This is a genomic window from Streptomyces sp. NPDC023541 (assembly GCF_055559995.1).
In genome coordinates this window covers 562123-674059 of record NZ_JBVHJO010000001.1, presented here as the reverse complement: position 1 = coordinate 674059, position 111937 = coordinate 562123, and the positions used below count along the sequence as shown (strand labels likewise).

Genomic DNA, 111937 nt, shown 5'->3' with positions numbered 1-111937 from the left:
AAGGCCGGGCCGTGGTGGGCGAACTCGGTCCACATCATCAAACCGGTGAAGGCGACCCAGATGGTGCCCATGGTGGCGAGGATCGCGTAGCCCTGGCGCGTGTTGCCGACCATGCGGCCGAAGGTGCGGGTCATCGCGAAGGGGATGAGCAGGATGAGGAAGATCTCGAAGAGGTTCGAGAAGGGCGTGGGGTTCTCGAAGGGGTGGGCTGAGTTGGCGTTGAAGTAGCCGCCTCCGTTGGTGCCCAGCTCCTTGATGACTTCCTGCGAGGCCACCGCGCCGCCGTTCCACTGCTGCGTGCCGCCCATGCCGTGCTGGTTCGAGAACTGGCCGACGCCATGGATGCCGGCGAAGTTCTGGATGGCTCCGCAGGAGACCAGGACGAGCGCGCCGATCACGGACATGGGCAGCAGGATGCGCACGGTGCCGCGGACCAGGTCGGCCCAGAAGTTGCCGAGCTCACCCGTACGCGAACGGGCGAAGCCCCTGACAAGGGCGGCCGCGACGGCCATGCCGACGGCGGCCGAGACGAAGTTCTGCACCGCCAGGCCTCCGGTCTGTACGACGTGGCCCATGGCCTGCTCGCCGTAGTACGACTGCCAGTTGGTGTTGGCCACGAACGATGCGGCGGTGTTGAAGGCCTGGTCCGGGTCGATCGCCACGAAGCCGAGCGAGCCGGGCAGGACGCCTTGCAGACGCTGCATCAGGTACAGGAAGAGGACGCTCACGGCGGAGAAGGCGAGGACGGCGCGCAGGTAGGCGGGCCAGCGCATCTGGGCCGACGGGTCGGCGCCGATGGCCCTGTAGATCCACTTCTCCGGCTTGTAGTGCCTCTCGGAGGAGTAGACGCGGGCCATGTGGTCGCCCAGCGGACGGTACGCCAGAGCCAGCGCGGCTATCAGCGCGAGCAGTTGGAGCACACCAGCGGTTACGGGGCTCATGTCAGTGCTCAGAACCTCTCCGGGTACACGAGGGCGAGGACGAGGTATCCGAGGAGGGAAACGGCTACGACGAGGCCGACGACGTTCTCGACGGTCACAGCTTGGTCACCCCCCGGGCGATGAGAGCCACCAGCGCGAACACCGCGACCGTGGTGACGACGAAGGCCAGATCGGCCATCGCGAGCTCCTGAGTGAAGTGGGAAGAGATGTATCAGCCAGTTGGCCGATGACGAGACAACCGTGTCTTCACCCGGGTGTTAAGCCGCTTTGACGGGCTCCATACGAGGGCAGGAGAACCCTTAACGCCACCCTGACGGTGCAGGCGTGCCAGCCGCCTGCACGGCATCAGCCCTGGTGAAGCAGGCTGCCGGAGTGCAGGGGAAGAGCGGTCGAGCCCGCCCTTCAGCAGGGGTGGCGATCGCTCCGGGCGCGCGGACGGACACGTACGGGTCGGCCCACGACGACCTGATTGCGAGCGCGGATGGCTTCAGCCGCATCGCAGAGGAGACTCACCCGTGGCCCTGGCCGACGAGATCGAGCACGATGCGCATCCCGAGAGCGGTTCGCCATCGACTACTGGCCGTCGGGTGCGTTCGGTTCCTCCCCCGCGTACATCCCCGTGAGTTCGGCGGCGATCTGGGCCAGCCACTGTCGTACCTCCGGCGGCTCCAGTACCTCGACCCGGGCTCCCAGCCCGGCCAGATGTCCTGCCAGGGTCTTGGCGGCCGGGCCGTCGACCCATACCTCGGTCCAGCCGTCGGGCAGCGGACCGCCGACGCGCACGCGGCCGCCGAGGCGGTGACGGCGTTGCGGGACCAGTCCGTGGTGTCGACGACGCCCGCCCGGGTCGCGGCGTGGGCCTGGCCCCGCAGGGTCGGCGGCAGGGCCCGGACCAGCTTGCGCAGGGTGGTGCGCAGTTCGGGGGTGCCCGGGTGGCGAGTGCGGCGAGGGCGGCGAGCGCGGCGAGTGCGGTGAGGCGTTCGGCGCCACCGTCCGGTCTGTCGCGTCGCGCGCCTCAGGCCTTCCGCTTGGCGTCGATCTCGGCGATCAGGCCCTCGATGAGGCCCTTGATCTCGTCGCGGATGGGGCGGACGGCCTCGACGCCCTGGCCGGCCGGGTCTTCGAGCTGCCAGTCGAGGTAGGTCTTGCCGGGGAAGTAGGGGCAGGCGTCGCCGCATCCCATGGTGATGATGTAGTCCGACGCCTGGGCGGCTTCGGGGGTGAGGACCTTCGGCTTCTGGTCGGAGATGTCGATGCCCAGCTCTGCCATGGCGGCGACGGCGGACGGGTTGATCTGCTCGCCGGGCACGGAGCCGGCGGAGCGGACCTCGACGCGGTCACCGGCGAGGTGCCGCAGGAAACCCGCCGCCATCTGGGAGCGGCCCGCGTTGTGGACGCAGACGAACAGGACGGAGGCGGCGGGAGCGGTGGACATCTGTTCTTCCTTGGGGTGAGGCGATTGCGACCGAAGGAGTCAATCAGGTCAGTGCGGGCTGGTGTCAGCTCCAGCTGATGTGAGAGTATCAGTCCATGATGACGTCAGTCGACACTGATCTGATCCGGGTTCTGGCCGACCCGCTCAGGCTCCGGATCGTGACCCTGCTCGCCCGTGAAACGCTCTGCACCACCCACCTGGTGGAGGAGACGGGTGCCAAGCAGACGAACCTCTCCAACCACATGAAGGTGCTGCGCGAGGCCGGGGTCGTGGAGACGGAGCCGTGCGGGAGGTACATCTACTACCGCCTGCGCCCGGAAGTCATCGAAGCGCTCGCCGGTCAGTTCGCCGACCTCGCCGCGATCGCGCGAGCCACCGCCGAAGCGAACCTCAAGCGGTCCTGCCCGTAGGTCGTGTCGTCAAATTCCCGCCCGCCCGGCCGGCGGGCGTTGACGACGCTCCCCAGCCCTCCGCGCTTTGCCTCACCTGCCCGAGGAGAACCAGCCTTGACCGCCACCACGCCCGTCGGCACCCCGAAAGCCGCCGACGTGCCCCAGCCGGCACCCGGCGCGACCCCGCCCCGCACCCCGCTCATCGCCCGCGCCGCCGCCGAACTGGTCGGCACCGCGGCCCTCGTGGCGGTCGTCGTCGGCTCGGGCATCCAGGCCACGAAGCTCACCCAGGACATGGCCCTGCAGCTGCTGGCCAACTCCACCGCCACGGTCTTCGGACTCGGTGTCCTCATCGCGCTCCTCGGCCCTGTGTCCGGTGCCCACTTCAATCCGGTCGTGACGGCGGCCGAGTGGTGGACCGCCCGCCGCGGCGGCTCCGGCGTGACCGCCCCCGAGGTCGCCGTCTACGTGCCCTCGCAGATCGCCGGCGCGATCGCGGGGGCGGTCCTGGCGGACGCCATGTTCGGCGAGCCGCTGGTCAAGTGGTCCACCCACGACCGCTCCGCCGGGAACCTGCTGCTGGGCGAGGTCGTGGCGACCGCGGGCCTGATCCTGCTGATCTTCGGCCTGGCCCGCACCGACCGCCTCCGCTTCGCCCCCGCCGCGGTGGCGTCGTACATCGGCGCCGCCTACTGGTTCACCTCCTCCACCTCCTTCGCCAACCCGGCGGTCACCATCGGCCGCGCCTTCACCGACACCTTCGCGGGCATCGCGCCGGCCTCGGTGCCCGGCTTCATCGGCATGCAGCTGATCGGTACGGCGGTGGGCCTGGCCCTGGTGGCGGTCATCTTCATGCGCGGCAGGACCGAACAGGACCGGTCCGACGCCTGATGCAGCGCACCGACGTGGTGGTGACCGGCGGCGGCCAGGCAGGGCTCGCCGCCGGATACCACCTGCGCCGCCCCGGCGGCGCCCGGCAGCACACCTGGGGCTCCCTGCGCCTGTTCTCCCCGGCCCAGTACTCCTCCCTGCCCGGGCGGCTCACGCCCTCCCAGCCGGGCCGGCTCCAAGCTCGCCGAGCGCCCCGCCCGGTGGCGGGCCCTCGCCGCACGGGCCACCAGCCGTGAAGAGATCACCGACGGAATGCGCCCGGCCTTCCCGAGCACCCCGGCGCTGGCCGGCGACCTCGCCACCCCGGCGGCGGCCGAGCAGCACTGCTGCGCGTTCTTCGACTTCACCCTGAGCCTGCCCCCCCCGCCCGCCCGACGCTGACGGTGCGCGCGCCCGAAGCCGCGGGCTCCCTGCTCACCGACCTGTTCGGGGCCACCGTATGAACCCGGGGACGAAGCCCTTCGCCACATCCCTCCTCGCCGGGCCGGGAGTGCTCTGCGCCGCCCGCTGACGGACACGCCCGCTGACGGACACGCCCGCTTGGCACAATGAGCCGGGCCCCGCCCAGGGCCGGCACACGATCAGCACGGACGTACAGCAAGGAGTCCCCAGGGTGCCGCAGGAGCCGCAGGGCCTGGTCGAGCGCATGGAGCACCACCAGATCCCGATCTACCTCGGCGCCATGGCCCTGGGCGCCCTCCTCGGCGGGGCGGTGCCCGCGGCCGGGCCGGGACCGGAACACGCCATCAACCCCGTCCTGGGGGCACTGCTCTTCGTGACCTTCCTCCAGGTTCCGGCCGGCGGTCTGCTCCGCTCCCTGCGCGACGGCCGGTTCCTGTCCGCGGCCCTGGTCGTGAACTTCGTGGTCGTCCCCCTGGTCGTCGCCGCGATGTTCACCTTCCTCCCCGCCGACCAGGCCGTACGCATCGGCGTTCTGCTGGTCCTGCTGTGCCCGTGCGTGGACTACGTGATCGTTTTCAGCGGCCTGGCCGGCGGCTCCAGCAGGCGCCTGCTGGCCGCCACGCCCCTCCTGCTCATCGCGCAGATGCTGCTGCTGCCGGGCCTCCTCCACCTGTTCATGGGCGCTGACCTGGCGGACATCGTCGAGGTCGGTCCGTTCGTCGAAGCGTTCCTGGTGCTCATCGTGATTCCGCTCGCGCTGGCCTGGGCGCTTCAGGCGTGGGCGGTGCGCAAGCCGGCCGGCCGGAGGATCTCGGACGCGGCCACGACGACGATGGTGCCGCTGATGGCCGCGACGCTCGTCACCGTGGTCGCCTCCCAGGTCCCCGAGCTCGGCGGCAGCCTCGCGGACGCAGCCGCGGTCATCCCCTTCTACGCGGCCTTCCTCGTCGTCATGGCCTTCGCCGGGCGGACGATCGCGCGCCTCTTCGGGCTGGACGTTCCCGCTTCCCGGGCGGTGGTCTTCACCGGTGCGACGCGCAACTCCCTCGTCGTGCTGCCGCTGGCCCTGGCCCTGCCCGACGACCTGGCGCTCGCCCCGGTCGTGGTGGTCACGCAGACCCTGGTCGAGGTCATCGGCATGGTCGCCTACGTACGCCTGGTCCCGCGCCTGGTCCCGGAGCCGGCCACGGTCGCGTGAGGACGGTGCAGAGCAGGATGACGCCGGTCGGCTCCCCGCCTCCGGCCCGTGCTCGCGGAAGCCGCCGGTCGTACGGGCGGGCGGGCGGCAGCCCGCATGCCGATGTGCGGGACACGCGCTGCCGAGATCGGACGGCAGCCGAGAGCTCGGACCGGCGGTTGCTGACGCGGTGACCGTCCGCCCGCATCGTCGCCGCGGCCGGTGCCTGCCGTGATCGCGTCCACGCCGGCGTGGTCGAACACCCTCTGCATGTCTCCAGTGACGACTGGAGCCCCGGGTCCCGGGGTAGCCGCCTGACCGGGGCTGCTTCCACGACCGCCACGACCGCCCGAGACGTGCGGGAGGAGGGGCCATGACCGGCGCGGAAAAACTGGCGAAACATCACAGGCGGCGGGACTTCGCGAAGACGGCAGAGCCGCAGGCGGGAGGTACGGGCGCAAGTGCGCCCTCCTACGTCGTTCAGATCCACGATGCGCGCAGCATGCACTTCGACTTCCGTCTCGAAGCCGACGGCGTACTGAAATCCTTCGCCGTGCCCGAGGGGCCTTCCCGCTCCGTCGCCCGCAGGATGCTGCCCCACCTGCGCGGACGCCCCTTGCGGCTGGAACGCCGCCCGGCCGGGACGCAAGGCCCCGAGGGGGTCCACCGAGCCGAACTGCCCCAGCCGACGGCACCGTCGTTCACACCGTCTGCGATGACACCGCGACGCTGTTCCACATCGCCCCGCCGCCGAGGTCCTGGCGGCCCGCGACCGCGACCGGCTCACCACCGATCCGCGCAAGACGGCCCGGCGGCGCCGCCGGCCCGGGACGGAGGGATGACGCCGTGACGCAGCGCACCACGGTCCAGGACCTGCTGGACGAGCATGGACGGACCCATGCCGAGCAAGCGGGCATCCGGTTGCGGAACACACCCGCCCCGCTCTACCAACTCCTGTGCCTGTGCGTGCTCTTCTCGGTGCGCATCAAGGCCGACATCGCCGTCGACGCGGCGCGCGAGCTCTTCGCGGCCGGGATGCGCACGCCCCGGGCGATGGCCGCGGCGTCCTGGCAGGACCGGGTGGACGCCCTCGGGCGCGCCCACTACCGCCGTTACGACGAAGGCACCGCCACCGCACTGGGCGAGGGCGCCGAGCTGCTCCTGGATCGCTACCACGGTGACCTGCGACGGCTGCGTGACACCGCCGACGGTGATCCCGGTCGGATCCGCGAGCTCCTCCAGGAGGTTCCGCGGATCGGACCGGTCGGATCCGACATCTTCTGCCGCGAGGTCCAAGGGGTGTGGCCCGAGCTGCGCCCCGCTTTCGACCGCCGGGCCCGTGACGCCGCCGCCGCGCTCGGGCTTCCGAAGACGGCGGCGGGCCTCGCCCGTCTCGTCACCGCGGACGACCTGCCGCGGCTGGCGGCCGCCCTGGTCCGGGCCGGGCTCTCCTGAGCAACCGGAGCGCTGCAGGAGTGCTCACCGGGCAGGGGAGTGCCGGGGGGGGGGCATCAGGAAGCGGGTTCGTGGTCGAACCAGTAGTCGCCGGCCGCGAGGTAGCGGAACGAGTGGCCGCTGTTCGTGGGGAGGGAGGCCTCGGCCGCGCGGGTGCCGTCGCCCCCGGGTTCCAGGGGGTGCGCGGCGGGGTTCCACTGGGTGCAGTCTCCGACCACGCTCACTGATCCCTGCGGGCTGTCCTCCGGCAGGACGAAGGTGACCTTGTTGCGGCCCTTGATTCGCTGGCGTTCGAGCATGCTGGCCTCCGGGGGTGATGGGGTCGGCGGCGCGCTGGTGCATCCTCGCCCGCGTCCGGGCCGGCCGTGGCGGGACGGACCGCGTGCCGCGGGGCGGGTATCCGGCCGGCGGCGTGCATGGGGCGGAAGGGGGCTGACGGGCGCGTCGCGGGCGAGGGGTCGAGGAACATCCCGGCATCCGTTGCGGGACCCGGCCGGGTGGCTTCGTCGACCGGCCGGGCCCCGCGTGCATGGACCTCTCGTCGCCCTGCCACCGTGCCACGCGCGAGGCCGCACCGCGCGCCGGAGGACGGGCGGTGTAGGCCGGACGGGGGACGTCAGGGCGCGGTCCGGGTCGCAGGCGGATCGTCGGCGAAGAGGGCGAGCAGCCCGGCGATGTCGCGGCCCGCTTCGGCGGGGTGGCGGAACTTCGCCCCCGGGCTGATGCGGTAGTGGTTGCGTCGTCCTTCGCGTACCCGGCTGAGGTACCCCTCCTGCTCCAGGTCCGCGACGATCGACTGGACGGTCCGCTCGGTGAGCACGCAGGTCTCGGCCACCTCCCGCAGGCGCACCCCGGGGTCGCGGGCGAGGGCGAGCAGGACGCGGGCGTGGCTGGTCAGGAACGTCCACGACCCGTGGGGAAGGCCTGCATCACCCATGCCTCAAGCTTGCGCCGATATTCACATATACGTCCTGTTTTTCACGTATTTATTGACGTAGGTCGTTCGGATGCCGACGATGCTGTTGGGAAGCAGAAGCGGCCCCAGAGCGTGTGGGGGAGGCATCCATGACCGCCAGCCTGTCCGAACACCGCCCCTGCGCCCCGGGAGTGCCGGGCATGGAGGTCGGTGTCGTCCCCGGCCCGCAGCCCGGGACGGTGCAGGTCGTGGTGAGGGGTGAGATCGACTTCGACAACGCCACGTTCCTGCGCGAGGTTCTCCTGGCCGCCCTCGTCTCTCACCGGGCCACCCTCCTCGTGGACTTGCAGCGGGTGACCTTCTGTGACTGCGCCGGCCTCAACACCCTCCTGGCCGCCCACCGCGCGGCCCTGCGGGCCGGACGCGGCCTGCGCATCACGGCGGCGGGCCGCCGGGTCGAGCGGCTCCTGAACCTCACCGGCACCCGCCCACTCCTCTCCTGAACGCGTGCGCGAGGAGCAGGTGTCCCATGACCGCGTCCGCACCGGGGGCTGACCACCTGGGCCTCGCCGCCGGGAGTCCCGAACGGACGCGGGAGCCGGCGGAATGAGAGTGCCGGGGCCGGGAAGGCGCAGCACAGGTACCGAGATCGCACACCGACCGAGGAGGGTTGTCATGCCCCGTGGTTCCAGCCCCAAGCGGGAACGGCAGTACGAGCACATCAAGGAGAGCGCCGAGCAGCGCGGCGAGAGCACGGAGCGCGCCGAGGAGATCGCCGCCCGCACCGTGAACAAGGAACGCGCCCGCTCCGGCGAGTCGAAGACCGCCTCCCGGTCCTCGATCCAGGACATGTCGTCCTCCAAGCGCGGCGGTCAGCGCTCCCACAGCGGTGCGCAGGGCCCCACCAAGGAACAGCTGTACAACGAGGCCAAGCAGAAGGGCATCGAGGGCCGTTCGAAGATGGACAAGGAAGAGCTGAAGCGGGCGCTGGGCCACTGAACGGCCGGTTCGGCACGTACGACGGCCGGCTGCACGTGCAGCGGGGTCACCGGCCCTGGCGGGTTGGCTCCGCCAGGGCCGGGGTGCGTGCCGGGGCGACCCTCTGCCGACGTACAGCGGCGCGGTGATACTGAAGGTATGCAGACTGCTCAACGCCTGGTCCTCGATCACTCTGGGTAGTCGCTGCGGTAATGCCCGCGGTGCGGTCCGTTCGGCAGGTCGAGCAGGTCGAAGGGTGGCGGCGATGGACGCACTGGCGCCGGGATCGGGCGAGGTGCCCGAGGACCCGTTCGCGCTGCACAACTCCGCCTCGGCGGTTCTGGACGACCACGGCAGGGTCGTCGGCTGGAGCGAGCGCGCACAGGAGCACCTCGGCTACCAGCCCGACGAGGTGCTGGGCCGCATGGCTTTCGAGTTCCTGTCCGACGCCCGTGACCGTGAGGCGGTCCGGGCCGCGGCTGCCGCGTGCGTGCGCGACCGGGGCTGGTCCGGCGTCCTGCCCGTCCTGCACCGCAGCGGCCGACGGGTGGAGCTGGGTTTCCGAGCCCGCGCCGTCATCCGCGCCGACTCGGCCCGCGAGTGGTTCCTCGTCGTCGCCCCCGCGGAGGAGGTGCTCCAGTGGGAGACGGACAGGTCGGTCCTTGACGGCCTGTTCCGGCGCTCCCCGATCGGCCTGTCCGTCCACGCCCCCGATCTGAGCATCCTGCGGATCAACCGGGCGCTGGCCCGGTTCACGCAACTCCCCGCGGCGGAGATCCGCAGTCGACGCATCGGCGACTTCCTCATCGGTCCGGACGTGGAGACCATCGAATCCCGGCTGCGACGGGTGCTGGAGACGGGCGCGCCCCTCATCTTCACCGAGCAGCCCTGCCGCCTGAGGAGCGACCCCGACCACGAGCGCGTGGTGTCGGTGTCGGCGTTTCGGATGCAGCGCCCTTCCGGCGGGATCCTCGGAGTCACCCAACTGGTGGAAGACGTCACCGACCGCTACCGGGCCCGGCGGCGGCTCGCCCTGCTCAACCGGGCGAGCGCCCGCATCGGAACCACGCTGGATCTCGGCCAGACCACGCAGGAGCTGGCCGACGCCGCCGTCCCGGACCTCGCGGACGCCGTCTCGGTGGACCTGCTGGAGTCGGTCGCCCGGGGCGACGACACCGCCGAGGAGTCGAGCGGACCGGTCCGCAGAATGGCCGTCCACTCGGTCGTGGCAGAGGCGCTGCGGGTGATGTACTCCGCCGGGGAGGTCTTTCACTTCGACCCCCGCACGCCCCAGGCCCGGTGCCTCGCCGAGCAGCGGCCCATCCTCGAACCGGTGCTGCGGAGCAGCCTCGGCTGGTACTTCCAGGACCCGGAGCGCACGCAGCGCGCCCTCGACCTGGACGCTCACTCACTGATCGTCGTACCGCTGACGGCCCGCGGTCTGCTCCTCGGCCTGCTCAGCCTGTGGCGGGCCGGGCGGCCCGAGCCGTTCGAGGAGGACGACCTCACACTCGCGGAGGAATTCGCCGCACGGGCCGCCGTGTGCATCGACAACGCCCGCCGCTACACCCAGCAGCACCAAGCCGCCTTGACCTTGCAGCGCAGCCTGCTTCCGCAGGAGTTGCCCGAGTACAGCGCTGTCGAGGTCGCGCACCTGTACCTGCCCGCCGATCCCGCCACCGGTGTCGGCGGCGACTGGTTCGACGTCATCCCGCTGTCCGGAGCACGCGTCGCCCTCGTCGTCGGCGACGTCGTCGGCCACGGGCTGCACGCCGCAGCCACCATGGGCCGCCTGCGCACCGCCGTGCACACCCTGGCGGGTCTGGACTACGCACCGGACGAGGTCCTCTCCCACCTGGACGACCTGGTCAACCGCCTGGCGGCTGAGCAGGAGACTGTCGACGGACGCTCGCGGGGCCAACAGATCGTCGGCGCGACGTGCCTCTACGCGGTCTACGACCCCACCTCCCGGCGCTGCACCATGGCCCGGGCGGGCCACCTGCCCCCCGCCGTGGTGACCGCCGACGGCACGGTGAGCCTGCCCGACCTTCCCGAGGGGCCGCCGCTGGGTCTGGGTGGACTCCCGTTCGAGTCCGCGGAGTTGGAACTCGCCGAGGGAAGTCTGCTGGCGCTGTACACGGACGGCCTGGTCGAGGCCCGTGGCCTCGACCTCGACGAGGGACTGGAGCGGCTGAGAGGAGCCCTGTCCCGGCCCGGCAGCCCGCTGGCGGAGACCTGTGCGGCAGTGCAGGACGCCCTGCTGCCGGACCACCCGCCGGATGACGTCGCGCTCCTCCTCGCCCGCACCCGGGTGTTGGCGCCGGAGCAGATCGCCTCCTGGGAACTGCCCGCGGAGCCGACCGCCGCAGCCCGGGCGCGGCACCTGGCGCAGGCCACACTGGCCGGGTGGGGCCTGGAGGACCTGGCCTTCACCGCCGAACTGGTCGTCAGTGAACTGGTCACCAACGCCTACCGGTACGGCGGCGGCACGCCGGTGACCCTGCGGCTCATCCGCGACCGCAGCCTGATCTGCGAGGTCTCCGACGGCAGCAGCACCGCCCCGCACCTACGACGGGCGCGCACCACCGACGAGGGCGGGCGCGGCCTCTTCCTGGTGGCCCAGCTCACCGAACGATGGGGTACCCGTTACACCCGGGACGGCAAGACCGTCTGGACGGAGTTCCCCCTCGCCGCAGCAGCGGAGGGGCACTTCGCGGCTGCGGCGAGCCTCGCCCTCGACTGGTGACACGGTTCGGATCGAATGCCGGGGGATCACCAAGGGACCTGCTGGTAGTCCTTCAGGAGGACGCCGTGTACGGGGGCGCCGGCCTCCCCCTGCACGATGGGGTGGTAGATCCGCGCGGCACCGTCCACGACGTCCAGCGGCGGGCGCCAGCCGGTCGCGGCGTGCCGCTCCCGGGCGGGGAGCGGTTTCTCGTCGGTGACCCAGCCGGTGTCGACACTGCAGGTGTGGATGCCCCGGGCGGCCAGGTCGGCGGCGCTCGTGCGGGTGAGCATGTTCAGGGCGGCTTTGGCCATGTTGGTGTGCGGATGGTCGCTGGTCTTGTTGCGCACGGCGAACTGCCCCTCGACCGCCGAGACGTTGATGAGGTAGCGGCGGGGGTGCGGGGAAGCATCCAGAAGGGGCAGCAGGTGGTCGGCGAGCAGGAACGGCGCGACGGCGTTGACCAGCTGGACCTCCAGCAGCTCGGTCGGGTCGATCTGTCCCAGGCGCAGGGTCCAGGAGTTGGTCGCGGCCGTCTCGGGCAGCAGGCCCGCCTCGTCGACGTCCTCCTGCGGCAGCGGTACGGCCACCGAGGCCGCATGGGCCGTACCGGTCAGGGCGTCGGGCAACCGGAACCGTGGGGCGAGCTCCGCCGCCCATGGCAGGGGCGCGGTGCGCGGGCCGGGTACGGAGAATCCTGGAGCGGTCCAGATCCGTGGCGCGGTCAGGGACGAGGGGGACGGCAAGGATTCGCCGGCGGACAGCGCGGCGTACGCCTGAGGAGAGCGGCGCAGGGTCTGGGCCGCATTGTTGATCAGGATGTCCAGGGGGAGCCCCTGGGAGAGCATGTGGTCCGTGAAGGCGAGGACCTGCCGGGGATCGCGCAGGTCCAGGGCGGCGATCCGCAGCCGTTGCCACCAGTCCGCGGCGCCGGGGACCGCCGCGAAGCGGCGCACCGTGTCCTGGGGGAAGCGGCTGGTCACCGTGAGCTCGGCTCCGTCCCGGAGGAGCATCAGCGCGACCTGGAAGCCGATCTTGACACGCCCGCCGGTCAGCAGCGCGCGCCGGCCGGTGAGGTCGGTGCGGGTCGTGCGGCGGGCGAGGTTCTCGCCGGCGCATTCGGGACACAGCAGGTGGTAGAAGTCATGGACGCGCCGGTAGTGGTTCTTGCAGATGTAGCAGCGTTGGGGGCGGTTCAGCAGTCGTGACGGCCCGTCACTGTCCGCTGTACGGACCGGCGGTCGGCGCTCCCCGTTCGGCTTGGGCCCAAGACGCACGTACTCGCTGACGGTCAGGCCTCGTTCCGGCGCGGCCGGTGCGGGCAGAGCGGCGTCCATGACGCGGTCACCGGCGCCCATCGCGGTGGCGGCGAGCAGCTTCGCGTCGGCCGCGGCCCGTGCCGCGCGTGCCTCGGCACGGCGCCGAAGGCGACCGTCGCGCACGAGTTGGCCGGCGGCCCGTTCCAACAGGCGGCGCTGGGCATCGTCCACGGGTAGCTGCCGAGCCTGGTGGATCAGGTCCAGGCAGATCTGTATGTGCTCACTGTCCATGGGGTGCCTTAGGTGTGATGGATCGTTCTCGGCTCTCCCTCTCCACCGGGCGGCGTCCATCGGACGTGGACGACCGGGCGACGCGCAGTGGAGGGCAGCGGGGCGCCGGTGGGATGACGGAAGGCGTGCTCGTGGACGCGTACCTGGGGCGCCGCGTCCGGAGGCGGTGATCAGGATAGGCCGTAGGCCGAGAAGCCGGGCGTCTTTTCCGGCCCGGACCCGGCGCCCCGGCCCGGAGACCCGGCGTACCGGCGTCCCGGCGACCGGCCGACACGGGGTCGGTCGTGAATGCCGTCGACATCGCCCAGGCGCCGGCTGCCCTCGACCCGTCACCCATCTGCGAACCGGGCCGGCGCGGATCACCGCGCGCGGACTTTAGCGGAAGTTGCTCAACAAACGCCCGGGGCGAGCCGGCGCCGCTATCGTCCACATCTCCGTGCGCGCACCGCCCGGCGCTCGCCGCTGACGCAACCTCGGAGGCTGCCTGCCCATGCGCCCAGTACCGCGTCCCGCCCGGACTTCGCTGACCGTACTGGCGCTGCTCGCCGCCGTATGCGCCCTGCTCGTCGCAGGGGCGGGCTCGGCCTTCGCGCACGCGGGCCTCACCGGCTCGGACCCCGCCGACAGCAGCGTCCTGAAGGAGGCACCGCGGCAGGTCACGCTCACCTTCACCGAGTCGGTGACGTTCTCCGAGGAGTCGGTGAGAGTGCTGTCGCCGGAGAACCAGCGGGTGAACCCCGCCCCGGCGCAGTACGTGGACGGCAGGGGCAACACCGCGCGGGTGCAGCTGTCGGACGCGCTGCCCCAGGGCACGTACACGGTGGCCTGGCGGGTGGTATCCGCCGATGGCCACCCCATCTCCGGCGCATTCGTCTTCTCCATCGGCAAGCCGTCCGAGACCGCAGCCGTGGTGCCGGACGGTTCGTTGGACGACTCGGTGGTCGGCCGTCTCTACGCGTTCTTCCGCTACCTCGCCTACGGCGGGCTCGCGCTCCTCGTCGGCGCCGCCGCGTTCGTCGTCGTGTGCCTGCCCGGCGCCGCTGGGGCCCGGCCGGTGCGACGGCTACTGGCAGCAGGATGGGCGGTGTTGGCGGTGTCCACCGTGGCGCTCCTGTCGCTGCGCGGCGCCTACGAGACGGGCGGCCGCCTGGCCTCGGTGTTCGACCTGTCCCAGCTCGGTCGAACCGTCGGCGGACGGCCCGGGGCGGCGCTCGTGGTCCGCCTCGTGCTGCTGGCCGCTGCCGCTGTGTTGCTCAAGCGGTGCGCCGTACGGCTTCGCGGCCGGGACGCCGGAGCCGAGCCGCAGGACCTCGGCAGGGGTGTCCGCCGGGCCGGAGTGGCGCTCGCCCTGGGTTTGGCGTTCACCTGGGCAGCCGCCGAGCACGCCTCTGCCGGCATCCAGGTGCCGCTCGCCGTTCCCGTCGCGGTGCTGCACCTGGTGGCCATGGGGGCCTGGCTGGGTGGCCTGGTCACCCTTGTGACCGTCCTTCGGAGCCACGGCTCCGAAGGACGCACGCTCCCGGCGGGCGCGGTCAGCCGCTTCTCCACGATGGCCTCCGCCGCCGTCGCCGTGCTGGTCGGCACCGGGGTGTACCAGTCCTGGCGGCAGGTCGGCTCCTGGGAAGCGCTGACCAGCACGTCGTACGGGAAGACCCTCCTCGTGAAGGTCGCCGTCGTGGTCGTCCTCCTGTGGGTGGCGTCGTTCTCACGCCGCTGGACCGCCCGCCTCCTCCATCAGGCCGCCCCGGCCGCCGAGGCCCGGACGGTGCCCCAGCCCGAGCGGGTGAAGGCGACGGTCGGTGCACCGGCCGTGCCCGCAGCCACGGACGCGGGCGGCGCGCCGGATGTGCCCGGTGGGGGAGAGCTGCGCGGCGCAGCCGGGCCGCCGCCGCCCGAGGCAGATGTACAACAGCACGTGGAACAGCACGCACAACAGCGCGTACACCAGCGCGGACTGCGCCGGACAGTCGCCGTCGAGGCGGCACTCGGCGTCGTGGTCCTTGCGGCATCCACCCTGCTCACCGGCACCCAGCCCAGCCGTGCCGCGGGCGAGAGCGCGGCGGCCGCGGCAGCGGCTGCGCAGGAGCCGCAGGCCAAGGTGGCCACAGTGCCCTTCGACATGGGAAAGGCCGGCCACCAGGGCTCCGTACAGATCACCCTGGCCCCGGGACGCGTCGGGGAGAACACGGTCGAGGCCGTCGTGTTCAGCGCGGACGGTGGTCTCGCCACCGTTCCCGAACTCCGCCTGACCCTGACTCAGGAGTCTCTGGGAATCGGCCCGATCGACGCCAGACTCAAGAATCAGAAGGGGTTCTGGGCCGTCTACGACCTCCAGCTGCCCATGCCCGGTGAGTGGACCCTCGACATCACGGTGCGTACGAGCGAGATCGACCAGGTGACCGTGCGCGGGAGCGTCCACATCGCACCGTTGCCGAGGCGACCGGCGGCGTAGCCCACCGGCGGACCGGTGCTGCCCGTGGGAGAGGGCCGGGGCGGGTGCACGGGGCATCCCGTACACCCGCCCCGCCCGTTCGGTTCAGGTCTGCCGGCTGCGGCGCGTCCACCGGACGGCGCCCGCGCCGCCGAGCACGACGAAGGCTGCGACCACGGCCACGATGACGCCGTTGCCGCTCCCCGGATCCGCTGCACTCGCCGCCTCCGCGTCCGGGGACGCGGTCGACGCCGACGGAGCCGGGGACGACGGTTGGGCGGTCGGAGCGCTCGGATCCGGTGGGGGAGACGGGCTCGCGGCGATCGGCTTCGCGCCGGGCGCAGCGGGTTGCAACGTCAGGAGCGGGGCAGGGTTGTCGACCTTCCGGCCGTCCGCCGGTACTTCGATCCACCGGGAGACCTTGCCGTCGCCGTACGTCTCCAAGGTCTTGAACGCCAGGGACCTCGCGTCGGGCAGTTGGCGCACCGTGATGCTGTACTCGGCGTCGGTGCCGGTCGCCAGCGCCGCACCGCCGAGGCTGTAGCCGTCGGGGGTGGCGGTCAGCTTCCAGTCCTGGGGGGCCTCCTTGAGGGTCACGGCGTCCGGGGTGATGCCCTGGGGGAGGACGACGCGCAGCTCGGTGATGCCCGCGGTGTCCGATTCCGCCTCGGAGGTGAAGGACAGGGTGACGTTCTCGGCCAGGGCGCGCGGGTCGGAGGCGGAGACCTCGGCATGGGCGGCTGCCGGTCCGACCGCGATGCCCAGGAGCACCGCCGAGCCGACGGCGGCGAGGCCGAGGCGGCGGAACGGGAGGTGATCGTGCGAGGTGCGCATGGCGAAAGAACCCCTCGGTACGTGGAGCGGATGGCCGCCGTTCGCCGCCGGGACACCTGGTCTCCCGAGGCCGCGGACACGAGCGCATCCCTGCACGGGCGTCGTTCATGTCCGGCTCATCATCGCCCGGCCCCGCTCCGCATGCTTCCCGACTGTCAAGGGAGGAGCAGTTTTTCCGGCCGGGAACCAGGCTCACCCCGCCGGCGACGGTTTCGAGTCCGGCCACCGGGTCCTGGCGCCCGCGACCAGCGTGCAGTCGCTGGACTCGCTCAGCGGCGAGCGCGCGTAGTTCGTGAGGGCGACGAGCCGGGCCCCGGCTCTGCGCGCGCCCCGGGCGGCGGACGGCCGTGCGTGAACGCGGTGTCGGGGTGCCTCGGCCGGCTGCTCTCAGGCCTTCGGCACGGTGTTGACGTAGGTGGTGCCCGCGGCGTAGAAGCCGTCCACCGTCTTCTGGACGTCCGCCTGGGAAACGGCCTCGTCCGCCTTGTAGTAGACCCAGTTGACCTTCATGTCCCATGTGCGCGGACCGCCGGGGGCGGGGGTGTCGATGAACCAGTTGCTGAAGTGGATGTCCATCTTCTCGCGCGGGACGTACTTGCCGGAGCTGGTGAACAGCTCCTTGCCGTCGAGGGAGTAGGTGACCTTTCCGTTCATCGCGGTGACCATCAGGACGTGCCAGCCCTCGGTGCGCTGCTTGAGCGTGTGGCTGACCCGGTCCGGCGGGTCGGCCTTGTGCCAGCTGACGGTGTCGAGTCGAGGACCAGCCGTGCCCCAGCCGCCGTTCGGCAGGTACTCGAAGTCGAGCTCGCTGTAGTTCGCCGAGTCGTCCGAAGGGGAGATCGGGAAGAAGGTCTGGACGACGTGGTCGCCGTTGCGGCCGCTCGTGGGCTTGCCGCTGAAGTGGACGCGGGCGGCGAAGGTCCCCGTGAAGAGGTTCTTGCCGGTGCCCTGTACCTCCACCTGCTTGGTGCCCTGCTTGGTGCCGTCCGTGGAGGACTGCAGTTGCATCACCCTGCCGCCCTGGGCGGTCGTGTCGGCGGGGAAGCCGGCGCCGGCCGTGGACCAGGTGTCCTTGATCCCGGGGCCGCCTCCGCCGGTACGCACCTCCCAGCCGTGGGCGGCGAGCGACGGGTCGTCGGGGCCGCTGTACTGGAAGGTGTCGAACAGGGTGCCCGGCGGACCGGACGGGGTCGGCGAGGTGCTGGGGGCGGGCGCGGCGGCGTCGTCGCCGGGGCCACCGGAACACGCGGCGAGTACGCACAAGAGGGCGGGCAGCGTGAGCGCCGCCCACACGCGGCGACGAGGGGTGCGGCGGGGCTGGCTCACACGGGCTCCTTGGGGCGTAGAGGCGGTACCTGGACACGCCCTCTGCATGGGTGATCGTCACCGGCCGAACCGATGAGGGCGTCATCCTAAGGTGCTCATCGGCCGTGCGGGTGACCGCCCGTGTGGACCGTCCGCGTGACCGCCCGGATGGCAGCGGGGGCTGTCCTGGGCGGTCCGTACGCGCGCCATCGGTACCGGCGGCGGGGGTGCGTGCCTACTAACCGGTACAGCGAATTCCGTTTCGATCTGATCACGGCCCTCGGATGGATCGGCTCATATGCCGACATCGGGCCCAAGTCGCTTCGGGCCGGTGCACTAGCGTTCGCCCTGCGATCCCGCGGTCTACGTACCCTGCAATGAAAGGCCTCGCACGGTGCGCCCAGCCATGACGTCCGTCCAGCGCGGATCGGAACACCAGACACATCCTGGAATGTCCGAGTCGGCCTTCGAGGAACCCGCCCCCGCACCGGTGTTCGTCGACCAGTCGGGTCTGCGTGGCCGTCTGCTGAGGGGTTTCGGCTGGCCGGTCTCCGTGGTCGGCGCGATCCTGGCGGTCGCCATGGCAAGCAGCCTGATCGGTGTGCAGGCGGACGCCCCCGCGATGGGCATACCCGTGCAGCCCTCGCGCTCACCCGTGCCGTCGCCGTCGCCGACCGGGTCGTCCCCGTCGACCTCGTCGTCCTCACCTCGGGCGGTTGCGGGGTCCGCTGCTCCCGGGGCGAAGGCGACCCCGACCGCCAAGACCACGGCGAACCCGTCGAAGCCCGCGGCCGCCCCGTCGAAGGCGGCCGCCACCCCGCCGAAACCCGCGACCACCGCGCAGCGCGGGGCGAAGCCTTCGGGCCGGCCGGCCAAGCAACCCTGATCACCGGCACCACCATCTCCAGGAGCGTCATTGTCCCGCCACCAGCGCCGCCGGCAGTCTTTGCTCAGGCCGCGCCGACTGGCCGCGCCACCGCTGCGCTTCTTCATGCCGCTGTCCCTGCTGGCATGCCTGCTCGCCCTGCTCGTGCTCCGCGGCCTCGCCACCAACGAGGCGTTCCACGACTCCCGCATCGCGATCTCGGTCGACAAGACGACCGTGCCGGCCAACCTGCTCAAGGGCGGCCCGGTCATCGACGCGCGCGGCGCCAAGAACGAGCACCCCGTGAGCTACCACATCCCCGACCGCACCGCGGTTCTGAGCTTTGACGACGGTCCCTCGCCGGAGTGGACTCCGAAGATCCTGGAGCTGCTGGCGGCCCGTGACGTCCGTGCGGACTTCTTCGTCACCGGCGCCATGACCACGCGCCACCCGGAGCTGATCCGGCAGATCGTCGCGGGCGGACACGAACTCGGCGTGCACACCTTCACCCACTCCGACATGGCGTACCAGTCCCGCGCCCGGATCGGCTGGGAGCTGGCGCAGACACAGCTGGCGCTGGCCGGCGTCGCGGGCGTCCACAGCGCAGTGTTCCGCCCGCCGTACTCCTCCGACGCCTCGGCGCTGGACGACTGGAACTACCCGGTGATCAAGTACGTGGGTGCGCGCGGCTACCTCACCGCGTTCATCGACCGCGACACCGAGGACTGGAAGCGTCCCGGAGTCGAGCAGATCGTCAAGGCGGCGATGCCGTCCAAGCCCGGCGCGGGCGCGCTGATCCTGATGCACGACGCGGGGGGTGACCGCACCCAGACCATCACCGCGCTCGGGCAGATCATCGACAAGCTGAAGGCCCAGGGCTACCGCTTCACCACCATCTCCGAGGCTCTCGGCGCCTCCAGCGCGACCGTGCCGGTGCACGGATACCAGCTGTGGGCGGGCAAGGGATTCGTATGGGCCACCCAGTTCGCCGTGCACACCCTGCCGGTGCTGGTCGGGCTGCTGGCCCTCGTCGGCTTCCTCAACTTCGGCCGGTTCGGGCTGATGCTCGTCCTCGCGCCGGTCCACGCCCGCCGCTCCAAACGGCGGGACGCCTGGGGACCGCCGGTCACCGAGCCGGTCACCGTGCTCGTCCCGGCCTACAACGAACGCGAGTGCATAGCCAACACCCTCCACTCCCTGGCCGCCAGTGACCATCCCATCGAGGTGATCGTCATCGACGACGGCTCCTCGGACGGCACCGCTGACATCGTCGAGGAGCTGGACCTGCCGTTCGTCCGGTTGATCCGCCAGGCCAACGGCGGCAAGTCCAGCGCGCTCAACACCGGCATCGCGGCCGCCTCGTACGACGTCATCGTGATGATGGACGGGGACACCGTCTTCGAGCCGTCCACCGTTCGCGAGCTGGTCCAGCCCTTCGGCGATCCGGCGATCGGCGCGGTCGCGGGCAACGCCAAGGTCGGCAACCGCGAGAGCCTGATCGGTGCCTGGCAGCACATCGAGTACGTCCTCGGCCACAACCTGGACCGCCGGATGTACGACATGCTGGGCGTCATCGCGACCATCCCCGGCGCCGTCGGCGCGTTCCGCAAGGAGGCCCTGCGGAGGGTCGGCGGGATGAGCGACGACACCCTGGCCGAGGACACCGACATCACCATCGCCGTGCTCTGCGACGGCTGGCGGATCGTCTACGCCGAGCACGCCCGCGCCTGGACCGAGGCGCCCGCCAGCCTGCAGCAGCTCTGGTCCCAGCGGTACCGCTGGAGCTACGGCAGCATGCAGGCGATGTGGAAGCACCGCGGCGCGGTGACCGCCCGCGGCCCGGCCGGGCGCTTCGGCCGTGTGGGGCTGCCGCTCATCGTGCTGTTCGGCGTGGTCGCGCCGCTGCTGGCGCCGCTGGTCGACCTGTTCCTGCTGTACGGCGTGCTGTTCGGGGACGCCCCGATCACCCTCACCAGCTGGGGCGGCTTCATCCTGCTCCAAGCCGCGCTGTCCTGGTACGCCTTCCGGCTCGACCGCGAGAAGCCCTGGCACCTGATCAGCCTGCCGATCCAGCAACTGGTCTACCGGCAGCTGATGTACATCGTCCTGCTGCAGTCCGCGATCACGGCGATGACCGGTGGCCGACTGCGCTGGCAGAAGCTCCGGCGCACCGGCGAGGTCGCCGTACCGGTGGAGGCCTCACCGTGACCGCATCCTTCGACCTCGGCCGCTCCCGGGACACCATGCAGTTGAGGATCCCGGCAGCACTGCGGGCCGAGCCGGCGCGGGAGCCGGAGCCGATGCCCGCACCGGAGCCTCAGGCGCAGTCGTCGGCCGAACGCAGGGGCGGCCGGGACCGCTATTTCGACCTGCTGCGCGCGCTGGCGCTGGGCCGCGTGCTGCTCTACCACAACTTCGGCTGGTTCTGGCTGCCGCTCGTCTTCCCGTCGATGGGCGTGATGTTCGCCTTGGCCGGCTCCCTGATGGCCCGCTCGCTCAGCCGTCCCGCCCTCGGCGTGATACGCGGCCGACTCCGCCGCCTGCTGCCGCCGATGTGGCTGTTCGGCGCCGTCCTGATCGCCCTGCAGATCCTCGACGGCTGGGGCCCCCAATCCGAGGGCCACCCCACCTGGTGGTGGTCCAAGCTGGCTTTCTGGATCCTGCCGCTGAGCACCCCGCCGTACGCGGAGGAGCTGACCGGCTTCCAGTACGTGGAACCGAGCTGGGCCACGCAGATCATCGTCCCGCTCTGGTACCTCCGTGCCTACCTCTGGTACGTCCTGCTCTCGCCGCTGCTGCTCCGGGCACTGCGACGCTTTCCGGTGGTGACGCTGTCCGCTCCGCTGGCGATGGTCATCGTCATGAACACGTTCTTCGTGGACCAGGAGTTCGTCTACAGCCGGGTCTGGGAGAACGCCAACGACTTCGCCACCTTCGGCGCCTGCTGGATCCTCGGCATGGCCCACCAGGAGGGCCTGCTCAGGAAGATCCCGCAGTACGTGCTGCCGTCCGTCGCGCCGCTGATCATGGTGGCCGGCTTCTGGTACCTGCAGACCCGTCCGGTCGATCCGACCGTGGTGACCGACATCGAGGCCTGGCCGATCGCCCAGGCCCTGTGGTCCTTCGGTTTCGTCGCCATCCTGCTCCACGTCAGCCCGTCCTGGGATCGGTGGCCCAGGCCGCTGGAACGCTGGAACGGCCTGGTCGGCCTGCTCAACGCACGCGCCGTCAGCGTCTACCTCTGGCACCAGGTCGCCCTGGTGGCCGCCGTCCCGCTGATCGACCCGCTCTGGAGCGTCCCCTTCGTCTACGCGAACTTCAAGTGGCTGCTGGCCAGCCAGTGGTTCACGCTGCTGGTGGCGATCCCGCTGCTCGGGCTGCTGGTGCTGACCTTCGGCTGGGTCGAGGACCTGGCCGCCAAACGCCGGCCGCGCCTCTTCCCGTACCCCCGCCGCCGGGGCCGCCGCCGAGCCGCCGACTGACCCGGGCCGCACCGGGCCGATCCGGTGGGGCCGCCTACCGGGGGTACCTCGTGCGGACCGTGCTGAGGATCTCTCCCGCCTGGGCGGAGCGGAGGGGGCCCGGGCAGGAGTGGCCGCCCCAGTCCCGGCCGCCCATGCGGTGGATGCCCAGCCCCCGGCCCTGCGGTGTGGAGGCGGGGGCGAGCGGCCAGCCGTGCTGGGCCATGCCCCAGGCGTAGATGCGGGCGACGGAGTCCACCTGCTGCGCGGTGAGCGGCCGGCTCGCGAACCCCGAGGTCTCCACCGAGAGCCACGACGGGTTGCCGGTGCCCTGCGCCCAGGCCCGGTCGTGCGCGGAGACGTACTGTTCGATCTCGCCGGACTGCGAGACCCAGAAGTGGGCGGAGGACTGCACCGCAGGGTCGCTGAAGTGGTCGTGGAGCGAGTTCTCGCCCTCCTGCACGTGCAGGATCAGACCCCGCATCTCCCGGAGCCCGCCGGGAGTGAAGTTCACGGACAGGGGCTTGCGGGTGGCGTCCGGCATCCACGCCTGCCTCCCTGGTTCGGGAGCCGCCTCGGCAGGCGGTGGCGCTGCCCCGCCCGCGTCCTGCGTCCCGGTTCTGACGGGCCCGGGGCCCCCGCCGCCGGGGTCGAGCACGACGCCGAAGGCGGTGGCCACAAGTCCGCTGCTGGTGCAGAGCATTGCGGTGCGGCGCGACACGAGCCGTGGCTTCGGTTTGCGGTGGGTCACGCGAGCGGCGCCCTGGCTACGGCTCGTCGGGAACGGAGCATCGGAGGGGTCCCTTGCTGGACTGGCGTTCTCCAGCGGAATGCTTCCCGACCATTAGTGTCGGAATGGGACCGGATGATGACCGTTTCGTGACGGCCGAGCGGGCGCGGGCCCGCCCGAGGTCACGCCGAGGTCAGGGCCGCCGCGCCGAAGGAGACGTCGAAGCGGTCGCACCAGATGGTGACGCTGCTGTACTCGGCCAGGTTCACGGCGGCCGGGATCTCGTAGTTCTGGTCGCCCTTGTTGCCCTTGAGCTTGCCCAGGCTCACGTACTTGCCGTCGTCGAAGACGCGCCAGCCGGCGACGCCCTCCTTCACCGGGGCGTCGGTCAGCCAGACGCGCAGGTCCGGGCCGTTGCTGGTGTCGAGGCCTTCCAGGCGGAGGGTGTGGGACCCGTCGGCCAGTCGGATCAGTTTCGCCGTGCCCGTGGTGGCGTGCTCGTGGCTGAGCAGGGTGCCCTGGGCGAGGGTCTGCGGGCCCGAGGGGCCGGCCGAGCCGGAGGAGCCCGAGGAGCCGGACGAGCCCGAGGAGTCGGACGAGCCGGTGGGGCGCTGTGGCGCGGCCGCGGTCGGCAGTGCCTCGCTGACGGTCTCGTCCCGCCACAGCTTCCACGGCTGGAACCAGTACGAGCCGACGCCCAGCACCACCGTCACCGCGACCAGCGCTCCGGCCCACACCCGACCGCGCCGCTTCATATCCACCACTGCCTGCCCCACTTCGTCACCGGTCCGCTCAACGGCCCGTTCACCGCCATTCAAGTCCAGAACGCCGGCCCCGACCACCCGCTCGTCTGCCGGATCGCGCTCGTGGCCGGAGCGACCCGCGGGGCCGGCCGCGCGCAGGCCGTCGAACTCGGCCGGGCCGGTGCGACCGTCTACGTCACCGGCCGCGCCACCCGGACCGCGCCTGCGAGGTCGGCCGGACGACCGGAACCATCGAGGAGACCGGCGAGTTCGTCACCGCGGCCGGCGGCGCCGGCATAGCGGTGCCCACCGGCCACCTCGACGAGGACCAGGTACGCGCCCTCGCCCCCGGCGGATCGACCGGGAACACGGGCGGCTCGACGTACTCGTCACCGACGTGTGGGGCGGCGAGCACCTCCTGGCCGGCTCCGTCTTCGGCAAGAAGAGCTGGGAGACCCCCCTCGCCGACGGCCTGCGCCTCCTGGAACGCGGCGTCCGCTCGCCGTGGTCCTCACCTCCCACACCGACGGAAGCGCTCACCGCCGGCACCTCACCGCCCTGCACGCGCACCCCGCCGCACGGGAGGCCCGGAGGTGCTTCCGGGCATGAGCGGGAGCAGACGACGGCCGAGCCCGGTCGGCGGGTGCGCCCCGAGGCCGCCCCCCGATGTACCCCCTGGCTCCGCGGATCAGCCGGGCTCCGCGGGCGTGTTGACGACTCCGAACGGCACGTGGACGCTGGGGGTGGCGGGGGCGGTGCCGTTCAGGTGCGAGACCTGGTCGTCGAAGAAGATGTGCGGATCGAGGACGCTCATCACGGCCGCCTTGTCGATGCCGCCGAGGAAGAACGCGTCGTTGACCCGCAGCCCCCACCGCTTGAGGCTCCGCACGGCACGTTCGTGCGCGGGCGCGTCCCGGGCAGTGACCAGGGACACCCGCAGCCGCAGTTGGTACCCGGGGTCCTCACGACGCTTCTCCTCCTCGCGGCGCTGGATGCGGTTGATGCCCGCGAGGAACTCGCTCAAGGGGCCCGGGTCGTGCGGGGTGGTCGCGTTGAGGACCTCGTGCGCGCGGAAGCCGTCGATGCCGACGTCCTGGAAGATCCGCTCGGAGGAGTCGCCCGCCAGCACGCCGTCGAAGTCGAAGGCGATACGGAGCTCCTGGTCATCCTCGTCGTCGACCCGGGCCGTCTGCAGCACGTGCCCCGCGGGCAGGCCCTCCGCCACCGCCTGACGGACGTCGGAGCCGTCGGCCGACAGGAACAAGGACATGTTCAGAGCGCGCATGAACCGGTGTGCCGACCGGCCCTGCCGGAATACGGCCCGGCTGATGGGCAGACCGTGCGCGGCGATCGAGCGCATGACACGCAGACCGCTGTCCGGGTCGTTGCGCGAGAGGATGATGACCTCGACCAGCGGATCGGACGGGTCCGCGAGGTCGTTCAGCGACAGCAGGCGCCGGACGAAGGGGAAGGCCACGCCCTTGGCCAGGACGTCGTCCGCATGGGCCTCCTGATGGGCCCGGTACGCGTCCTCGCCCTGTTCCCGGAACACCGCGTCGCAGTCGGCCAGGTCGAACAGGGCGCTGGAGGCGATCCCGATCACCAGGCGGTCGGACAGGTCGTACTTCATGGCGCCCCCTGCTGGCACGTGTGCGACATCGGGATGATCATCACCCGTTCGTACATGCCGAAAATACATGCCCGTCCCCGCCCCGGGCCCGTACCCGTGCCCGTCCCCGTGCCCCGGCGGGCCGCCCGCTCGTGGACGGGCGCCGGCGGTCGTACGGTGGTCATGGCGACCGGAACGGCAAGCAGGGCCAGGACGCCGCGTCGGGCTCTTCGCCGTCCGGTCGGGCGACCGCACACCGAGAGCAGGTGCATCCCCTTGCGCACATCGACCCGTATCGCCAGTGTCCTCGCCGGAGCGGCCCTCGCCCTCGGCGGCACGGCTGTGACCGCCCCCGCCGCCCATGCCGACGTGACGGCCTGTATCGACCAGGTCGAGCGCGAGATCCAGGGCGGGGAGGCCCCGGACCCGGTCCGGATGGCCTGCTACGTCGGTCTCACCGGCGACCACGAACAGTGCGTGGTCGGCTTGACCGGGAGCGGCGTCACGAACGGCACCGCGGTCGCCGCCTGCCGGGTGGCCCCCAACTAGGCCGTTTCCTTCGGAGCACCTCGCCGGAAGGAATCGGCCCGGTGCTCCGGGCACGGCGCCGGCCTCCAGCGGGAGTTGCAGGGCCTGGAGGCCGGCGCCGCGGCTTCGGTGCGGCTACTTGTTGAGGAAGCCGTCCCGCAGGCGCATCTCGTTGAAGCCGTTCTGGTCGTAGTCGTCCGAGTACGTCAGCGAGAGGCGGCCGGTGGGGGCCAGCGCCACCGCCGCGCCGGACTGGTGGCCTCCGGTCACCACGTTCATCCGGGTCACCGGCAGACGCCCGGCCGTCGTGCCGTCGGCGTTGAAGCCGGCGGCCCACACGTCGCCGAAGCCGTCCACGAACGCCTCCCGCCACGCCACGACGAACGAGCCGTCGGCAGCGGCGGCCACGTCCGGCTCGGACTGCGCACCCACCGGGCGGTTGGGGTCGACCGGTGCGCTCGCCGTCCCGCTCTCGGAAACCGTCCGTGTCTCGACGCCCGCCGGTACACCGGTTGCGGAGAAGAAGCGGTGCTGGATCCGCTCGGGCCGCACGACCGTCCCGGCGCCGTTGGTGTACTCGTCGCCCCAGGCGAGGACCATCCGGCCGTCGGGGGTCTGGGCCACCGCGGGCTTGGACTGCTGTCCGTCGGTGAGGGTGTTGGCGACCCGGCGGGTCACGGCGAACCCGCCCGTCGTGTTCAGCTTGGCCAGGCCGATGTTGATGCCGCCGTTGCCGTCGGCGTCCTCCTCCCAGACGATCGCCGTGTTGCCGGACGCGTCCATCGCGGCGTCGGGGCGGCGGTTGGAGCCGGCCGCACCCGCGGTGATGGTGCTGACCTTGACGTCCTGGTAGCGCAGGGTCCCTGCGCCGTCCCAGCTGCTCGCGAGGACCTGGTTGAGCGTGGACCCGTCGGCGGTGTCCTCCCACGCGACCGCATACGCGCCGGTGCCGCTCACGGCGACGGTCGGGCGGAGCTGGTCACCGTCGCCCGAGGCGTGCGGACGGGGCAGGCTGGTGACCGTACCGTCCGGGGTGACCTTGCGTACGGCGATGTCCGCGTACTTGTTGCCGTCCGGGTCGGCCGCCCACACGACGACCGCGTTGCCGTCGTCGTCGATGCCCACGTCGGGCTTCTGGTTGGACCAGGTGGCATTGGTGCCGCTGGTGCTCAGCTTCTTCTCGTCCCAGAGGGGGACGCCGTCCCTGTACATGCGGATGTACACGTCCGTACCGAGCTCGGTGTCCGCCGCGTCGTGCCGGTCGCCGCTCTCGTAGACGACAGCCGTGTACGCGGTCGTTCCCGAACCGCTCGACGCCATCGCGCTGTAGTGCTGGTCGCCGGCCGCCGCCACGTTCACCCGCGAGTAGTGCTCGGGGGAACTGCCGTACTTGGCGGCGTCGATGTCGACCGCGGCCGTGCGGACCTTGTCGAAGTTGTCGACGAAGGCCTGGTAGACACCCGGGTCGTCGATCCGCAGGAGGGTCTCGTCGTTCTTCTTGAGCGCCCCCGCGGTCCAGTTGTGCGAACCGGTGTAGACGTGGCGGACCTGCTTGCCGGCCGCGTCCTTCCACTCGGTCAACAGGTACTTCGAGTGCACGGTGGCGCGATTGCACGAGTACCCGCCGACCTTGTAGCGGCAGCCGCCGGCGCGCAGCCCGTACGCGTTGACGTCCAGCGCCGTGAGTTCGTTGACGCCCTTGTTGCCGCCACCGCTGCTGTAGTCGCGTACGACGGCGTCCACCGCGCATCCGGCCCTGCGCTTGCGCTCCAGCGCCTCGTAGACGGCGGGCCGGGTCGACCTCTGGTCGAGTTCGGCAGCCGCGATGCGGATGCGGCCCGCGCTGCCGGGCGTGCAGACCACCTGGTCGATGAAGGAGGCGAGGATGTCGGCGTTGCCGTAGTGGGCCGCGTCCGAGGCGGTGTCGCGCGGGAAGAAGATCGCCTCCACCGGGGCCGTCGGGTCGTCGTACGTGTGGTCGTACGTCGTGTGCAGCGAGTCCGCGGCGTGCTGCACCTGCCGGTTGAAGGCTGCCCGGTAGCGCGTGGCCAGCGTCGCGTTCCCCGTCACGGTGACGGCGTTGTTGATCTCGCCGTCCTGGCCGCCCGCCATGTTCTGGGAGGACTGCCAGACGACGTTCTTGGCCCCGTTGCTCAGCGAATCGAACACGACGTACTTGTTGTGCGAGATGGCGGCTTCGTCGCCGGCGCCGTTGCCGAGGCAGCTGTTCCGGCACAGAGTGAGGGAGCTGCCGCCCGTGAGGTTCGCGGCGAAGGCGTCGAGCGAACCGCTGGCGGCCTGCTCGACGGCGATCTTCAGTGTGACGCCGCGCGCCTGTGCGGCGAGCAACCTGTCCTGGATTCCCGTGGAGTTGTTGAGCAGGAACATGCTCATGTAGAGCGTGCCGGAGTCGGCGAGGTCGATCAGCCGGTTCAGGTCGCTGGAGATGGAGAAGTCGTACGTGCCGTTCACGGTCGGGTAGTTGAAGACCGACGCGTAGGGTCCGGACGGAACGGTCTCCGCTCGGGCGGCTGAGGGGGCCAGCAGTGAGAGAGCCACTGCGGCAGGGGCAACTACCGCAAAGGCGCGGCGTATTCCTGGGTGCATGCTGTTCCTCAGTGGTGCTGCAAAAAACGGAATGGCGCACTCTAGCCCATGCCGCGGCCGCGTGGACCACGGGGTCGCGGCGCGCGCGGCTCGCCTCCACGGGGCGGCGAGCGCAAGGGAAGACCGGGGCGGCCCGGGCCGGACGGCCGTGTTACCCGGCGGCCCGCCATCCGGGCTCCAGGCGGTCGAGCAGCATGTGGAAGGCCGCCGTCGCCCGGTCCCAGTCGCCGTCGGCGAGCGGCGCGTGGAGCAGTCCCAACGTGGCATCGACCACGAGCACCGCCTCGGCGGCCGCCCTCTCGACCGGCAAGCCGAGGCCGGCGAACGCGGAGGTCAGCCGGCGCCTCCATTCGCCGAGCGTGTTACGCATGACCGGTCCGTACCGGCCGGGGTTGATGACGCTGGCCGTCATCACCTCGAAGGTCACGGGCAGGATGTCCCGGCGTCCGGGGGCCGTGAACCGGCCCCACAGCTCCTCCAGCACACGCCGCATTCCTGCGGCGTCCGTGGGGGCTCCTGCGACGTCGAGCGCCTGCCGCAGGAGCATCAGCGGCCGCCCCTCGTCCTGTGCGAGGGCTTCGGCGACCAGTCGGTCCTTGGTGCCGAAGTAGTAGAGGAGCATGCGGTCGCTGGTGCCCAGTGCCCTGGCGAGCGGGCGCAGGGACAGGTCCGCCAGTCCGTTGCGGACCACGTACTCCCTGACCCGGCGCAGCAGATCGGCCCGTTTCCCCAGGTCAGCCGCCCGTCCCATGCTGGTCACCCCACCCTCGCAACCCTGTGCCCGGAATGTTCTTATATGAGACATATTTACTGTAGCAATCATTACGTGTATATTTAAGGTGTAGCGACTGCTACAGATCAGGGCGAGTGATTGGAGTGATCAGCATGGCCGCCCGGGACGCCGGCCTTCACGCAGCGCACGGTGGGCAGTACGTGGACCCTCACCCGCGCACCTCCTGGACCGCACGGCAGACGGCACTGTGGGCGCGGGCTCTCGCCCCCCACCGGACACCTGGCGTCTGCATCGGCGCGAGGGACACCTCCTGGGCCGTGGCTCGCGAACCGTCCTCGGTGGGTCGCGCACGGCGCGCCCTCACGGCCCAGCTGTCGTCCTGGGGCCTCCACGAGGTCACCGACACCTCCCGACTCCTGGTCAGCGAACTGATCACGAATTCCCTGCGCCATGCCCACGGACCTGTACGGGTCAACCTGCGCGTACGCGGCGCCCTCTTGCGCTGCGAGGTGGAGGACGCGAGTCCGGCCGGCCCCGTCCCCGGCACCCCCGGCCCCGACGCCGAAAGCGGACGCGGCATGGAGCTCGTCGACGCCCTGGCCCAGGACTGGGGCAGCGACCGCACGAGGACCGGCAAGACGACGTGGTTCGAACTGGTCATCCCCGACCCCAACCCCGACCGTGACCCCCACCCCCGCCCCCGCCCCGACCCCGGGCGCGCCCGGGCGTCCGCGCGGACGCGCGCGCGGCACCTTCAGTGCGCTTCCACCCATCCGTGCCGGACGGCGTGACCGCCGAGCTGCATCCGGGTGCGTACTCCGGCCAGGTCCATGAGATGGCGCAGGCGTCGGTGCAACGTACGCGGCGACAGGCCGAGTTGTGCCGCGGCCGTCTGGTCGGTCAAGCCGGCCAGGAGCAGGGCGAGGATCCTGCGGTCCAGGTCGGTCGGGCCTTCCTCCGCGCGCTCGACAGCGGATTCGGTTCCGCCGCCGGTGCCGGACAGTTCGAGCGGGTGGGCGCCGTGCCATACCGTCTCGAAGAGCGCGTCCAGGGCGTCCAACAGGCCGCTGCGGTGCAGCAGCACGGCGCCGGGCTCCCCGTCCGGTGTGACCGCGAGCGGGACGAGGCCGAGGTCGGCGTCGGCCAGTACGAGTTTCATCGGCACGTGGTCGGCGACCCGCAGTTGCACGCCGTTGTGCAGCGAGTCGATCGCGTCGGCGACGATGCCCGGCTCGGCCAGCACGGCCCGGTCCAGGACCACCCGGAACCGCACGCCCCGGCCGATGGCCACGGGTTCGGCCGTGTTCTCGTCGGGCGGCACGGCGACGAAGGGTGCGGTGATGAAGGTGCGGACCTGGCTGCGCGCCGCCTGCTGGACCTGTAGGAAGCGATGACGGATGGCGTCGACGCCGGTGACGACCTCGATCAGATCGCTGATGCTGCTCCCGGTCATCGCCGCACGGTGTTCCTCGGCGAAGGCCACCAGCGCCTGCTCGGCCCTGCGCAGGCCGTCCCGGTGCTGGCTGATGAGAGCGCCGAGCGCCATGGCCGGCGGCGCCGCGGTGAACCGCTCGTCCGCCGACCTCGTCACGAGTCCCCACTCGACCAGACGGGACAGGGCCCTGTCCACGTCGGAGCGCGGTACGACGAGCAGGTCGCAGAGCAGCGCCGCGGCGGAATGCGGCTGTCCCAGGAGCGCGCGGTAGACGCGCTCGTCGTGGGGTTCGAGACCCAGAACATCCAGCATCGGCGACCGACTCTCTTCCGCTTCCCGCAGCGGGGAGAGTATCCGCCATGGCGGCAGACCCTGAATAGTCCCTGCTGGGAGCTGGTACGAGGGGAAGGGTCCCGGGGAGTCGCCTCCCCGGGACCCGCCGGTGGGGCTCATCGCAGGCCGTACGCCCGGATGATCTCGTTCTTGACGCTGAAGCCGCTGTCCGTCTCGGCGGCCGCGCGGACCGAGAGGAAGCCGCCCGGCTTCTTCGCCGTCTTGAGCGATCCCGTCCAGTAGCCGTCGGCGCCCTTCTGCAGCGTCACCTTCTGCCAGGTGGCGCCGTCGTCGTAAGAGACGTCCAGCTTCACCGAGGTGACGGTGCCCGGCACGGCGGCGAGGTCCATCGACACGGGCTTGAGCGCGATCTGCCGGGTCGTTCCGGCCGGGACGTCGCCGTGCAGATCCGTTTCCATCCTGTAGTTCAGGTTCAGCACCGAGAACCGCTCGAAGAACTCCGAGTCGACGGTGTCGGACATGAACGTCCACTCGGTGTGGGTGCGCGTCGACAGCCGGAAGACCTCGCCGGGCCGCTCGGCGTCGAGGACGGCGCGGTAGGGCAGCCTGCCCGCCGGCACCTCGATCCACTGCATGTCCGTGCCGTTCGGATTGTCGTGGATCAGTTTGTCGCCCTGGAAGACCCGCAGACGGGTCGGTGTCTCACCCCACGGCAGGAAGCCGCCCAGCCGCATGTTGTCGCTGGCGGAGGCCCATGCCTGCACGTTCCAGGTCATGTGGTCGCCCCAGCGGGAGTTGTACACCCCGAAGGACTCCCCCTGACCGGGCCGGGTCGCCGGAGCGAACCAGTCCAGGCGGGTGGTGCTGCCCTTGGCGTACGTGTTGTCACCCGAGACCATCACCCACGGCATGCCCTCGACGCCCTGCGCGTGGAACTCCCGCCAGACCTGGCCGGGAGTCACCCATTCGGTGCGGGTGCCCGGGTGCCACTCTCGCTCGGGGAGATTGAAGGACGGGCTGAGGGTGAAGTCGGAACGGTAGCCTTCCGCCACCCCGCCGTCCGTGGCCGAGTGGTAGCGGGCGTCGATCCGGGCGAGCTCGGCCTTCGTCGGCTTGTAGACCAGCGCCCGGTCAGGCACGTGGCCGGAGTAGTTCCGGGTCAGGTCGTAGACGAACGGCGTGTACGCGGTCTGCTTGAGGGTCAGTTGGAAGATTCCCGCCTTGGCCGTGGCGATGAGGGACGTGCCCGCCTCGCGGTGCACGGTGGCGACCGGGATGGCCGACTCACCCACGTACTCCATCAGCCCGCCGACGCCGTCGTTGACCACGATCAGCGCCTTCGCACCTGCCGCTGTCGCGGCCTCGGTGCGCTCCTGCGGCGTGACCTCGTCGCTGCGCTCGACGACGACGACCCTGCCCTTCGCGCGGACCTCGGCGTATTCGGCGGCCGCACCGGTGCCCGCGTAGGCCGCGCTCACCCGGTCCGTGGCCGTGCCCAGGGCGCTGCCCGCCTGCACCAGCGCGTCGAAGCGCAGCCGATCGCCCATCGCGCTCAGGGCGAGCCGCGGCTCGCCCTTGCGCCAGCGGGTGGTCAGCGTGAACTCGCCCTGCTCCATCGGCTCGGTCGGCGTGACGTAGACGTCGTCGTACGTCGGCGGCAGAACGTAGGTGCTGCGGTGGTCGAAGAAGGGGTCGAAGCCCGTGTGGTGGACGTTGAAGTCGACCTTGCTCTGACGGTCCTCGGTGCGCTCAGGTGCCTCGGTCTCCAGCAGGCGCGCCTTGCGGGCGTCCAGCACCACGTCCGCGGAGCGGTCCTTGAGCACGGTCTCCGGGTCGACCATCACGGCCAGACCCGAGCGGTCCGCCTTCTCGCCGGCCACGTCGAGGTACGACGTCACGGTGTACCGGCCGGAGGCCATGCGCATGGTGGTCGAGCCGTCGACGTAGAGGTTCCACGGCCAGGAGTCGCCGGCCTGGTTGACCGTGACCCAGCCTGCGGCGGGCTTGCCGTCCCGGCCGACCAGCCTGATGTTCAGGTCGTAGCGCTCCTCCTCCTTGAGCAGCGCCACCGAGGTACGGGTCACCGGCTTCCCGGTGGCCGCGTCGGTGCCCGTCACGTAGCCGACGTGCCGGCCGGCCGCGGCGGCCCGCGGATCACCGGTCACCGGGACGACGGCGGTGCCGCCCGCGGGGACGCTCACCGTGGTGGCTCCCAGCCTGAACGGCCCACCGGCGTCGGCCTGCGCGAGGTTCAGGCTGACAGCGGTGGACCCGGAGTTGGTGAAGGTCAGGTCCTTGGTGACGGCGACGTCGCTCGGCTCGTGCGGCCATGTGTAGTTGCCGAAGAAGAGCGACCCGGTGCCGTGGACGGCGGTGCGCACGGCGGCGGCCACGTCGAGCCGGCCGGCGCCGACCTCGTACGGGGAGTACTGCTCGTCCAGCCCCTTCGCGGTGCTCATCAGGTGTTCCTTGAGCCGGGCGCCGGTCCAGTCGGGGTGCTGCTGCGCCAGGACGGCCGCCGCACCGGCCACGTGCGGGGTGGCCATCGACGTGCCGCTGAGGGTGCGGTAAGGGCCTTCGCCGCCGCCGCTCATCTCCTGCGAGCGGGCCGCGGTGATGTCCACTCCGGGCGCCGCGATGTCCGGCTTCATGCCGCCGGAGTAGGCCAGCGGTCCGGTGCTGGAGAAGGACGCGAGCCGGTCCTGCTTGTCCGTGGCGGCCACGGTCAGCGCCGAGGAGGCCGCGCCGGGGGAGGAGATGGTTTCCGGACCCGCGTTGCCCGCGGCGATGACGAACAGGGTGCCGTACTGCGCTGTCAGCGCGTCGACCGCCAGCGACATCGGGTCGCTCCCGTCCGTCGGGTAGGAGTCGCCGAGGCTCATGTTGACGACGTCCGCACCGGACTCGGCGGCCCACTGCATGCCGGCCATGACCCAGGAGTCCTGGCCGGAGCCCTCCGCGCCGCCGAGCACCTTGCCGACCATGAGGTCGGCGCCCGGCGCCACACCCTTGTGGGCACCGCCGGAGGCGGCGCCGGAGCCCACGATCGTGCCGGCCACATGGGTTCCGTGCCCGTTCACGTCGGTGACGGCCTCACCCGGTACGAAGCTGGCCGTACCGTCGATCAGGCCTGCCAGATCCGGGTGGTTGACGTCTATGCCGGTGTCGAGCACGGCGACCTTGACGCCCTTGCCGGTGTAGCCGGCCGCCCAGGCCTCGGGCGCGCCGATCAGCGGAACGCTCTCCTTCAGGGCGGCCTTCACGCGCCCGTCGAGCCACAGCTTCGCCACACCCGCGCCCAACGTGGCGCTGCCCTGCGGGGCGACGTCGGCCCAGAAGGTACGGGCCTGCGCCTTCTCGGTGGCCAGCGCGGCGCCGCCGATGCCCTAGAGGTCGCGGGTCAGCCTGCTGCCCCGGGGAGCCGTCGGCCCGCCGGCCGAGCGGGACTTCGACCGGTCGTACGTCGCGATCAGCGGCACCGCCGCCGACTTCGCGTCGTCGTAGCCCATCTCGATCAGGTCGGTGACGTTGAACAGACGCCGGTCCAGCTTGTCCGCGCCCAGCAGCGGCACGGCCTCGTCAGGGATCACGAACAGGTCGCCCTTGATCTGCTGGACCTTCACGCCGCCGAAGGCACTGGGCGGCCGCTCGACGTCTGCGGTCTGTTTGCCGTCCGCCATCGTGGTGACCGTGACGACGTCACCGGTGACCAGGGTGACCTTGTGGGTGGCCGAAGGCCTAGCGGGAGCAGGGGGTTTGCTCGGAGCGGCTTGAGCCGGGGCGTGCAGGGCCGCGAGGCCCGACACCAGCAGCGGGACCACGGCGGTGACCGAGACCAGCTGCCGGCGCCGGCGCACGCGTCGGGAGGCGGAAGCCTGGGAGGGGGAGGACATGACAAGGGTCTATCCGCCCGGGAACACCGGCGTGAAGGCCCCGGCGCGGCAGGTCCTCGCCATGGCAAGGACTTGTCAGCCGTGGACCGCGCGATTCGGTTAGTGGAGCTGGCGGCGGACCAGGGTGTGGAAGAGGCCGGCGGGGTCGGCGAGGAGCTCGGCCGGGGGGCCCTGCTGGACGATCCGGCCGTCCGCCATGGCGATCACGCGGTCGGCGTCCATGACCGTGGAGAGGCGGTGGGCTATCACCAGGCGGGTGGTCCGCAGGGCGCGGGTGGATTCGATGACCACGCGCTGGGCTTCGTTGTCGAGGGCGCTGGTGGCCTCGTCGAGGAACAGGATGCGCGGCTTGCGGATGAGGGCCTGGGCGATCATCAGCCGTTGGCGCTGGCCGCCCGAGACGGTGCCCCCGCCGTCGGACAGGATGGTGTGCATGCCCATCGGCATGGCCTTGATGTCCTCCGCCAGGCCCGCCAGCGCGGCGGCCTCCCACGCCTCTTCGAGCGTGAACGTCCCGGCGCCGCGGATGCAGTCGAGGATGGACCCGGAGAGGGGCTGGGCGTTCTGCAGGACGACCCCGCACTGGCGGCGTACGGCCGCCCGGTCGAGGGCCGCAAGGTCCTGGCCGTCGTAGAGCACGCTGCCCGAGGCGGGCTCGTCGAAGCCGATCAGCAGCCGCAACAGCGTCGACTTGCCGCAGCCGCTGGCTCCGACGATCGCGACGAACTCGCCCTGTCCGACGCGCAGGCTGACGTCGTCGAGGACGAGCGGGCCGTCGTCGGCATAGCGGTAGGACAGGTTCTTGGCTTCGAGGGCGCCGGTCAGCTCCCCCGGCGCGGTACTGGAGCGGGCCACCTCGGGGGTCTCCCGCAGGACCGGTGCGATCTGCTCGAACATCGGCAGCACCGAGGCGGCCGAGACGAGCGCCCCGGTCAGCTGCGTCACCGACGACACGAGCATGGTCAGCGCGGTGCTGAAGGTGAGGAACTCGCTCGCGGACAGGGCGCCGCGGGCCGGTCCGGCCAGCAGCACGAACATCACCAGCGTGCACAGCGGCAGGTGGACGGCCCCGAGGACCGTGCTGACGTTCTGTATCCGGCCGATGCGCTGGTGCAGGTCGCGCGTACGGGCGAATTCCCGTGCCCAGGACGCGTACGCGAAGCTCTCGGCCGCGGCGACGCGGAGCTTGGGCAGGCCGCGCAGCGTCTGGAAGGCCTGGTTGGCCAGCCGGTGGCCGAGCGTGTTCAACCGGCGCTCGTAGCGCAGCTGCCACAGCCCCAGGACCAGGAAGACCCCTGCGATGACGACCAGCACGGCCAGCGCCGCCATCGCCAGCGGCACGCTGTAGACCAGCAGCAGCACCAGGTTCACCACGCCGACGGTGCACGCCTGTACGCATACCGGGCCGATGCCGGACAGGACGCGGCGGACGGCGCTGACCCCCATCGCCGCGCCGGCCAGTTCGCCGGTGGAGCGGCCCGCGAAGAACGTCGCCGGCAGGCGCAGCAGCCGGTCCCACACCGCCGGTTGCAAGGTCGCCTCGATGCGGCCCTCCATGCGCAGCAGGGAGGTGTTCTGCAGCAGCATGAAGACGGCCGAGACGATGCCGGCCGCGACCAGCGCCAGCCCTGTCTGCACGATGAGGCCGTTCTCGGCCTGCGGGACGTACCGGCCGAGGACCTGGCCCGTGCCGATCGGCACCAGCGCGGCCAGGACCACCGAAACCAGCCCGCCCAGCAGCAGACTGCGCAGCTCGGGGAGGGTGCCGCGGACGCTGAAGCGGAGCAGCGCCGGCAGGCCCACCCGCCCGTCGGGCAGGGGGCGGTACAGCATGACGGCGCGCGGTTCGAAGGTGGTCGCGTCGCTCTTCCCGACGCGCTCGCGCGTGCCGTTGGCGGGGTCGAACGCCTCGTAGCCGCCGCGCCGCCACAGCAGGGCGACGGGCGTGCCGTCCTTCTCGCGCCGGCCCACCAGCGGGCCGCTGTTCTCCCGCCACCAGCGCCCGCCGAGCCGGACCGGGCGGGTGCGGATCCGTGAGGCCAGCGCGATGCGTTCGACGGGGTCCAGCTGCTCGGACGCGGAACCGGCCCCGGCCGGCGGGGTGAGGGTGATGCCGGCCGCGTCGGCGACGACGCGGCACGCCGCGAAGGTCGCGTCGACGCTCGCGCCCCGGTGGGTGTCCCGGCGCGAACGGGCGATGGACGCCAGCAGCGTCCGGTCCGCCTCGGTGCGGGCGGCGCGGCCCGCCTCGATCCCGGCGGCCGTGCGGTCCTCGTGCGCGCGCTCCAGCTGTTCGATCCAGCCGTCCAGGGCGTACAGCAGCCGGTGCTGCTGGTCGACCATGCCCTGCCACACCGCCGGGTCGACGAGGAGGGTGCCCACCGCCTCCGCCGCGTACACGGCGCCGTACTGCACGCTGCCGGGAGGGATCCGCATCCACAGGATGTCGTCGTCGGCCCCGCCGTGGCCGGCGCCGGCGACACCGTCCAGCGGTGCCTCGTAGAGCACGCGCAGACCGCGGCCGATGCCGCGCGCGAAGGCGTCCTCCAGCGGGCTCGGCCGTCCCGCGGGGGAGGGGCCGTACCCCCCGTACTCCCCGTACTGCGGATACTCCCCGTACTGCTGGTGGTCGGAGTACTGCGGATACTCCGCGCGGTACAGCTCCCGCAGCTCGATCCGGCGCAGCCGGCATCCCTGGAGCGGCCGGCCGGACAGGGTGTGCCCGGGGCCCTCCGCCGGACCGAGCAGCAGCGTGCCCGGCTCCAGCCGGCCCAGGAAGTGCCAGTGCCCGGCCTGCGCGGCGTCCACGGCGAACAGGTCCAGCTCGCCCTCCACGACCAGCCACAGGACGAGCGGGCCCTCCAGGGACAGGCTGCGCACGCCCGCGCAGTCGACGGGCGCACCCAGCGCGCCCAGGGCGGCGACGACCGGGTCGGCCGCCGCGGCGGCGGTGGCGGCGGTGTGGTGCGGGTACGTCACCTCAGTGCTCCTTGACCAGTGAGGCGTACGCGCCCCCCGCGGCGGCCAGTTGCTCGTGCCGCCCGCGTTCCACGACCGTGCCCCGGTCGAGCACGACGATCTCGTCGCTGTCGCGCACCGTGCTCAGCCGGTGGGCGATGACCACGCAGGCACAGCCGCGGCGGCGCAGGTTGTCGATGATGACCTGCTCGGTCACCGCGTCCAGGGCGCTGGTCACCTCGTCGAGCACCATCACGCTGGGGCGGCGCACCAGCGCCCGCGCGATCTCCAGGCGCTGGCGCTGCCCGCCGGAGAAGTTGCGGCCGTCCTGCTCGACACGGCTGTGGATGCCGCCGGGGCGGCGGGCCACCACCTCGTACACGGCGGCGTCCTCCAGCGCGGCGACGACGGCCTCGTCCGCGATGGTGGGGTCCCACAGCGTGACGTTGTCGCGGACGGTGCCCTCGAAGAGGAAGACGTCCTGGTCGACGAAGGACACGGACGCGGCGAGCGCGCCGCGCGGGATGTCCTCCAGCCGCATCCCGTCGATGCGGATGGCGCCCGCCCAGGGGGTGTGCAGGCCGGAGATCAGCCGGGAGACGGTGGACTTGCCGCTGCCCGAGCCGCCGACGAGCGCGACCTGCTGCCCCGGTCCGACCAAGAGCGAGAAGCCCTCGAACAGCGGGGCGTCCAGCGGGCTGTAGCCGAAGGTGATGCCGTCCAGCTCCACGTGCCCCTTGAGGCGACGGGTGGAGGCGGCTGGCTCGCGCCGTGCGTATACGGGGTCGACGGGGAAGTTCTCGACGTCCCCCAGGCGGGCGACGTCGGCCGCGAAGTCCTGGATCCGGCCGGCGACGCCGCCCAGCCGGGAGATCGGCGCGGTGAAACTGGTCACCAGGGCCTGGAAGGCGACGAGCAGGCCGACGGTGAGGTGGCCCTCCACCGCCCGCAGGCCGCCGATCGTCAGGATCAGCGCGCTGTTGAACGCCGCCAGCGTGGGTGCGACGATCGCCAGCCACGCGCCGGGCACGCCGAGCCGCTGCTGGACGTCGAGGGTGACCGCGTGCTGGCCGGCCCAGCGGCGGAAGAAACCGTTCTCGCCGCCCGTCGCCTTCATCGTCTCGATGAGCTGGAGGCCGCTGTACGAGGTGTTGGTCAGCCGGGCGCTCTCGGCGCGCAGCTTGCGGGTACCGGTGGCCCTCACCCGGATCGCGATCCGCAGGGCGACCACGTTGAGCAGCGCCACGGCCACGCCGACGAGCGTGAGCTGCGGGTCGTACGTCCACAGCAGCACCGCGTAGAGCACGATCACCACCGCGTCCACCGCCGCGGCGGACAGGTCACGGGCGAGGGTCTCGGCAACCGCGTCGTTGGACTGGAGGCGCTGGACCAGATCGGCCGGGTTGCGCTGGGAGTAGAAGGTGACCGGAAGTCTGAGCAGGTGCCGGAAGAAGCGGGCGCTGCCCAGGGTCGAGGAGATGACGCGTCCGCGCAGCAGGTTGGCCTGGAGCAGCGCGGTGAGGGTCGCGGTGAGTACGAGGGTGACGGCCATCGAGGCGAACAACACGCCCAGCAGGGACGTCTGCTGCCCGATGAGGAACATGTCGATGTACGTGCGGCTCAGGGCCGGCACCGACGCGCCGACCGCCACCAGGAGGAGGCTGCAGAGCACGGCGGCCGCCATGGTGCCCGAAGTGCCCCGCAGGCGGGCGGGGATGCTGCCCAGGACCCCCGGCCTGCGGCCGCCTCGGCGGAAGCCGTCACCGGGCTCGAAGGTGAGGACGACACCGGTGAAGCTCGTGTCGAACTCGTCCATGGGGACGAACCTGCGGCCCTTGCCGGGGTCGTTGACGTACACGCCCCGGCGCCCGAACCGCCGGGCCGTGCCCTCGTAGACGACGTAGTGGTTGAACTCCCAGAACAGGACGGCCGGGCCGCGCACCTCGGCGAGCGCGGACAGGTCCATCTGCATGCCCTTGGCCTTCAGCCCGTACCCGCGGGCCGCCTTGAGGAGGTTGCTGGCGCGGGAGCCGTCCCGGGAGACCCCGCAGGCGACGCGCAGTTCTTCGAGCGGGACGAAGCGGCCGTGGTGGCCGAGCACCATGGCCAGGGCGGCGGCGCCGCACTCCACGGCCTCCATCTGCAGCACGGTGGGGGTGCGCACGGGGCGGGGCGTACGGCCCCTGGGGGTGGGCGCGGGTGTGCGTGCCGGTCCGCGGCGAGCGCCGCGCTTCGGCTCCGGGCGGTGGCGCCGGCGTCCGGCGGGCGGGAGGTGGGGCGCCCGCGGGCGTGCTCCGGCCTGTGGCGCGGTCATGGCAGCAGCCAGTCGACGGGGCGCTGCGCGGCGAGGTGGACGGCGCCGGTGACGGGCGTCCGCGAGTCGACGGGGTACGGGGGCCCGTCCGCGGCGGACCACCGGTAGCCGGACGGGGTGGAGGAGGAGCGTTCGAGCCGTACCGCCACGGCCACCGGGCTGCCGTGGCGGGAGAACTGCTCGGCGAGCCCGCCGTCGCCGAGGAAGCCGGCGATCTGTGCCTGCGTGAGGGGTGCGCGGCCGACCGCGGTGACGCGTCCGCGCAGCACGCCGAACCGCTGCTGCGGGACGGACTGGAGGCTCAGGTCGACGGGGGCGCCCACGGGGATCGACGAGCCGCTGCCGCCCGGCACGTACAGCACGGCCACCAGCGGGTCCTCGGGGTCCTTCACACGTTCCACGGTGGCGACGTCCGCACCCGTGGCGACGACCGAACCCACCTTGGCCACCAGCGTCGTCAGCCGTCCTCCGGTCACCACGCGCACGGGCCGTTCCCCCTGCTCCGTACGGACGTTGAGCAGGGGCGCGCCGGCGGCCAGCATCTGGCCCTCCTCGGCGAGGACGCCCGTCACCTGTCCGGCGACCGGCGTCTGCAGGACGTAACTGCCCTCGGCCTGGGTGAGGATGCCGGGTGCGCTCAGCCGGGACGACACGCTGCCCGTGCAGGCCCAGTAGCCCGCGGCGGCCATGACGATGACCGTCACGGCCAGGACGAGGCGCCCCTGCGGGCGTGCGAAGCGAACGGGCAGGTCGAGTTCTTCGGGCGATTGCAGCTTGGAAAGAGCCTTTTGGCGAAACTGCACGGACTGTTCCTTCGGCTGCATTCGTATCGGTGGGGCAGGGGGACAGCGGTGAACCCCGGAGCCGTGGGGGATGCTCCGGGGTTCACCGGGATATCCCGATCAGAGACCGGCGCGACCGGCGTTCACCGAAACGCCGGTGATGCCCGTGACGAGGCCGGGGGCGTGGGAGACGATGCCCGTCGCGGCCTGGACCGTGTGGAGGGAGCCCGCGACGCCCACGATGTCGTTGACATCGCTGGTCACGGCGCCGGCCAGGCCGCCGGACACGCTGATGATGCCGCCGGACACGGCGTCCAGCTCGGTGTCGTCGATCTCACGGGTCTCGATGTCGTTACGCATGGAGCGCACCTTTCAATGGGGGGAGGAATTCATCGCCGCTGCCGGTTTCCGGTGCTGCGATGCGCAAGATGAAAGCACGCGAACGGGCTACTCACCCAATCCCGTTGACTGTCCATCACGGGAGAAAGGGTGCCGGTGACAACGGACGTGCAGCTTGATTCACGCAATGGTGGCGACTTCTTCACGAGATCGAGTAACAGATAGGGACCGCGCCGTGCTTACGTGGAACGAAACGGCGTAAATCGGACCCAAATGGAGGGGTCCTGCCGGTCGGAAGGAGGGCTCGGGGAGGCTGCCTGTCGAGATCGCGGACACGATGTGCAGGTTTGTGCAGGGCACAGGGCGTGACGGGGCCACCGCAACCGGTGTGCGTACGGCGAAGGGCCGGGCCGTCGGCTGACGACCCGGCCCCTCGGCCGGCTGCGGTCGGACCTGGCGGACTACTGCCAGTCCTCGTCCCAGGGCGGCGGCTCCATCCCCTCCGGGTCGAAGGGCGGCTCGTCGGGGTCCGGACCGGAGGGGGCCGCGGTGTCGGAGCGGGCAGGGAGCGCGGACGCCGCCGCGGGCCCGGCCGGAGCGGCGGGAGCGGCGGCGCCGCACTCCGCCAGCGTCTTGAGGACGCCTTCGGCGTACTTGGCGAGCTTGGCCTCGCCGACACCGCCGATGGTGGCCAGCTCCTCCACCGTGGCCGGCAGCCGCGTCGCGATCTCCCGCAGCGTCGCGTCGTGGAAGACGACGTACGCCGGTACGCCCTGCTCCTTCGCCGTCTCGGCCCGCCAGGCGCGCAGGGCCAGGAAGACCGGCTCGGCCTCGGCCGGCAGGTCGGCCGGTACGCGGTTGCCCTTGCCCGAACGCGACCCGGGCTCCTTGCGGGAAGGGGCGGCGGGCGCCTTCTCCTTCCGCATCGGGACGCTGCGGCGTCCCCCCAGCACCTCGCCGCTGTCCTCCGTCAGCACGAGCGTTCCGTAGTCGCCCTCCACCGCCAGCAGCCGCTGCGCCAGCAGCTGGCGCACGACACCCCGCCACTCCGCGGTGCCCAGGTCCGCCCCGACGCCGAACACCGACAGCGCGTCGTGGTCGAACTGGATGACCTTGGCCGTCTTCTTGCCCTGGAGGATGTCGATGATCTGGCCGGCGCCGAACTTCTGCCGCCGCTCCTTCGCCAGCCGCCACACCGTCGACAGCAGCTTCTGCGCGGCGACCGTCCCGTCCCAGGACTCGGCCGGCGTCAGGCACGTGTCGCAGTTGCCGCAGGGCGTGCCCTTCTGGCCGAAGTACGCCAGCAGCCGCACCCGGCGGCACTCGACCGTCTCGCACAGCGCCAGCATCGCGTCCAGGTGCATGCCCAGGGAGCGGCGGTGCGCCTCGTCCCCCTCGGAACCGTCGATGAGCTTGCGCTGCTGGACCACGTCCTGCAGGCCGTACGCCAGCCATGCCGTGGCGGGCTCGCCGTCGCGGCCGGCGCGGCCCGTCTCCTGGTAGTAGCCCTCGACCGACTTCGGGAGGTCCAGGTGCGCCACGAAACGCACGTCCGGCTTGTCGATGCCCATGCCGAAGGCGATCGTGGCGACCACCACGACCCCGTCCTCCCGCAGGAAGCGCGCCTGGTTCGCCGCGCGCGTCCGGGCGTCCATTCCGGCGTGGTACGCCACGGCGTCGATGCCCTGCTCCACCAGCGAGGCCGCGGTCTTCTCCACCGAAGCCCGGGACAGGCAGTACACGACACCGGCGTCCCCGGCGTGCTCGGTCCGGATCAGGTCCAGCAGCTGCTTGAGCGGGTTGTTCTTCGCGACGATGCGGTACTGGATGTTCGGCCGGTCGAAGCTGGCGACGAAGTGCCGGGCGTCCTCCAGGCCGAGCCGCGCCACGATCTCGGCGTGGGTGGCCTCCGTGGCCGTCGCCGTCAGCGCGATCCGCGGCACCTTGGGCCAGCGCTCGTGCAGCAGGGACAGAGCGAGGTAGTCGGGACGGAAGTCGTGCCCCCACTGGGCGACGCAGTGCGCTTCGTCGATCGCGAAGACCGACACCTTGCCCCGGTCGAGGAGCCGCTGGGCGCTCTCGGTGCGGAGCCGCTCGGGGGCAAGGTAGAGCAGGTCGAGCTCGTCCGCGAGGAAGGCCTGCTCTACGGCCTGCCGCTCGTAGGGGTCCTGCGTGGAGTTGAGGAATCCGGCCCGCACCCCGAGCGCGTTCAGCGCGTTCACCTGGTCCTGCATGAGCGCGATGAGCGGCGAGACCACGACGCCCGTGCCTTCCCTGACCAGCGCCGGGATCTGGTAGCAGAGCGACTTGCCGCCGCCGGTCGGCATCAGCACGAGCGCGTCGCCGCCGCTGACCACCTGCTCGATGATCTCCTGCTGCTCGCCGCGGAAGGTGTCGTATCCGAACACGCGGTGCAGTACCTGCAGAGCGTCGGAGGTATCGGGGGAAGTGTCCGGAAGGGCCATCCGAGAAGCCTAACGGCACCCGCCGACACGCCGGGTCCGTCCACGGGAACCGGCGGCCGTCGGGAGCGCGGGGGCCGAGGCACCGGATCATCAGGGCATCAGGGCATCAGGGCTCAAGGTGTCGCCGTCCGGGCGTCACGGGAGGCGCCGAGGCCGCATCGAATGGGCGACGCCCTGCAGCGCCGTACGCGGCAGCCCGCCGAGGGCGCCGTCGTCGTCGCCGTCCGGCCGGTACGGCTCCTGCCCCAGGCCCTCCCGTACCGGCCGACCTGCGTGGCAGGCTGCGGCAGGTGCGGTCCGCCGCCGACGGCGACCAGCGGCCGCGCGGGTTGCCGGCCGCCCCCGCGCTGAGCAGCGTCGGGCGGGGTTCTCCTCCCACGCGGAGCGCTTCCGCAGGGTCGGTGCCATGGCGGGAGACGGCCGGCCGGTACCCCCGCCATGACACCCCATGGCCCCGAACAGCCTGCTCGGGCGGTCAGTTCACGCGCTCGACGCGGGCCCGTCGGATCAGGTTCTTGCCGGGTTCGCGCACCTTGTCGAAGGCGGCGTTGTTGAGCAGGACGCAGCTGCCGGAGGGGCCGTTCACGGTGACGGTCGTGGCCTGGCCGTTGTCGAGGTTCGTCACCTTCAGCTTCGTCCCGACGGGGAACGTCCCGCTGGTCGCCGCCGGCGGACCCGCTTCACCCGACAGCGTCACCGTCGACCCGGGACACACGACGTCGGGGGCGGCGGCATTACCGGTCGCCACCGTGACGACGACCCCTCCCGTGACCAGCGCTGCCGTGGTGGCAGAGAGCACGATCTTCTTCGTAAGACTCATCGTCCGTTTCCGGGACATTGACACTCCTCGATCCGATGGGCACGGCCTCCCCTACGTCCTGCATACGCCCGCCGTCACAAGCGAGTTCGGTTCTTGTCGCCGTGTTACAAATCCGGTGGTGGCGCAGCCCGCGGGTGCTGCGCGCGGCCTGACACGGCGGCCCGGGACACCCGCGCCGCATACGAACGCGCAGGTGGCGGCCCTGCCACTGATTCCGGTCGACGTCTGCGGCGCTCGCGGCGACCGGCCGGACCGCCAGGCGGACGGCGGCTCGGCCCTGATCCTTAAGGTTCAGTTGACCCCGCCTTAACCCTCCAGGAGGCGTCAGGCGCGCGTCGCCCGGATGATCCAGACCGCCGACGCGTAGCGCACCCCGTCGTCGGTCTCATGGGCGGTGAGGGTGGCCCTCAGATCGTCGATCGCACGACGGCGGCCCCCGTCGTCGAGACCGTCGAGCATCCAGCCGTGCAGGCCCAGCGTGAACCGCTCCGCGTCGGCCGCGTCCTCACCGAACCACATCGCCTCACGGTGCGGCTCCAGCCGGACGTCCGTGAAGCCGGCGGCGCCGAGAACGGCCCGTACGCGCGCGGGATCGGCCAGCGAGAACGGCCCGGGAGCGTCGGGGGCGGGCCCGGCCGTCGGGCGTCCTGCGGCCAGGGCCCGCGTGAAGGCGAGGAACCACTCGTTGCCCGCCGGCTCCTGCCAGACCAACTGCACGAAGCGTCCGCCGGGGCGCAGCGCACCGCCGATGTTGCGGAACGCGGCGACCGGGTCGGCGAAGAACATCGATCCGGTGCGGCTGACGGCCACGTCGAACGACGCCGCGGGAAAGGCGTGGACCTGGGCGTCCGCCTGCACGAACTCGGCGTTGTGCACGCCCTCGGCGACCGCCCGCCGCCGTGCCACGCTCAGCATCGCCGCCGACAGGTCCACGCCCAGCGCCCGGCCGGCGCTCGCCCGCCGTGCGGCGGCACGGGTGGTCTCGCCGGTGCCGCAGCCGACGTCCAGCACCCGGTCGGCGGGGGACACGTCCGCCGCCGCGAGGAAGTGCGTCCGGTAGGGGCGGATCGCGCGGTCGAACCGGTCGGCGTGCTCCGCCCAGTACGCGCCCTCCCGTCCGTCCCAGGCGCGCGCCTGCTCGGCGTTGGCGGGATCGACCCGAGGAGTGCTGCTCACGGCCACCACCTCCTGTGGTTCCGTACCCGGACCGCCGGCCGGCGCGGATCCGTCAGACGAGGGGCAGGTTCTGTTCGGACCAGACGGTCTTGCCTCCCATGGTGTAGCGGCTGCCCCAGCGGTGCGACAGCTGGGCGACGATGTACAGGCCGCGCCCGCCTTCCTCGGAGTTCCTCGCGCGCCGCATCCTCGGCTGCGTGTTGCTGGAGTCGGAGACCTCGCACGTCAGGGTGTCCGCCCGGATCAGGCGGAGCCGGACGGGGCCGCCGGCGTGGCGGATGGCGTTGGTGACCAGCTCGCTGACGATGAGCTCCGTGCTGAACGACAGCTCGTCGAGGTCCCAGGCCGTCAGCTGGGCCAGGACGAGATGACGCGCTTCGGCGACGACCGCCGGGTCGGCTTCCAGCAGCCACGTCGCGACGGAGCCGGTGTCCACCACCCGGGTACGGGCCAGCAGCAGCGTGACGTCGTCCCTCAGCCTGCCCGGCGGCAGCCCCTCCACGATGTCGTGCCGGGCCTGGCGCAGCGGCTTGCCGAGTACGCCCGAGCGCAGCAGCCGCTCCGCCAGGTCGCGCATGCCCTCGTCGACGTCCCCCTCCCCGCGCTCGATCAGGCCGTCGGTGTACAGGGCCAGGACGCTCCCCGGCGGCAGGACGAGCTCGACCGGCTCGAAGGGCCAGCCGCCGACCCCCAGGGGCGGGCCGGGGCTCAGCTCGACGTACTCCACCGTTCCGTCCGGGCCGACCACGGCCGGCGGGGGGTGTCCGGCGCTCGCCATGACGCAAGAACGGGTGACCGGGTCGTACACGGCGTACAGGCAGGTGGCCCCGGCCGGCCCGCCGGGCAGTGGAATGCCCGCGCCGCCGTCGTCCGCGTCGTCGCTCTCGGCCTCGGACGCCACCTGCACCACCATGTCGTCCACGTGCGCCAGCAGTTCCTCCGGTTCCAGTTCCAGGTCCGCCATCGCGCGTACGGCGCTGCGCAGGCGCCCCATCATGGCCGTGGCGTGCAGCCCGTGACCGGCGACGTCACCGACCACCAGGGCGACACGGGCCGACGACAGGGGGATGACGTCGAACCAGTCGCCGCCCACTCCGCTGTCCGCGTCGGCGGGCAGGTACAGACCGGCGGCTTCCACCGCGGGCTTCTCCGAGGTGGCCGGCGGCAGGAGGCTGCGCTGCAGCCCCAGGGCGGTGCGGCGTTCCTTGGTGTACCGACGGGCGTTGTCGACGGCGACGGCCGCTCGGGCGGCGATCTCCTCCAGCAGCGCCAGGTCGTCCTCGTCCAGCGGAGCGGAGTCACCGGTGCGCCAGAGCGTGAGCCGTCCGAACCTGATGCCCCGGGCGCACAGCGGGGCCGTCATCGCCGAATGGGCACCCGGGACGGTCGAAGCCCACTCCGGGACCGCGTCGTTCCCGGGATCCGCGGGCCGGCCGCCCGGCCCGGTGACCAGCTCTCCCCGGCACGCCCGCTCCGCGGACGCCGAGGGCGGCGCCGCGAACCGGGCCGTCGTCCCCGTACGCAGTACCTGCGGTTCCGTCCCGGCGACGGCCATCCGGATCAGGGGCAGGGGGAGGTGGTCGTCGGCGGCCGGTTCTCCGCCGGTGAGCACGGTCTCCGCGAGGTCCACCGCGGCGCAGTCGCCGAACGTGGGCGCCAGGACCTTCACCAGGTCCTCCACGGTGCGCAGGACCGACAGCGACCCCCCCAGCGCTCCGGTCGCGCGGTAGAGGAGGTCCAGCCGCCCGCGTGAGCGTTCGTGGTCGGTGACGTCGGTGAACACCGCCGCCACACCCATCGGCCGGTCGTCGGGCTCCTGGAGCCGGAACGCCTGGATGGTCACGATCCGGCCGCCCCGCGGATCGTCCAGGGTGCGCACGGTCGTGCTGAAGCCGGTCAGGGGCGTCCCGCTGTCCAGGACCTCCTGCAGCCGGGCCTCGACGGTGCGCGCATCCTCGGCCCACAGGAAGTCGGCCAGGCGCCGGCCGTACAGTTCGACGGGCACCCCGGTGTACGGCAGCAGGTGCGTGTTCGTCCGCAGCAGGCGCAGGTCCCTGTCGAAGACGGCCAGGCCGACCCTGCCCTGGAGGAACAGCTCCTTGGTGAAGGCGTGGTCCTGGCGCCATCGGGAGACCAGCTCCAGGGGTGCGCCGAGTACCAGGAACCGGCCCGCCTTCTGCGACGTGCCGTCGTTGAGCGGGACGACGCGGAAGCCGATCTCCAGCTCGCCGCCCGCGCCGTGCCGCAGCGTGGCCCGGCCCTCCCAGCCCTCCCAGCCCTCCCCGCCCGCGCAGCCGCTCCGCCCGCTGTGGGCCGGCACCGCCTCCCAGCCGCCCGAGTCCACATCCGCGAGGAGGTCCCGTGCCGGTCGGCCGCACACGTCCGCGGACCGGCGCTGCAGGAGGGCCTCGGCCGCCGGGGTCCAGGCGAGGACCGTCCCGGCGCCGTCCAGCAGGGCCGCGGCCGTGTTCGTCACGGCGAAGGGATAGTCCTGGTTGCTCTCACTGGCGTGCATCCGTGCCCATCTCGTCCGCCGGCCCCGCTGTCCCCATGCTGGTCGATGTCCGGGGCGGGAGCCAGAGGCGTTGCGCCGTCCGGTACCGCTCCGGGCGTCATTCCCAGTGTCTCGCGAGCAGGCTCCGGGCACGGCGCGGGGCGCGCTCGACGGGACCGCTTCGCGGGTACGGGACCCCGGCCCTGCGGGCCTGGGGTGGACAAGAAGCCCCTGGGCCGTCTCTTTCGGATCTTGTGCCCGCGTCGTCCGGTGCGTGCCGCGCCGCACCGTAGCGTCGGGGCTCCCGAGTACGTCCAGTACACGGCGGGCTCCTCCGCGCTGCCTTGGGACACCGCTCGTGACGGGCCACAGCCTCCGGCGCCGCCACGAGCGGGGCCCCTGGCGGCTCGCTGGACGGACCGCCCGGAGACGGCGGTTCCACCCGGCCGCCGTACGACGGAGCCGGCGGCCAGACCGGTCGGGAAACGGCCGGACCCCGCCGAACGGGTCCGCCGCCTCGGGAGCCGTTCTACGCGCGTCGGACCGGTCGGCGGTCGTCGGAAGCCACAACCGGGCGGACCCCGGCCTGGATCTTCGGCCACACCTGCTCCGCGAGCGGAATCAATCACTCCACCTCAGGAGATGATTCCGGCCACCGGGCCGCAGGGCACCCCTGGCAGGGTGCGTCACCGTGCGCGGCAACATCGAAGCGACATCAGGGGAATACGCTCGTGCGACGAAGAATCTCCGGGCCGGCCGCCACCGCGCTCGTACTCGGCCTCCTGCCGCAACTGTCCGGATGCGGTGTCCCTGGCGGCGGCGCGGGTGACGGCGGAACGCTCCGCCTGGTTGCCGCCGAGTACGGCGACACCCCGGCCACCAGCTCCAAGGCCTACTGGGAGAAGGTGACCGGCGCGTTCACCGACGCCAACCCCGGCATCAAGGTCGAGGTCCGGCTGCTGCCGTGGGCGGATATCGACCGCGAGGTCTCCCGCATGGTCGAGGCGGGCGAGGCCCCCGACGTGGCGCTCATGGGCTCCTACTCGGACTTCGCCGCGCAGGGGAAGCTGTACTCCGCGGAAGAACTCCTGTCGGTCGGCGCCGAGGCGAACTTCCTCCAGCCGCTCGCCGACGCGGGGACCTTCGACAATCGCCTCTACGGCCTGCCCTTCGTGGCGAGCAGCCGTCTGCTGTTCTACAACAAGGCGCTCTTCACCAGGGCCGGCGTCGCCGCGCCGCCCAAGACATGGTCCCAGCTCAAGGCCGCCGCCAAGGCGCTCAAGGACAAGGGCGTGAAGTACCCGTACGCCCTGCCCCTGGGCCCGGAGGAAGCACATGCCGAGGCGCTGATCTGGGAGCTCAGCAACGGCGGCGGCTACGCCGACGGGCGGGGCAGCTACAGCCTGGACTCCGAGGAGAACGTCCGCACCTGGCAGTGGGTCAGGGACAACCTGGTCACGCCCGGCCTGGTCGGGCCCACAGCGCCGTCCGAGACGAACCGTGCGGACGCCTTCGCCGCGTTCCTGCGGGGCGAGGTCGGCATGCTCAACGGCTACCCGTCGCTCGCCCACGAGGCGGCCGCGAAGGGGATCGACGTCGGCACCGTCGCCATGCCCGTCTCGGACTCGCTGGACAGCGGCGAAAGCCCGCCGACCGTGGGCGTGGCCGACTGGATGGTGGCCTTCAGGCAGAACGGCAAGCGGGCCGAGACAGGCAAGTTCCTGGAGTTCGTCTACCAGGACAAGAACCTGGCGGACTTCGTGGACCGCTACCACCTGCTGCCGGCCACCACCTCCGCCGCGCGGACCCCGGCCGGCGGCGGCCTCAGCCAGACCGACGAAGACTTCCTGAGCGCGCTGCGGACGGCCCGCCTCTACCCGGTGAACGACCCGTCATGGGTGGCGGTCAGCGACGCGATCAAGCGCAACATCGGCCGCGCCGTCGCCCCGGGCGGCGACCCCAAGGCCGTCCTGGAGGACATTGCGCACAAGGCGGAGCAGGCCGCCGCCGACAGAACCTGACCGCGCCCCGGGCCCGGTCGGGCGCACGGCACGCGGGAACCTCACGGTCCCGGCGGCCGTGCGCCCGGCGGCCGTGCTCCGACCTGTCGGAGCAGGCCTCGGCGAACGGCACGCCGATCCACGAGATCGCGGGGGAGACCGCCGGATCCGAAGGACGCGCCCTACCGGGCGTCGAGGAGGGTGACGGCCTCGGCGAAGTCGGCGTAGGCGGGTTCGAAGGTTCGCGCGGCGACGAGGAACATCGAGCGGTCCGTCAAGGCCCGGGCGAGGCGCACGGGGTCGTCGGGCAAGCGGCGGGCGAGCGCCACGCCTTCGTCGAAGTACGGTGTGAGGCGATCCCCGAACTGGTAGGGACGGTTGCCCTCGCGGACGGCCGCGCGGATGGTGATCCTGCGCTGGACGTCAACCACTTCGGGCATGCGGCCGGCCTCGCGCAGTTCCGCCGCCTCCGCTTCGAGCCGCGGCAGAGTGCCGAGGAAGGCATCGCGCGGGGCGCTCACGCAATCGAGGGTGCCGAACGCCGGCATGGGCGACTCGGTGCTCGCAGCCGGTTCGCCGCCCCGCCCCGACAGCGCGAACAGGGTGACCCACCACCCGAGGATGCAGCTCCAGTTCTTCGGCTCGCCCGTCGTCGCCAACTCCTCCAGGACGGTCAGGGCTTCCTGCCGGGTGGCTGCGGCATCCGCCCCGTCCCCGGCGGCCTCACGCATCCGGGAGAGGTGTACCAATTCCCAGGTGAGTATGGCCAGCGCCGACCTCTGCTCGGCGGCCTTGCGCCGGGTGTCGTCGAGAAGTTCCCGGAAGACGGCCGATGCCTCGTCGTGCAGGCCTGCGCCCTCCAGGTTCGCGGCCCACTCGACCATGGTCCAGAAAGAGATCTCGGGTGTGCCGTTCCGGGCCGCCTTCTCGTTGAGTTCGGCGGCTTCCCGGAAGCGTCCCTCCTCGGCCAGGGCCGTCGCCAGCCGCCCGTTGCTCCCGGCCGCGGCCATTTCCTCGCAGGCCGCGCGTCCCTCCGCTCGGCGTCCGAGGGCGAACAGGGCCCTCTGGTGGGCGTCCAGGGCCCTGCGCAGCCGTTCTGCTCGGGTCGGCAGGCCGGCCTCGATCCTCCGGGCGGCCTCGACCGCCTCGGTGGTCAGCGCCAGTTCCACCTCCGGGTTCCGGGTGCGGTAGCTCATCAAGAGGAGCGCGTCCACGAGCTTCGGCAGATACGCCTTCGGGCTGACCTCAGCCAGAACCCGGTACGCGTCGACCCGTTCGAGCACACTCAGCCGGCCGGAACCCAGCAGCAGTACGCGGGCACGCAGAACGGCGTCGTGATTGATCATCCCCATGTTCCCCCAGTCTCCGGGTGATGCACGAAGGAGATTCTGGGAGTCGGGGAGCGGACCGGACAAGCCTCGCGAACTGTGCGTTCCGTCCTACGAAAAAGGCCGCTGACCTGTCATGATGTACATGCCCTTGCATCAATTCCCTGACCCCGTCCCCCTCAGGACCGGCCACCGGAGCTTGCCCTGCGGGGCTGTGGGGCGCGCGCCGTTCCCGCCCGGCGGAGCGCGGAGCGGCCCGCGAAGCGCGCCGAGGCACCCAGCTCCTCTTCGATCCGGATGAGCTGGTTGTACTTTGCCGTGCGGTCGGAGCGGGAGAGCGAGCCGGTCTTGATCTGGCCGCAGCCGGTCGCCACCGCCAGATCCGCGATGGTCGTGTCCTCCGTCTCGCCCGAGCGGTGCGACATGACGGCCGTCCAGCCCGCTTCGTGGGCGGTGGCCACCGCTGCCAGCGCCTCGGTCAGGGTGCCGATCTGGTTGACCTTGACCAGGACCGAGTTGCCGACGCCCGTACGGATGCCCTCGCGCAGCAGCGCCTCATTGGTGCAGAACACGTCGTCGCCGGTGAGCTGGCAGCGGTCGCCGACGCGGGCGGTCAGCTCGCGCCAGCCCTCCAGGTCGTTCTCCGCCATCGGGTCCTCGATGGAGAGGACCGGGTAGGCGTCGATGAGCTTGGCCAAGTGGTCGGCGTGCTCGGACGGCGTCCGGCGCACGCCCTCGCCGGCGTAGTCGTACACCCCGTCGCGGAAGAACTCCGACGACGCCGGGTCCATGACCAGGCCGACGTCCGTGCCGAGCCGGTAGCCGCTGCGCTCGATGGCGGCCACCACGAAGTCGAGCGCCTCCTCGGCGGTACGCAGCGCGGGCGCGAAGCCGCCCTCGTCACCGACCCCGGTGGAGTGCCCGGCGGCCAGCAGGTCGCGGCGCAGGGTGTGGAAGACCTCGCTGCCCATGCGGACGGCTTCGGCGAAGGTGTCCGCGCCCACGGGCGCGATCATGAACTCCTGGAAGTCGAGCGGATTGTCGGCGTGCGCCCCGCCGTTGACGATGTTCATCATCGGCAGCGGCAGGAGGTGGGCGTCGGCGCCGCCGAGGTAGCGGTAGAGGGGCTGGCGGTGGGCCGCCGCGGCGGCCTTGGCGGCGGCGAGGGAGACGCCGAGAATGGCGTTCGCGCCGAGCCGGGACTTCGTGTCGGTGCCGTCGAGCGCGACCAGCGCGGCGTCGAGCCCCGCCTGGTCCGCCGCGTCCCGGCCGCGCACGGCGGCCGCGATCTCCCCGTTGACGTGGGCCACGGCGCGGTCGACGCCCTTGCCGTGCCAGCGCGTGGAGTCGCCGTCGCGCAGCTCCACGGCCTCCCGGGCGCCGGTGGAGGCACCCGAGGGGACGGCCGCGCGCCCCAGGGAGCCGTCCGTCAGGACGACGTCGACCTCGACCGTGGGATTGCCCCGGCTGTCGATGATCCGGCGGGCGATGACGGTCGCGATACGGGCGCCGACGGTTTCGACTGCCTTGGCGGACATGGTGGTTCCTCCCCGTTGGTCGTGTGCCGCGGCCCGGGCTGCGACGACGCCGGCGCTGGGCCCGACGAGAGAAACAATACAGCAATGCTGTTCAGTTTTGCTGAACAGCATGACTGTGCAGATCGGCTGCGCAGCATTGCTGTACAGGTCAGGTGCACAGCTTTGCTGGTCAACGGGATAAAGTGCCCTATGCCCTCCTCGGAAGCCGCAGTCATCGCCGCCGAACTGCGCATCGCGATGGGCAGGCTCATCCGGCGCGTCAAGGACGAGGACCGCATCCCGCTCGGCCAGGCCGCCGTACTCGGCGCGCTCGACCGCAACGGCCCCATGACCACCAGCGACCTCGCCGCCGATCAGCGCGTACGCCCCCAGTCGATGGCCCGGGCCGTGGGGCTGCTCATGGATCAGGACCTGGTCACGCGCCGGCCGCACCCCACGGACGGCCGCAAGTCGCTGGTCGAGCTGTCGGACGCGGGCCGGACCGCCCTCGAAGCGGAGCGCGGCCGCAGGGCCGGTTGGCTGGCCCAGGCCATCGAGGCCGAACTCACCGATGGGGAGCGGGCGTTGCTGGCACGGAGTACCGCCCTGCTGGAGCGGCTCGCCGCGCGCTAGGGCCTCCTAGGCGCCGATGTCCCGGCTTCGGAAGTCGTCCAGCGTCTCGCGCCTGACCAGGAGCCGGGCCGCGCCCCCGTGGACCGCGACGACCGCGGGACGGCCCACCAGGTTGTAGCCCGAGGCCATGGACAGCTGGTAGGCACCGGCCACCGGTACGGCGAGCAGATCGCCTGGGTGGACGTCGCCGGGCAGTGCCACACCGGCGGCCAGGACATCGCCCGCCTCGCAGTGCCGGCCGACGACCCGGTGGCCCTCGGGGCCGACGGCGGCCGCGATGCGGGCGATCTCCGACGGACCGTCGATGACGATCCGCCCGACGCCGAGGCGCAGCGCCGCCTCCAGGTCGCGGGGCGACTTGGCGTTGCCGTGCAGCACGATCCGTTCGGGCGGGAAGCCCGCGGTGACGGCCAGTTCCAGCTCCCCGGCCGAGCACACGTCCAGGCCCAGGCCCTCCTCACGTACCCAGCGCACCATGGCCCGCGACGTCGGCCGTCCGGGCCGGCACCGGGGTGACAGCGGGAGCGGTGAAGGTCGGGTCGATCGTCAGAGGGCCCCGGCCGAGCGGTGCGGCGAACGCGCGGAGCGCGGACTCGGACAGCCGGATCCACGGGTGGCCCGCGCCGAGCGCCGCCGCCAGCAGATCGGGGCGGGTGAATCCGACGGCGGTGCGCTCGCCCAGAGGGGTGCGGAACATCCGGAGCACCACCTGCGCGGTACCCGGCCGGACGGGCACGTAGAGGGGTCCGGCCGGGACCCGTTCCTCGGGCTCGGGGTCGTCGTCGTACCGGAACAAACACATGGGGCCCTCCCAGGGGAACCACGAGTGGCAGGTGGGGCCCCGGATGCGGGGAGGCGGTCCGGGGCGCGACGACGAAGCTATCCCCGTCCCCCCGCCGCAGGCCGCTCCGTAACGAGCCCCTTACGCCGACGCCCCGAGTCCATACGGATCGCTGACGCCCCCGTCCCGGGCGGCGCCGGGAAGCCGTCATGGCCGGCGCTCCAGGCGCCGGGTCCACGGGCGGGGGCTAGACTGGCCGCATCAAAGATATGACACTCGAAGTGCAATTACTTTTGTGAGTGTGTGTAACCGTTCTTCACTTTGCGTCATGAAAGGTGAGACATGTCCAGCTACAGCGCCCGAGCGTGTGCCGGGCAGACTCCTGTCCGGGACGGGCGCTCCGGCTCCGGCTCCGGTTCCGCTCGCATGCTCGCCGCCTATGCCGCAGCGGGCGCGGCCGTGGGTGCGGTGTGGTTTCTCGGCGGGGGCGCGCCCGCCTGGGAGCACGCGCTGCGCCTCCTCGTGGTGGTGCTGTGCGTCAGTGTGACCGGGCGCTTCGCCGGGCGCCGTCTCGCCCGCGCCGGGAGGGCCACGCTCGACCGGAAGCTGTTCTTCGGTCTGGTGGCGGCGAAAGTGCTCCTGGTGGGCGTGGCACTGCTCGTCGACTGGCTCGCAGGCCTGTGGTTCGCCGAGCCGGCATTGATCACCGCGGGGTTCCTGTTCGTGGCGGTTGCCGCCGGCGGTCCCGCGCTTCACGGCCGGATGTCCCACGGCACCGGTGCGATCGGCCGCCACGGATCGCAGACGCCGGCGCCGGAGCACCTGCCGTGATCTCTGCGTCCTGCACACTGGCCGGACACCGGACCGAGGCAGGAGCAGCACCTTGACCACCACTGCGCACCGCTGGCACCTGCGGGGATCCGCCGGTCACACCTACTCCGGTGAGGAAGCCCGGCAGCTGCTTCGGCACCGGTGGGACTGGGGGAGTCAGGAGACGTGGTTCGAGAGCGATACGGGGCGGCTCTTGACCGTGGTCACCAACGGCGACCGCGCGATGGTCGTCCTGCGGGACGGGGAAGGCGACGTGGGTGAGCACCTCGTCGATCGGCGTGCCGAGGGCTCTTCCGGCGGCTACGCGCTCGCCGACGGCCAAGTCGACAGCTACGCCGACCGGGACACCGTCGCCTTCGACGTGGCAGGCCGTGCCGTGGCGTACGTCATCGAGCACGGCACCTGGCCGGCCTCCGCCCCTCGTGACAGGGATGCGTTCCCCGGGGGCGGATAGCCTGCCCCCATGGGTGAGGCAACTGAGGCCATGGACAAGGGACATGACGGCGAGGGCTGGGGAGCCACGCGCTCCTGGGTGGAGAAGGGGCTGGTCGAGGGGGAGCGCATCGCGCAGGTCGTGCGGCTGCGCGGCGGCTGGACGTCTCAGATGCGCCGCCTGGACATCGCCGGACCGGGCGGTCGGCGCTCGCTCGTCCTGAGGTCCTTCGTCAAACCCTTCTACGTCCGGCACGCAGAAGGGCTGTTGACCCGGGAGGCGGCCGTCCTGCGCCGACTCGACGGCACGGACGTACCCGCGGCCACCCTCGCGGCCGTGGACGCGACCGCGCAGCACTGCGATCACCCGTCCCTGCTGATGACCCTGCTGCCGGGGACCGTACGCCTCGGCGATCAGGATGCCGACGACCGCGCAGAACTGCTGGCCCGCCAACTCGTTTCCATCCATCGGCTGCCGGTGACCGCGGCGCAACGCCCTCGGCCCTATCAGGCGTGGACCTCGCCCGAGCGGGTGACCCCGCCCGCTGCCACCGAGCGGCCCGAGCTCTGGCGGCGGGCGGTCGACGTCATCCGCCGGGAGCCCCCGGCCCATCAGGGCTGCTTCCTGCACCGGGACTTCCATCCCGGCAACGTCCTCTTCACGGGCAGCGGCGGTGGCCTCCGCATCAGCGGGGTCGTCGACTGGGTGGAGACCTCCTGGGGGCCGGCCGACCTGGACGTGGCCCACTGCTCGACGGCCCTCGCCCTCCTGCACGGGGTCCCCGCCGGCATGCGCTTCACCGACCGGTACGTCGACGCCGGCGGCACCCTGGCCGAGGGCAGCGCCCATCTCTACTGGCGGCTGCTGGACGCGCTGGGCTTCGCCCCGGACGCGGAGAAGGTCGCCGTTCCCTGGCGGGAACTGGGCCGCGTCGACCTGACACCCGATGTCCTGACCGGCAGGCTGGAGGGCTACATCGAGGCGCTGTTCGAGCGCTGTGCCTGAAGCAGCGGCGGCCGGGCGCGGGCGACCTGAGCGCCGCCCGCTCCCACGCCAAGCGCCTCAGGGGGGTTGAACCCCCGAGCGCGCTCCGGACCCGCTGCCGACGTCAGGCGCGGCAGCGCAGCATCTCCAGCGGCGGGTTGGCGTGGAAGTCCGCCCAGAACTCCGCGTCGAACTCGCGCTTGCCCGCCTCCGACACCGTCAGCGGCACCCAGGCCAACTCGCTGAATCCGGCCGCCGGCAGGCACTTCTCGTACACCTCCCGGCGCGGGAGGTAGGCGACGAACGAGACCGGCGGGTCGAGCAGCGCCGTCGTCCGCACCTGCGGCCCGGTCTCGACCTGCGCGCCGGTGAGTTCGCTGCGGAAGCCGTACCTCTCCGGGGTGGGCCCGTCGAAGCGGAAGTCGGGCGACTGGTTGAGCAGGAAGAGCTCACCACCGGGCTTCAGGCTGCGGTGCAGGGCGCGGCACATCCGCTCCGTGGTGGCGACATCCTCGGCGTAGTTGAGGAGTTGGACCGCCAAGGCGACGTCGAAGCGCTGCGCGATGGGCCGCAGGTCGGCGACATCGCCGACCTCGTAGCGCACGCCCAGCGGATCGCGTTCCTCCAACTGCTGTGCCACGGCGACCATTTCACCGGAGATGTCGATGCCGAGCACCTCCGCGGCGCCGCGGCGCCTGAACTCCCGACTGTAGAAGCCGGTTCCCGACGCCAGGTCGATGACCGACTTCCCGCGCACGTCCCCGACCAGGGCCAGGAAGCTGGGTACCACCACGTACTGCTCCAGGGGCAGGGCCTTGAACCCCTCGTAGGCCTCGCCGATTTCGTTGTACTGCTGCTGCGCGCTCATGGTGATGTCCTCCCCGTTTCGCTGTTCTCCGGCCACGGCCCCCTCCCGGGGGTGCGTCACGGCTCCTGCCTGGAAGTCTCTACGGGGCCGGGCGGCCTCCCGTACTGGCAGAACCGACAAAGATCCCGGCATCGTCCCGGCATCGTCTACGGCGGGCCAGGGCGTAGCCGGCACCGCTCGGCGCTACCGGCTACCGGCTACCGGCCAGCGGCCAGCGGCTCGGCGGACGGAGCGTGCGGAAAGGTCGTCACCGCTTCCGGTTCGGGGGCCCGGCCGCGGTCCTGTTCGAACGTCCGGAGCAGGTCCGCCGCCACGCTCACGGCGATCGCGGCGGGCTCCTTCCCGGTGATTCCCGAGATCCCGATCGGCGTCTTGATCCGGTCGATCGCGGCGGGGGCGTGGCCGCCCTCGGTCGCCAGGCGCCGGCGGAACCGCGACCACTTCGCCGACGAGCCGATCAGGCCGATCGAGCCCAGCCCGGCGGTGCGCAGGGCGGCGTCGCACAGCGCGGCGTCCTCCGCGTGGTCGTGGGTCATGATCAGGACGTGGGCGCCGGGTGGCAGCTCCGCGAGCACCTCCTCCGGAAGCAGCAGGGCGCGGTGCACGTGGACCTGTGCCACGGCGTCCGCGAGCACACCGAGCCGTTCCTCTGCGAGCATCTCCGGGCGGGTGTCGATCAGGTGCAGGTCGAGGTCCTGGCGGGCCAGGATGCGTGCCAGCTCCAGGCCGACGTGCCCGACGCCGAAGACCGCCACGGCCTCGACCACCGGCAGCGGTTCGAGCAGCACCGTGACGGCGCCGCCGCAGCACTGCAGGCCGTGCGGGCCGGTGACCTTGTCGTTGAGGGCGAACTCCATCAGTTCCGGCTCCGTATCGGCCGCGCCGGTCAGCTCGCGCGCCCGGTCGACGGCCACGGCCTCGATGTTCCCGCCGCCGATCGACCCCCACGTCTCGGTGCGCCCCACGACGAGCTTGGCACCGGCCCGTCGGGGCGCGTGTCCGCGTACGGTCGCGACGGTCACGAGCACGCCGGGTTCCCGGCGCGCCCGCAACCGCGCGACCGCGGCCACCCAGCTCATGTCAGGCATGGCTCAGGGCGCTTGCTTCGGCGGGGACCCCGCTGCCGTCGGGCGCGTGCCCGCCGGGCCGCGTGCCGCCGCTGCGGGCCTTCTCCACCGCCCAGTACACCGCCTCGGGCGTCGCCGGGGAGGCGAGTTCCACGCTGATCCCGCCGGGCCCGAACGCCGCGGCGGCCTGCCGCAGCGCCTCCCGTACGCAGAAGGCCAGCATCAGCGGGGGCTCGCCCACCGCCTTGGACCCGTAGACCGCACCCTCCTCCGTGGCGTTCTCCAGCAGCCTGACGTTGAACTCCTCCGGCATCTCCGAGAAGCTCGGCAGCTTGTAGGTGCTCGCAGCCTGCGTCAGCAGCCGGCCGCGGTTCGGGCCGTCGCCGGCGTCCCACCGCAGGTCCTCCAGCGTCAGCCAGCCCGCGCCCTGCACGAAGCCGCCCTCGACCTGACCGATGTCGATCATGGGGGAGAGGCTGTCGCCGACGTCGTGCACGATGTCCACCCGCCGGATCCGGTACGCGCCGGTGAAACCGTCCACCTCCACCTCGGCCGCGGCAGCGCCGTAGGAGAAGTACTTGAACGGCGAACCCCGGAACACCTTCGCGTCCCAGTGCAGGCCCTCGGTCCGGTAGAAGCCGGCCGCCGACAGCTGGACCCGCTGGAAGTACGCGGTGCGCACCAGGTCGTCCCAGGCCAGCTGCGCGTCGCTGCCGAGGACCCGCGCGACGCCGTCGACGATGCGCACGTCCGAGGCGTTGGCACCCAGCTGGGTGCCGGCGACCTGGAGCAGCCGCTCACGGATCTGCTCGCAGGCGTTCTTCACCGCGGCGCCGTTGAGGTCTGCCCCGGCGCTGGCGGCGGTGGCGGAGGTGTTGGGAACCTTGTCCGTACGGGTGGGTGCCAGCCGCACCTTGTGCAGCGGAATGCCCAGCGTGGTCGCGGCGACCTGGAGCATCTTGGTGTGCAGGCCCTGCCCCATCTCGGTGCCGCCGTGGTTGATCAGGACCGAGCCGTCCTTGTAGACCAGCACCAGCGCGCCGGCCTGGTTGAAGGCGGTGAGGTTGAACGAGATCCCGAACTTGATCCCGGTGATCGCGAGAGCCCGCTTGGTGTGCGGGTGCGCGGCGTTGAAGGCCGCGATCGAGGCCTTGCGGTCGGCGATGCCGGCGTCGTCGTGGACCTGGCGCCAGACGGCGGAGATCCGCTCGGGGTGCAGGACCCGCTGCCCGTACGGCGTCGAGTGGCCCTGCCGGTAGAAGTTGCGTTCGCGCAACTCCACGGGATCCAGGCCGAGGAGCGGTGCGCACCGGCCCATGATGTCCTCGATCACCAGCATGCCCTGCGGTCCGCCGAAGCCGCGGAAGGCCGTGTTGGAGACCTTGTTGGTCCTGGCGATGCGGCCGGTGACGCGCGCGTTGGGAATCCAGTAGGTGTTGTCGATGTGGCAGAGCGCCCGTGCCACCACGGGCTCGGACAGGTCCAGGCTCCAGCCGCCGTCCGCGGTCAGGGTGGCGTCCAGGGCCTGGATGCGTCCCTCGGTGTCGAAGCCGATCTTCCACGTGGCGTGGAAGCCGTGGCGCTTGCCGGACATGGTCAGGTCCTGGGTGCGGTTGAGCCGTACACGGACCGGCCGGCCCGTCAGCCTGGCGCCGAGGGCGGCGACTGCCGCGAACCCGTGGGGCTGCATCTCCTTGCCGCCGAAGCCGCCGCCCATCCGCAGGCACTGCACGGTCACCTCGTGGCTGTGCAGGCCGAGCACGTGCGCGACGATCTCCTGCGTCTCCGAGGGGTGCTGGGTGCTGCTCTGGACGAACATCTGCCCGTTCTCGTCGACGTGGGCCAGTGCCGCGTGCGTCTCGAGATAGAAGTGTTCCTGATCGGAGAAGTGGAACTCGCCGGTGAACACGTGCGCGGAGTCGTCGAAGCCGGCGTCGACGTCGCCGGTCACCATCACGGGCCGGGCGCCGTGGAAGCTCCCGGCCGCGATCGCCTCCCGCAACGTGATCACGGAGGGCTTCTCGTCGAGTTCCACCTCGACGGCCGCCGCACCGAGCCGGGCCGCCTCCAGGGTCTCGCCGAGCACCCAGGCGACGGCGTGGCCGTGGAACATGACGGTGTCGGGGAACAGCGGTTCGTCGTGCTTCATCCCGGCGTCGTTGACGCCGGGCACGTCGGCGCCGGTCAGTACGCGGACCACGCCGGGCACGGCGAGCGCGGGCCCGGTGCGCAGCGCGGTGATCGTGCCGTGGGCCTTCATGACCTGGACCGGGTAGGCGTGCAGTACGTCCTTGGTGCGGTGGACCAGGTCGTCGGTGTACAGGGCGGCGCCGGTGACGTGCAGGCCGGCGCTCTCGTGCGGCAGCGGAAGGCCGACGACGGGCTTCTCGGGGCGTTCGGACAGATGGCTCATGACGACACCGCCTCGGTGGTTCGCGCGTACAGCTTCATCAGGCTCTGGCCGAGCATCGCGGAGCGGTATCCGGCGCTGGCGCGGTGATCGTCCATCGGCGTGCCCTCGGTCCGCAGCACCCGGGCCGCGGCCTCGGCGGTCCCCGCGGTCCAGGGCCGGCCCTCCAGTGCGGCCTCGGTGGCGAGGGCGCGGATCGGGGTGGCGGCCACGCCGCCCAGGCCGATGCGCGCCTTGCGGACGGTCCCGTCCTCGATGTCGAGCGCGAACGCCACCGCGACGCTGGAGATGTCGTCGAAACGACGCTTGGCGATCTTGTGGAAGGCCGCGACCGGTGACAGCGGCAGCGGGACGCGCACCGCGCGGATCAGTTCGCCGGGGCGGCGCACGCTCTGTCGGTAGCCGGTGAAGTAGTCGCGGAGGGGTACCTCGCGCTCGCCGTCGGCGTCGGCGAGCACCAGGGACGCCTCCAGTGCGAGCAGTACCGGCGGGCTGTCGCCGATGGGAGAGCAGGTACCCAGGTTGCCGCCGAGGGTCGCGCTGTTGCGGATCAGCCGGGACGCGAACTGCGGGAACAGCTCCGCCAGCAGCGGGACGCTGCCGCCGAGGCGGCGTTCGATCTCCGTGAGGGTCTGCGCCGCCCCGATCTCGATGTGGTCGGATCCGACGCGCAGTTCCCGCAGTTCGGGCAGCCGGTCGACCGCGATCACACAACCGGCGCGACGGGAACGGATGTTGACCTCGACGCCCCAGTCGGTGCTGCCGGCGACGACCACCGCTTCGGGCCGCTCGCGCAGCAGCCGCAGCGCGTCGGCGAGGGTGCCCGGCCGCAGGAACGCGCTGTCGTCCCGTGTGTACCGGGTGGCGACCGGTTCGGGCGGGGACTGCTCGCGGCGCCGCGCCAGGGGGTCGTCCTCGGCGGGCATGCCGACGGCGAACGCGGCGTCGCGGATCGGGCGGTAGCCGGTGCAGCGGCACAGGTTTCCGCTCAGCGCGTGCAGATCGAAGCCGTTCGGACCGTGCTCGGAGCCGTCGGAGCCGTCGGCCCGGCCGGCATGCGCGCAGCGGTCGGGCCGGTAGTACTCGGAGGCCATGCTGCAGACGAACCCCGGTGTGCAGTAACCGCATTGGGAGCCGCCGCGGACGGCCATCTCCTCCTGCACGGGGTGCAGCACGGCCGGCGTACCGGATGCGTCGGCGGCGGCGAGGCCCTCGGAGGTGACGACCTCCTGCCCGTCGAGCGCCGCGACCGGGACCAGGCAGGCGTTGACCGCCACCCAGTCGGTGGGCTTGTTCACGCCGGGACGGGCCACCAGGACCGAACAGGCGCCGCATTCACCCTCGGCGCAGCCTTCCTTGGTACCGGTCAGGCCCCGCTCGCGGAGGAAATCGAGCACCGTGGTGTGGGGCGGCGCCGGGGAAATCGGTGCTTCTTTCCCATTGACCGTGATCCGCGCCGCTACCACGGCACGTCCTCATTTCGGCGCGCGGTCGATCGGACTGTCCAAGTCGCCATTTCAGAGCTTTCTCTTCCGGTGGTCGCGGCCCGGGAACGCGCAGCGCGACGCCTCGGCACGCGACGGCATGCCGTAAGTGGTGACATAGATGAGAAGGTGCCGGGGCCGCAATCGGGCACGCCGACGAGGGGGCTGCTCAGCAGCCGTGGGCTACACGACCCGGAGCCCAGGCGATCTGGTGTGCGAGGCGAATCAGGCCGGAGATGGTCGACATCCGGTTTCGCCTCCTTCCAGCAGCTCACGAGCGGGTGCGGTCGAAGTTACGTTGCCGCAGCTTCATCGGTCAAGCACTTGTCGGCGCATTGCACGAAAGCCGGCCACCGCGACCGGCCGGTATTCCTACGTGGAACCAGCGGAGCCCGCATTCCCTTCGGCGGCGGCGTCACGGTACGGCGGCGGGGTGCGGGCACCCCGGCAGCGACGGCCGGTCCTTGGTCCGTACGGCGGGGAGCCACGCCGTGGACTGCGCGGAGCCGGCGGGGAGACGGACGCGGTACCAGCGGGTGGAATGCCGGTCCTCCTCGTCGATGATGGGCCGGCCGTCGGCCAGCTCGCACTCGGCGGCGAGGACGTCGCCGTGCCACACCCGGGTCGCCACGACGTTCTGCGCGGCGTACGGCTTCCGGGGATCGATCGCCAGGCCCAGGCTGCACTGCTGGTCCCGGTCGGACCGCTCCTGGCAGCCCCGCTCCGCGTTGAACACCCGGACCGTGCCGGTCACCGCGCCCGTACGGCCGGGCGGAGCGTACGAGCCCGCGCGTACCCCGTCCGCGCACAGAGCCGCCCCGGCGATGCCGCAGAGCGCGGTGGCCAGTACGGCGGTGCGGGCCCGGCCGCCCTGCCGCCTTCCCACCCCCGGTGCCGTTTCCGTCCCCGGCATCCCCTGCCGGGCGGCGGAGATACGGGCGAGCAGGCTGTCGGCGGTGTGCGGGGCGCGCGCCGCGTGTGTCGGGGCGAGGCAATCGGCGGCCAGGTCGCGCCAGAACGGCGGCAGGGCGTGGTCCAGGCGCAGCGGGGCACGGCCCGCGCCGTACTCCTGGACCGCCGCGCCCCGTGCCACGGGGGTGGCACCGGCGAACGGAGAGCCTCCGGACGTGAACACCTCATGGATGACGATGCCCAGCGCCCAGATGTCGGCGGTCGGCCGGACCAGTACGCCGAGTTCCCCCAGGGGCGCCCGCCAGCGCTCGGGCGGGAGGTAGTCCAGGGTGCCCATGGGCGGCGCGTAACCGTGCGTCCCCGTCAGCTCGGTGGCGAGGCCGAAGTCCGAGAGTTTCACGGAGCGGTCCGCGCCGAGCAGGACGTTCTCCGGCTTGAGATCGGCGTGGACCCAGCCCGAACGGTGGAGATGGGAGAGCCCCTCGCAGATCTGCGCGATCAGCCGGCCCCGTTCGGCCTCGGGCACCCCGGCGTCGACCAGCTCCCGCAGACTGGCCGCGGCCCTCTCCATGACCAGCACGATCGCCCCGTCCAGGGCGGGCCGGTCCGGTGCGCGGAGCACGAAGGTCTCCAGGAAGCCGATCAGGCGTGGATGCCCCAGCCGGCGCCCGAGTTCGACCTCGCGGCGGGCGGACTCCACGATCCTGCGCGCCTGGCGCGGCGCGAGAGCGGCGGTCGGCATGATCTTGAGCGCCACCTCGGCGGGGCCGGGACGGCCGCCGGCGGGAGCGCGGGCAGGGAGTACGTCGGCCGGCCGCGCCGCGTAGACCGTGGACCAGCCTCCGGACCCGATCAGCTCGGTGACCACCCAGCTCCCCACCCGGCAGCCGGGCGGGAGCAGGTCCGCGCGGTCGCACTCGGTCGTACCGCCCAGGCCGAGCCGTGCAGTCATCGCCCGGCCTGCCGCTCCCGCCCGCGAGCCCCCGTCAGGGGCGGCAACAGCGCGAGGTGTTCCTCCCGTACGAGCCCGAACCGCAGCCCGAGCCCGACGATCTCCTCCCGCTTGCCGTTGCGGCGTTCGCCCCTGCCGTGCTCGGCGGGGTGGTCCAGGACCCCGATGCGGAGCTTCTCGTCGGCGAGGTAGTCGATGTGCGAGCTGACCGCCCGTGCGGTGAGAGCGCCGCAGGCGGGGTGCGGCCTGAGCCGCTCGACGATCTGCGGGGTGGTGGGTACCGCCACGCGGGACTGGTCGCGCAGGCGCGGTTCGCAGAGCGCGACGAGGACGAGGAAGTAGGTGGCCGTCTCGTCCAGGGAGTACGCGGTGACCGTGCGGTTGCCCCAGGGGACGCCCATGGCCTCCGGGTCCAGATAGACGTGGTCGGGCGCGAACACCTGGAAGGAGACGGGGACGTCGCCGCGGGCGGGCAGCACCACGCGCGCGAACTCGAACGGGACGGGCGCCCCCACCCGTCGCGGCGGAACCCTCAGGTATTCCCCCGCGCCCTCCGGGTTCTCCACCAGATAGCTGTGGGTGCTGCTGTGGTTCGTCAGCTGCCAGTGGTCGTCGGTCACGCGGATCTCACCGGCGAGCCGGGAGATCGCCGCGTCGGCGAGGCGCAGCTCGACGGGTACCGCGGTGGAGCCCCGCCCGAAGCGGGCGACCTCGCCCGGGCCGAGCCGCAGGGTCACCGGTTCGCCGCACGGTGCGCCGCCGCCGGTGCCACCGCTTCCCCGCGGCAGATGGACGACTACGCCGCTCACCGTTCCCCCTGTTCCACGCGTCGCACTTGCCGGACGTGCGGAACGATACTCACCTCGCGGGGGAGTTGACCGGCGTACTTCGGCCACTTCGGCCGGGGCCGCCGACGGGGGCGGCGGTTCGCGGACGGCGACGGCCGGGGCGCCGGGATCTGGCCCGCTGCGGCGGGCGCGCAGGCCGCGTCGAGCCGCCCGCAGTGGGCAAAGTCACCGTGTCACAAAGGGGCGGAACGCCGCTTCGAGGGCTTCGCGGCGCGTCCTCGCCCCTGTTTCCCCCTGTGCGGGTGGCGAGATCCGGACGCCCTGGTCAGAGCGCGGGACTGCCCGACGCGAGGGGCGCGACCGTGCGATCACCGAAGGCCGACCACGGCCGCCACCCGCCGCTCGGCCGGGCCTGGACGCGGGTCCGCAGCCGGCCCTCGGCGGTCACGGCGAAGACGTGGGTCCGCCCGGCCGGGTCGAGCACGGCCGTGGGGGAGGCGGCGAGCCGGACACCGGGCTCGCCGAACTCCCCGCCGGGTGCCGGGTCCCCGCCCGGAGCGACCTGCCAGCGGTGGTCCAGACGGGCGCCGCCGGGCGTCAGGGAGAACGCCTCCAGCCGGCCGTCGGCGTTGACGGACAGCGCCGGAGCGGCCGCGCTCCAGCCGAACATGGGCAGCCATGCGTCCCAGCCGCCGCTGGGCACGGTCTGCCGCCGGTGGAAGGTTCCCACGCCCGACGGTCCGATCGCGGTGACGGTCAGCCGGCCGCTGCCGTCCCGCGCCACCCGCGGGGCCGCGCCGGCCGCCGTGCCGAACCGGTGCCAGGCGGCGGTCCAGGGGCCGCCCGGGGCCTCCTGCCACCGGTGGTCGATCGCGGCGCCGCCGGGTGCGAGTGCGAACACCTCCAGCCGGCCGTCGGCGTTGGCCGCGACCACCGGCGGTGCGCCCGCGGGCCCGCCGAATCCGGGCTCCCACGGCTCCCAGGCCGGTGCCCCGGGTGTCCGCTGCCGGCGCCGTGCGACGGAGGCGCCGCCGGGACTCAGGGCGAAGACCTCCAGTCGGCCGTCGGCGTCCCGGGCCACGGCGGGGGCGGCTCCGGCCGGGCCGCCGAACTCCTCCCATGCGTACCAGCTGCCGTCCGGCCGCTGCGCCCGGTGGTGCAGGTTCGCCCCGCCCGGCGCGAGCGAGAACACCTCCAGCCGGCCGTCGGCGTCGCGGCCGAGCGTCGGTACGGCGCCGGCCGGCCCGCCGAAGGTCTCCCACCGCGACCAGGTGTCGGCGTCCGGATCGAGCTGTACCCGCCGCAGCACCGACAGGTCCGAGGCGTCGAGCGCGAACACCGTGAGGCGGCCGTCGGCGTCGAGCCCGGCCACCGGATGGTCCGGGCTCTGCCACGGCGGTGGCGTGTCCCGCCAGTGCAGGGGTGCCACGTACAGCCCGTGCCGGAACCAGCCCGCGGCGGTGGCGTACCACCGCTCCCCGTCGGCGACCACCTCGACGGCGTGACCGGGTACGTGCCCCGCGTATCCGGCGAGTTCGAAGCGGAAGGGATCCCGGGACGCCAGCACGTCGGTGCCCTCGTATCCGCCCCGCGGCCCGACGAACAGGTAGTACCAGCCGCCGCGTTCGACGACGTACGGCGACTCCGTGACCGACACCGTCGCGTCGGTGCTCGCGTCGGTGAACGCGACACCCGGTTCGCTCCAGCGCAGGAGGTCGGCGGAACGGCGGTGGGCCACGACGTGGCGGCCGCCCGCGCCCGCGACTTCGGTGTAGTACATGACCCACTCGCCGCCGACCCGCAGCACCATCGGGTCACGCGCCGCGAGCCCCCGGAACAGCGGGCCGGACGGCTCACGGGTCCAGGTGAACAGGTCGGTGGACGTGGCGAGGTTGATCGCGGCGCCACGCGCGCCACCCGCGGCGTAGAACATCCAGTACCTGCCGTCCGCCTCGACGACGTGCGGCGCCCAGAGGTGTTCCTCGCCGAAGTAGGACGGGTCGACGGTGAGCGCGTCGGGGTGGGTGGTCCACGGTCCGTGCGGGCTCGGTGCGGAGGCGTGCGCGAAGGACGTCTCCGCCGAGCTGTCCGGGGATTCGCCGCGGGGCGCGCTGTTTCCGACGATGCCGAACAGGTGCCAGCGGCCGCCGGCCTTGATCAGCGTGTGGTCGTTGAGGTAGCGGGGGCCGGCGGCGGTGGAGGGGTCGTGGACGTACGCGAAGGGGCCCGCGCCGACCCACTGGCGGGGCGTGGTGTCCCCCGCGGTCCCCGTCCCGGTCCCTGGCCCTGGCTCTGTTCCGGCGCCGGCCGTGGCACGGCCGGCGCCCAGGAGCGGGAGCGTGCCCACCCCGGCGGCACCCTTCAACAGGGTCCGCCTGCTGATCGGAAGCATGGTCTCTCCAGTCGGAAGGGCGGGCGGGCACGGGCGCGGATCAGTCGAGGGCGGGGCCGGCCCCGTCGTTGACCCACATCCACTCCGACCAGGTCGCGAACCCGGTCTGCCATTTGTGGTAGGTGCCGGCGCGGCCGGAGGCGAAGACCTCGATGCGGCCGTCGGCGTTGACGGCCGCCGTGACTTCGGTGCCGCCGGTGCCGAAGGCGGCCCACTCGCCGTAGCGTGCGTTCGGGGCGGTCTGCCAGGTGTGCATCGCGGTGACGGCGTTGACGGCGAAGACCTCCACGCGGCCGTCCGGGGTGCGTTCGCTGGTGAGCTGCGCGTCCGCGGGACCGCCGGTCGGCTCCCACTGCGACCAACTCGTAGGCCCTGCCTGGTACTTGTGGAACACGCCCACCGGCCCGGAGGCGAACACCTCAAGGCGGCCGTCGGCGTTGCGGTCGACGGTCAGGTCGTGGCCGCCGCCACCGAAGTCCTCCCATGCGGACCACCCTCCACCGGGCGCCGTCTGGTACTGGTGCTGGAAGGTGGCGCCGTTGAGCGCGAACACCTCCAGACGACCGTCCGGTGCCTTCTCCATCTCGACACGGCTGTCGGCGGGGCCGCCGGCGGGCTCCCACTCGGACCAGCCGCCGTTCGCGGCCGTCTGGTACCGGTGGAAGAGCCCGACCGGTCCGGAGGCGTAGACCTCGATGCGGCCGTCGGCGTTCACGCCGGCGGCGGTGTCCTTGCCGCCGCCGCCGAAGGCCTCCCAGTTCGACCAGCCGCCCGACTGGGACAGCTGCCAGCGGTGCTGGAAGGTGCTCCCGTTGACGGCGAACACCTCCAGGCGTCCGTCCGCGTTCGGCGCGATGGCCAGTTCGGCGCCGCCGCCCGGTCCGCCGAGCGGCTCCCAGGCCGACCAGCTGCCGTTGACCTCCTGCTGCCAGGCGTGGTGCACGCCGTCGGCGCCGGCCGCGAACACTTCCAGACGTCCGTCCGCCGACCGTGCCGACACCACCCGGCCCGACTCGGCCGGGTGCACCGGGGGCTTGGGCCGCGGACCGCTGCCCGGCGTACAGGGCAGCACCACGCCGCGCTCCGCCAGGTAGGCCTCGGGGTCGATGCCGTACGAGGTGGACGGGTCTCCCCAGATCCGCAGGTGCAGGTGGGGGCCGGTGGAGTTCCCCTCGGCGCCCATCAGCGCGATCTGCTGGCCGGCCGCGACGCGGTCGCCGACGGAGACGTCCCGCCGGGTCATGTGCCCGTACTCGGAGATCCTCCCGTCGGGGTGCAGGACGCGGATCCACTGGCCGTAGTCGCCGGTGTACCCGGAGATGGTCACCTCGCCGTCGCCCACGGCGTAGATCGGTGTGCCCACGTTGTTGGCGATGTCGACGCCGTTGTGGCCGCTGTGGAAGTGCTGGGACACGAACCCTGCCGCCGGGCACGCCGCGGTGAGCTCGGCGGGCCGGGCCGCGGCCGGAGTGGTGCTCACCAACAGGGCCGGCAGCAGGGCGGCTGTCGCCGCGAGAACACAGTGCAGTGCGCGTCGGAATGGTTTTGGAAGCACGGGACGCTCCTCCCCCTCGGCGGTCCGGGTGTGCGAACGGTCTGGAAGGTAGCAACGGCGCCGGAGCGGGAGACCCCGGAAGGTTACGGACTGACAGCCGGCAGCCGGTCCGCTAGGGCGGGTCCGCGGGGCACGGCCGCCGGTCGAACCGGCGCTTCCGGACTGCGTGACCACGGCCGGGGCCCGACGGACGGGCCGCCGGGGCCCGACGGACGGGCCGGGCTCCGGCGGCGGCGTACGGGCGGCGGCTGCGGGGGCGTCCGGTTGACTAGTTGACCGCGGGGCCAGAACCGTTCAGCCAGCCCCACTCCGACCAGCTTGCGAACCCGGTCTGCCACCGGTGGTAGACGCCGGCGTGGCTGGTGCCGAAGACCTCGATGCGGCCGTCCGCGTTGTTGCCCGCACCGACCGCCGTGCCGCCGCCGCCGAAGTCCACCCACGGCGAGAACGCGGCGTTCGGGCCGGTCTGCCAGGCGTGGCTCGCGGCGCCGGCATTGATCGCGAACACCTCCACGCGGCCGTCGACCGACCGGGAGGTGGTCAGCTCGGCGTTGGCGATCCCGCCGGTGCCCGTCCACTGCGACCAGGAGGTCGGGCTCGTCTGCCAGCGGTGGAACACACCGTTCGCGTTGGACGCGAACACCTCCAGCCTGCCGTCCTGATTGTGGCTGGCGGTCACGGCGTGTCCGCCGCCGCCGAAGTTCTCCCAGGCGGACCAGCCGCCGTTGGCGCCGGTCTGGTAGAGGTGCTCGAACGTCGAGTCCGACAGGGCGAAGACCTCGAGGCGGCCATCGGGGGCGTTCTCGACGGCCAGCCGCGCGTTGGCCGGGCCGCCGCCGGTGCCTTCCCAGCCGCCCCAACCGCCGCTGGGCGCGCTCTGCCAGCGGTGGAAGACCCCGTCGGGGTTGGAGGCGAACACCTCGATGCGGCCGTCGGCGTTGCTGCCCGCCGCCAGGCGGTGGCCTCCGCCGCCGAAGTTCTCCCAGGCGGACCAGCCCGCACTGGGCGCCGTCTGCCACATGTGGTCGAAGGTGCTGTCCGACAGGGCGAACAGCTCCAGGCGACCGTCCGCGTTGGCCGCCACGGCCAGCTGCGCGTTGCGCGGGCCGCCCGCGAACCGCCACTGCGACCAGTCGCCGTTCACCGCGGTCTGCCACGAGTGGTAGACGCCGTCGGCGCCGGCGGCGAACGCCTCCAGGCGTCCGTCCGCGGACCGCCCGGACACCACCCGGCCCGAGGCGTAGGGGTGCCGGGGGCCGCTGCTCATACCGGACCACAGGGCGTTGGCGATGAGCGTCGCGTCATCCGCCTCGATCGCGTACAGGCCGCGCAGGTCCTCCCGGGGCCGCTGGACGTGCCAGCACACCTCGCCGATCGCCTCGTCGTTCCACGAGCCGCCCGGATACTGCTGTTCCATCGCGTCGAGGAAGGCGTTCGTGGCGTGGGCCGGGTTCAGGCGCTCCTCCCGCGTACCCCACCAGTCCTGCTGCTGGAACAGGCCGAGGCTGGTGTAGTCGACGGCCTGTGCGTAGTTGTTCATGCTGCTTTCCACGATGATCGTGGCGATGGCGATCGCGGCGGCGCGCGGACCCAGCCCCCGGTCCTTCACCGCCTGCGTGACCATCCGCGCGCAGGACATTTTGTAGCCGTTCAGGTAGCCGGCCATCTTGGCGTGCAGCTGCGGGTTGAGCTGATCGGCCATGACGCCGTCGGCGGCCGACGGTCCGGCCGGGTCACAGGGGACGGTCGGAATGGCGAAGCCCTGCGGGCCGCCGAAATAGCGGGAGACGCCGGCGCGTTGGCCGTCCGGGCCCGGAAGGGGCCCTTGCCCGGCCATGGCGGGCGAGCTGGTCATCGCGATGACCAGGGCCCAGACCCCGGCCATGACGGCCAGTCCGGTGAACATGCGGCATAAGCCGATTCTCGACATGGTGTGCCCTTTTCGTCGCGTCGTGGAGTGCCCGGCGCTGCCGGCCGGTCCTGTCCGGTCGCCGGCGGCCGACGGTAGGAGGCCCCGATGAAATACCGATGGCACGGGTTTCATCGGGATGTCATCGGCCGCTGCCACTGTCGTCCGGTGACCTCGGCCGACCGCGTACGCACCGGGAAGCGGACGCGCGGGCCGACTACTTGGGGAGGATCGACATGCGAGCACGAAGGATGGCGGCGGCGTCGGCCGGACTTCTTCTGACAGCCGGAATCTCAGTGGTACAGGCGCCCACGGCGCAGGCCGCGGCTCCGTGCGAGGGTACCTACACGATCGTCGTCGGCGGCACGGGCAGTTCGTGGAACAACGACGGCTTCTACGGCAACATCCAGCAGCACGTCGGGTACCCCACCCAGATCCCCAACGGCGCCAGCGCCCGCGCGGGCGTCAACGAGCTGAACCGGCTGGTCCGCGACCAGCGTGCCGCGTGCCCCGGCCAGCACGTCAAGATGGGCGGGTACTCCCTGGGCGCCGCGGTGGTGCACATCTGGGTCACCGAGAACTGGCAGACCTTCGACAACGTCAACGCCGTCCTCATCTCCGACCCCAAGCGCCAGGGCCCTCCCGGTGCCAACGGCGGAGCCGTGCCGTTCGGAGGCTTCGTCGGCGCCCCGCTCGCCGGCGCCGACAAGTTCTTCGGCAACGTGCCGGTCAAGACGATCTGCCACTGGGACTACGTCTGCGACGAGTCCGCGGGCATCTGGACCTACCCGGAGAACCACGTCAAGAACTACCCCGCCGACTTCAACATGGATCACCACAACGACAGTGCCAACGAGGTCTGGTACAACGGCGCCTGGTATCCGGCGTAGTCACACGAGGCGCGTCGGCCGCGTCGGCCGCGTCGGCGGCTTCCGACCGCCCGGCGGGGTGGGGCCGGGGCCGTCGTCGTCACCGCGCAGGATCATCTGTCGGGTCCGCCGCAGCATCCGGCTCGGCGCGACCCCCAGGTCGTCGGCGAGCCGGCGGCGGGCGCGATCGAACACGGTCAGGGCGTCGGCCTGCCGGCCGGCCCGGTACAGCGCCCGCATCAGCATCGCGGCCAGCTGTTCGTTCAGGGGGTCCGCCGAGGACAGGGCGAACAGCTCGGCGATCGCCTCCGACTCCTGGCCCAGCCGCAGTTGCGCCTCCAACTTCCGCTGCACGATGGCGGTCCGGCGCTCGCCGAGCCGCATCCGTTCCAGCTCGGCGAGCGGTCCGGGCAGGCCGGCCAGGAGCTCCCCGCGGAACAGCTCCAGCGCCTGCGCGCACAGGCGGACCGCCTCGGCCGGTTCGCCCGCCCGATCGGCCCTGCCGATGTCGGCGACCAGTTCCTCCATGCGCGCCACGTCCACGTCCACCGCGCCGGCGACCAGCCGGTAGCCGTGCCGGGTGTGCTCGATGACCGAGTCCGGGCCGTCGTGGTCCGAGGCGTTGCCGCTCCGCAGGGCCTTGCGCAACCGGTAGACGTACACCGGCACCACGTTCGCCGCCGGCGGCTCCATCCCCCATACGTCGTCCAGCAGTTCGTCCCGGCTGAGGATCCGCCCCGCGCCCAGGGCCAGCGCCGCGAGTACGGCCTGCTGGCGGAGGTGTCCCAGGTCGAGGGGCCGACCGTGCTGCGTCGCCCGCAGCGGCCCGAGCAGACAGATCCGTATCCGCCGGCCGGCCGGCCGACCGGCGGCGCTCCGCGGCACCGGGTCCGCCGGGCGGGTGCGGGGGCCACGTCCGGGGGCGACCAGGCCGCAGTCGAAGGCGTGGACGATGGCGGCGGCGCGGTCGCGCAGTCCGAGTTTGGCGAGGATCCGCGCGAGGTGTGCGGCCACGGCGTCCTCGGGGAGGGCGAGGGCGGCGGCGATCTCCTCGTCCCGCAGCCCGCAGCCGACCGCGGACAGCACCCGGCGTTCGAGGGGCCCCAGCACGGTGCCGGTCGGGCGGCGGTCATCGGTGGCGGTCGTCGGCATCGCGGCTCCCCGGGCTCCGGACTGGTCGGTCTGACGGGCGCCGACAAGCTAGTCAGGAGAACAGGGGGCAGGGCATCCGGAAGGATCCGGAGTGACATGCGGGCCCGGCATCCCTATCGAGGCCTCACACGGGCAGTCGGTGGAGGACGACATCGCGCAGGGCGCCGTCCTCGGCGGTGAGGGTCAGGTAGGTGTGGTGGGGCTGGCGGCGTCGGTCGGTGGGGGAGCCGGGGTTGAGCAGGCGGAGCCCGCCCGGGGCGGTGGAGTCCCAGGGGATGTGGCTGTGGCCGAACACCAGGACGTCCGTGTCGGGGAAGAGCGCGGCGCACCGCCGTTCGCGTCCGGCGGCCGGTCCGGTCTCGTGGACGACGGCGAAGCGCAGGCCGCCGATTTCCGCGCGGGCGACCTCGGGCAGTCTGCGGCGCAGGGCGGGCCCGTCGTTGTTGCCGTACACGGCGATCAGGCGCCGCGACCTCGACTCCAGTACGTCAAGGGTGGCTTCGTCGGTCCAGTCCCCGGCGTGGATCACCACGTCGACCTCGCCGACGGCCGTCAACAGGTCCTCGGGGAGGCGCTTGGCCCGCGAGGGCACGTGCGTGTCCGAGGTCAGCAGCAGCCTCATGGGCCCACGGTAGCCGCCACTTCCCGGCGCACGGCTCCCGGCACACCGCCCCGTACGGTGAGGGCGGATCCCGGCCATGGCGTGAATTGCATCACCGGGGCGGCGATTGTGTCGCCCCTTGTCCGTTTCCGCCTGGGCGAACCGCCCGATCAGGGCGCTACGTTGCTTCCCACCACCGGCATCGTCCCGACCCGGGCGACAGGAGCGCGATGAGGATGACTGCGGCCGCGCGGGTCGTGCTGTCGGCCGTCCTGGCGACGGGCGCTCTCGGCGCGCCTGGGGCGCCGTCTTCTCGTCGTGAGGGGGCTGGGCGGCCGTCGACCGCCCCGCGCCCCCGTGCGGCCCGCCCCACCCCAAGGAGAAACGCATGCCGGTGAAGCAGAGGCCGCGCCCGTGCCGCCGGCTGTCCGCCGGCTGGGCCGTCGTCCTTTCCTTCGATGTCCTGGCCACGCTCCTGACGGGCCTCGTGCTGTGCGCCGCAGGCGCGCTGCTGCCCGGGATCACGGAGGACTACGGCCCCGCCACCGAGCCCACCTCGCCCATGGCCATGGCGTTGTTCCTGTCCGCCCTCCTGCTGGTCTCGTCGCTGGCCGGGACGGCGGTCCTGCTCTCGCGGGCCGGCACCGAGCGCTCGCGTACGCTCGCCCTCCGGCTCTCGGCCGTTCGGCTCGCACTGATCGTGCTCCCGGCCGCCGCCTTCGTGGTGTACGGCATCATCACCATCGAGCCCGCCTGAGGCGAGCCCGGTACTACGCCGCCGGTGCCAGGCCGCGGGCGGTGCCCGTCCGCTCGTACGCGTCCCCGCGCGCAGCACCGCCGCCTCGCCGTAGGGCCTCCCCATGAGCTGCATGCCGATCGGCAGGCCCTGCGGGTCCAGGCCGACCGGGACGGTCAGCGACGGGACGCCCGTGACGTCGGCGGGGGCCGACAGTCGTACGTAGGCGTCGGAGACGACCGACGAACACCGCGCCGGCCGCGGAGAGCCGTGCGGCGACCGTACTGTCGGCCCGCGCCCGGTGGCCCTCGCGGACCCGGGAGCTCGCCGAGGTGGCCGTCCCGGCCACGTCGATCAGGTCCTTCAGGCCCGCGGGTATGCCGTGGAGGGGGCCCCTGGGCTCCCCGGCTGCCATCTCGTCGGCGGCGCGCCGTGCCGAACGCCGGGAAGGCCGCACGCGGTGTCCGGACCCCGCAGCCCGCCGGGGCGGCCGGGTCAGGGAGCGCACACGCGTACCGCGAACAGGACCGCGTCGTCACGGGCGTCCCGGGGAGCGACGGCGTCCATGAGGGACCCCAGCAGACCGTCCAGCGGAACGTCCGGGGGAGCGGCGGCGAGCCGGTGGGCGAGCCGGTCGACGTTGTCCTCGATGTCCCCGCCCGGCTCCTCCACCAGCCCGTCGGTGTACAGCAGCAGGGTGGTGCCCGGGGCCAGGGAACGGCTGTCGCAGGTGCGGGGACCCGGCTCCAGGGCGTGGTGCAGCAGCACGTCGTGTTCCGTGAGGCTCTCCACGGCGCCGTCCGCGGTGACCAGGAGCGGGGCGGGGTGGCCCGCGTTGCTCCACCTCAGCTGCCAGTGGCCGTCGCCCATCGGAATGAGATGGGCGTGGAGGGCGGTGCCGCTGGCCGGGAGGTGCAGCCGGCGGCAGGCCCGTTCGAGCGCGCCGAGCGCCTGTTCCGGGCCGTCGCCCGGATGGTCGTGATCGGCCTGGCGCAGCATGCTGCGTACCTGGCCCATGAGGGAGGCGGCCCGCGTGTCGTGCCCGGTGATGTCGCCGACCGTCAGCGCCACGGCGCCCGCCGCTTTCGTACCCGGTGCCACCGGCAGGGGATAGGCGTCATACCAGTCACCGCCCACCATGTCGTCCTGCGCGGCCGGCCGGTACAGGGCCGACAGCTCCAGGCCGGGTACGTCGGGGAGTTCGGTGAGCATGGCACGCTGCAACTGCCGGGCGACGGTGACCCGTTCGTCGAGGTGCAGGGCGCGCTCGACCGCCTGGGCCGTGTAACCGGCGAGCGTGGTCAGGACCGCCCGCTCGTCCACGCCGATCCCGTGCGGGGCGTCCCAACCCAGGACCAGCGCCCCGAGGGTGCCGTGCGTGCCGCGCAGGGGCAGGCAGGCGGCGGTGCCGTGGTCCAGGGTGTCGAACGCCGGGGTGGCCAGGGGGCGGCGGCCGGGAGCGGTGTCGGCCCCGTCGCTCTCCGGCGGCGTACGGACCACGATCATCCGGTTCTCCCGCACCGCGCGTGCGACCGGCCAGTCCGAACCCAGGGGGAAGGCTCCGGTGCCGGCGACGCCGGCCCCGCCGGGCGCGGCGAAGTCGCCGTCGACGGGGCTCAGGACGTGGTGGAGGATGCCCTGCCGCACCAGGACCAGGTCGATGCGGGCCGGCTTGAGGTCCCCGCTGACCAGGTCCCCGACCCGCTGGCGGACGTCCTCCAGGCCGCTGGTGTCGGCGAGGTCCTCGGACGCCCGGAGGAGCAACTCGGACCGGTTGAGGAGTTCGTGCACGCGGGTCGCCTCCCCGGCCGCCGCGTGCGCCGCGTCCTCCGCCGCCTCGCGGGCCTGGCGGACGGTCTCGGAGCGCGTCCGCATCCGCATCTGCGCGCTGCACGCGGCGGCGAGGTCCGACAGGTCCCGTACGTCGTCCTCGCTCCACGCCCGGGGGGCGCGGTCCGCGACCGCGAGGACGCCCAGCAGCTCACCGGAACCCCCGACGAGGGGGACGCCGCCGAACGCGAAGGGCGCGCCGTCGTCGTCACCGGCATGGGACAGGAAACGGGGCCGCCCGTCCCCGGCGACCCGCCGGCAGTACGCCAGTACCACAGGGTCGGGCCCCGTCCCGGTCGGCCAGCACTCGGGGACCGCGCCCGCGGCCTCTGCTGCGGGCTCCAGCCAGACGAGCCCCAGCGGTACCGCCAGAAGCCGTGTGGCGAGCCGGGCGAACCGATTCAACCCGTTTCCTCTCCTACCGGGTTGCACCTGCAGCCTCGATACCTCCCATCGTAGAGGTGTCCCGCCGATCATGCCGGGTCCGGCCCGAGCTGCCCCGACGTGCCGTGACGTGCCCTGACACGCTCTGACGTGCCCGCGCCGAGGCGGCACCGCCTGCTGCGCGGGAGGCGGTGGCAGGCGGGTTTCGAACGCGGTTTCGGTGGTCCTCCGAAGGGCAGGCGCACGCCATGGACCAGTTGAGGCACCCGTACGCGACGCACTGACCGCGTACCACCGCGACGGGGAGACCCCCCTACGCCCCCGACCCACAAGCAAGGCCGCGCGGCCGACCGGGCCCTCGACGACCGGGCACACGGAGACGAGGAGGAGACCCTTGCAGACCTTCCTCCCCTTCCCGTCGTTCCGGGCCTCGGCGGCCGTGCTCGACACCCGGCGGCTCGGGAAACAGCGCGTCGAGGCCCTCCAGGTACTGCGCGGCCTGATCGTCCCGGACTACGGATGGCGCAGGCATCCGGCCGTTCGCATGTGGGCCGGCTACGAGGAGGCGCTCGTCCGGTACGGGCTGGACGTCTGCGGGACCTGGACGGCCGAGGGGCGCGCCGACACCTGCGCCGTCACCCTGGTCCAGGACTTCCGGGCCTGGCTGCCGGGCGCGGAGCCGAGGACCCAGCAGCAGTTGGCCGCCGACGGCGACCTCCCGCCGTGGCTCGGTGCCCCGGACTTCCACCGGAGCCACCAGTCCGCGCTGGTCCGCAAGGATCCGGACTTCTACCGCCCGCACTTCCCCGAGGTCGCGGACGACCTGCCGTACGTCTGGCCCGCCTCCGACCGCACGCCGGGGCGGGCGAGGTGACCGCGCCGCGCCCGGTTCCCCCGGACGGATGCGGGCACGCGCCAGGTGTACGGAGAAATCCCCGGGGGGCGAGAAGGAGGCGTCATGAGGGCTCTGACCTGGCAGGGCAAGCGGGACGTACGCGTCGACACGGTGCCCGATCCCACGATCCGCGACGGCGACGACGTCATCGTCAAGATCACGACGACCGGCTTGTGCGGATCCGATCTGCACCTGTACGAGGTCCTCGGCGCCTTCCTCGACGCCGGTGACATCCTCGGCCACGAACCGATGGGCGTCGTCCAGGAGGTGGGGCCGGAGGTCACCGCCCTGAAGCCGGGGGACCGGGTCGTCGTCCCCTTCAACATCTCGTGCGGGTCGTGCCACATGTGCGCACGCGGACTCCACTCCCAGTGCGAGACGACACAGGTCCACGAGCACGGCACCGGCGCCGCCCTCTTCGGCTACACCAAGCTCTACGGCCAGGTGCCGGGCGGCCAGGCCGAGTACCTGCGGGTGCCCTTCGGCAACGCCCTCCCCATCAAGGTCCCGGAGGGGCCGTCCGACGAACGGTTCGTGTACCTGTCGGACGTGCTGCCGACCGCCTGGCAGGCCGTCGAGTACGCGGACGTACCGCCGGGCGGCAGCGTCGCCGTACTGGGCCTGGGACCGATCGGCGACATGAGCTGCCGCATCGCCGCCCACCGGGGCGCCGACACGGTCATCGGCGTCGACCTGGTCCCGGAGCGCCTGGACCGGGCCCGCGGGCGCGGCGTCCGGGCCCTGGACGTCCGGCAGGGCGGCGACGAGCTCGCGGACGCCGTCCGCGAGCTCACCGGCGGCCGGGGTCCCGACGCCGTGATCGACGCCGTGGGGATGGAAGCCCACGGCAGCCGCGTCGCCGCGGCCGTGCAGGGCGCGACCACGCTCCTGCCGGACGCCCTCGCCGGAGCCCTGATGAAACGCGTCGGAATCGACCGGCTCGCCGCGCTCCACACCGCGATCGACCTCGTACGCCGCGGCGGCACGGTCTCAGTGTCGGGGGTGTACGGCGGCGCCGCCGATCCGATGCCACTGCTGACCATGTTCGACAAGCAGCTCACGCTGCGCATGGGGCAGGCCAACGTACGGCGCTGGGTCGACGACATCCTCCCGCTGCTCACCGACGACGATCCGCTGGGCGTGGAGGACTTCGCCACCCACCGGCTGCCGCTCGAAGAGGCGCCGGACGCGTACGAGATGTTCAGCAAGAAGGCGGACGGCGCCGTCAAGGTCCTCTTCACACCCTGACGTCAGGGTCCTCTTCACACCCTGACCGCGCCGACCGCTGCCGCTCCATCCGGTCGTCAGCCGGAGCGGCCCTTCTTGCGCAGGGCGTCCGGCTTGTGCACGGCCGACCGGCCGGACGCGTCGCTCTCCACCTCGTACTGCGGCTCCTCCTCCGAGGCGTCGACGGTGCGGCCCGCCGCACGCGTGCGCTCCGTGATCTTCTTCTTCACCTTTCCCGTCACCTCGTTGCCGTGGCTCCTCCAGGAGACCTCGTCGCCCCGGCTCAGGTTCTTCTCCGCGTCCTTGCCGCCCCCGCCGCCCGTACCGCCCCTACCGCTCCTGTCGCCCTTGGAGTCCACGGCCTTCCCTTCTGTTCCGGCCGGCCGGCCGCCGTCCGGCGGCGCGGCCGCACTCGCCGTCCGCGTCCCAGCCTGGGCCAGGCGCACGCGCCACGCACCTGCTGGGCCTACAGTGGACGGTCCCTGATCCAGCAGGAGACGTACATGCGAGCCCACCCGCCCGGGGGCCGACCCGACGACGGTGCGCAAGACGCCCTGTTCGGCCCGGAGGACATCGACACGGGGCAGGCGTCCCGCGCGCAGGCAGACACCGGCCCGCTGTTCCGGGACTCCCCGACCGCGCGCCGGCTGCTGTCCGTACGGGCGATCTACGCCGAGCCGGCGGCCGCGGCCTCCCCGCGCGGCAGACAGGTCCTCGCCCGCTACCCCGGCGCGGAGATCGTCCCCGTCGCCTCGCACTGGCGGATCCCCGACCTCCACGGCAACGAGGGGAACGTCGACCGCTGGGTCCGCATCAAGACCGAGACCCTGGTCCTGGGGGAGAAGAAGACGCTCACCACCCGGCCGAACGGCCGCTCCGCGGACTGGATCGCACCCGGGCCCGCCAACGGCTGCGCCATGGCCTGCGCCTACTGCTACGTCCCGCGCCGCAAGGGGTACGCCAACCCGATCACCGTCTTCACCAACATCGAGCGCACCATCGCCCACCTCTCCCGGCACGTCGCGCGCCTCGGCCCCAAGCCCGAGGCCAACCAGTGCGATCCGACCGCATGGGTCTACGACATCGGCGAGAACAGCGACTGCTCGGTCGACGCCCTGATCAGCGACAACGTTGCCGACCTGGTGGGTGCCTTCGCGCGGTGGCCGACCGCCAAGGCGTCCTTCGCCACCAAGTTCGTCAACCCCGACCTGCTCCTCCTGGACCCCCGCGGCCGTACCCGCGTGCGGTTCTCCCTCATGCCGCAGAGCGACTCCAAGCTGCTCGACATCCGCACCAGCCCGGTGGAGGGCCGCATTGCCGCGGCCGGGGACTTCCTGGACGCGGGCTACGAGGTCCACTTCAACCTCTCGCCCGTCGTCCTGCGCCCGGACTGGGAACGGGACTGGGCACTCCTGCTGCGGCAGATGGACGACGTGCTGCCCGCCCGGGTGAAGGACCAGGCCGCCGCCGAAGTGATCATGCTGACGCACAACGAGGACCTGCACGACCTCAACCTGGGCTGGCACCCGCGCGCGGAGGACGTCCTGTGGCGGCCCGGCATCCAGCAGCCGAAGCGCTCGGAGAACGGCAGTTGGAACGTCCGCTACCGGGGTGAGGTGAAGGCCGAGGCCGTCGCGACGATGCGCGCCCTCGTCGCCGCCCACGCGCCCTGGCTCCGGATCCGGTACGCCTTCTGACCGCTGATGTTGTGTCGGGAGTATTGACAGAAGTTGAACACAATCGGACGCTGAGAGCGCTCTCACGCTTCAATACACCGATTCCTGCCCTCGCCCATTCCCCCCTCGGCAGGTCCCCCCACGCAAGGAGGATGAGAGTGTCCCGCTTGTCGAAAGCGCTGGCGTTCGGCATCTCGGCGCTGTCCGTCGGCGCCGGTGTGCTGTTGTTCGGTCCGCCGCCGTCCGCCGAAGCCGTACCGGCGACCATCCCGCTCACCATCAAGAACAACTCCGGTCGCAACGAACCCGTCTACATCTACAACCTCGGCACCCTGCTCGCGACGGGCCGGCAGGGCTGGGCGGACGCCAACGGAGCGTTCCACCCCTGGCCCGCCGGGGGCAATCCGCCCACCCCCGCCCCCGACGCGGCGATCGCCGGCCCGGCCAACGGGCAGACCAAGACGATCCGGATGCCCAAGTTCTCCGGACGCGTCTACTTCTCGATCGGGCAGAAGCTCGTCTTCAAGCTCACCAGCGGCGGCCTGGTGCAGCCCGCCGTGCAGAACCCCTCGGACCCCAACCACGACATCCTGTTCAACTGGTCGGAGTACACGCTCAACGACGGCGGCCTGTGGATCAACAGCACCCAGGTCGACATGTTCTCCGCCCCGTACGCGGTGGGCGCGAAGGCGCCGGGCGGCACGGTCAAGAACACCGGCCACCTCAAAGCCGGCGGCTACAACGCCGTTTTCGGCGGGCTGCGTTCGGCCGGCTGGGGCGGCCTGATCCAGAACCGCCCGGACGGCACCCCCCTGCGCGCGCTCTCGCCCGGCCACGGCATCGAGGCGGGCGGAATCCCGGCCGGCGCGATGGACGACTACATCAACCGCGTCTGGAACAAGTACAGCTCCTCCACCCTCACGGTGACGCCGTTCGCGAACCAACCGAACACCAAGTACTACGGCCGGGTCTCGGGCAACGCCATGAACTTCACCAACGGCTCGGGGGTGGTGGTCACCAGCTTCCAGAAGCCCGACTCCGACAGCGTCTTCGGCTGCTACAAGCTCCTGGACGCTCCCAACGACACCGTCCGCGGCCCCATCTCCCGCACCCTGTGCGCGGGCTTCAACCGCTCGACGCTCCTGACCAACCCGAACCAGCCCGACGCCGGCGGCGCCGGCTTCTACCGCGACGCCGTCACGAACCACTACTCCCGCCTCATCCACGCCCAGATGGCGGACGGCAAGGCCTACGGCTTCGCCTTCGACGACGTGGGCGCCCACGAGTCACTGGTCCACGAAGCCGACCCGCAGGAGGCCTTCATGACGCTGGAACCGTTCAACTAGGAACTGACCTGCCGACACGTGCGGAGCCGGTCCGCCCCTTCCGTCCCGGCGCCGCCTTCCGGTCTTCAGTGGTTGTGGCGTGCCCCGTGTTCCAGCCACTGGGGGCGGGGCGCGCCGGCCCCGGGGCCGGAGGGGAAGAGGGGGGCCCGCCCGCCGGGTGCCGTCGCGGTGAGCGGGACGCCGAGGCTCTGGCACATGCGCTGGGCGCGGGCCAGTGCGCTGAAGGTCATGGGGGAGGGCGAGCGGCTCGGCAGTTCGACCGTGACCCGCTCGGGGCGGTGCGCCTGGACGAGGGATTCGATCTCCAGGGCGGCCGCCGCCCGGTCGGTGACGCTCAGCTCGTGCAGGATCCGCACGTGCAGCGTCCCATCGGCGATGTGGTGACTGATGACCATGCCGCACCTCCTCCGCACACCGGGCCTCCGGACCCCACCAGTGTGCGGCAGGCGGCCCGCCCGGACGAGTCGGACCGCCCCCGCACGCCTTGACGGCCCGCCCCGCCACCGTCAGGGCCAGGCGGCGCGGAGCCGGCGTGGACGCGGTCGCGGAGAGCCGGTTGCCTATGCCGACGACGATGCTGGGCGGCGTCGTCCTGTCGCGCTCCAGCGCCCGGCGGGCCGCCGTGACCACCTGCTCGGGAGTGGCCATCCGCCCGACGGCGGCGTCCTGACTGCCGACGACGCCGAAGAACTCGGTACGGACCGGGCCGGGCGAGAGACGGCCGGCACCCGCAGGGAGGACACCCCGCTGTCCGAGGCGACCGACCTCGCCCTCGACGTCCTGCTCACCGGCCTCGCGGCCCCCCGCGGTGACGCGGCCCGGCCGGGTGCCTGACCACTCGAAGCGGTGACTCCTCCGGCGCCGCACCCGGCCTGGGCCGTTAGCGCATTTCCGAGCGGTGCGCCACTTCGCGACCGGGCGGTGCGGCCGGTGCCGGCGGGGCTCCGGGGGTGGAGACCCGAGCCGCCGAGACGCCGACGGGCCGTCGACCTCCCCTTACGCCGCCCGCCGCGGAGGACCGCCCGGCGCGGCGGCCGAAAATCGTTGCCGGAGATGGCGCATAACGGTTCCTTCGGTCCGATGAACTACAACGAAAGGACCCATGCGGGCAGTTGGGCCTAGTTATGCTCCCGCCCACCGGTCAGAAGGTAACCCTTTTCCGATAATTCGAGGACGCCGATGGAGCAAAGAGACATTCCACCCGAAACGGCCCGCCCGGAGGTGGGAGCAAGCCGGGCGCTGCCCGCGATCGCGTCCCTGGCCGCCGTCTGCCTGGCCGGGGCGCTTGTTTCCTCCTCCGAGCCGGTCGGCACCATCCTGATCGCCGCCGGCGCCCTGTGCGCCGCCGCGGTGTTCGTGGAAGCCTTACGGCGCGGCCGCGCGCTCGCCGCCCGCAGCGCCCGGATCGCCGCACTCCAGCACACCCTGGCCCGCCAGGAGACCGAGGCGATCCGGCTGTCCGCCGCCGTGCTCCCCGAGGCCATCGAGCGACTGCGCCGGGGCGAGGTGGCCGAGGAGGTGCTCACCTCCCTGGGCGGCCGCGCCGGACACGGCAACCGCTGGGGCGACGACGCCGCCCTCACCCCCCGCTTCAGGGGCGCCCTCCAGGCCGTACTGGCCCACGTCATCGACGCCGTCGACAACGAGGAGAGCCTGCGCGACTCGGCGCAGCGGGCCTTCGTGAACGTCGCCCGCCGCGTGCAGGCGATCGTCCACCAACAGGCCCACGAGATGCGCGAGATGGAGGACCGGCACGGCCGCAATCCGGACGTGTTCGGCGACCTCCTGCGGCTCGACCACGGCACCGCCCTCATCGGCAGGCTCGCCGACTCCATCTCGGTCCTCGGCGGGGCGCGCCCCGGCCGGCAGTGGAGCAGGGCCGTCACCCTGTACAGCGTGATGCGCGGAGGGATGTCGCGGATCATCGACTACCAGCGCGTGGAACTCCACTCGGTCACGGAGGTCGCGGTCGTCGGCCCGGTCGTCGAACCGCTGATCCACACCCTCGCGGAGCTGCTGGACAACGCCACCCGCTACTCCCCGCCGCACACCCGGGTCCACCTCACCGCCGTCGAGGTGCAGTCGGGCATCGCCGTGGAGATCGAGGACGGCGGCCTCAGCATGAGCGAGGAGGCCCGGGCGCGCGCCGAGAAGATGCTTGCGCAGGCACAGTCCGGCATCGACCTCAACGACCTGGGCGAGACGCCGCGGCTGGGTCTGGCGGTGGTCGGCCGGCTGGCGCAGGCGTACGGGTTCCAGGTGTCGCTGCGCTCCTCCGCGTACGGCGGCGTCCGCGCCGTGGTCGTCGTGCCGCAGCACCTGATCACCACCGCGTCCGCGGCGACGGGCCTCGCCCACGGCATCGGCTCCTCCTCGGGGCCCAGGGCGGTGTCCGCGACACCGCGGGAGCACCCCGTCGACGCGACGTCGGCGGGCGGGTCCGTGCCCCGGCCGGCTCCGGCTCCGGGGCCGATGCCCGGGCTGATGCCCGGCCCGATGCCGGTCAGCGACGGGCCGGCCTCCGAACGTACCGCGACCGGTCTGCCGCAGCGGCGCCGGAAGGACCGCGTCACCACCTCCGACGTCCGGCCGGCCCCGAGGCCGCAGCCGGCGGACGACAACGGCCCCGGAATGTGGCTGGAGGCGTTCCACAGCGGACTGGCCGGTGAGCCCGGCCAGGACGCACCGGGCGCCCAGGACTCGTCGGGTTCAGCGACCAAAGGGGCGTAAGCAGTGATGACTCAGCGAAGCAGCATGGACTGGATGCTCAAGGACCTGGCCGCCGGAGTGCCGCAGACGCGGCACGTGATCGTACTGTCCGCGGACGGGCTCTGCGTGGCGCAGTACGGGGCCGAGACGGACACGGCGGACCGCCTGGCGGCCGCCTGCGCGGGCCTGCAGAGCCTCGCCGGAGCGGTCGCCGCCGAACTGCCCGACTCCGAGGGCAGAATGCGGCTGGTCGTGATCGAGATGGACGGCGGGTTCTTCTACCTGATGGCCGCCGGAGACGGCTCCTACCTCGCGGTCCTCGCCGACGAGGGTGTCGACGCGGGCCTGATGGGCGCGCAGATGCGCAACCTGGTGACCCGAATGGGGGACCACCTGAGCAGCCCGCCGCGGCATGACGGGCAGCCCGCGTGAAAGAGCCGCCCGCAAGCTGGGAGGAGAGCAGTCCCGAACGGCTCTACGTCATCACCGGCGGACGCAGTGGACCCTCCACCTCCGTCCGGCTCGACCTCGTGACCTTAGTGGTGGCCAAAGGGCCTCCCCAGCCCGAGACGCAACCCGAGCAGGCCGCCATCCTGCGGATGTGCCGGTCACCGCTGTCGGTGGCCGAGATCGCCGCGTACGTGGGCCTGCCCGTGAGTGTCGTCACCGTGCTGGTCGGAGACCTGATGGCCGCCCAACGCGTGCACGTCCGCCCGCCCATTCCCGCCGCGCAGCTACCCGACCTTGCTCTGATCGAGGCAGTGATCGATGGACTTCAGAAGCTCTGACCCGCCCGCCGGGCCGCGCGAGGCGGACATACTGCCGCAGACGGCCGCGGCGGCCGTGAAGGTCGTCATCGTCGGCGGCTTCGGCGTGGGCAAGACGACGATGGTCGGTGCGGTCAGCGAGATCAAGCCGCTGACCACAGAGGAGACGATGACCAGGGCCGGCGTCGGCATCGACGACACCTGGGGCGTCGCCCGCAAGATCACCACCACCGTGGCCATGGACTTCGGCCGCATCAGCATCAACGACGAACTCGTGCTGTACCTGTTCGGGACACCCGGCCAGGAGCGCTTCTGGTTCCTGTGGCGCGGGCTGTTCGAAGGCGCGCTCGGAGCCGTCGTACTCCTCGACACCCGTCGGCTGGAAATCAGCTTCGACGTGATCGGGCGGCTGGAGGAGCGCGGCGTCCCCTTCGTCGTGGCCGTCAACTCCTTCCCCGGCGCGCCCGAGCATCCGCTGGAGGAACTGCGCGAGGCCCTCGACCTGCCGCCCGCCGTCCCGATCCTCGTCTGTGACGCCAGAAGGCGGGAATCGTCCCGCGACGTACTGCTGACCCTCATGCGCTACCTGCACTCCCAGGCAGCCACCCAGGAGGCAATGTGAGCACCACCCCCACCCCACCGCCCGAGTGCCCCGCCCACGCCGCGGCGACCGCGGGCGGCCTGTACCGCCTGCACGGAGCGGAAGCCCAGGCGGACCCCCTCGCCCTGTACGAAAAGCTGCGGGCCGAGCACGGTCCGGTGGCCCCGGTCCTGGTGAGCGGGGACCTCCCGGCGTGGCTGGTCCTCGGCCACCGGGAGAACCTGGACGTCGCCCGCACGCCGTCGCGCTTCGCCCGCGACCCCCGGGGCTGGCGCGACCTGAGAGAGGGCCGGGTGCCGGCCGACACCCCGCTCGGCCCCATGGTCTCCTGGGTGCCGGTGTGCAACTTCACCGACGGCCCCGTCCACGAGCGGCTGCGCGGGGCCGTGGTGGAGTCCCTGGAACGCTTCGACAAGCGCGGCATCCGCCGCTACGTGACGCGCTTCGCCAACCAGCTCGTCGACCAGATCGCGGCCGAGGGGTACGCCGACCTGGTGTCCGCCTTCTCCGACCAGCTGCCCATGCTGGTCATGACGCAGCTCATCGGGGCGCCCGACGAACACGGACCACTGCTGGTCAACGCGGCGCGCGACATGCTCCAGGGCACGGAGACGGCCCTCCAGAGCGACCGCTACGTCACCACCACGCTGGAGAACCTGGTCGTGGAGCGCAAGGCCAAGCCGGCCCGCGACCTCGCCTCCTGGCTGATCGAGCACCCGGCGGACCTCACCGACACCGAAGTGCTCATGCATCTGCGCGTCGTGCTGATCGCGGCCTACGAGACCACCGCCAACCTGATCGCCAACACGCTGCGCACCGTACTGACCGACCCGCGGTTCCGGGCGAGCCTCTCCGGCGGCCACATGACCTTGCCGGACGCCCTGGAGCAGGTCCTCTGGGACGACCCGCCGATCAACACGATCATCGGACGGTGGGCCACCGGGGACACCGTGCTCGGCGGCCAGCAGGTGAAGGCCGGGGACATGGTCCTGCTCGGCCTGGCCGCGGGCAACGCCGATCCGCAGATCCGGCCCGATCCGGCCGCGTCCGTCCACGGAAACCGCTCCCACCTGGCCTTCAGCAGCGGCCCGCACGAGTGCCCGGGCCAGGACATCGGGCGCGCCATCGCGGACACCGGCATCGAGGTCCTGCTGGACCGGCTGCCCGACCTCCAGCTGGCGGTCGACGCGAGCGAACTGCAGTGGCGGGGCACCCTGATGTCACGTCACCTGCTGTCCCTGCCGGTCCGGTTCGCCCCGCGCACGGTGGCGACCCCGGCCCCGCAGCTCCCGGTGGAGCAGCCGGCCGGGCACCCCGTCCACCCGGTGATCCCGCCGCAGCCGACGGCGCCGCCCGCGGTCGCCGTCGCCGGCGGCCGCAGGCGCCGTGGTGTCAGCTGGTGGCGCCGGCTGTTCGGCCGCAGCTGAGCCCGCCTCGCGCACCGAGGGCCCCGGCCGCACCGGCCGGGGCCCTCCGTTCGCCGCTCAGTCGCGGAGGTGCCGCCACCAGGCCGCCAGGGCCGGCAGGTCCGGCGGCTCGGTCCCGGTGACGCTCGGACCGTCGGCGAACCGGACCGGAAACACGGCGTCGCCGACGGGCAGTTGGTACCGGTTGCGCGGGCTGGCGTACCGGGGCGCACGGGTCTGCCACGTGATGGAGCCGGCGACGTAGTGGCCCAACGCCGCCAGGTGGCGACGCAGTTCGTGGTCCGCGTCATGGCCCGCGTCGTGCTCCAGGCGTGCCCGCAGCCCGAGGAAGAGGACCATCACCCGGTCCCGCAGCGCCACGGCGAGCGGTACCGCCTCGGCCGGCGAACAGCCCTCCTGATGGGCGAGGACGTTGACGAGGTTCACCTCGCGCGGTTCCAGGTGGTCGTCCTTGTCGTAGGAGAACAGGTCGTTGTCCGCGCTGACGACGAAACCGGCCGCGTCCGTCAGTGCCGTCAGGGCGGGGGAGCAGAGGACGTCCGCCGGCAGCCGGTCCCGGCGGGCGACGTCCGACCAGGTCAGGGAGAACCGCGTGCCGTTCGCGAGCGGCCCCATCGCGACGAAGTCGTTCAGCCCCGGCATCGAGTCCTCCTCCGCCCGGGCGGCGCGCCAGGCCGCCCCGAGCAGCCAGTCCCGTGTCCCCTCGACGAACCTGCGCAGCTCGTAGGGGGTGAGCAGGGCGTGGGTGCGGCCGACCAGGTCCAGCAGTGCGCGGGTCATGGGCCCCTCGGGCAGCAGGGACGCCCCGGGGTCCTCGATGGTCCGCAGCAGCCGTACCCCGTGTTCGACGACGGCCGCCGTCCCCACCTCGGCGGAACCGGAATCCTGCCAGTCGTCGACGGCGTTGGCCCAGTAGTTCCACTCGGTGAACAGCAGGACCGCTTCCGTGTCCCCGTCGGGGATGATGCGGCACGAGAAGTCGGCGCTGTGGGTGGCGAGCCCCCAGGCGCGCTCGACCGGATCGGGGTACACGCCGAAGGCGTCGAGCCACTCGACCGCCCGGGCCTCCACCTCCTTCGCGTCGGGGTGGACGAGGTCGCGCGGCAGGGGGCAGTAGAAGGGCGGCAGGTCCGTACCGAGGCGCGAGGGCCGTGGCGGCGCGGTCATCGGCCGCCGCCGATCCGGAAGCGCAGGAGCCGCGTCTCGACCGCGTGGTCGCGCCACAGCCGGAAGAACTTGCTGTGCGCGATCGTCGACTGTTCGAGCCGGTCGGCGGTCCAGGCTCCGGGTTCGGCGCCGGAGTCGGCTCTCAGCCGGTCGAGTTCGGCGGTGTTCCACGCCATGGACTGCCCCCAGAACTCCGCCACCGAGTCCGTCACGTCCTCGTCCTGTACCAGCTCGAAGCCGGCCGCCTCGGCCGCGGCCAGGTACTCGGTGCGCCGGCCCAGCCGCGTTCTGTAGTAGCCGTCCATGAACTCCCGCCACTGCGACGCGCCCACGAAGTGCTCCTGGATCCCGAACCAGCCACCGGGTACCAGGGCCTTGGCGACGACCTCGAACAGCCTTGCGCGGTCGGTGTATCCGCTGCTCTCGTTGGCGTAGACGGCGTCGTACGCGCGGGTCTCGTCCAGGTCGTGGACGTCCGCCAGTACGGGCTCCACGCGCTCCGCGACCCCTGCGCGACGGGCGAAGTGCCGCACGATGGGGAGGTGTTCCGGTGCCACGGTGAGACTGGTGACCGACGCACCGTGCTGCTGCGCCCAGTAGAGCGAGGTTCCGCCCAGGCCGCAGCCGATGTCGAGCAGCCGCCGGGGGGGCGCCTCGTAGGCGCCCCAGGAACGGGCCGCGTGGTCGACTATCCGCTCCTGCCCGTCGAACAGGCTCCGCTTCAGGGTGTTCTGGGCGACGGTGGTGTCCGGTGGGCCGTCCGGATACAGCCCCACGTGGAAGTGGACGCGTGGGCCCGGACCGTACTTGTGCAGGATCTCCTGTGTCTTGCGGCTGTAGTAGAGCCGCACCGCGTCGTCCGCGGCCGAGTTCCGGCTGCTGCCTAAGGGCCATACGAAGGGTATAACGCGCATGGGGTGTCCGCCCTTTCGTGGGGTAGGGCCGTCCCCGGGACACGCCGGCGCCGCTCTCGTAGCGTCCCGAAGGGCACACTGTTGAAGCACGGACCATCGTGGCACTCCCGAGGCGCCGCGTCAGCCCGCTGGAGCAGCACGGTACCGGCAAGATCAGTGGGTTGTGGGCCGGTTGACGGTGATCACGAGCTAGCCCCTGACGTGGCCGGCGGTGGACGCCGTGTGGGCGTCGGCGATCTGCGTCAGGGGTGTGCGGTGCTCTCCCCGACGCGCAGCTCGCGCGCCCCCGCGGAACACCTCCGGCTCCGTGACTTCCTCGCACACGTCACCGGGAGCTTCGACGTCATGCTCCGGCGTGCGCCTGGGACGGCTCCTGTGCCTGGGACGGCCGCCCTGCCGCGGAGGGCACCAGCCGGATGAACGCCCGGGCGTCGGCCACGGCCGCCCCGCCCGGGTCGTTGTTGAAGTACGCGAAGACGTCCGCGTCCGCCGGCCAGGTGTCCGCGATCCGGGCCGCCCAGGTGTGCAGGGCCGTCCGGCCGTAGCGGGGAGCCGGCCGGGCACGGCCCTCGTGGAACCGTACGTACCCCCAGTCCGCGGTGCGCCACAGCGGTGTCACGGGCCGCGAACCGCGGTCGGCCCAGCACAGGGCCGCGCCGCGGTCGGTCAGGAGCGAGCGCACCCCCTCCGTCCACCAGGACTCGTGCCGGGGTTCGACGGCGACGCGCGTCCCGGCCGGGAAGCAGGCCAGGCACGCGTCCAGCGCGGCCGGGTCCGCCCGCAGGGTCGGCGGCAGCTGGAGCAGGACCGGTCCGAGCCGGTCGCCCAGGCACGCCGCGTGCGCCATGAGCCGGTGCACCGGCTCGGCGGGCTCGCTCAGGCGTTTGATGTGCGTCAGGAAGCGGCTGGCTTTGACGGCCATGACGAAACCGGGCGGCGTGCGGGCGCGCCACTGGGCGAACGTCTCGGGTGACGGCAGCCGGTAGAAGGCGGCGTTGCTCTCCACGGTGCGGAAATGACCGGTGTATTCCTCCAGCCACAGGCGCTGTGGCCGGCCGGGCGGATAGAGCACGCCCGCCCAGTCGCGGTACTGCCACCCGGAGGTGCCGACGTACACGGTCATGCCATCCACCTGCCCGCAGCGGGGTCCGGCACACCTCCGCCCTCTGGGAGAGGCACGTACGACTGCACCGACGCCCCCCGGGGGGGGGCAGATGAACGCGAGCGCGAGGGCCGAGGCGGCCGGGGCCGACCGCGACGCCGGACCGGGCCGCAGGAGCCACGGAAGCGGCCGCGGGTCGGGGCGTCGGCCGCCGTCGGCGGCCGCCCCGCGCCCGTCAGGTGAGCGCCGCCGCCAGCACTCCGGCCGCCCGGGCGACCAGTGCGTTCTCGCGCGGCGCGGTCGCATCCGGCTTGGTGGTCAGCACGGCCAGCTCCACGGGCGGCCGCCCGGGGGGCCAGGCGATGCCCACGTTGTTGTTGGTTCCGTACGACCCGGCGCCCGTCTTGTCACCGATCACCCAGTCGCGGGGCAGCCCGGCGCGGAACCGCTCGCCGCTCGTCGTGTTGGACACCAGCCACCGCGTCAGGAGCTCCCGGTGCCGCGGGACGAGAGCGTCGCCGAGCACGAGGCGCCCGTACGTGTGCGCGATGGCCCGGGGGCTGGTCGTGTCGGTCACCCGCGACGGCTCGGCCGAGTTCAGCTCGGGCTCCCAGCGGTCGAGCCGTGTCGTACGGTCCCCGACGGAACGGCAGAAGCGGGTGATCGCCGTGGGCCCGCCCAGCTCGCGCAGCAGCAGGTTCGCGGCGCAGTTGTCGCTCTGGGCGATGGCGGCCGAGCACAGCTCTGCCACCGTCAGCCCATGGGCGATGTTCTTCGGCAGCTCGGTCACCGAGCCGCCGCCCGCGGTGGTGACCTCGCTCTGCGTGTAGTGGATCCGCCGGGCGAGGAACTCGCCGTCGCGGTCCAGGTCCCGCATCACGGCCGCCGCAGCGGGCGCCTTGAACACCGAGCACATGGGGAACAGTTCGTCGGCGCGGTACAGCACCGTCCTGCCCGTCCCCGTGTCCCGCGCGTACGCCCCGACCCGCGCGCCGTACTCGCGCTCCAGCGCGCGCAGCCGCCGGACGGCCTCACCGCCCCCGCCGGGCGCCGCCGCACGGGCCGCGCCCGCCGGCAGTGCGGCGCCCAGCGCCACTCCCGCTCCCAGAGTCAGTACGGCACGACGGGTCTGCTCCACGTCGCCTCTCCTCTCCCTTTGACGGTCACGTGGTCACAAAGACGCCGAAAATGATCAATCCGGTTGCGTCCGGCGGGAGGAGCGGGCGGGGTCAGTGGGCCGGAGCGGGGGCGGGGCCCTGTTCGCGTACCGCCCAGGGCGAGCCGTACGCCGTCAGCAGGTCGAGGAACGGCAGTGGCGGCAGGGCCTCGGGACCCAGGACGCCGGCCCCGGACCACGCGCCGGTCGCGAGGAGTTCGAGCGCCACCACCGGGTTGACGGCGGTCTGCCAGACGACGGCCTGGGAGCCGTACTCGCGCATCGACCACCGGTTGTCGACCACGTGGTAGAGGTACACCTCGCGCGGCCGGCCGTCCTTGGTGCCCTTGACCCAGGTGCCGGCGCAGGTCTTGCCCGTCATCCGGTCCCCGAGCGTCGCCGGGTCGGGCAGGCAGGCGGCGACCACGTCGCGCGGTGAGACGCGGACCGCGGCGCCGTCCTCGCCGCGGACCGGGACCCGGGCGGTGGAGTCCAGGCCCAGCGCGTGCAGGGCCTTGAGCTTGCCGATGAAGTCGTCACCGAGGCCGTACTTGAACGTCACCCGGCGGGCGCCGACCCAGCGCGGGAGCAGGAGGACCTCCTCGTGTTCGACGTTGACGCACTCCACCGGCCCGATGCCCTCGGGGAAGTCGAAGACCTCCGGCTCGCTGAACGGCTCGGTGGTGAACCAGCCGCGCTCGCTCTCGTACACCACCGGAGGGTTCAGGCACTCCTCGATCGTCGTCCAGATGTTGAAGGACGGAGCGAAGTCGTAGCCCTCGACGGTCAGGTTCGCGCCGTCGCGGATACCGATCTCCTCGATGTCGTCGAAGAGTTCGTCGGCCGCGTAGCGGGCGAAGACGTCCGAGAGGCCGGGCTCGACGCCCATGCCGACGAGTGCGAGGCGGCCCGACTTCTCCCATTCCGGAGCGCGTGCGAACTGCTCGTCACCGAGCTTCACCCCGCACTCGGCGTGCGGGCGGTCCGGGTGCGGGCGGGAGAGGGACATGGCCATGTCGACGTAGTGGCTGCCCGCCGCCAGCGCGGCGTTGAACAGGGGCATCACGAAGCGCGGGTCGGTGGCGTTCATCAGTACGTCGCACCCGTGCTCGATGAGCAGCGCGGTCACCGCGACCTCGTCGGACGCGTCGACGCGGCAGGCGCCGAACCTCTGATCGCCGGTGCCCAGGGCGGCGACCGCGGTCTGCGCGCGGGCCAGGTCGTAGTCGGCGACGACGAAGCGGTCGAAGAAGGCACGACGGGCGGCGATCTTGGTGATCGCGCTCCCGACACCGCCGGCCCCCACAAGCAGAACACGCATGTCTTGGTCCTTTCCCAGCGAGGCGTGCGCCTCAGGGGCCTGATGGAACCGGGCGCTCCGAGTTAAGGTCAATGGTGTTGGCATAAGCCCGGGACGTTACGGAGGCGGGCGGCATGGCGAAGGACGTTGTCCCGGAGGAAGCCCGCAGGCGGAGGCGGCCGACCCGGCAGGGGACGGTGCTGTCCGAGCGGCTGATCGTCGAGACGGCGCTGCGGATGGTGCGTGAGCACGGCAGCGCGGGCCTGTCCGCCCGGCGGCTCGGCGCCGCCCTCGGCGCGGACCCCAGCACCCTCTACCGGTACTTCGAGGGCATGGACGGGCTCACCCTCGCCATCGGCGAGGAGCTGATCGGCCGGGCGCTCGCCGGCTGGGCCCCGACCGGCCGGTGGCGCGACGACCTGCGCGCCCTCGGCCTGCGCATCCACGGCGCCTACCTCGCCCACCCGCAGGCCGCCCTGCTGACCGCGAGCCGGGTGACCGGCAGGCCGCGCGAGATCGCGGCCGACGAGGCGATCCTGGGCATCCTGCGCGGGGCGGGCTTCGGCGACGAGGACGCGGTGCGGATCTACCACGCCTACATCGACCAGAGCCTGGCCTTCGCGGCGCTCGACGCGGGCCCGCTCGCGCTGACGGCAGAGGCCCGCGCGTCGGACGAGGCGCGGTGGGAGTCGACATACGCCCGCCTGCCGGCCGACGCGTACCCGAACATCGCGGCCACCGCCGGGCTGCTGTCCGCCCGTATGCCGCACAGCGCCTACCCGGTCGCGCTGGAGATGCTGCTGGAGACGGCGGAGCGGCAGCTGGCGGACTCCGGGGCCTGAGCCGGGGCGGCCGGGCCCCCACCACTTGCCCCCCCGCCCCGGCCCTTCACGAGACCCGGCGCCGCCCACCGGTCGCCGCGGCGCCCCGGGCCTGAACCGGCCGCTTCCCCGCGGCTGCCGGCACCTCGATGCCGGCCCGCCGGTTCCGGGGCCGGCCGGCCGGCCGGCCCGGCTCGGGCGGGTGGCGATGTACGGCTGACCGGGCGGGGGAAGAGGCGGCTCATGCCCAGTGGTGGTGGGGATACGGAGCGTCAGGGCCGGTGTCGGGTGCCGGCTCCGTGGGCCCGGTGCGGGTCGTGACCAGGGCGCGAGCGTGGTCCACCAGGCCGGTGCTCGGGATGGCGGGGTGGACGGGCGCTCGCGTTTTCGCCCGGCGGACGTTCTCGCCCATCCGTTCCAGGGACTCTTGTGCGCAGGCCTCCCGCAGGCGCGGGAAGAGGTTCTCCTCCTCGTCCCAGACGTGCGCGGTGACCTCGGCCCGGAGGGCCGCGACGAGCGGATCGAACTCCGGCCTGTCGGCGTCGAGCCCTTCGAGGTCCTTGAGGATCTTCTCCATCCGGGCGTGCTCGGCGATCTCCCGGTCCGCGATGAGGTCACCGTCCGGGAACACTTCCCGCAGCGTCGGGTAGAGGTGCTCCTCCTCGGTCACGGTGTGCCGCACCAGCTCGATCGTCAGCCGCTCGGCCGCGGTCTGGCGCTCCCCGGCCGGGACGGCCCGCTCGATGATGTCGAACGTCTCGTCCATCTCCCGGTGGTCCGCGGTCAGTTCGGTGATGACGTCGACTGCGCGTGCCATGGCCCAACTCCGTTCGTGGAGGATCGCCGCCGGCGCGGACCGCCGGCCGGCTTGCGCGTCTACCCGGCCTCGCGCCGGGCTAACGGCCGCCTCCGGCGTTAGCCGCGCGCCGGAGCGGGCAGGCGCAGGGGGGAAGTGGACGCGAAGTGGACGCGAACCCGTCTCGAGGAGGCACCGATGAAGGCTTCGGCAGTCGCGTACAAGCCCGTGGGGCTGGCCCTCGGCGCCATCGGAGGCGCGCTGGCCGGCGCCGCGTTCAAACAAGTGTGGAAGGGGATCGGCCACGAGGACGACGCGCCGAACGCCACCGACGAGGACCGCTCGTGGCGGGAGATCCTCATCGCCGCGATCCTGCAGGGCGCCGTCTTCGCCGCGGTCAAGGCGTCCATCGACCGGGGCGGGGCCATGGCCGTCCGGCGCCTCACCGGCACCTGGCCCGACTGACGGCCCACTGGCACTGACCCGACCGTGCGCCTACGGTGCGATACGTTCATGTTCATGCACTTACTCGATCAAGTGGCCTGGCCGACCGCCCCGATACGGACCGAGCGGCTCGTGCTGCGCGAGTCCGAGGCCCGGGACCGTGCGGCGTTCGTCGAACTGTTCGCCTCGCCGGAGGTGGGCACCTACGTCGGCGGCTCGCGACCGCGTGCCGAGCTGGAGCGTGCGGTGCCCGAGGTGCCCGGCCGGCGTCCGGGCTTCTTCGTGATCGACCTCGACGGAGCGATGATCGGCATGGTCACGCTGGACCCGCGCGACCCGGGACGTCCGGGACACGTCCGGCCGGACGGCGGGGAGACCGAGCTCGGCTACATGTTCCTGCCACGGGCCTGGGGACGCGGCTACGCCGCCGAGGCGTGCGCGGCGGCCCTCGACTGGTTCGCCGGCGTACTTCCCGGCGAGCCCGTGGTGCTGTGCACCCAGAGCGCCAACGATCGCGCGATGCGCCTCGCGGCGAAGCTGGGCTTCACCGAGTGGGAGCGCTTCGTGGAGTACGGCGCCGAACAGTGGTTCGGTGTGCGGGCCGTCCGCCGGGGGACGCTCGGACCCTGAATCCGCGTCGCTCCGGACGGCGTCGGCTGCCTCCCTGTGCGAACGGGCGTAGCCCACTGCCGTGCGAAAGTGAGCCGGCGCCCGGGCGGACGGGGGCGGTCAGCGGCCGGCCTTGCTGCCGGCGGCGTTCACCGCGGCGCCGTTGCGGGACCGGATCGAATCCAGCGTGCCGAGGTGCTGGGCGATGAGCGCGCTCTGGAGCCTGGACTCCTCCTTGAACCACACGTCGACCAGACCGGTCTGCGTCTTGCAGTCGACCTCGGCGACGGCGATGGCGGTCTCCTCCGGGGAGGGCCGGCCCTGCACGTGGGGCACCCGGTCGGCCGCGTCGAAGGGGGTGGCGAGGCCCTTGTGGCCCTTGCCGTCCATGCACTGCGACCACTCGCCCAGGGCCTTCGTGACGGCCGGCAGCTTCATCGACTCGGTGAAGGAGTTCCCGTTCAGCTCGGCGACGAACGTCAGGTCGTCCTGCGTGGGCTTCTCGATCTGCCGGGCCGCCCAGTTCGTGCAACCGCCCTCGTGGAGCTTCTTGCCGTTGTACGAGTCGCGGGCGCGCTCGGGGCTCTGCTGCGGCGCACCCTTCGCGGCGGCGGCGGGCAGCTTCCGGCCGGTCAGCACCTCGAACTCCACCGGCTCCAGCTCCGGGACCTTCTGTCGCACCGGCTCGGCGGTCTCGTCGGGCAGGCCGTACCCGTGGGCGGCCGCCGTCTCCCGGTCGGTGAGACCGTAACGCCGCTCCATGTTCGCGTCGTTGTCGCTGGGCGGCGGGTTGGTGCCCTCCACCGGCAGCTGGACCGGAAGGCCGTAGTCGGCCATGCACCGCTCCTGGAGCTTGCGCACGGCCCCGTCGAGGACGACGGTCTCCTCGAAGGTCTGCATGTAGGCCTCGAGCGGGAGCGTCAGCCCCCGGGCCAGGCCGCGCTCCGGGGTGGCCTTGGGCCACTTGGCCTTGTCGACCAGGGGCCGGTCCCCGGCCACGGGCGCCGGCGACGTGACGGACGACGTGCCGCCGCCGGCGCAGGAGGTCAGCAGGCTGGTGGCCGCGAACACCACGATCGCGGCGGCGGATGCGCGCTGGTTGAACTTCACGGTCTCGGCTTCCTTTTCGAGGGGGAGAGGGAGAGGGAAAGGGGGAGGGGCGAGCGGGTCAGGCGAAGTGCTGGGAGGCGTTCTCGTTCTTCAGCGCGGAGATCAGGTTCGACCAGGGGCAGTTTCCGTAGGGCTCCCGCTTCTGGAAGTACTGGGAGGTGCCGCCGTAGCCGGAGTTGAAGTACACGCGGTAGGCGTCGGTGCCCGAGCAGTTCTGCACCGAGGCGGCGTTGTTCTTCATGTACTGCCAGGCCCCGGTGCCGCTGCCGTTGAAGACGTACCGGAAGGTGGTGAGCGTGGAGCCCTGGTACTGGCTGGTCCCCGTGTAGTCGCTGACGTTGCCGTAGAACTGGGCCCAGCTGGAGGTGTAGGAGCCGTCTTTGACGGCCAGCTCCTTGGAGTTGTAGAAGAGCATCAGCAGGGGCTCGTTGGCGCAGTTGATCCACGTCACGTCGCAGTTCGAGGTGACCTTGTGCTCGGCCGCGTGCGCGCTGGTGGCGGTTGCCGCGACCAGGGCCGTGGCCGCCGTGACCGTGGCGAGCGCGGTGCCGAGGCGTGCGCGGGAGGTCTTCTTCATGAGCGGAGGAGCCTTTCGTGTGTCCGGGGCCGGGGGCGGCGCGCCCCGCACCCGCGGGTGCGGAGGGCGCGCCGTTCGCCGTCGGTCGTCGGGGTGCCGGAAGCCGGCTCAGAACCTGACGACGAAGTTGTTGACCGTGCCGGTGTTGCCGGTGATGACGTCGTCGACGCGGAGCTTCCACCAGCCGTTGACGGGCAGGTCGGTCCCGTTGACCGTGTAGGTCTTCTTGAAGACGCCCGACCCGGTGGACGTGCCGCTCGTGCCGGCCGCCTTGAGGAGGTGGAAGGAGCCGTCCGGGGCGATCAGGTCGATCTTGAGGTTGGACAGGGCCTGGTGCTCGACGTGCACGAACACCTGGAGCTTGTCGGATCCGACGCCGGACAGGCCGTCGGCCTTGGTCCAGATCTCCGTGTAGTTCTTGTCCGGGATCGCCTTCACGGTCTGGTTCTCGTACGACGGGAACCCGAGCGACCAGCCCTTGAGGTCACCGGTGGAACCACCGGCCGAGTCGGTGACCTTCAGCGTCCACGTGCCGTTCGCGGTCGCGTCGGTGGCGTCCACTCCGTAGGTGGTCTGGAGGGTGCCGCCGGCCTCGGAGCCGTACGGCTTGAGGGTGAAGGACCGGTTGTCGGGGCTCGTGAGGACGAGCCGCAGGTCACCGATCTTGGTGTGGGTGAGGTTCGTGTAGACCTGGAGCGGGCCGGAGGCGTTGCCGGGGATCTCCGAGACGTTGATGGTCGAGGAGAGGGTGCCGGTGTCGGGGATGACCTGGCTGGTGGTCTTCTCGAACGGCGTCGGGAAGATCAGCGACCAGGTGGTCAGCTTGCCCGCGTCACCGTCGTCGGTGTCGGTCATCCGCAGCTTCCACTCGCCGTTGGCGGGCGAGTCGGAGGCGTCCACGGCGAACTGCGCGATGATGTTGTCGGCGCCGTCGGAGGCGCTGGCGTTCTTGAGCAGGTACGTCTTGCCAGTGGGCGAGAGGAGTTCCAGCTTGATGTCGCCCCGGTAGGCGTGGGTGATGTTGACGGACGCGGTGAGGTTCTTCGGTGCGTTTCCGGGGTACTCGGTGACGGTCACCGGCGAGACGGCCGGCGTGCCGGGCGTGCCCGCCCCGGTGGGGGCGTCGGGGATGTTCACGTCGAGGTCGTTGTCGACCTGGAAGGAGCGGGGCTTCTTGTCCGCCTCCGGCTTCGGCTCGATCGCCGTGACGGCCTTGCCGAGGTCGATGCGGGGCGTGCTCGTGCCGCTGTAGGTGACCGAGGCGGCGCTGGTGGCGAGGAGCGACACCAGGCTGTCGATGCCCTCGGTGGGGTAGGTCTGCTTCAGCACGGCGAGGGCGCCGGCCACGTGCGGGGCGGCCATCGAGGTGCCGTTCTTACTGGCATAGGTGTTGCCGGGCACGGCGGAGACGATCGAGGTACCGGGCGCGAACAGGTCCAGCAGCGGGCCGCGGTTGCTGAAGGTGGAGACTTGGTCGTCATCGGTGGTGGAGCCCACGGTGACGGCGGAGGACACGCAGCCGGGGGCGCTGACGGCGTCGGTGTAGCCGTTGTTGCCCGCCGCGACGACGGTGGCCACGTTCTCCGTGAGCAGGCTGTCGATGATCGGCTTGCGGGGGTCGGCGGCGCAGGCCGTCGTCCAGCGTCCGCCGCCCAGGCTCATGTTGGCGGCGACGATGTTGGTGCCGGCCTTCTTGAGGGCGTGGACCTTCTCCAGTCCCTTGATCTGGGAGCTGGTGAAGCTGAGCACGCACGGACTGGCTCCGGCGCCGCAGTACTCGTCGGAGTCGAACTTCGAGAACACCTGGACGGCGACGATGTCCGCGCCGGGGGCGACACCGCGGGTGGGCGCCCCGCTGATGCCGGCTCCGTTGCCGGCGGCTATGCCGGCGACGTGCGTTCCGTGGGAGCACGCCGTGCCCACGGTGGCGCAGGCGCCGGCCTCGGCGTCGGCGCTGCCCGGGCCCGCCTGCTCGGCGCTGCCGTTCGGGCAGAGGCTGGTGGCGCCGTAGCTCTCGTCGTTGACGGAGAAGCAGACCTCCGTCTTGACGCGGCCCGACAGGAACGGGTGCTTGGTGGCGACGCCGGTGTCGAGGACCGCGACGGCCGTGCCGGCGCCGGTCTTCCCGGCGGTGGCGGCCTTGTCGCTGCCGATCTTGACGGTGGACTCGTTCAGCGTCGGCGGGACCGGCACGTCCTCGGTGACGCTGAGGACGCCGGGCTTGGAGTTCAGTGTGTCAAGACCCGCACGGTTCACCCGGAGGGTGACCATCGGCAGGGTGTCGTAGGACACGAGGGTCTGGCCCGCCTCGGACGCCGAGGCCAGGTCCGTGCGCTGGTCGGTGACGACGTTGACGCGGACGGTGCCGCCGCTCGCCGTCTCGTCGAGGAGCGGCGGGTCGACCGGGCCGGTCGGCGACGCGGAAGCCGGGCTGGTGCCGAGGAGCGGGTTGGCGGGCGCCGGTATCGCGGTGAGCACCAGGGCCGCAGCGGTGGCGGTCACCAAGGCCCATACGGGTCTTTTCACTTACTACTCCAGCTCGTGAAGGGGTGTTCGGGCGCGCAAAAGGGGGCCGGGCAGCGAGGCTTTCTCGTTGCCGGGCCCCCTCGCGTCCAACGGGGCCGGGACAGCTGACGGATCAGGTGGCGTTGGCGCCGTTCTTGGGGCGTCCGAAGTAGAAGACGGCCGTGTAGTAGGTGTAGGCGGTCGACCGGCAGGCACCCTTCCAGAAGTAGGCAGGGCAGGTGTTGTTGTACAGGATGTTGTAGAACGCGACATCGACGGCAATGCCCTTGTTGCGGTCCAGGTAGTAGCGGTAGCCCTTGTAGCTGTTGCCGATGGTGCCGTAGCCGTAGTCGTGCGAGTCACAGGCGGCACGGAAGTCCCAGCCTCCGGGCTTGTCCGATGCGCTGGTGCAGTGGTCGCCGTTGACGCCGATCACCCAGGCCTTGGTGGGCGTCTGCTTCCAGTACGGGTTCTTCCAGCCGTAGTGGGCGACCTTCGTGGCGCAGCCGCTGTACTGGTACCACATCCACGACACGGCGGTGGAGCAGTGACGCGGGTACGCCTGCGGGTCGGTGATCTCCGAGCCGCTGAAGTCCGAGGCGGCCGGGGTGATGCCCTCATCCTGGGCGATGCTGGGCGCACCCGACATCGCGCTGCCCGCGACCGGGACGGTGCCGGTGGTCTCCTGCGCCTGCGGGGCGGCGGCGCCACCGGAGAAGGTCAGCTCCCAGCGGGCGCCGTTGTCGGAGGTGGCGGTGGCGACGCGGTCGCTGCCGTCGTAGGTGTAGGCGTTGAGCTCGCTGCCCTCCGCCGGGTTGGTGACCTTCCGCAGCAGGCCGGAGGTGTCGTAGGAGTAGCGGGCCAGCGTCTGCACGGTCTGGTCGACGGTGAGGGTGATGTCCTTCACCTGGCCGTTGACGTCACCGAGGGCACTGCCGGAAGCGGTGGTGGCGGTGGCGTAGTTGACCTTGAGGGACTGCGCCGGGGTCTCCCCGCGGGCGGGCTCCTTGACGCTGGAGACACGGCCCACGGAGTCGTAGGAGACCGTGGACTGCTGGAACGCCTTGCTTCCCACCGCGGTGACGCGCCAGTTGTCGCCGCCGCCGCCGACCTGCTTCCACGTGAAGGAGGTCTTCAGGTCGGCCGCGGGGATCGGGTTGCCCGACTGGTCGACCGGGGCCTGGTCACCGGACTCGACGGTGGTCAGGTTGACGTTCAGGGTCTCCACGGCGGTCGTCTTCAGCGTGCCGAGCAGGTCGTCCCAGGTGATGCTCTCGACCACGGTCGAGCCGTCCGCCGACTTGTACGTGTTGACGCTGCCGCCGTTGGGGCCGGCGACCGAGTCGGTCAGGTCGTAGCGGGTGGACTCGTTGGTGTCCAGGTACGTCGTGGTGATCGCACCATTGCCCGTGGTCAGCTTCCGGTTGAGCTGCCCGCCGAGGAACTCGGCCTCCCAGCTGGGCCCGAACACGCCCAGGTCGGAGCGGGTGGCGGGGGCGTCCTGGGCCTGCGACACACCCTGGGCCTGGGCGACGATCGTGTGGGAGCGGCCCATGAGGCCCGCGGGCACGTCGTTCTCGGCGATCTGGTAGCTGTTGCTCTCGGACACGTACATGCCCGGGCCGATGTTCTGGATCTCGCCCTGGGCGAGGGGCTGCGTGGGCAGCTCGGTGGCCGAGGCCATCTGCTGCGGGAGCAGCAGGGCCAGGGACACGGCGACCACGACAGGGAGCGCAGTTCTGCGCATGGGTGTTTCCCTCTCGATCAAGTCGACCGGCGGTGATCGACAAGCAGGACCGTAGGGAGGGCTTTTGTTGTCCGCAAAGCATTGTCGCGCCGATCAAAACACCGGGTTTTGTTGATTGTTGGAGCCCGATCACGATGAGTACGAGTACTCATGTACGAGGTGGTCGGCGGCGCGCATGATTCCTGCATGCGATCGACGTCTCTCTTCAAGCCCGTACTGGCGGCCGCGCTCGGCTGCATGGTCCTTTCCGGCTGCGGCGCCCAGAACGACACCCCCGAACGGGCCTCCGCGGGCAGCACGGTGGGGGACGAGCCGCGTGACCCGTCGTCGCCCGGCGGCGATCAGGAGGTGCGCTTCCTCGCCCTGATGAGCCGTACCGCGCAGGGCTGCGGCCCGGACGCCCCGAACGGCACGGGCGGTGGCGGCGTCCCGAAGCCGGAGGACCTGCCGGGCGCGGAGGCCGTACCCACGCCGAGGTACGGGCCGGGCCAGACCCCGCCGGGCGTCCCGAACGCCGACGGGGACATCCCCGTACCGCTGGACGATGCCGCGCCCCCGTCGAAGCCGGCCGGCGGCTCGGCCTCGCCCGCGCCGGCCCGGGAAGTACCGCTGACCGGTACCGAGAAGTGCGTCGGGGCCGAGCACGTGAAGCGGGTCGGCGACGCCTTCAAGGGCGCGAAGCCGACCGGCTACGAGGCGATGCAGAAGCAGTTGACGGGACTCGACTACCCCCTCTCGCGGATCCACCGGATGCCGGACCGCGCGGGCGCGCCCCGGGTCAGGGTCGACCTGCGCGTGATGGGCGGCCACGTGGCCCTGGAGGTCACCGCCGGCGGCAGCGGGGCCGTCGCCGAGGCGTTCGGCGCCCCGGAGACTGAGGACGTGAAGGTGGCCGACGTGACCCGCGGCCCGGGCCCGGACGCGCCCGCCTCCTGACCCCACGCGCCCGCCTCTTGACCCCGTTTGCTCCTGATCGACAGGGGCAGACGCGCGGCATGTCCGGGACAGGAGGGTCGACGACCATGGAAACCGTCACCACGAAGGTGCCCGCCCGACTGGACCGGCTTCCCTGGTCGCGGTGGCACTGGATGATCGTGATCGGTCTCGGCACCGTCTGGATCCTGGACGGTTTGGAAGTCACCGTCGTCGGCAGCATCGCCGGCCGCCTCTCCGAGGACGGCAGCGGACTGCCCATCACCGACGCGCAGGTCACCGGTCTCGCGGCCGCGCTGTACGTGGCGGGCGCGTGCTCGGGGGCACTGTTCTTCGGGCGGCTCACCGACCTCTTCGGCCGCAAGAAGCTCTTCCTGATCACGCTGGCCGTCTATCTGGGGGCCACGGCCCTGACCGCCCTCTCCTTCTCCGTCTGGTGGTTCTTCCTCTTCCGCTTCCTGACCGGCTTCGGCATCGGGGGCGAGTACGCCGCCATCAACTCGGCGATCGACGAGCTCATCCCCAGCAAGTACCGCGGCCGCGTCGACCTGATCATCAACGGAAGCTTCTGGCTCGGCGCCGTGGCGGGGGCCCTGCTGTCGGTGGTCGCCCTCAACACCGACGTCTTCGCACCGTCGGTGGGCTGGCGGCTGACCTTCGCCCTCGGGGTCGTCCTGGGCCTGGTCATCCTGCTCGTACGGCGCCACGTACCGGAGAGCCCGCGCTGGTTGTTCATCCACGGCCGGACGCAGGAGGCGGAGGACCTGGTCGCGGACGTCGAACGCCGGGTGGAGGAGGAGACGGGACGGCCACTGCCCGAGCCCGACCGGGCCATCACCATCACCGTGCGGCGCAGCATCGGCTTCGGGGAGATCGCGAAGACGGTGTTCCGCACCTACCCGCGCCGGGCCGTCCTCGGCCTCTCGCTCTTCGTCGGGCAGGCCTTCCTCTACAACGCCATCACCTTCGGCTTCGGATCCATCCTGGTCACGTTCTTCGACGTCTCCAGCTCCGTGACCGGCTACTACTTCGCCGTCGTGGCCTTCGGGAACTTCCTCGGCCCGCTGTTCCTGGGCCGCTTGTTCGACACGCTCGGCCGACGGCCGATGATCGCGGGCACCTACATCCTGTCCGGTGTGCTGTTGTTCGCGACCGCCTGGCTCTTCGGCGCGGGGCGGCTCACCGCCGTGACCATGACCGCCTGCTGGTGCGTGGTGCTCTTCTTCGCGTCCGCCGGGGCCAGTTCTGCGTACCTGACCGTCAGCGAGATCTTCCCGATGGAGACCCGGGCGATGTCGATCGCCTTCTTCTACGCCGTCGGCACCGCCGCCGGCGGCATCTCCGGTCCGCTGATCTTCGCCGGGCTCACCTCCAGCGGGGTGGTCTCCGACGCGGTCCTCGCCTTCTCCATCGGCGCCGGGCTGATGGTGGCGGCCGGACTCGTCGCCGTCTTCTACGCGGTCGCGGCCGAGGGCCGCTCCCTGGAGGACATCGCCACCCCGCTGTCCGCCCGGGCCGCCGAGGCGGAACCCGCCCGCTGACGGACCGCTCTCCGCCCGTGGCGCCGGCCACCGAACGTGTGCGGACGGGCACGGAGGCCGGACGCGTGAAGGGTGGACGGGCGGGCAGGCGCACACAGGAAGCGCAACACCGGACACGTGCCGGGATGCGATCTTTTTCTACGGTTCCAGGAGAGCGGTTCCATGCCTCTCCAGCTGATACTGCACCTCGACCTGCACGGCCGGAACGCAGCGTCCCAGGCCCGGCGTGCGGCCCGGGCCCACCTCGCCGCGGCCGCGGCCGCGGCGAGCGATGACCAGCCGCTCCCCCTGGTGACGGTGGACACGGCGCTCCTGCTGATCAGTGAACTCGTCACCAACGCCGTCCGCCATACGGGCGGGGGCTGCCTGTTGGAGGTCCGTCTCGCGCCGAACGGGATCGACATCGAGGTCACTGACACCAGCGACGCCGAGCCGGAATCCAAGAGGCCCGACCGGCGCGGCGAGGGGGGCTGGGGGTGGCACCTGGTCAACCGGCTGGGGACCGACGTGGGGATCCGCCACCATGCGGCGGGAGGGAAGACGATCCACGTGCGCGTCCCCCGTTGACGTCCGCGCCCACCGGTGCCGGGCGGGGCTGCTCCCTGCGCAGGCTCCGCCCATCCGGCCTGCTCCTCCCGGGTACGGGACGGGCGCGGACCCGGCCTGCCGCTCACGCCGGGGCGGTGGTGCCGGCGTCAGGTCACCGCTCGGGCCCGCAGCACGCGGGCCGGCTCCTGGCCTCCGCCCGTCGCCAGCACCCGTACCTCGCCGCCGCTGCTGATCTCCGCCCGGACGATGCCGGTGGCGTCCTCGTAGACGGGGTGCCCGCCCGGTCCCGCCGCGCTGGTGCGGGTCATCCGGACGACGTCCTCGCCGACCCCGTCCGCGGCCTCGAAGACGACCTCGTAGGTTTCCGCGTCGCCGTCCGGGGACCGGGCGCCCTCAGGTTGCGCCGTACTCATGGCCGACCTCCTGCCGTGATGACGTCTGCCGTTCGCCGGCGGTGGCCGACTCTCCACCTGCCACGCTAAGCCCGGTCCGCCGCTCTGTCCTGGCCGGCCGCCACCGCCGCACTGGTCCCGGCGGGTGAACGAGCGAGCGGGAGGGCACCCCGGCACCCCCCGGGGGTGTCCCTCCGATCGTGCCGGGATCGCGGCCTGATCGACAAGGCACGCCTGGTGTCGTCGAAGTAGCGTGGGCCGCCCGAAGAGCGGGGCCGCTACTTCGACGACACTCCCCAGTCGCGGGGCCGTACCACGAACGCGACCGCGTCCACCGGTCCGCTGCGGCGGAAGTGCAGCACGAACGGCAGTGCGTCGCCCACCTGCCGACGGGTCTTGACCTTGATCGTCAGGTCCAGGGTGGTGGGCGTCATGACCAGGAAGTCACCCGCCGGGATGTTCGCGGAGGAGACCGTGCGCGTGCCTTCGCCGCCTTCGCCGCCTTCGCCGGCCCGCTCGTGCCGGTTCAGCGTGATCTCGCCCGCGACCGGCGAGGTCACCCCCACCAACTGGTCGTCGGAGTCGCCGGTGTTGGCGATCCGGAAGAAGGCCGTGGTGCGCTCCTTGCCCGCAGCGGGGAGGAGGACCCGGCCCACGCCGACGTCGATCCGTGCCGGGCTGCCCGCGGCCCCCGCCTTGGTCCAGGCCGTCAGACCCACCAGCATCGTCAGACAGGCCATCACGGGTACCAGCGTGGCGAGCAGCCCTTCGCGCAGGCTCCGGCGGCTGGGCCGGCGGCCCTCGGCCACCGCCTTCACCATCCGGTTCCCCACCCGGCCGGCCGTTCGGATCGCAACGCGCAGGAGGTGCATCAACGGGGTGCCTTCCGTACGGGGGTGGCGAGGCGATGCGGCGCGGGCTGCCAGGTGCGCAGGCGCAGGCTGTTGGCCACCACGAGGAGCGAGCTTGCGGACATCGCGGCGGCGGCGAGCATCGGGCCCAGCAGCCCCACGGCCGCCAGCGGCACGGTCACCGCGTTGTAGCCGAACGCCCAGACCAGGTTGAGCCGGATCGTCGCCAGGGTGCGGCGGGCGAGGCGGACCGAGTCGGCGACCGCTTCGATGTCACCCCGTACGAGGGTCACGTCGGCGGCCCCGATGGCCACGTCCGTGCCGCTGCCCATCGCGATGCCGAGATCCGCCTCCGCCAGGGCCGCCGCGTCGTTGACCCCGTCCCCGATCACGGCCACCCGGCGGCCGTGGCCGCGCAGCTGCCGGACGAGCGCCGCCTTGCCTTCCGGAGTGCAGTGGGCGTGCACCTGCGTGATGCCGAGCTCCCGGGCGACGGCCCGCGCGGTGGCCTCCCGGTCGCCGGTGGCCAGGACCGGTTCCACGCCGAGCCGCCGCAGCCGGTCCACCGCCCGGTAGCTGCCGGACCGCAGCACGTCGCCCAGTGCGATGAGCGCCTCGTCGAAGCCGTCCACCCGGACCAGGACCGGGGTGAGCGCGGCGGCCTCAGCCTCGGCCAGCGCGTGTGCCAGGGAGGCGGGCAGGCCCTCGCCGGGCGTGCGCACCTCCACCCGGCGGCCCTCCACGATTCCGGTGACGCCGCTGCCGGGGACGGCCAGGAAGCCGGTGACCGCCGGCAGCGGGCCCTCGGACGCCACGCGCTGCGCGTAGGCGACGACCGCGCGGCCCAGCGGGTGCTCGGAGCCCTGCTCGACCGCCCCGGCCAGCCGGAGGGCGGCCTCCCGGCCGATCCCGCCGGCGGTCCCCGTGACCCGTACGACGGACATGTGGCCGGTGGTGAGGGTGCCGGTCTTGTCCAGGACGATCACGTCGACGTGCCGCAGGGCCTCCAGTGCCTGCGGCCCCCTGACCAGGATGCCGAGGCGGGCGCCGCGGCCGGTGGCGGCCATGAGGGCGGTGGGGGTGGCCAGGCCCAGAGCGCACGGGCAGGCCACGACGAGGATCGCGACGGCCGCGGTGACGGCCGCCTGGGGGTCGGCTCCGGCGCCGAGCCAGAAGCCGAGCACGGTGACGGCCAGGGAGAGCACGGCGGGGACGAAGACGCCCGCCACCCTGTCGGCCAGGCGCTGGGCCCGCGCCTTGCCCGCCTGGGCCTCCGTGACCAGGTGCGTGATCCGGGCCAGGCGGGTGTCGGCGCCGACCGCCGTGGCCCGTACGAGGAGCAGGCCGCCCATGTTGACCGCGCCGCCCACCACCGCCCGGCCGGGGCCCACCTCGACGGGATCGCTCTCCCCGGTGATCAGCGACAGGTCCAGGGCCGAGCTGCCCGAGACCACGACGCCGTCGGTCGCGACCCGTTCCCCGGGCCGGACGACGAATCCCTGTCCCGGTACGAGCTCCTCTATGGGCATTCGGCGCTCCCTGCCGCCCTCGCTCACCGTCACGTCCTTGGCGGCCAGCCCGGCGAGGGAGCGCAGTGCTGCACCCGTGCCGCGCCGGGCACGCGCCTCCAGATGGCGGCCGGTGAGCACGAAGAGCGGGACGGCGACCGCCGCCTCCAGGTAGACGTGCGCGGTGTCGGTTCCGGCCGAGGGCAGGAGGCTGAACGGCATCCGCATGCCGGGATCGCCCGCGCCGCCGAGGAACAGCGCGTACAGGGACCATGCGAAGGACGCGATGACGCCGAGCGAGACGAGGGTGTCCATGGTGGCCGCCGAGTGCCGCAGCCCGCGGGCCGCCCTGAGGTGGAACGGCAGGGCGCTCCAGACCGCCACGGGGGCGGCCAGTACGAGGCACAGCCACTGCCAGTTGCGGAACTGCAGGGCGGGAACCATCGACAGGACGAGGACCGGCAGACAGAGCAGGGCGGTGATCAGCAGGCGTTCGCGGTCCTTGCGTGCCTCCTCCCGTGTCGGACCGGCGGGGTCGTCCGGGTCGTCGGGATCATCCGGACCGGGCGGAGCGCTCCGGCCGCTCGGACCGTCCGGACCGGTTGCGGTCCCCGGCGCGGCCCGTGGCGCGGGCGGCGGCACCAACTCCGCCCCGTATCCGGCCCGTTCGACCGCCGCCAGGAGGTCTGCGGGCGGGACGTCCGCCGGGTGGTGCACGCGCGCCCGGCCCGTGGCCAGGTTGACCGCGGCCGTCACCCCGTCGATGCGGGCCAGCCGCTTCTCCACGCGGTTCACGCACGCCGCACAGGTCATGCCCCGGACGACGAGGTCGGTGGTCACCCCGGCGACCGTGCTCCCCTCCGCCGTCACCGGTCACCGCCGAGGTGACCGCCCATGTTCCCGCCGCCGGGACCGGACCGCCCGGAGGAACCGGCGTCGCCCACGGTGCTCCGCATGCCGGGCGCCACCGGCCCGGCCGCGGAACCGACCCCGTACGCGAGGGCGAACATCGCCAGGAGCAGCACCAGGAAGCCGGTCAGCGCCGGGGGAGGGCCCCACCGCCCCGTGGACGCGGGTGCCTGGACTGCGGACTGCTGTTCATCGGCCATCGACATTCCCTGATCCGAGGATTCGCTCACGGAGCCACCGCCCCGCCAGTTCCGCGCAGGTGGTCGGATGCCGTCGCGGCCTGGTTCCCGTTGGGTCCCGCCGGTTTCCGGCCGGTCCGCTCTCCCGGGGTAGGGGACGAAGGTGCTGCTGTCCTCGGCGACGGCCAGGGCGCGTCCCAGCGGCGGGACCGCGCGCGGCGGGCAGTCGAGCGTTCGCACAGGCGGCATCCCATGCCGATGGGCGTGGCGGCCGAGGCGTTGTCGAGGCCGAGGCCGTCGGAGTGGACCAGCCGGGAGGCGTGCCGGACTCGCAGCCGCGGCGGATCGCGAAGGTCGTGCCGGGCTCGCTCGCCCCAACCGCCGCAGTGACGGATCACGACACGCGCCACGACTCCGGGCACGGCTGCGTCGTCAACAGCGCCGTCCTGGACCTGCTCCCCGCGGACGTCCGCACGAGAACGGCTTTCTCGCCGAGGGCGCCATGGGCGCCGCCCGGGCGCTACGACTGCCCTGGCCCGAGGAGGAGTTGGCCGAACCCATCCGGCGCGCCGCCCGCACCTGCCCGGCCGAGGGCATCGCCGCCTGCGCCGAGGCGGGCATCGGCGGCGCCCTCTTCGGGCACACTCCGGTCGCACTCGGCGCCTACCAACGCGCGCGTGCAAACGGGCTGTTGCCGCCGCGGGTCAGCTGATGGTCCCCGCCGACCGGCTGCCTCCGGTCGGCGCGCACCAGGGCGACGGCATCCCCAAGCCCCTCGATCTCGGCCTGCGCACCGGCTTCGGCGGCGACCGGCTGTCCGCGGGCTCCCACGCCTGCCGCTGGGAGGACAGCGCGGGCGGCCTCACCCCCGGGCAAGCGCGCCGACCTCGACGTACTGGGCGACGACCCGCGGCGGGTCGACCTCGCGCACCGGCGACATCGAGGTGGTGGCGACGTATGTCGACGGCCGGGAGGCCGGGAGGCCTGCGGACGTGAAGGAGGGTGCCTTGTCGGCCAGGTGCGCATGAGGCGTGCATCAGGGGTGACCGGCGAGACACCCTCTGGGGTCCGCAGTGCGCCGGCGGACCGTCAGCAGGCGCGGACCGGCTGGTGGTCGTGGACGAAGCGGGCCGAGACCCAGCCCTTGGAGCCCTGGAGGCGGTACCAGACGGGGTTGCCGTCCACCCAGCCGCCGCGCTTGTGGCAGTTGAGGAGTACCCGCTGACCGGGGCGGAGCGACTTGACGACGGGGGAGTACACCGTCGCCCTCTCGCGTACGTGGAGGGGCGCGTCCGAGACCACCTCACCCACCGGGTACGCGGCCCGGGGCGCGGCGGCGGCCGGCGCGGCCCCGTGCTGCTGGGCGGCCCACCCAGCGCCGCCCAGCGGGCCGAGCGCCAGGCCTGCGGCCAGCGCGCACATCAATACGGACTTGTTCATTTTCGGCCCTCTTCTGCGAAAAACATCGGCGCGGGCATGCCGCGGCGGACCGCGGACGCTCGAGAGTGCCCGTCACGACTATCCGCGCGGACAGGGAGACTCCGGGGCCCGACACGTCCGCGGTTCCCCCCGATGGCCCGCGCGCCGTCGTGCCGTACCCCTGTTCGGGGGCATGTCCGGATCCCGCTGTTTCGGACGCGGGCGAACGAGCAGACGCGAGCCATGGCACTCGGTGTCGTCGTGCCGTCGTGCCGTCGTGCCGTTCCGGCCGGACGGTGCGACCCCGGCCCCCTGCCGCCCGTCGCCCTCCTGCAGAGACGAGTCATCATGGACCACCGGCCTCGCGTCCCCGAGCAGAACCTGACCTGGACCACCGAGATCCACCAGGTCAGGACCCGGCTGCGGTTCCCCCTCCGGGCCACGTTCCAGTGGTCGTCCGCAGACCCGCTGGGGGTCGAGGTCACCTTCCATCCCGTGGGGGCCGACGACGTGACGTGGCTGATCGGCCGAGACCTCCTGGCCAGGGGCCTGCGCACCCTGGCGGGAACGGGGGAGGTGCGGGTCCGGCCGTCCGCCGGGCCCGGCCGTGCGGGACAGGTCCTCCTGCGGCTGGGTACGGCGCCCCCGTACGCCCTCTTCGTGCTGGACCGGGCGCAGCTGGAGTCCTGGCTGGAGAAGACGTGGGCGGCGGTTCCGGCCGGTGCCGAAGCACAGCGCCTGGACTGGGAGTTCTTCGAAGGCCTGCTCGCGGACCACTAGCGGGTGCGTGCGGCAGGCGGCTGCTCCAGCTCGAAGGAGGGGAAGAGATCGGGCCGAGCCGGCCCGGTGGCCGTACGCCCCGCCGGCGCTCGGGGACGCGTTCCCTGCGGATCCGGCCGGCGTGTGGGCGCCGGGCCGCACGACGAACCCTGAGAGCAGGTGTGTTCCATGCGTACGTCGACACGTGTCGCGGGTGTCCTCACCGGCCTGCCCCTCGCACTCGGCGGCACGGCCCCCGCCGCGCACGCGGACGCCACGGCCTGCATCAACCAGGTCGAGCGGGAACGGCAGGGCGGCGAGGCCCCGTCCTACGTCAGGGCGGCGTGCTCCACCGGGCAGAGCGGTGACCACGGGGGGTGTGTGACGGCCCTGACCGAGGGCGGCGGTGTGACGAACGGCACCGCGGTGACCGCCTGCAGGGTGGCCCGGTAGGCGCGGCTCACGAACACAGGGTGCGTCACCGCGGCATGCATCACAGCTGCACGCGTCACAGCAGGGGAAGGGCCCTGTCGTCGTGGACGCCGTCCGTGGCCTTGGGGCCGGGCGGCGCCGTCGGGGCGCCCAGGGGCCCCGCCAGGTAGGCCAGGAGGCCGGCGATCTCACGGCCGGCCTCCGCCGGGTGGCGGAAGCGCGCGCCGGGCGCGATGGCGTAGCGGTTGCGGCGTCCGTCGCGGGTCCGGGTGAGGTACCCGTCCGTCTCCAGGTCCGTGACGATCGCCTGCACGGTGCGCTCGGTCAGGTCGCAGCCCGCCGCGATGTCGCGCAGCCGGATCCCCGGGTCGCGCGCGATGGCGATCAGGACCCGGGCGTGGTTCGTCAGAAAGGTCCAGTGGTTCCGGCGACTCGTGTGCTCGTTCTCCACCCCGACATTCTTGTAGGGATGACTCGCGAAAAGCAAATCCAGAAAAGTCTTTCCGGTATAACTTGACGTGTGTCCGAGGCCCCGGCAGGGTGCAGGGAAGCGGAAGGGGACTTCCGCAGCGACCGAGCAACGAGCGACCGAGAGATCGCACAACGCGCCGCAAGCCCCTGTGCCCAAGGAGCGAAGACGATGACCATGACGGCCACGACCGAGGCCACCACCTCGACGACGCCCGCCACGACGGCCACCACCCCCTCCGGCGGCGCCGCAGCGGGACCCGCGCTGAGCGGGCTGCCCGAGGTGCCCTGCCCGCGGGAACTGTCGACCGTCGACGCCCGGCAGCTGACCCGGGTGTTCTTCGAGCGGCTGCGGAGCCTCGAAGAGGGCACCCGTGAGTACCAGTACGTGCGCAGCACCCTGATCGAGATGAACATCTCACTGGTGAACTTCGCCGCCCGCCCGTTCCGCGACCGTCCCGGCGGCCCCGAGAACGAGGACATCGTCCAGGTCGGCATCATCGGCCTCATCAAGGCCATCGACCGCTACGACCCCGAGCGCAACACCCAGTTCACCACCCTCGCCGTGCCCTACATCACAGGTGAGATCAAGCGCCACTTCCGCGACACCACCTGGGCCGTGCGCGTCCCGCGCCGGTTCCAGGAGCAGCGCCTGCTGCTCGCGAAGGCCACGGAGGAGCTGACCTCCGAGACGGACCACGCGCCCACCCCGGCGGAACTCGCCGCCCACTTGGGCCTCACCGAGGACGAGGTCCGCGAGGGCCTGGTGGCCGCCAACGCCTACTCCACGCAGTCCCTCGACGCGCCCCAGACCGAAGCCGGCGGCACCGGGGCCCCCGCGGGCGGACAGCCCGCCCGCTCCCTGGCCGAGACCGTCGGCGACCTCGACCCCGCCCTGGAGGCCGTCGAGGACCGCCAGGCCCTGGCACCCCTGCTCGCCGGCCTGGACGAACGCAGCACCCGCATCCTGGAGCTCCGTTTCGGCCAGGAGATGACCCAGGCGGAGA

97 protein-coding genes and 8 pseudogenes (2 of these 105 running past the window's edge) are annotated in these 111937 nt (G+C 72.3%); 43 read left to right on the top strand and 62 right to left on the bottom strand.

The window, feature by feature from the left end; genetic code table 11:
• The 4 genes from kdpA to ACZ3X1_RS03210 all read right to left on the bottom strand — a co-directional run.
• Positions 1-941, bottom strand: partial view of a potassium-transporting ATPase subunit KdpA gene (kdpA, locus tag ACZ3X1_RS03225; RefSeq protein WP_467275996.1) — the 5' portion only. It extends 739 nt beyond the left edge of the window; only the first 941 of its 1680 coding nucleotides appear in the window; it begins with the start codon at positions 939-941; the stop codon falls past the left edge of the window.
• Positions 942-949: 8 nt separating this feature from the next.
• Positions 950-1039 (bottom strand): K(+)-transporting ATPase subunit F, encoded by a 90-nt coding sequence (gene kdpF, locus ACZ3X1_RS03220; RefSeq protein WP_037860493.1) that lies wholly within the window; start codon positions 1037-1039, stop codon positions 950-952.
• Positions 1040-1514: 475 nt separating this feature from the next.
• Positions 1515-1724, bottom strand: a complete 210-nt coding sequence (locus tag ACZ3X1_RS03215) for a WYL domain-containing protein (RefSeq protein ID WP_467275993.1) — start codon at positions 1722-1724, stop codon at positions 1515-1517.
• 232 nt (positions 1725-1956) lie between these two features.
• Positions 1957-2376 (bottom strand): arsenate reductase ArsC, encoded by a 420-nt coding sequence (locus tag ACZ3X1_RS03210; protein ID WP_356810932.1) that lies wholly within the window; start codon positions 2374-2376, stop codon positions 1957-1959.
• Positions 2377-2471: 95 nt separating this feature from the next.
• Here ACZ3X1_RS03210 and ACZ3X1_RS03205 point away from each other — a divergent pair, with 95 nt between their 5' ends.
• From ACZ3X1_RS03205 to ACZ3X1_RS03175, 7 genes and pseudogenes are all read left to right on the top strand, one after another.
• On the top strand, positions 2472-2786 hold the full coding sequence (locus ACZ3X1_RS03205) for an ArsR/SmtB family transcription factor (RefSeq protein WP_362622371.1): 315 nt from the start codon (positions 2472-2474) through the stop codon (positions 2784-2786).
• 96 nt (positions 2787-2882) lie between these two features.
• A complete protein-coding gene (locus ACZ3X1_RS03200) occupies positions 2883-3659 on the top strand; it encodes an aquaporin (protein ID WP_467275989.1) in 777 nt (258 codons plus the stop codon).
• A pseudogene (locus ACZ3X1_RS03195) lies at positions 3656-3829 on the top strand (pyridine nucleotide-disulfide oxidoreductase); the annotation flags it as partial. The gene ACZ3X1_RS03200 and the pseudogene ACZ3X1_RS03195, both read left to right, overlap by 4 nt.
• Positions 3830-3911: 82 nt before the next feature.
• Positions 3912-4040, top strand: coding sequence for a hypothetical protein (locus ACZ3X1_RS03190; protein WP_467275987.1), 129 nt, complete (start codon positions 3912-3914; stop codon positions 4038-4040).
• A gap of 232 nt (positions 4041-4272) precedes the next feature.
• Entirely contained in the window at positions 4273-5259 is a 987-nt protein-coding gene (locus ACZ3X1_RS03185; protein WP_467275985.1) for an arsenic resistance protein, read from the top strand.
• A 352-nt stretch (positions 5260-5611) separates the two neighbouring features.
• Positions 5612-6088, top strand: a complete 477-nt coding sequence (locus ACZ3X1_RS03180) for a DNA polymerase ligase N-terminal domain-containing protein (RefSeq protein ID WP_467275983.1) — start codon at positions 5612-5614, stop codon at positions 6086-6088.
• Positions 6085-6693: an HhH-GDP family DNA glycosylase gene (locus tag ACZ3X1_RS03175; protein ID WP_467275981.1), complete on the top strand. Its 609-nt coding sequence runs from the start codon at positions 6085-6087 to the stop codon at positions 6691-6693. The genes ACZ3X1_RS03180 and ACZ3X1_RS03175 overlap by 4 nt, the downstream gene beginning before the upstream one ends.
• A 56-nt stretch (positions 6694-6749) precedes the next feature.
• Here ACZ3X1_RS03175 and ACZ3X1_RS03170 read toward each other — a convergent pair whose 3' ends face one another.
• Positions 6750-6992: an early set domain-containing protein gene (locus ACZ3X1_RS03170; protein ID WP_467275979.1), complete on the bottom strand. Its 243-nt coding sequence runs from the start codon at positions 6990-6992 to the stop codon at positions 6750-6752.
• Positions 6993-7309: 317 nt separating this feature from the next.
• Positions 7310-7630 (bottom strand): helix-turn-helix transcriptional regulator, encoded by a 321-nt coding sequence (locus ACZ3X1_RS03165; protein WP_467275977.1) that lies wholly within the window; start codon positions 7628-7630, stop codon positions 7310-7312.
• Positions 7631-7758: 128 nt separating this feature from the next.
• Here ACZ3X1_RS03165 and ACZ3X1_RS03160 point away from each other — a divergent pair, with 128 nt between their 5' ends.
• The 3 genes from ACZ3X1_RS03160 (at position 7759) to ACZ3X1_RS03150 (ending at position 11333) form a co-directional block, all read left to right on the top strand.
• Complete coding sequence (locus ACZ3X1_RS03160; RefSeq protein ID WP_467275975.1) at positions 7759-8112, top strand: STAS domain-containing protein; 354 nt, start codon at positions 7759-7761, stop codon at positions 8110-8112.
• A 172-nt stretch (positions 8113-8284) separates the two neighbouring features.
• Entirely contained in the window at positions 8285-8608 is a 324-nt protein-coding gene (locus tag ACZ3X1_RS03155; RefSeq protein ID WP_356810923.1) for a plasmid stabilization protein, read from the top strand.
• A 244-nt stretch (positions 8609-8852) separates the two neighbouring features.
• Positions 8853-11333, top strand: coding sequence for a SpoIIE family protein phosphatase (locus ACZ3X1_RS03150; protein WP_467275971.1), 2481 nt, complete (start codon positions 8853-8855; stop codon positions 11331-11333).
• Positions 11334-11359: 26 nt separating this feature from the next.
• On the opposite strand, the gene ACZ3X1_RS03145 is transcribed toward ACZ3X1_RS03150, so the two are convergent.
• The gene (locus ACZ3X1_RS03145; RefSeq protein ID WP_467275969.1) at positions 11360-12862 is read right to left on the bottom strand and encodes an SDR family NAD(P)-dependent oxidoreductase; all 1503 of its coding nucleotides are present in this window, start codon (positions 12860-12862) and stop codon (positions 11360-11362) included.
• Positions 12863-13352: 490 nt separating this feature from the next.
• Between ACZ3X1_RS03145 and ACZ3X1_RS03140 the strand changes: the two genes are divergently transcribed.
• Positions 13353-15314, top strand: coding sequence for a copper resistance CopC/CopD family protein (locus ACZ3X1_RS03140; protein ID WP_467275967.1), 1962 nt, complete (start codon positions 13353-13355; stop codon positions 15312-15314).
• Between the two features lie 84 nt (positions 15315-15398).
• Here the strand turns inward: ACZ3X1_RS03140 and ACZ3X1_RS03135 are convergent, their stop codons facing one another.
• Complete coding sequence (locus tag ACZ3X1_RS03135) at positions 15399-16127, bottom strand: DUF1775 domain-containing protein (RefSeq protein WP_467275965.1); 729 nt, start codon at positions 16125-16127, stop codon at positions 15399-15401.
• A gap of 387 nt (positions 16128-16514) precedes the next feature.
• Positions 16515-17453, bottom strand: a complete 939-nt coding sequence (locus ACZ3X1_RS03130; protein ID WP_356810917.1) for a glycoside hydrolase family 16 protein — start codon at positions 17451-17453, stop codon at positions 16515-16517.
• 430 nt (positions 17454-17883) lie between these two features.
• On the opposite strand from ACZ3X1_RS03130, the gene ACZ3X1_RS03125 reads away from it, so the two are divergent.
• From ACZ3X1_RS03125 to ACZ3X1_RS03115, 3 genes are all read left to right on the top strand, one after another.
• Complete coding sequence (locus ACZ3X1_RS03125; RefSeq protein WP_467275962.1) at positions 17884-18318, top strand: hypothetical protein; 435 nt, start codon at positions 17884-17886, stop codon at positions 18316-18318.
• Positions 18319-18411: 93 nt separating this feature from the next.
• Positions 18412-20505 carry a bifunctional polysaccharide deacetylase/glycosyltransferase family 2 protein gene (locus tag ACZ3X1_RS03120; RefSeq protein ID WP_467276302.1) on the top strand — a complete coding sequence of 698 codons (2094 nt, stop codon included), beginning with the start codon at positions 18412-18414 and terminating at the stop codon, positions 20503-20505.
• On the top strand, positions 20502-21779 hold the full coding sequence (locus tag ACZ3X1_RS03115) for an acyltransferase family protein (protein ID WP_356810915.1): 1278 nt from the start codon (positions 20502-20504) through the stop codon (positions 21777-21779). Before ACZ3X1_RS03120 ends, ACZ3X1_RS03115 begins: the two co-directional genes overlap by 4 nt.
• Positions 21780-21813: 34 nt before the next feature.
• On the opposite strand, the gene ACZ3X1_RS03110 is transcribed toward ACZ3X1_RS03115, so the two are convergent.
• Complete coding sequence (locus ACZ3X1_RS03110; protein WP_356810914.1) at positions 21814-22302, bottom strand: peptidoglycan recognition protein family protein; 489 nt, start codon at positions 22300-22302, stop codon at positions 21814-21816.
• Between the two features lie 368 nt (positions 22303-22670).
• Positions 22671-23243 carry a DM13 domain-containing protein gene (locus ACZ3X1_RS03105; RefSeq protein ID WP_467276300.1) on the bottom strand — a complete coding sequence of 191 codons (573 nt, stop codon included), beginning with the start codon at positions 23241-23243 and terminating at the stop codon, positions 22671-22673.
• 57 nt (positions 23244-23300) lie between these two features.
• Here ACZ3X1_RS03105 and ACZ3X1_RS03100 point away from each other — a divergent pair.
• Positions 23301-23733 (top strand): annotated as a pseudogene (locus tag ACZ3X1_RS03100) (SDR family NAD(P)-dependent oxidoreductase); the annotation flags it as partial.
• A gap of 186 nt (positions 23734-23919) precedes the next feature.
• On the opposite strand, the gene ACZ3X1_RS03095 reads toward ACZ3X1_RS03100, so the two are convergent.
• The gene (locus tag ACZ3X1_RS03095) at positions 23920-24861 is read right to left on the bottom strand and encodes a 5'-nucleotidase (protein ID WP_356810913.1); all 942 of its coding nucleotides are present in this window, start codon (positions 24859-24861) and stop codon (positions 23920-23922) included.
• A 255-nt stretch (positions 24862-25116) separates the two neighbouring features.
• Between ACZ3X1_RS03095 and ACZ3X1_RS03090 the strand changes: the two genes are divergently transcribed.
• Entirely contained in the window at positions 25117-25389 is a 273-nt protein-coding gene (locus ACZ3X1_RS03090) for a hypothetical protein (protein WP_356811008.1), read from the top strand.
• Positions 25390-25503: 114 nt separating this feature from the next.
• Here the strand turns inward: ACZ3X1_RS03090 and ACZ3X1_RS03085 are convergent, their stop codons facing one another.
• Both ACZ3X1_RS03085 and ACZ3X1_RS03080 read right to left on the bottom strand, forming a co-directional pair.
• Positions 25504-27927 (bottom strand): phospholipase D-like domain-containing protein, encoded by a 2424-nt coding sequence (locus ACZ3X1_RS03085; protein ID WP_356810912.1) that lies wholly within the window; start codon positions 27925-27927, stop codon positions 25504-25506.
• A 199-nt stretch (positions 27928-28126) separates the two neighbouring features.
• Positions 28127-28726 carry a TetR/AcrR family transcriptional regulator gene (locus ACZ3X1_RS03080; RefSeq protein ID WP_467275957.1) on the bottom strand — a complete coding sequence of 200 codons (600 nt, stop codon included), beginning with the start codon at positions 28724-28726 and terminating at the stop codon, positions 28127-28129.
• A gap of 299 nt (positions 28727-29025) precedes the next feature.
• Here ACZ3X1_RS03080 and ACZ3X1_RS03075 point away from each other — a divergent pair, with 299 nt between their 5' ends.
• On the top strand, positions 29026-29499 hold the full coding sequence (locus ACZ3X1_RS03075) for an ATP-binding protein (RefSeq protein ID WP_467275955.1): 474 nt from the start codon (positions 29026-29028) through the stop codon (positions 29497-29499).
• On the opposite strand, the gene ACZ3X1_RS03070 is transcribed toward ACZ3X1_RS03075, so the two are convergent.
• The 11 genes and pseudogenes from ACZ3X1_RS03070 to ACZ3X1_RS03020 form a co-directional block, all read right to left on the bottom strand.
• Entirely contained in the window at positions 29463-30455 is a 993-nt protein-coding gene (locus ACZ3X1_RS03070) for a helix-turn-helix transcriptional regulator (RefSeq protein ID WP_356811493.1), read from the bottom strand. The two genes, ACZ3X1_RS03075 and ACZ3X1_RS03070, sit on opposite strands and share 37 nt — an antisense overlap.
• Before the next feature lie 137 nt (positions 30456-30592).
• On the bottom strand, positions 30593-33727 hold the full coding sequence (locus tag ACZ3X1_RS03065; RefSeq protein ID WP_467275952.1) for a S8 family peptidase: 3135 nt from the start codon (positions 33725-33727) through the stop codon (positions 30593-30595).
• Between the two features lie 96 nt (positions 33728-33823).
• Positions 33824-34330 carry a hypothetical protein gene (locus tag ACZ3X1_RS03060; RefSeq protein ID WP_467275950.1) on the bottom strand — a complete coding sequence of 169 codons (507 nt, stop codon included), beginning with the start codon at positions 34328-34330 and terminating at the stop codon, positions 33824-33826.
• 99 nt (positions 34331-34429) lie between these two features.
• On the bottom strand, positions 34430-37309 hold the full coding sequence (locus ACZ3X1_RS03055; RefSeq protein WP_467275948.1) for an NHLP bacteriocin export ABC transporter permease/ATPase subunit: 2880 nt from the start codon (positions 37307-37309) through the stop codon (positions 34430-34432).
• A 1-nt stretch (position 37310) separates the two neighbouring features.
• Positions 37311-39602, bottom strand: a complete 2292-nt coding sequence (locus tag ACZ3X1_RS03050; RefSeq protein WP_467275946.1) for an NHLP family bacteriocin export ABC transporter peptidase/permease/ATPase subunit — start codon at positions 39600-39602, stop codon at positions 37311-37313.
• Positions 39599-40405, bottom strand: coding sequence for a hypothetical protein (locus ACZ3X1_RS03045; RefSeq protein ID WP_467275944.1), 807 nt, complete (start codon positions 40403-40405; stop codon positions 39599-39601). The genes ACZ3X1_RS03050 and ACZ3X1_RS03045 overlap by 4 nt, the downstream gene beginning before the upstream one ends.
• A gap of 99 nt (positions 40406-40504) precedes the next feature.
• Positions 40505-40744, bottom strand: a complete 240-nt coding sequence (locus ACZ3X1_RS03040) for a hypothetical protein (RefSeq protein ID WP_356811498.1) — start codon at positions 40742-40744, stop codon at positions 40505-40507.
• 440 nt (positions 40745-41184) lie between these two features.
• Complete coding sequence (gene recQ, locus ACZ3X1_RS03035; RefSeq protein WP_356811499.1) at positions 41185-43188, bottom strand: DNA helicase RecQ; 2004 nt, start codon at positions 43186-43188, stop codon at positions 41185-41187.
• 475 nt (positions 43189-43663) lie between these two features.
• Positions 43664-43933 (bottom strand): annotated as a pseudogene (locus tag ACZ3X1_RS03030) (RlpA-like double-psi beta-barrel domain-containing protein); the annotation flags it as partial.
• A 399-nt stretch (positions 43934-44332) separates the two neighbouring features.
• The gene (locus tag ACZ3X1_RS03025; RefSeq protein ID WP_467275940.1) at positions 44333-45184 is read right to left on the bottom strand and encodes a class I SAM-dependent methyltransferase; all 852 of its coding nucleotides are present in this window, start codon (positions 45182-45184) and stop codon (positions 44333-44335) included.
• 52 nt (positions 45185-45236) lie between these two features.
• Entirely contained in the window at positions 45237-47699 is a 2463-nt protein-coding gene (locus ACZ3X1_RS03020; RefSeq protein WP_467275938.1) for a SpoIIE family protein phosphatase, read from the bottom strand.
• Positions 47700-48409: 710 nt separating this feature from the next.
• Between ACZ3X1_RS03020 and ACZ3X1_RS03015 the strand changes: the two genes are divergently transcribed.
• Complete coding sequence (locus tag ACZ3X1_RS03015) at positions 48410-49699, top strand: extracellular solute-binding protein (protein ID WP_467275936.1); 1290 nt, start codon at positions 48410-48412, stop codon at positions 49697-49699.
• Positions 49700-49860: 161 nt separating this feature from the next.
• On the opposite strand, the gene ACZ3X1_RS03010 is transcribed toward ACZ3X1_RS03015, so the two are convergent.
• Both ACZ3X1_RS03010 and eno read right to left on the bottom strand, forming a co-directional pair.
• Complete coding sequence (locus ACZ3X1_RS03010) at positions 49861-51024, bottom strand: hypothetical protein (protein WP_467275934.1); 1164 nt, start codon at positions 51022-51024, stop codon at positions 49861-49863.
• A gap of 161 nt (positions 51025-51185) precedes the next feature.
• Entirely contained in the window at positions 51186-52544 is a 1359-nt protein-coding gene (gene eno, locus ACZ3X1_RS03005) for a phosphopyruvate hydratase (protein WP_467275932.1), read from the bottom strand.
• 189 nt (positions 52545-52733) lie between these two features.
• Here eno and ACZ3X1_RS03000 point away from each other — a divergent pair, with 189 nt between their 5' ends.
• The gene (locus ACZ3X1_RS03000; RefSeq protein WP_390074110.1) at positions 52734-53156 is read left to right on the top strand and encodes a MarR family winged helix-turn-helix transcriptional regulator; all 423 of its coding nucleotides are present in this window, start codon (positions 52734-52736) and stop codon (positions 53154-53156) included.
• A gap of 6 nt (positions 53157-53162) precedes the next feature.
• Here the strand turns inward: ACZ3X1_RS03000 and ACZ3X1_RS02995 are convergent.
• Positions 53163-53639, bottom strand: a pseudogene (locus ACZ3X1_RS02995) (hypothetical protein); the annotation flags it as partial.
• Positions 53614-53958, bottom strand: a complete 345-nt coding sequence (locus tag ACZ3X1_RS02990; RefSeq protein ID WP_467275930.1) for an SAV_915 family protein — start codon at positions 53956-53958, stop codon at positions 53614-53616. The gene ACZ3X1_RS02990 and the pseudogene ACZ3X1_RS02995, both read right to left, overlap by 26 nt.
• Before the next feature lie 405 nt (positions 53959-54363).
• Between ACZ3X1_RS02990 and ACZ3X1_RS02985 the strand changes: the two genes are divergently transcribed.
• Genes ACZ3X1_RS02985 through ACZ3X1_RS02975 form a run of 3 tightly spaced genes read left to right on the top strand, consistent with a single transcriptional unit; the run spans position 54364 to position 56206 of the window.
• Entirely contained in the window at positions 54364-54768 is a 405-nt protein-coding gene (locus tag ACZ3X1_RS02985) for a hypothetical protein (RefSeq protein WP_467275928.1), read from the top strand.
• 52 nt (positions 54769-54820) lie between these two features.
• Complete coding sequence (locus ACZ3X1_RS02980; protein WP_390074113.1) at positions 54821-55222, top strand: hypothetical protein; 402 nt, start codon at positions 54821-54823, stop codon at positions 55220-55222.
• 9 nt (positions 55223-55231) lie between these two features.
• Positions 55232-56206 (top strand): phosphotransferase family protein, encoded by a 975-nt coding sequence (locus ACZ3X1_RS02975; RefSeq protein ID WP_467275925.1) that lies wholly within the window; start codon positions 55232-55234, stop codon positions 56204-56206.
• Positions 56207-56309: 103 nt separating this feature from the next.
• On the opposite strand, the gene ACZ3X1_RS02970 is transcribed toward ACZ3X1_RS02975, so the two are convergent.
• The 9 genes from ACZ3X1_RS02970 to ACZ3X1_RS02930 all read right to left on the bottom strand — a co-directional run bounded on the left by ACZ3X1_RS02970 (position 56310) and on the right by ACZ3X1_RS02930 (position 70543).
• On the bottom strand, positions 56310-57053 hold the full coding sequence (locus tag ACZ3X1_RS02970; RefSeq protein ID WP_467275923.1) for a class I SAM-dependent methyltransferase: 744 nt from the start codon (positions 57051-57053) through the stop codon (positions 56310-56312).
• A gap of 197 nt (positions 57054-57250) precedes the next feature.
• Positions 57251-58132 carry a xanthine dehydrogenase accessory protein XdhC gene (xdhC, locus tag ACZ3X1_RS02965; RefSeq protein ID WP_356811568.1) on the bottom strand — a complete coding sequence of 294 codons (882 nt, stop codon included), beginning with the start codon at positions 58130-58132 and terminating at the stop codon, positions 57251-57253.
• A 1-nt stretch (position 58133) separates the two neighbouring features.
• Positions 58134-60533 (bottom strand): xanthine dehydrogenase molybdopterin binding subunit, encoded by a 2400-nt coding sequence (gene xdhB, locus ACZ3X1_RS02960; RefSeq protein WP_467275921.1) that lies wholly within the window; start codon positions 60531-60533, stop codon positions 58134-58136.
• The gene (locus ACZ3X1_RS02955) at positions 60530-61996 is read right to left on the bottom strand and encodes a xanthine dehydrogenase small subunit (protein WP_467275919.1); all 1467 of its coding nucleotides are present in this window, start codon (positions 61994-61996) and stop codon (positions 60530-60532) included. Before ACZ3X1_RS02955 ends, xdhB begins: the two co-directional genes overlap by 4 nt.
• Before the next feature lie 433 nt (positions 61997-62429).
• Positions 62430-63878 (bottom strand): serine/threonine-protein kinase, encoded by a 1449-nt coding sequence (locus ACZ3X1_RS02950; RefSeq protein ID WP_467275917.1) that lies wholly within the window; start codon positions 63876-63878, stop codon positions 62430-62432.
• Positions 63875-64687: an FHA domain-containing protein gene (locus tag ACZ3X1_RS02945; protein ID WP_362622262.1), complete on the bottom strand. Its 813-nt coding sequence runs from the start codon at positions 64685-64687 to the stop codon at positions 63875-63877. The genes ACZ3X1_RS02950 and ACZ3X1_RS02945 overlap by 4 nt, the downstream gene beginning before the upstream one ends.
• A 304-nt stretch (positions 64688-64991) precedes the next feature.
• Entirely contained in the window at positions 64992-67058 is a 2067-nt protein-coding gene (locus ACZ3X1_RS02940; protein ID WP_467275914.1) for a DUF8189 domain-containing protein, read from the bottom strand.
• Positions 67059-67098: 40 nt separating this feature from the next.
• Positions 67099-68613, bottom strand: coding sequence for a DUF8189 domain-containing protein (locus ACZ3X1_RS02935; protein ID WP_467275912.1), 1515 nt, complete (start codon positions 68611-68613; stop codon positions 67099-67101).
• A gap of 268 nt (positions 68614-68881) precedes the next feature.
• Positions 68882-70543 carry a PLL family lectin gene (locus ACZ3X1_RS02930; protein ID WP_467275910.1) on the bottom strand — a complete coding sequence of 554 codons (1662 nt, stop codon included), beginning with the start codon at positions 70541-70543 and terminating at the stop codon, positions 68882-68884.
• Positions 70544-70758: 215 nt separating this feature from the next.
• Between ACZ3X1_RS02930 and ACZ3X1_RS02925 the strand changes: the two genes are divergently transcribed.
• On the top strand, positions 70759-71412 hold the full coding sequence (locus ACZ3X1_RS02925; protein WP_356811516.1) for a cutinase family protein: 654 nt from the start codon (positions 70759-70761) through the stop codon (positions 71410-71412).
• On the opposite strand, the gene ACZ3X1_RS02920 is transcribed toward ACZ3X1_RS02925, so the two are convergent.
• On the bottom strand, positions 71413-72543 hold the full coding sequence (locus tag ACZ3X1_RS02920; protein WP_467275907.1) for an AfsR/SARP family transcriptional regulator: 1131 nt from the start codon (positions 72541-72543) through the stop codon (positions 71413-71415).
• A gap of 124 nt (positions 72544-72667) precedes the next feature.
• Positions 72668-73165: a metallophosphoesterase family protein gene (locus tag ACZ3X1_RS02915; protein ID WP_356811518.1), complete on the bottom strand. Its 498-nt coding sequence runs from the start codon at positions 73163-73165 to the stop codon at positions 72668-72670.
• 367 nt (positions 73166-73532) lie between these two features.
• Between ACZ3X1_RS02915 and ACZ3X1_RS02910 the strand changes: the two genes are divergently transcribed.
• Positions 73533-73901 (top strand): hypothetical protein, encoded by a 369-nt coding sequence (locus ACZ3X1_RS02910; protein ID WP_467275904.1) that lies wholly within the window; start codon positions 73533-73535, stop codon positions 73899-73901.
• A gap of 132 nt (positions 73902-74033) precedes the next feature.
• On the opposite strand, the pseudogene ACZ3X1_RS02905 reads toward ACZ3X1_RS02910, so the two are convergent.
• The 3 genes and pseudogenes from ACZ3X1_RS02905 to ACZ3X1_RS02895 all read right to left on the bottom strand — a co-directional run.
• Positions 74034-74096: pseudogene (locus tag ACZ3X1_RS02905) on the bottom strand (hypothetical protein); the annotation flags it as partial.
• A 19-nt stretch (positions 74097-74115) separates the two neighbouring features.
• A pseudogene (locus tag ACZ3X1_RS02900) lies at positions 74116-74328 on the bottom strand (amidase family protein); the annotation flags it as partial.
• Between the two features lie 47 nt (positions 74329-74375).
• Positions 74376-76115 (bottom strand): SpoIIE family protein phosphatase, encoded by a 1740-nt coding sequence (locus ACZ3X1_RS02895; protein ID WP_467275902.1) that lies wholly within the window; start codon positions 76113-76115, stop codon positions 74376-74378.
• 373 nt (positions 76116-76488) lie between these two features.
• Between ACZ3X1_RS02895 and ACZ3X1_RS02890 the strand changes: the two genes are divergently transcribed.
• Both ACZ3X1_RS02890 and ACZ3X1_RS02885 read left to right on the top strand, forming a co-directional pair.
• On the top strand, positions 76489-76968 hold the full coding sequence (locus tag ACZ3X1_RS02890; protein ID WP_467275900.1) for an MSMEG_6728 family protein: 480 nt from the start codon (positions 76489-76491) through the stop codon (positions 76966-76968).
• An 84-nt stretch (positions 76969-77052) separates the two neighbouring features.
• Positions 77053-78237 carry a zinc-dependent alcohol dehydrogenase gene (locus ACZ3X1_RS02885; protein WP_356811522.1) on the top strand — a complete coding sequence of 395 codons (1185 nt, stop codon included), beginning with the start codon at positions 77053-77055 and terminating at the stop codon, positions 78235-78237.
• 56 nt (positions 78238-78293) lie between these two features.
• Here the strand turns inward: ACZ3X1_RS02885 and ACZ3X1_RS02880 are convergent, their stop codons facing one another.
• Positions 78294-78503 (bottom strand): hypervirulence associated TUDOR domain-containing protein, encoded by a 210-nt coding sequence (locus tag ACZ3X1_RS02880; protein WP_391699270.1) that lies wholly within the window; start codon positions 78501-78503, stop codon positions 78294-78296.
• A 216-nt stretch (positions 78504-78719) separates the two neighbouring features.
• Here ACZ3X1_RS02880 and ACZ3X1_RS02875 point away from each other — a divergent pair, with 216 nt between their 5' ends.
• Both ACZ3X1_RS02875 and ACZ3X1_RS02870 read left to right on the top strand, forming a co-directional pair.
• Positions 78720-79913 (top strand): spore photoproduct lyase family protein, encoded by a 1194-nt coding sequence (locus ACZ3X1_RS02875; protein ID WP_467275897.1) that lies wholly within the window; start codon positions 78720-78722, stop codon positions 79911-79913.
• 131 nt (positions 79914-80044) lie between these two features.
• Positions 80045-81238: a glycoside hydrolase family 64 protein gene (locus tag ACZ3X1_RS02870; protein ID WP_467275895.1), complete on the top strand. Its 1194-nt coding sequence runs from the start codon at positions 80045-80047 to the stop codon at positions 81236-81238.
• Positions 81239-81303: 65 nt separating this feature from the next.
• Here the strand turns inward: ACZ3X1_RS02870 and ACZ3X1_RS02865 are convergent, their stop codons facing one another.
• Positions 81304-81633 carry a hypothetical protein gene (locus ACZ3X1_RS02865; protein WP_356811525.1) on the bottom strand — a complete coding sequence of 110 codons (330 nt, stop codon included), beginning with the start codon at positions 81631-81633 and terminating at the stop codon, positions 81304-81306.
• Between the two features lie 784 nt (positions 81634-82417).
• On the opposite strand from ACZ3X1_RS02865, the gene ACZ3X1_RS02860 reads away from it, so the two are divergent.
• From ACZ3X1_RS02860 to ACZ3X1_RS02840, 5 genes are read left to right on the top strand one after another with little or no spacing between them, the layout of a single operon-like run.
• Positions 82418-83968, top strand: a complete 1551-nt coding sequence (locus ACZ3X1_RS02860) for an ATP-binding protein (protein ID WP_467275893.1) — start codon at positions 82418-82420, stop codon at positions 83966-83968.
• 6 nt (positions 83969-83974) lie between these two features.
• Complete coding sequence (locus ACZ3X1_RS02855) at positions 83975-84379, top strand: roadblock/LC7 domain-containing protein (RefSeq protein ID WP_356811528.1); 405 nt, start codon at positions 83975-83977, stop codon at positions 84377-84379.
• Positions 84376-84735, top strand: coding sequence for a DUF742 domain-containing protein (locus tag ACZ3X1_RS02850; RefSeq protein ID WP_356811529.1), 360 nt, complete (start codon positions 84376-84378; stop codon positions 84733-84735). Before ACZ3X1_RS02855 ends, ACZ3X1_RS02850 begins: the two co-directional genes overlap by 4 nt.
• Positions 84716-85336: a GTP-binding protein gene (locus ACZ3X1_RS02845; protein ID WP_356811530.1), complete on the top strand. Its 621-nt coding sequence runs from the start codon at positions 84716-84718 to the stop codon at positions 85334-85336. Before ACZ3X1_RS02850 ends, ACZ3X1_RS02845 begins: the two co-directional genes overlap by 20 nt.
• On the top strand, positions 85333-86742 hold the full coding sequence (locus tag ACZ3X1_RS02840) for a cytochrome P450 (protein ID WP_467275889.1): 1410 nt from the start codon (positions 85333-85335) through the stop codon (positions 86740-86742). Before ACZ3X1_RS02845 ends, ACZ3X1_RS02840 begins: the two co-directional genes overlap by 4 nt.
• A gap of 57 nt (positions 86743-86799) precedes the next feature.
• Here ACZ3X1_RS02840 and ACZ3X1_RS02835 read toward each other — a convergent pair whose 3' ends face one another.
• The 5 genes from ACZ3X1_RS02835 to ACZ3X1_RS02815 form a co-directional block, all read right to left on the bottom strand.
• On the bottom strand, positions 86800-87909 hold the full coding sequence (locus tag ACZ3X1_RS02835; RefSeq protein ID WP_467275886.1) for a terpene synthase family protein: 1110 nt from the start codon (positions 87907-87909) through the stop codon (positions 86800-86802).
• Positions 87906-88823 carry an SAM-dependent methyltransferase gene (locus ACZ3X1_RS02830; protein ID WP_467275885.1) on the bottom strand — a complete coding sequence of 306 codons (918 nt, stop codon included), beginning with the start codon at positions 88821-88823 and terminating at the stop codon, positions 87906-87908. Before ACZ3X1_RS02830 ends, ACZ3X1_RS02835 begins: the two co-directional genes overlap by 4 nt.
• A gap of 343 nt (positions 88824-89166) precedes the next feature.
• On the bottom strand, positions 89167-89946 hold the full coding sequence (locus tag ACZ3X1_RS02825; protein ID WP_467275883.1) for a DUF72 domain-containing protein: 780 nt from the start codon (positions 89944-89946) through the stop codon (positions 89167-89169).
• A gap of 214 nt (positions 89947-90160) precedes the next feature.
• Complete coding sequence (gene bla / locus ACZ3X1_RS02820; RefSeq protein WP_356811535.1) at positions 90161-91063, bottom strand: class A beta-lactamase; 903 nt, start codon at positions 91061-91063, stop codon at positions 90161-90163.
• A 91-nt stretch (positions 91064-91154) separates the two neighbouring features.
• Positions 91155-92402, bottom strand: a complete 1248-nt coding sequence (locus ACZ3X1_RS02815; RefSeq protein WP_467275880.1) for a saccharopine dehydrogenase family protein — start codon at positions 92400-92402, stop codon at positions 91155-91157.
• A gap of 113 nt (positions 92403-92515) precedes the next feature.
• Between ACZ3X1_RS02815 and ACZ3X1_RS02810 the strand changes: the two genes are divergently transcribed.
• Positions 92516-93223, top strand: coding sequence for a TetR/AcrR family transcriptional regulator (locus ACZ3X1_RS02810; protein ID WP_356811536.1), 708 nt, complete (start codon positions 92516-92518; stop codon positions 93221-93223).
• 220 nt (positions 93224-93443) lie between these two features.
• On the opposite strand, the gene ACZ3X1_RS02805 is transcribed toward ACZ3X1_RS02810, so the two are convergent.
• A complete protein-coding gene (locus ACZ3X1_RS02805; RefSeq protein ID WP_467275878.1) occupies positions 93444-94019 on the bottom strand; it encodes a hemerythrin domain-containing protein in 576 nt (191 codons plus the stop codon).
• A 177-nt stretch (positions 94020-94196) separates the two neighbouring features.
• Here ACZ3X1_RS02805 and ACZ3X1_RS02800 point away from each other — a divergent pair, with 177 nt between their 5' ends.
• On the top strand, positions 94197-94463 hold the full coding sequence (locus ACZ3X1_RS02800; RefSeq protein WP_467275876.1) for a DUF4235 domain-containing protein: 267 nt from the start codon (positions 94197-94199) through the stop codon (positions 94461-94463).
• Between the two features lie 54 nt (positions 94464-94517).
• Positions 94518-95072, top strand: a complete 555-nt coding sequence (locus tag ACZ3X1_RS02795) for a GNAT family N-acetyltransferase (RefSeq protein WP_467275874.1) — start codon at positions 94518-94520, stop codon at positions 95070-95072.
• A 99-nt stretch (positions 95073-95171) separates the two neighbouring features.
• Here ACZ3X1_RS02795 and ACZ3X1_RS02790 read toward each other — a convergent pair whose 3' ends face one another.
• From ACZ3X1_RS02790 to ACZ3X1_RS02775, 4 genes are all read right to left on the bottom strand, one after another.
• A complete protein-coding gene (locus ACZ3X1_RS02790; protein WP_467275872.1) occupies positions 95172-96161 on the bottom strand; it encodes a hypothetical protein in 990 nt (329 codons plus the stop codon).
• A 58-nt stretch (positions 96162-96219) separates the two neighbouring features.
• Positions 96220-96738, bottom strand: coding sequence for a hypothetical protein (locus ACZ3X1_RS02785; protein ID WP_356811541.1), 519 nt, complete (start codon positions 96736-96738; stop codon positions 96220-96222).
• A gap of 108 nt (positions 96739-96846) precedes the next feature.
• Positions 96847-99264 carry a proprotein convertase P-domain-containing protein gene (locus ACZ3X1_RS02780; protein WP_467275870.1) on the bottom strand — a complete coding sequence of 806 codons (2418 nt, stop codon included), beginning with the start codon at positions 99262-99264 and terminating at the stop codon, positions 96847-96849.
• A gap of 112 nt (positions 99265-99376) precedes the next feature.
• Positions 99377-100990 (bottom strand): phospholipase A2, encoded by a 1614-nt coding sequence (locus ACZ3X1_RS02775; RefSeq protein ID WP_467275868.1) that lies wholly within the window; start codon positions 100988-100990, stop codon positions 99377-99379.
• Between the two features lie 186 nt (positions 100991-101176).
• Here ACZ3X1_RS02775 and ACZ3X1_RS02770 point away from each other — a divergent pair, with 186 nt between their 5' ends.
• From ACZ3X1_RS02770 to ACZ3X1_RS02760, 3 genes are all read left to right on the top strand, one after another.
• Positions 101177-101926, top strand: coding sequence for a hypothetical protein (locus ACZ3X1_RS02770; RefSeq protein WP_467275866.1), 750 nt, complete (start codon positions 101177-101179; stop codon positions 101924-101926).
• A gap of 59 nt (positions 101927-101985) precedes the next feature.
• Positions 101986-103464, top strand: a complete 1479-nt coding sequence (locus ACZ3X1_RS02765; protein ID WP_390074143.1) for an MFS transporter — start codon at positions 101986-101988, stop codon at positions 103462-103464.
• Between the two features lie 162 nt (positions 103465-103626).
• Complete coding sequence (locus ACZ3X1_RS02760; RefSeq protein WP_356811546.1) at positions 103627-104031, top strand: ATP-binding protein; 405 nt, start codon at positions 103627-103629, stop codon at positions 104029-104031.
• Positions 104032-104159: 128 nt separating this feature from the next.
• On the opposite strand, the gene ACZ3X1_RS02755 is transcribed toward ACZ3X1_RS02760, so the two are convergent.
• From ACZ3X1_RS02755 to ACZ3X1_RS02735, 5 genes and pseudogenes are all read right to left on the bottom strand, one after another.
• Positions 104160-104426, bottom strand: coding sequence for a DUF6296 family protein (locus ACZ3X1_RS02755; RefSeq protein WP_467275863.1), 267 nt, complete (start codon positions 104424-104426; stop codon positions 104160-104162).
• Between the two features lie 257 nt (positions 104427-104683).
• Positions 104684-105226, bottom strand: coding sequence for a copper chaperone PCu(A)C (locus ACZ3X1_RS02750; protein WP_467275861.1), 543 nt, complete (start codon positions 105224-105226; stop codon positions 104684-104686).
• A 50-nt stretch (positions 105227-105276) separates the two neighbouring features.
• A complete protein-coding gene (locus tag ACZ3X1_RS02745) occupies positions 105277-107577 on the bottom strand; it encodes a heavy metal translocating P-type ATPase (RefSeq protein ID WP_467276297.1) in 2301 nt (766 codons plus the stop codon).
• Between the two features lie 53 nt (positions 107578-107630).
• The gene (locus ACZ3X1_RS02740) at positions 107631-107873 is read right to left on the bottom strand and encodes a hypothetical protein (RefSeq protein ID WP_467276295.1); all 243 of its coding nucleotides are present in this window, start codon (positions 107871-107873) and stop codon (positions 107631-107633) included.
• Positions 107874-107987: 114 nt separating this feature from the next.
• Positions 107988-108259, bottom strand: a pseudogene (locus ACZ3X1_RS02735) (short-chain fatty acyl-CoA regulator family protein); the annotation flags it as partial.
• On the opposite strand from ACZ3X1_RS02735, the pseudogene ACZ3X1_RS02730 reads away from it, so the two are divergent.
• Positions 108260-108680 (top strand): annotated as a pseudogene (locus tag ACZ3X1_RS02730) (amidohydrolase); the annotation flags it as partial. It lies immediately after the preceding pseudogene.
• A 261-nt stretch (positions 108681-108941) separates the two neighbouring features.
• Here ACZ3X1_RS02730 and ACZ3X1_RS02725 read toward each other — a convergent pair.
• Positions 108942-109292, bottom strand: coding sequence for an SH3 domain-containing protein (locus tag ACZ3X1_RS02725; protein WP_356811549.1), 351 nt, complete (start codon positions 109290-109292; stop codon positions 108942-108944).
• Between the two features lie 327 nt (positions 109293-109619).
• On the opposite strand from ACZ3X1_RS02725, the gene ACZ3X1_RS02720 reads away from it, so the two are divergent.
• Positions 109620-110051: an SsgA family sporulation/cell division regulator gene (locus ACZ3X1_RS02720; RefSeq protein ID WP_356811550.1), complete on the top strand. Its 432-nt coding sequence runs from the start codon at positions 109620-109622 to the stop codon at positions 110049-110051.
• A gap of 168 nt (positions 110052-110219) precedes the next feature.
• Positions 110220-110483, top strand: coding sequence for a hypothetical protein (locus ACZ3X1_RS02715; protein ID WP_356811551.1), 264 nt, complete (start codon positions 110220-110222; stop codon positions 110481-110483).
• Positions 110484-110538: 55 nt separating this feature from the next.
• Here the strand turns inward: ACZ3X1_RS02715 and ACZ3X1_RS02710 are convergent, their stop codons facing one another.
• Complete coding sequence (locus ACZ3X1_RS02710) at positions 110539-110913, bottom strand: helix-turn-helix transcriptional regulator (protein WP_467275858.1); 375 nt, start codon at positions 110911-110913, stop codon at positions 110539-110541.
• Positions 110914-111108: 195 nt separating this feature from the next.
• Here ACZ3X1_RS02710 and ACZ3X1_RS02705 point away from each other — a divergent pair, with 195 nt between their 5' ends.
• A protein-coding gene (locus tag ACZ3X1_RS02705) for a SigB/SigF/SigG family RNA polymerase sigma factor (RefSeq protein WP_436840744.1) crosses the window boundary here: on the top strand, positions 111109-111937 show its 5' portion. Its footprint extends 92 nt past the window's final position; only the first 829 of its 921 coding nucleotides appear in the window; the start codon lies at positions 111109-111111; its stop codon lies off the right edge, out of view.

What these genes read in the sequence shown, in the direction of transcription:
- ACZ3X1_RS03180 (WP_467275983.1), top strand. Translation starts at nt 5,612, where the DNA reads ATGACCGGCGCGGAAAAACTGGCGAAACATCACAGGCGGCGGGACTTC.
- ACZ3X1_RS03000 (WP_390074110.1), top strand. Translation starts at nt 52,734, where the DNA reads ATGCCCTCCTCGGAAGCCGCAGTCATCGCCGCCGAACTGCGCATCGCG.
- ACZ3X1_RS03040 (WP_356811498.1), bottom strand. Translation starts at nt 40,744, where the DNA reads ATGCGTAACGACATCGAGACCCGTGAGATCGACGACACCGAGCTGGAC.
- ACZ3X1_RS02870 (WP_467275895.1), top strand. Translation starts at nt 80,045, where the DNA reads ATGAGAGTGTCCCGCTTGTCGAAAGCGCTGGCGTTCGGCATCTCGGCG.
- ACZ3X1_RS03125 (WP_467275962.1), top strand. Translation starts at nt 17,884, where the DNA reads ATGTCCGAGTCGGCCTTCGAGGAACCCGCCCCCGCACCGGTGTTCGTC.
- ACZ3X1_RS02800 (WP_467275876.1), top strand. Translation starts at nt 94,197, where the DNA reads ATGAAGGCTTCGGCAGTCGCGTACAAGCCCGTGGGGCTGGCCCTCGGC.
- ACZ3X1_RS02805 (WP_467275878.1), bottom strand. Translation starts at nt 94,019, where the DNA reads ATGGCACGCGCAGTCGACGTCATCACCGAACTGACCGCGGACCACCGG.
- ACZ3X1_RS02885 (WP_356811522.1), top strand. Translation starts at nt 77,053, where the DNA reads ATGAGGGCTCTGACCTGGCAGGGCAAGCGGGACGTACGCGTCGACACG.
- ACZ3X1_RS02720 (WP_356811550.1), top strand. Translation starts at nt 109,620, where the DNA reads ATGGACCACCGGCCTCGCGTCCCCGAGCAGAACCTGACCTGGACCACC.
- ACZ3X1_RS02990 (WP_467275930.1), bottom strand. Translation starts at nt 53,958, where the DNA reads ATGTGTTTGTTCCGGTACGACGACGACCCCGAGCCCGAGGAACGGGTC.
- ACZ3X1_RS03155 (WP_356810923.1), top strand. Translation starts at nt 8,285, where the DNA reads ATGCCCCGTGGTTCCAGCCCCAAGCGGGAACGGCAGTACGAGCACATC.
- ACZ3X1_RS03140 (WP_467275967.1), top strand. Translation starts at nt 13,353, where the DNA reads ATGCGCCCAGTACCGCGTCCCGCCCGGACTTCGCTGACCGTACTGGCG.
- ACZ3X1_RS03205 (WP_362622371.1), top strand. Translation starts at nt 2,472, where the DNA reads ATGATGACGTCAGTCGACACTGATCTGATCCGGGTTCTGGCCGACCCG.
- ACZ3X1_RS02745 (WP_467276297.1), bottom strand. Translation starts at nt 107,577, where the DNA reads ATGACCTGTGCGGCGTGCGTGAACCGCGTGGAGAAGCGGCTGGCCCGC.
- eno (WP_467275932.1), bottom strand. Translation starts at nt 52,544, where the DNA reads ATGTCCGCCAAGGCAGTCGAAACCGTCGGCGCCCGTATCGCGACCGTC.
- ACZ3X1_RS02940 (WP_467275914.1), bottom strand. Translation starts at nt 67,058, where the DNA reads ATGCTTCCGATCAGCAGGCGGACCCTGTTGAAGGGTGCCGCCGGGGTG.
- ACZ3X1_RS03050 (WP_467275946.1), bottom strand. Translation starts at nt 39,602, where the DNA reads ATGACCGCGCCACAGGCCGGAGCACGCCCGCGGGCGCCCCACCTCCCG.
- ACZ3X1_RS02855 (WP_356811528.1), top strand. Translation starts at nt 83,975, where the DNA reads ATGACTCAGCGAAGCAGCATGGACTGGATGCTCAAGGACCTGGCCGCC.
- ACZ3X1_RS02725 (WP_356811549.1), bottom strand. Translation starts at nt 109,292, where the DNA reads ATGAACAAGTCCGTATTGATGTGCGCGCTGGCCGCAGGCCTGGCGCTC.
- ACZ3X1_RS03060 (WP_467275950.1), bottom strand. Translation starts at nt 34,330, where the DNA reads ATGTCCTCCCCCTCCCAGGCTTCCGCCTCCCGACGCGTGCGCCGGCGC.
- ACZ3X1_RS02925 (WP_356811516.1), top strand. Translation starts at nt 70,759, where the DNA reads ATGCGAGCACGAAGGATGGCGGCGGCGTCGGCCGGACTTCTTCTGACA.
- ACZ3X1_RS02915 (WP_356811518.1), bottom strand. Translation starts at nt 73,165, where the DNA reads ATGAGGCTGCTGCTGACCTCGGACACGCACGTGCCCTCGCGGGCCAAG.
- ACZ3X1_RS03145 (WP_467275969.1), bottom strand. Translation starts at nt 12,862, where the DNA reads ATGGACAGTGAGCACATACAGATCTGCCTGGACCTGATCCACCAGGCT.
- ACZ3X1_RS02970 (WP_467275923.1), bottom strand. Translation starts at nt 57,053, where the DNA reads ATGAGCGCGCAGCAGCAGTACAACGAAATCGGCGAGGCCTACGAGGGG.
- ACZ3X1_RS02910 (WP_467275904.1), top strand. Translation starts at nt 73,533, where the DNA reads ATGCCGGTGAAGCAGAGGCCGCGCCCGTGCCGCCGGCTGTCCGCCGGC.
- ACZ3X1_RS03095 (WP_356810913.1), bottom strand. Translation starts at nt 24,861, where the DNA reads ATGAAGTACGACCTGTCCGACCGCCTGGTGATCGGGATCGCCTCCAGC.
- ACZ3X1_RS02795 (WP_467275874.1), top strand. Translation starts at nt 94,518, where the DNA reads ATGCACTTACTCGATCAAGTGGCCTGGCCGACCGCCCCGATACGGACC.
- ACZ3X1_RS02920 (WP_467275907.1), bottom strand. Translation starts at nt 72,543, where the DNA reads ATGCCGACGACCGCCACCGATGACCGCCGCCCGACCGGCACCGTGCTG.
- ACZ3X1_RS02975 (WP_467275925.1), top strand. Translation starts at nt 55,232, where the DNA reads ATGGGTGAGGCAACTGAGGCCATGGACAAGGGACATGACGGCGAGGGC.
- ACZ3X1_RS03210 (WP_356810932.1), bottom strand. Translation starts at nt 2,376, where the DNA reads ATGTCCACCGCTCCCGCCGCCTCCGTCCTGTTCGTCTGCGTCCACAAC.
- ACZ3X1_RS02740 (WP_467276295.1), bottom strand. Translation starts at nt 107,873, where the DNA reads ATGGCCGATGAACAGCAGTCCGCAGTCCAGGCACCCGCGTCCACGGGG.
- xdhB (WP_467275921.1), bottom strand. Translation starts at nt 60,533, where the DNA reads ATGAGCCATCTGTCCGAACGCCCCGAGAAGCCCGTCGTCGGCCTTCCG.
- ACZ3X1_RS02830 (WP_467275885.1), bottom strand. Translation starts at nt 88,823, where the DNA reads ATGCGCGTTATACCCTTCGTATGGCCCTTAGGCAGCAGCCGGAACTCG.
- ACZ3X1_RS02815 (WP_467275880.1), bottom strand. Translation starts at nt 92,402, where the DNA reads ATGCGTGTTCTGCTTGTGGGGGCCGGCGGTGTCGGGAGCGCGATCACC.
- ACZ3X1_RS02860 (WP_467275893.1), top strand. Translation starts at nt 82,418, where the DNA reads ATGGAGCAAAGAGACATTCCACCCGAAACGGCCCGCCCGGAGGTGGGA.
- ACZ3X1_RS03080 (WP_467275957.1), bottom strand. Translation starts at nt 28,726, where the DNA reads ATGGGACGGGCGGCTGACCTGGGGAAACGGGCCGATCTGCTGCGCCGG.
- ACZ3X1_RS03165 (WP_467275977.1), bottom strand. Translation starts at nt 7,630, where the DNA reads ATGGGTGATGCAGGCCTTCCCCACGGGTCGTGGACGTTCCTGACCAGC.
- ACZ3X1_RS02750 (WP_467275861.1), bottom strand. Translation starts at nt 105,226, where the DNA reads ATGGTGAAGGCGGTGGCCGAGGGCCGCCGGCCCAGCCGCCGGAGCCTG.
- ACZ3X1_RS02825 (WP_467275883.1), bottom strand. Translation starts at nt 89,946, where the DNA reads ATGACCGTGTACGTCGGCACCTCCGGGTGGCAGTACCGCGACTGGGCG.
- ACZ3X1_RS03110 (WP_356810914.1), bottom strand. Translation starts at nt 22,302, where the DNA reads ATGCCGGACGCCACCCGCAAGCCCCTGTCCGTGAACTTCACTCCCGGC.
- ACZ3X1_RS03135 (WP_467275965.1), bottom strand. Translation starts at nt 16,127, where the DNA reads ATGCGCACCTCGCACGATCACCTCCCGTTCCGCCGCCTCGGCCTCGCC.
- ACZ3X1_RS03190 (WP_467275987.1), top strand. Translation starts at nt 3,912, where the DNA reads ATGCGCCCGGCCTTCCCGAGCACCCCGGCGCTGGCCGGCGACCTCGCC.
- ACZ3X1_RS02785 (WP_356811541.1), bottom strand. Translation starts at nt 96,738, where the DNA reads ATGAAGAAGACCTCCCGCGCACGCCTCGGCACCGCGCTCGCCACGGTC.
- ACZ3X1_RS03150 (WP_467275971.1), top strand. Translation starts at nt 8,853, where the DNA reads ATGGACGCACTGGCGCCGGGATCGGGCGAGGTGCCCGAGGACCCGTTC.
- ACZ3X1_RS02765 (WP_390074143.1), top strand. Translation starts at nt 101,986, where the DNA reads ATGTCCGGGACAGGAGGGTCGACGACCATGGAAACCGTCACCACGAAG.
- ACZ3X1_RS03020 (WP_467275938.1), bottom strand. Translation starts at nt 47,699, where the DNA reads ATGCACGCCAGTGAGAGCAACCAGGACTATCCCTTCGCCGTGACGAAC.
- ACZ3X1_RS02865 (WP_356811525.1), bottom strand. Translation starts at nt 81,633, where the DNA reads ATGGTCATCAGTCACCACATCGCCGATGGGACGCTGCACGTGCGGATC.
- ACZ3X1_RS02985 (WP_467275928.1), top strand. Translation starts at nt 54,364, where the DNA reads ATGCTCGCCGCCTATGCCGCAGCGGGCGCGGCCGTGGGTGCGGTGTGG.
- ACZ3X1_RS02845 (WP_356811530.1), top strand. Translation starts at nt 84,716, where the DNA reads ATGGACTTCAGAAGCTCTGACCCGCCCGCCGGGCCGCGCGAGGCGGAC.
- ACZ3X1_RS03010 (WP_467275934.1), bottom strand. Translation starts at nt 51,024, where the DNA reads ATGATCAATCACGACGCCGTTCTGCGTGCCCGCGTACTGCTGCTGGGT.
- ACZ3X1_RS03170 (WP_467275979.1), bottom strand. Translation starts at nt 6,992, where the DNA reads ATGCTCGAACGCCAGCGAATCAAGGGCCGCAACAAGGTCACCTTCGTC.
- recQ (WP_356811499.1), bottom strand. Translation starts at nt 43,188, where the DNA reads ATGGCCCTTCCGGACACTTCCCCCGATACCTCCGACGCTCTGCAGGTA.
- ACZ3X1_RS03070 (WP_356811493.1), bottom strand. Translation starts at nt 30,455, where the DNA reads ATGCTGGATGTTCTGGGTCTCGAACCCCACGACGAGCGCGTCTACCGC.
- ACZ3X1_RS03160 (WP_467275975.1), top strand. Translation starts at nt 7,759, where the DNA reads ATGACCGCCAGCCTGTCCGAACACCGCCCCTGCGCCCCGGGAGTGCCG.
- ACZ3X1_RS02770 (WP_467275866.1), top strand. Translation starts at nt 101,177, where the DNA reads ATGCGATCGACGTCTCTCTTCAAGCCCGTACTGGCGGCCGCGCTCGGC.
- ACZ3X1_RS02755 (WP_467275863.1), bottom strand. Translation starts at nt 104,426, where the DNA reads ATGAGTACGGCGCAACCTGAGGGCGCCCGGTCCCCGGACGGCGACGCG.
- xdhC (WP_356811568.1), bottom strand. Translation starts at nt 58,132, where the DNA reads ATGAGCTGGGTGGCCGCGGTCGCGCGGTTGCGGGCGCGCCGGGAACCC.
- ACZ3X1_RS02875 (WP_467275897.1), top strand. Translation starts at nt 78,720, where the DNA reads ATGCGAGCCCACCCGCCCGGGGGCCGACCCGACGACGGTGCGCAAGAC.
- ACZ3X1_RS02930 (WP_467275910.1), bottom strand. Translation starts at nt 70,543, where the DNA reads ATGTCGAGAATCGGCTTATGCCGCATGTTCACCGGACTGGCCGTCATG.
- ACZ3X1_RS02775 (WP_467275868.1), bottom strand. Translation starts at nt 100,990, where the DNA reads ATGCGCAGAACTGCGCTCCCTGTCGTGGTCGCCGTGTCCCTGGCCCTG.
- ACZ3X1_RS03105 (WP_467276300.1), bottom strand. Translation starts at nt 23,243, where the DNA reads ATGAAGCGGCGCGGTCGGGTGTGGGCCGGAGCGCTGGTCGCGGTGACG.
- ACZ3X1_RS02835 (WP_467275886.1), bottom strand. Translation starts at nt 87,909, where the DNA reads ATGACCGCGCCGCCACGGCCCTCGCGCCTCGGTACGGACCTGCCGCCC.
- ACZ3X1_RS02715 (WP_356811551.1), top strand. Translation starts at nt 110,220, where the DNA reads ATGCGTACGTCGACACGTGTCGCGGGTGTCCTCACCGGCCTGCCCCTC.
- ACZ3X1_RS02760 (WP_356811546.1), top strand. Translation starts at nt 103,627, where the DNA reads ATGCCTCTCCAGCTGATACTGCACCTCGACCTGCACGGCCGGAACGCA.
- ACZ3X1_RS02810 (WP_356811536.1), top strand. Translation starts at nt 92,516, where the DNA reads ATGGCGAAGGACGTTGTCCCGGAGGAAGCCCGCAGGCGGAGGCGGCCG.
- ACZ3X1_RS02950 (WP_467275917.1), bottom strand. Translation starts at nt 63,878, where the DNA reads ATGACTGCACGGCTCGGCCTGGGCGGTACGACCGAGTGCGACCGCGCG.